Annotated in this window: 95 protein-coding genes, 1 tRNA gene, 1 other RNA gene and 2 pseudogenes (2 of these 99 only partly in view); 71 read left to right on the top strand and 28 right to left on the bottom strand. The window is 51.7% G+C overall.

The features are described 5' to 3' along the window. On the top strand, positions 1-303 hold the 3' portion of the coding sequence (locus ADH68_RS01100; protein ID WP_084273943.1) for an META domain-containing protein. Its footprint begins 528 nt before the window's first position; 303 of the gene's 831 nt are visible here — the last part of the coding sequence; its start codon lies beyond the left edge, outside the window; its stop codon occupies positions 301-303. Here the strand turns inward: ADH68_RS01100 and ADH68_RS01095 are convergent. Next, on the bottom strand, positions 278-2,608 hold the full coding sequence (locus tag ADH68_RS01095; protein ID WP_088294755.1) for a glycoside hydrolase family 31 protein: 2,331 nt from the start codon (positions 2,606-2,608) through the stop codon (positions 278-280). The two genes, ADH68_RS01100 and ADH68_RS01095, sit on opposite strands and share 26 nt — an antisense overlap. A gap of 360 nt (positions 2,609-2,968) precedes the next feature. Between ADH68_RS01095 and ADH68_RS01085 the strand changes: the two genes are divergently transcribed. Next, positions 2,969-4,267: an acetyl-CoA hydrolase/transferase family protein gene (locus ADH68_RS01085; protein ID WP_068960161.1), complete on the top strand. Its 1,299-nt coding sequence runs from the start codon at positions 2,969-2,971 to the stop codon at positions 4,265-4,267. A gap of 276 nt (positions 4,268-4,543) precedes the next feature. Then, complete coding sequence (sov, locus tag ADH68_RS01080; RefSeq protein WP_232321448.1) at positions 4,544-12,010, top strand: T9SS outer membrane translocon Sov/SprA; 7,467 nt, start codon at positions 4,544-4,546, stop codon at positions 12,008-12,010. A 13-nt stretch (positions 12,011-12,023) separates the two neighbouring features. On the opposite strand, the gene ADH68_RS01075 is transcribed toward sov, so the two are convergent. Further along, positions 12,024-13,559 (bottom strand): PH domain-containing protein, encoded by a 1,536-nt coding sequence (locus tag ADH68_RS01075; RefSeq protein ID WP_084273944.1) that lies wholly within the window; start codon positions 13,557-13,559, stop codon positions 12,024-12,026. Beyond that, the gene (locus ADH68_RS01070; protein ID WP_068960164.1) at positions 13,552-14,043 is read right to left on the bottom strand and encodes a PH domain-containing protein; all 492 of its coding nucleotides are present in this window, start codon (positions 14,041-14,043) and stop codon (positions 13,552-13,554) included. Before ADH68_RS01070 ends, ADH68_RS01075 begins: the two co-directional genes overlap by 8 nt. Before the next feature lie 266 nt (positions 14,044-14,309). Between ADH68_RS01070 and ADH68_RS01065 the strand changes: the two genes are divergently transcribed. The 4 genes from ADH68_RS01065 to ADH68_RS01050 all read left to right on the top strand — a co-directional run bounded on the left by ADH68_RS01065 (position 14,310) and on the right by ADH68_RS01050 (position 19,880). Further along, the gene (locus ADH68_RS01065; protein WP_068960165.1) at positions 14,310-15,158 is read left to right on the top strand and encodes an ATPase; all 849 of its coding nucleotides are present in this window, start codon (positions 14,310-14,312) and stop codon (positions 15,156-15,158) included. Between the two features lie 71 nt (positions 15,159-15,229). After that, the gene (serB, locus tag ADH68_RS01060) at positions 15,230-16,456 is read left to right on the top strand and encodes a phosphoserine phosphatase SerB (RefSeq protein WP_068960166.1); all 1,227 of its coding nucleotides are present in this window, start codon (positions 15,230-15,232) and stop codon (positions 16,454-16,456) included. Beyond that, positions 16,443-18,818, top strand: a complete 2,376-nt coding sequence (locus ADH68_RS01055; protein WP_084273945.1) for a patatin-like phospholipase family protein — start codon at positions 16,443-16,445, stop codon at positions 18,816-18,818. The genes serB and ADH68_RS01055 overlap by 14 nt, the downstream gene beginning before the upstream one ends. 63 nt (positions 18,819-18,881) lie before the next feature. Then, positions 18,882-19,880, top strand: coding sequence for a hypothetical protein (locus ADH68_RS01050; RefSeq protein WP_133165666.1), 999 nt, complete (start codon positions 18,882-18,884; stop codon positions 19,878-19,880). Positions 19,881-19,914: 34 nt separating this feature from the next. On the opposite strand, the gene ADH68_RS01045 is transcribed toward ADH68_RS01050, so the two are convergent. Then, complete coding sequence (locus ADH68_RS01045; RefSeq protein WP_128712293.1) at positions 19,915-20,346, bottom strand: hypothetical protein; 432 nt, start codon at positions 20,344-20,346, stop codon at positions 19,915-19,917. 206 nt (positions 20,347-20,552) lie between these two features. Here ADH68_RS01045 and ADH68_RS01040 point away from each other — a divergent pair, with 206 nt between their 5' ends. After that, complete coding sequence (locus tag ADH68_RS01040; protein WP_068960169.1) at positions 20,553-21,134, top strand: hypothetical protein; 582 nt, start codon at positions 20,553-20,555, stop codon at positions 21,132-21,134. Here ADH68_RS01040 and ADH68_RS01035 read toward each other — a convergent pair. The 3 genes from ADH68_RS01035 to ADH68_RS01025 form a co-directional block, all read right to left on the bottom strand. After that, a complete protein-coding gene (locus tag ADH68_RS01035) occupies positions 21,131-22,762 on the bottom strand; it encodes a tetratricopeptide repeat protein (protein ID WP_068960170.1) in 1,632 nt (543 codons plus the stop codon). The two genes, ADH68_RS01040 and ADH68_RS01035, sit on opposite strands and share 4 nt — an antisense overlap. Positions 22,763-22,826: 64 nt before the next feature. After that, the gene (locus ADH68_RS01030; protein ID WP_068960171.1) at positions 22,827-23,804 is read right to left on the bottom strand and encodes a PstS family phosphate ABC transporter substrate-binding protein; all 978 of its coding nucleotides are present in this window, start codon (positions 23,802-23,804) and stop codon (positions 22,827-22,829) included. A gap of 57 nt (positions 23,805-23,861) precedes the next feature. Next, complete coding sequence (locus tag ADH68_RS01025) at positions 23,862-24,113, bottom strand: hypothetical protein (RefSeq protein ID WP_123476033.1); 252 nt, start codon at positions 24,111-24,113, stop codon at positions 23,862-23,864. Between the two features lie 254 nt (positions 24,114-24,367). Here ADH68_RS01025 and ADH68_RS01020 point away from each other — a divergent pair, with 254 nt between their 5' ends. From ADH68_RS01020 to ADH68_RS01005, 4 genes are all read left to right on the top strand, one after another. After that, positions 24,368-25,648 carry a replication-associated recombination protein A gene (locus tag ADH68_RS01020; protein WP_068960173.1) on the top strand — a complete coding sequence of 427 codons (1,281 nt, stop codon included), beginning with the start codon at positions 24,368-24,370 and terminating at the stop codon, positions 25,646-25,648. A 125-nt stretch (positions 25,649-25,773) separates the two neighbouring features. Then, a complete protein-coding gene (locus ADH68_RS01015) occupies positions 25,774-26,271 on the top strand; it encodes an RNA polymerase sigma factor (RefSeq protein WP_068960174.1) in 498 nt (165 codons plus the stop codon). 4 nt (positions 26,272-26,275) lie between these two features. Further along, the gene (locus ADH68_RS01010) at positions 26,276-26,860 is read left to right on the top strand and encodes a hypothetical protein (protein WP_068960175.1); all 585 of its coding nucleotides are present in this window, start codon (positions 26,276-26,278) and stop codon (positions 26,858-26,860) included. A 5-nt stretch (positions 26,861-26,865) separates the two neighbouring features. Continuing rightward, positions 26,866-27,333, top strand: a complete 468-nt coding sequence (locus ADH68_RS01005; protein WP_068960176.1) for a DUF4252 domain-containing protein — start codon at positions 26,866-26,868, stop codon at positions 27,331-27,333. Positions 27,334-27,461: 128 nt separating this feature from the next. Here the strand turns inward: ADH68_RS01005 and ADH68_RS01000 are convergent, their stop codons facing one another. Together ADH68_RS01000 and ADH68_RS00995 are read right to left on the bottom strand one after the other, a co-directional pair. After that, on the bottom strand, positions 27,462-28,553 hold the full coding sequence (locus ADH68_RS01000) for a DUF1573 domain-containing protein (protein ID WP_068960177.1): 1,092 nt from the start codon (positions 28,551-28,553) through the stop codon (positions 27,462-27,464). Then, positions 28,550-28,951: a DUF1573 domain-containing protein gene (locus tag ADH68_RS00995; RefSeq protein ID WP_068960178.1), complete on the bottom strand. Its 402-nt coding sequence runs from the start codon at positions 28,949-28,951 to the stop codon at positions 28,550-28,552. The genes ADH68_RS01000 and ADH68_RS00995 overlap by 4 nt, the downstream gene beginning before the upstream one ends. Before the next feature lie 245 nt (positions 28,952-29,196). On the opposite strand from ADH68_RS00995, the gene pelA reads away from it, so the two are divergent. From pelA to rbr, 8 genes are all read left to right on the top strand, one after another. Beyond that, positions 29,197-30,561 (top strand): pectate lyase, encoded by a 1,365-nt coding sequence (gene pelA / locus ADH68_RS00990; RefSeq protein WP_084273947.1) that lies wholly within the window; start codon positions 29,197-29,199, stop codon positions 30,559-30,561. A 152-nt stretch (positions 30,562-30,713) separates the two neighbouring features. Further along, on the top strand, positions 30,714-32,342 hold the full coding sequence (locus ADH68_RS00985) for a glycoside hydrolase family 43 protein (RefSeq protein WP_394364980.1): 1,629 nt from the start codon (positions 30,714-30,716) through the stop codon (positions 32,340-32,342). A gap of 126 nt (positions 32,343-32,468) precedes the next feature. Beyond that, positions 32,469-33,377, top strand: a complete 909-nt coding sequence (locus ADH68_RS00980) for a pectinesterase family protein (protein ID WP_084274213.1) — start codon at positions 32,469-32,471, stop codon at positions 33,375-33,377. Positions 33,378-33,442: 65 nt separating this feature from the next. After that, positions 33,443-34,924, top strand: coding sequence for a tagaturonate reductase (locus tag ADH68_RS00975; RefSeq protein ID WP_068960182.1), 1,482 nt, complete (start codon positions 33,443-33,445; stop codon positions 34,922-34,924). Between the two features lie 16 nt (positions 34,925-34,940). Continuing rightward, on the top strand, positions 34,941-36,449 hold the full coding sequence (locus ADH68_RS00970; RefSeq protein ID WP_088294754.1) for a UxaA family hydrolase: 1,509 nt from the start codon (positions 34,941-34,943) through the stop codon (positions 36,447-36,449). A 134-nt stretch (positions 36,450-36,583) separates the two neighbouring features. Beyond that, complete coding sequence (uxaC, locus tag ADH68_RS00965; RefSeq protein WP_068960184.1) at positions 36,584-37,999, top strand: glucuronate isomerase; 1,416 nt, start codon at positions 36,584-36,586, stop codon at positions 37,997-37,999. Between the two features lie 12 nt (positions 38,000-38,011). Then, positions 38,012-39,493 carry an MFS transporter gene (locus ADH68_RS00960; protein ID WP_068960185.1) on the top strand — a complete coding sequence of 494 codons (1,482 nt, stop codon included), beginning with the start codon at positions 38,012-38,014 and terminating at the stop codon, positions 39,491-39,493. 121 nt (positions 39,494-39,614) lie between these two features. Then, positions 39,615-40,208: a rubrerythrin gene (gene rbr / locus ADH68_RS00955; protein WP_068960186.1), complete on the top strand. Its 594-nt coding sequence runs from the start codon at positions 39,615-39,617 to the stop codon at positions 40,206-40,208. 83 nt (positions 40,209-40,291) lie between these two features. Here the strand turns inward: rbr and ADH68_RS14100 are convergent, their stop codons facing one another. Then, entirely contained in the window at positions 40,292-42,286 is a 1,995-nt protein-coding gene (locus tag ADH68_RS14100) for a DUF4861 family protein (RefSeq protein WP_068960187.1), read from the bottom strand. A gap of 154 nt (positions 42,287-42,440) precedes the next feature. On the opposite strand from ADH68_RS14100, the gene ADH68_RS00945 reads away from it, so the two are divergent. From ADH68_RS00945 to ADH68_RS00865, 17 genes are all read left to right on the top strand, one after another. Next, positions 42,441-45,062, top strand: coding sequence for a glycoside hydrolase family 88 protein (locus tag ADH68_RS00945; RefSeq protein WP_068960188.1), 2,622 nt, complete (start codon positions 42,441-42,443; stop codon positions 45,060-45,062). Positions 45,063-45,264: 202 nt separating this feature from the next. Next, on the top strand, positions 45,265-45,912 hold the full coding sequence (locus tag ADH68_RS00940) for an RHS repeat-associated core domain-containing protein (RefSeq protein WP_068960189.1): 648 nt from the start codon (positions 45,265-45,267) through the stop codon (positions 45,910-45,912). Between the two features lie 200 nt (positions 45,913-46,112). After that, on the top strand, positions 46,113-46,658 hold the full coding sequence (locus tag ADH68_RS00935; protein ID WP_107033545.1) for a YqiA/YcfP family alpha/beta fold hydrolase: 546 nt from the start codon (positions 46,113-46,115) through the stop codon (positions 46,656-46,658). Between the two features lie 94 nt (positions 46,659-46,752). Next, positions 46,753-47,127, top strand: coding sequence for a hypothetical protein (locus ADH68_RS00930; protein ID WP_068960191.1), 375 nt, complete (start codon positions 46,753-46,755; stop codon positions 47,125-47,127). Between the two features lie 138 nt (positions 47,128-47,265). After that, positions 47,266-47,472 (top strand): hypothetical protein, encoded by a 207-nt coding sequence (locus ADH68_RS00925; protein ID WP_068960192.1) that lies wholly within the window; start codon positions 47,266-47,268, stop codon positions 47,470-47,472. Between the two features lie 46 nt (positions 47,473-47,518). Next, positions 47,519-48,142, top strand: coding sequence for a hypothetical protein (locus tag ADH68_RS00920; RefSeq protein ID WP_068960193.1), 624 nt, complete (start codon positions 47,519-47,521; stop codon positions 48,140-48,142). A gap of 168 nt (positions 48,143-48,310) precedes the next feature. Next, positions 48,311-49,792 carry an IMP dehydrogenase gene (gene guaB, locus ADH68_RS00915; RefSeq protein ID WP_068960194.1) on the top strand — a complete coding sequence of 494 codons (1,482 nt, stop codon included), beginning with the start codon at positions 48,311-48,313 and terminating at the stop codon, positions 49,790-49,792. A gap of 158 nt (positions 49,793-49,950) precedes the next feature. After that, positions 49,951-51,702 (top strand): peptidylprolyl isomerase, encoded by a 1,752-nt coding sequence (locus tag ADH68_RS00910; protein WP_068960195.1) that lies wholly within the window; start codon positions 49,951-49,953, stop codon positions 51,700-51,702. A 230-nt stretch (positions 51,703-51,932) separates the two neighbouring features. Continuing rightward, entirely contained in the window at positions 51,933-52,850 is a 918-nt protein-coding gene (locus tag ADH68_RS00905; protein ID WP_107042741.1) for a hypothetical protein, read from the top strand. A 70-nt stretch (positions 52,851-52,920) separates the two neighbouring features. Next, entirely contained in the window at positions 52,921-54,276 is a 1,356-nt protein-coding gene (locus tag ADH68_RS00900; protein ID WP_068962002.1) for a peptidylprolyl isomerase, read from the top strand. A 62-nt stretch (positions 54,277-54,338) separates the two neighbouring features. After that, positions 54,339-56,105 (top strand): OstA-like protein, encoded by a 1,767-nt coding sequence (locus ADH68_RS00895; protein WP_068960197.1) that lies wholly within the window; start codon positions 54,339-54,341, stop codon positions 56,103-56,105. A 39-nt stretch (positions 56,106-56,144) separates the two neighbouring features. Continuing rightward, entirely contained in the window at positions 56,145-57,050 is a 906-nt protein-coding gene (locus ADH68_RS00890) for a CPBP family intramembrane glutamic endopeptidase (RefSeq protein ID WP_084273949.1), read from the top strand. 257 nt (positions 57,051-57,307) lie between these two features. Next, the gene (locus tag ADH68_RS00885) at positions 57,308-59,515 is read left to right on the top strand and encodes an anaerobic ribonucleoside triphosphate reductase (protein WP_068960199.1); all 2,208 of its coding nucleotides are present in this window, start codon (positions 57,308-57,310) and stop codon (positions 59,513-59,515) included. After that, positions 59,512-60,048, top strand: coding sequence for an anaerobic ribonucleoside-triphosphate reductase activating protein (gene nrdG / locus ADH68_RS00880; RefSeq protein ID WP_232321450.1), 537 nt, complete (start codon positions 59,512-59,514; stop codon positions 60,046-60,048). The genes ADH68_RS00885 and nrdG overlap by 4 nt, the downstream gene beginning before the upstream one ends. A 171-nt stretch (positions 60,049-60,219) precedes the next feature. Beyond that, entirely contained in the window at positions 60,220-61,158 is a 939-nt protein-coding gene (locus ADH68_RS00875) for a DMT family transporter (RefSeq protein ID WP_232321452.1), read from the top strand. 90 nt (positions 61,159-61,248) lie between these two features. Then, positions 61,249-62,724 carry a RapZ C-terminal domain-containing protein gene (locus ADH68_RS00870; RefSeq protein WP_068960200.1) on the top strand — a complete coding sequence of 492 codons (1,476 nt, stop codon included), beginning with the start codon at positions 61,249-61,251 and terminating at the stop codon, positions 62,722-62,724. Then, on the top strand, positions 62,721-63,476 hold the full coding sequence (locus ADH68_RS00865) for a sugar phosphate nucleotidyltransferase (RefSeq protein ID WP_068960201.1): 756 nt from the start codon (positions 62,721-62,723) through the stop codon (positions 63,474-63,476). Before ADH68_RS00870 ends, ADH68_RS00865 begins: the two co-directional genes overlap by 4 nt. Here the strand turns inward: ADH68_RS00865 and ADH68_RS00860 are convergent, their stop codons facing one another. Next, on the bottom strand, positions 63,477-63,911 hold the full coding sequence (locus ADH68_RS00860) for a DUF4234 domain-containing protein (protein ID WP_068960202.1): 435 nt from the start codon (positions 63,909-63,911) through the stop codon (positions 63,477-63,479). It abuts the gene before it with no gap. 374 nt (positions 63,912-64,285) lie between these two features. Here ADH68_RS00860 and ADH68_RS00855 point away from each other — a divergent pair, with 374 nt between their 5' ends. Together ADH68_RS00855 and ADH68_RS00850 are read left to right on the top strand one after the other, a co-directional pair. Beyond that, positions 64,286-64,663 carry an RNA polymerase sigma factor gene (locus ADH68_RS00855; RefSeq protein ID WP_084273951.1) on the top strand — a complete coding sequence of 126 codons (378 nt, stop codon included), beginning with the start codon at positions 64,286-64,288 and terminating at the stop codon, positions 64,661-64,663. Between the two features lie 388 nt (positions 64,664-65,051). Beyond that, the gene (locus ADH68_RS00850) at positions 65,052-65,285 is read left to right on the top strand and encodes a hypothetical protein (RefSeq protein WP_068960203.1); all 234 of its coding nucleotides are present in this window, start codon (positions 65,052-65,054) and stop codon (positions 65,283-65,285) included. Here ADH68_RS00850 and ADH68_RS00845 read toward each other — a convergent pair. After that, a complete protein-coding gene (locus ADH68_RS00845; RefSeq protein ID WP_068960103.1) occupies positions 65,272-66,372 on the bottom strand; it encodes an ISAs1 family transposase in 1,101 nt (366 codons plus the stop codon). The two genes, ADH68_RS00850 and ADH68_RS00845, sit on opposite strands and share 14 nt — an antisense overlap. Positions 66,373-66,550: 178 nt before the next feature. Here ADH68_RS00845 and ADH68_RS00840 point away from each other — a divergent pair, with 178 nt between their 5' ends. Then, entirely contained in the window at positions 66,551-66,841 is a 291-nt protein-coding gene (locus ADH68_RS00840) for a hypothetical protein (RefSeq protein WP_068960204.1), read from the top strand. An 88-nt stretch (positions 66,842-66,929) separates the two neighbouring features. On the opposite strand, the gene ADH68_RS00835 is transcribed toward ADH68_RS00840, so the two are convergent. Further along, entirely contained in the window at positions 66,930-68,456 is a 1,527-nt protein-coding gene (locus ADH68_RS00835; protein WP_068960205.1) for a hypothetical protein, read from the bottom strand. A gap of 431 nt (positions 68,457-68,887) precedes the next feature. Here ADH68_RS00835 and ADH68_RS00830 point away from each other — a divergent pair. After that, a pseudogene (locus ADH68_RS00830) lies at positions 68,888-69,208 on the top strand (mobilization protein); the annotation flags it as partial. Here the strand turns inward: ADH68_RS00830 and ADH68_RS00825 are convergent. From ADH68_RS00825 to ADH68_RS00815, 3 genes are read right to left on the bottom strand one after another with little or no spacing between them, the layout of a single operon-like run. After that, positions 69,203-69,631 carry a DUF2867 domain-containing protein gene (locus ADH68_RS00825; RefSeq protein WP_068960207.1) on the bottom strand — a complete coding sequence of 143 codons (429 nt, stop codon included), beginning with the start codon at positions 69,629-69,631 and terminating at the stop codon, positions 69,203-69,205. The pseudogene ADH68_RS00830 and the gene ADH68_RS00825 overlap by 6 nt on opposite strands. A 21-nt stretch (positions 69,632-69,652) precedes the next feature. After that, complete coding sequence (locus ADH68_RS00820) at positions 69,653-70,534, bottom strand: DUF4377 domain-containing protein (RefSeq protein ID WP_068962005.1); 882 nt, start codon at positions 70,532-70,534, stop codon at positions 69,653-69,655. Positions 70,535-70,550: 16 nt separating this feature from the next. Further along, on the bottom strand, positions 70,551-71,108 hold the full coding sequence (locus ADH68_RS00815) for a DUF4840 domain-containing protein (RefSeq protein ID WP_068960208.1): 558 nt from the start codon (positions 71,106-71,108) through the stop codon (positions 70,551-70,553). 534 nt (positions 71,109-71,642) lie between these two features. Between ADH68_RS00815 and ADH68_RS00805 the strand changes: the two genes are divergently transcribed. Further along, complete coding sequence (locus ADH68_RS00805) at positions 71,643-73,025, top strand: DDE transposase (protein WP_088294752.1); 1,383 nt, start codon at positions 71,643-71,645, stop codon at positions 73,023-73,025. Positions 73,026-73,379: 354 nt separating this feature from the next. On the opposite strand, the gene ADH68_RS00800 is transcribed toward ADH68_RS00805, so the two are convergent. The 3 genes from ADH68_RS00800 to ADH68_RS00790 all read right to left on the bottom strand — a co-directional run bounded on the left by ADH68_RS00800 (position 73,380) and on the right by ADH68_RS00790 (position 76,143). Then, complete coding sequence (locus ADH68_RS00800; protein ID WP_068960210.1) at positions 73,380-73,694, bottom strand: transposase; 315 nt, start codon at positions 73,692-73,694, stop codon at positions 73,380-73,382. A gap of 752 nt (positions 73,695-74,446) precedes the next feature. Further along, positions 74,447-75,415, bottom strand: coding sequence for a nucleotidyl transferase AbiEii/AbiGii toxin family protein (locus tag ADH68_RS00795; protein ID WP_068960211.1), 969 nt, complete (start codon positions 75,413-75,415; stop codon positions 74,447-74,449). Next, complete coding sequence (locus tag ADH68_RS00790) at positions 75,412-76,143, bottom strand: DUF6088 family protein (RefSeq protein ID WP_068960212.1); 732 nt, start codon at positions 76,141-76,143, stop codon at positions 75,412-75,414. Before ADH68_RS00790 ends, ADH68_RS00795 begins: the two co-directional genes overlap by 4 nt. Positions 76,144-76,916: 773 nt before the next feature. Here ADH68_RS00790 and ADH68_RS00785 point away from each other — a divergent pair. The 3 genes from ADH68_RS00785 to ADH68_RS00775 all read left to right on the top strand — a co-directional run bounded on the left by ADH68_RS00785 (position 76,917) and on the right by ADH68_RS00775 (position 79,131). After that, positions 76,917-77,129 (top strand): hypothetical protein, encoded by a 213-nt coding sequence (locus ADH68_RS00785; protein WP_068960213.1) that lies wholly within the window; start codon positions 76,917-76,919, stop codon positions 77,127-77,129. Positions 77,130-77,140: 11 nt separating this feature from the next. Then, positions 77,141-77,590, top strand: coding sequence for a PcfK-like family protein (locus ADH68_RS00780; RefSeq protein ID WP_068960214.1), 450 nt, complete (start codon positions 77,141-77,143; stop codon positions 77,588-77,590). 314 nt (positions 77,591-77,904) lie between these two features. Beyond that, entirely contained in the window at positions 77,905-79,131 is a 1,227-nt protein-coding gene (locus ADH68_RS00775; protein ID WP_068960215.1) for a transposase, read from the top strand. Between the two features lie 23 nt (positions 79,132-79,154). Here ADH68_RS00775 and istB (ADH68_RS00770) read toward each other — a convergent pair whose 3' ends face one another. Further along, entirely contained in the window at positions 79,155-79,937 is a 783-nt protein-coding gene (istB, locus tag ADH68_RS00770; RefSeq protein ID WP_068962006.1) for an IS21-like element helper ATPase IstB, read from the bottom strand. A gap of 37 nt (positions 79,938-79,974) precedes the next feature. Beyond that, the gene (gene istA, locus ADH68_RS00765) at positions 79,975-81,576 is read right to left on the bottom strand and encodes an IS21 family transposase (protein WP_068959738.1); all 1,602 of its coding nucleotides are present in this window, start codon (positions 81,574-81,576) and stop codon (positions 79,975-79,977) included. Positions 81,577-81,913: 337 nt separating this feature from the next. Between istA (ADH68_RS00765) and ADH68_RS00760 the strand changes: the two genes are divergently transcribed. The 4 genes from ADH68_RS00760 to istB (ADH68_RS00745) all read left to right on the top strand — a co-directional run bounded on the left by ADH68_RS00760 (position 81,914) and on the right by istB (ADH68_RS00745) (position 87,187). Continuing rightward, positions 81,914-83,113, top strand: a complete 1,200-nt coding sequence (locus ADH68_RS00760; RefSeq protein WP_068960216.1) for an AAA family ATPase — start codon at positions 81,914-81,916, stop codon at positions 83,111-83,113. 4 nt (positions 83,114-83,117) lie between these two features. Continuing rightward, on the top strand, positions 83,118-83,822 hold the full coding sequence (locus ADH68_RS00755) for an RloB family protein (RefSeq protein WP_068960217.1): 705 nt from the start codon (positions 83,118-83,120) through the stop codon (positions 83,820-83,822). Between the two features lie 943 nt (positions 83,823-84,765). Next, complete coding sequence (istA, locus tag ADH68_RS00750) at positions 84,766-86,367, top strand: IS21 family transposase (protein ID WP_068959738.1); 1,602 nt, start codon at positions 84,766-84,768, stop codon at positions 86,365-86,367. A 37-nt stretch (positions 86,368-86,404) separates the two neighbouring features. Continuing rightward, entirely contained in the window at positions 86,405-87,187 is a 783-nt protein-coding gene (gene istB / locus ADH68_RS00745; RefSeq protein ID WP_068961956.1) for an IS21-like element helper ATPase IstB, read from the top strand. 177 nt (positions 87,188-87,364) lie between these two features. Here istB (ADH68_RS00745) and ADH68_RS00740 read toward each other — a convergent pair whose 3' ends face one another. Beyond that, the gene (locus ADH68_RS00740; protein ID WP_068960218.1) at positions 87,365-87,601 is read right to left on the bottom strand and encodes an Arm DNA-binding domain-containing protein; all 237 of its coding nucleotides are present in this window, start codon (positions 87,599-87,601) and stop codon (positions 87,365-87,367) included. A gap of 510 nt (positions 87,602-88,111) precedes the next feature. After that, positions 88,112-88,511, bottom strand: a transfer-messenger RNA (tmRNA) gene (ssrA, locus tag ADH68_RS00735). Between the two features lie 180 nt (positions 88,512-88,691). Here ssrA and ADH68_RS00730 point away from each other — a divergent pair. Beyond that, positions 88,692-89,153 carry a T9SS type A sorting domain-containing protein gene (locus ADH68_RS00730; RefSeq protein ID WP_068960219.1) on the top strand — a complete coding sequence of 154 codons (462 nt, stop codon included), beginning with the start codon at positions 88,692-88,694 and terminating at the stop codon, positions 89,151-89,153. A 4-nt stretch (positions 89,154-89,157) separates the two neighbouring features. Beyond that, positions 89,158-90,105, top strand: a complete 948-nt coding sequence (locus ADH68_RS00725; protein WP_068960220.1) for an Lcl C-terminal domain-containing protein — start codon at positions 89,158-89,160, stop codon at positions 90,103-90,105. 123 nt (positions 90,106-90,228) lie between these two features. Here the strand turns inward: ADH68_RS00725 and ADH68_RS00720 are convergent, their stop codons facing one another. Next, the gene (locus tag ADH68_RS00720; RefSeq protein WP_068960221.1) at positions 90,229-90,927 is read right to left on the bottom strand and encodes an outer membrane beta-barrel protein; all 699 of its coding nucleotides are present in this window, start codon (positions 90,925-90,927) and stop codon (positions 90,229-90,231) included. A gap of 232 nt (positions 90,928-91,159) precedes the next feature. On the opposite strand from ADH68_RS00720, the gene ADH68_RS00715 reads away from it, so the two are divergent. The 14 genes from ADH68_RS00715 to ADH68_RS00650 all read left to right on the top strand — a co-directional run bounded on the left by ADH68_RS00715 (position 91,160) and on the right by ADH68_RS00650 (position 107,674). Next, positions 91,160-91,231, top strand: a tRNA-Met gene (locus ADH68_RS00715). A 116-nt stretch (positions 91,232-91,347) separates the two neighbouring features. Continuing rightward, complete coding sequence (ftsY, locus tag ADH68_RS00710) at positions 91,348-92,310, top strand: signal recognition particle-docking protein FtsY (RefSeq protein ID WP_068960222.1); 963 nt, start codon at positions 91,348-91,350, stop codon at positions 92,308-92,310. 52 nt (positions 92,311-92,362) lie between these two features. Beyond that, complete coding sequence (gene rimO / locus ADH68_RS00705; RefSeq protein ID WP_068960223.1) at positions 92,363-93,676, top strand: 30S ribosomal protein S12 methylthiotransferase RimO; 1,314 nt, start codon at positions 92,363-92,365, stop codon at positions 93,674-93,676. A gap of 211 nt (positions 93,677-93,887) precedes the next feature. After that, positions 93,888-94,967, top strand: coding sequence for a chorismate-binding protein (locus ADH68_RS00700; RefSeq protein ID WP_068960224.1), 1,080 nt, complete (start codon positions 93,888-93,890; stop codon positions 94,965-94,967). Beyond that, positions 94,951-96,453, top strand: coding sequence for a GDSL-type esterase/lipase family protein (locus tag ADH68_RS00695; RefSeq protein ID WP_068960225.1), 1,503 nt, complete (start codon positions 94,951-94,953; stop codon positions 96,451-96,453). Before ADH68_RS00700 ends, ADH68_RS00695 begins: the two co-directional genes overlap by 17 nt. After that, positions 96,437-97,738 carry a GDSL-type esterase/lipase family protein gene (locus tag ADH68_RS00690; protein ID WP_068960226.1) on the top strand — a complete coding sequence of 434 codons (1,302 nt, stop codon included), beginning with the start codon at positions 96,437-96,439 and terminating at the stop codon, positions 97,736-97,738. Before ADH68_RS00695 ends, ADH68_RS00690 begins: the two co-directional genes overlap by 17 nt. Before the next feature lie 43 nt (positions 97,739-97,781). After that, positions 97,782-99,317, top strand: a complete 1,536-nt coding sequence (locus tag ADH68_RS00685) for an MBOAT family O-acyltransferase (protein ID WP_068960227.1) — start codon at positions 97,782-97,784, stop codon at positions 99,315-99,317. A gap of 147 nt (positions 99,318-99,464) precedes the next feature. Next, the gene (gene hisG / locus ADH68_RS00680) at positions 99,465-100,331 is read left to right on the top strand and encodes an ATP phosphoribosyltransferase (RefSeq protein ID WP_068960228.1); all 867 of its coding nucleotides are present in this window, start codon (positions 99,465-99,467) and stop codon (positions 100,329-100,331) included. A gap of 3 nt (positions 100,332-100,334) precedes the next feature. Continuing rightward, positions 100,335-101,633, top strand: coding sequence for a histidinol dehydrogenase (gene hisD / locus ADH68_RS00675; RefSeq protein WP_068960229.1), 1,299 nt, complete (start codon positions 100,335-100,337; stop codon positions 101,631-101,633). Positions 101,634-101,649: 16 nt separating this feature from the next. Further along, positions 101,650-102,687 (top strand): histidinol-phosphate transaminase, encoded by a 1,038-nt coding sequence (gene hisC, locus ADH68_RS00670; RefSeq protein ID WP_068960230.1) that lies wholly within the window; start codon positions 101,650-101,652, stop codon positions 102,685-102,687. Between the two features lie 77 nt (positions 102,688-102,764). Next, positions 102,765-103,895, top strand: coding sequence for a bifunctional histidinol-phosphatase/imidazoleglycerol-phosphate dehydratase HisB (hisB, locus tag ADH68_RS00665; RefSeq protein WP_232321522.1), 1,131 nt, complete (start codon positions 102,765-102,767; stop codon positions 103,893-103,895). Between the two features lie 83 nt (positions 103,896-103,978). Further along, complete coding sequence (locus tag ADH68_RS00660) at positions 103,979-105,379, top strand: hypothetical protein (protein ID WP_068960232.1); 1,401 nt, start codon at positions 103,979-103,981, stop codon at positions 105,377-105,379. Positions 105,380-105,429: 50 nt separating this feature from the next. Continuing rightward, the gene (locus ADH68_RS00655) at positions 105,430-106,392 is read left to right on the top strand and encodes a hypothetical protein (RefSeq protein ID WP_128712370.1); all 963 of its coding nucleotides are present in this window, start codon (positions 105,430-105,432) and stop codon (positions 106,390-106,392) included. Further along, positions 106,385-107,674, top strand: coding sequence for an acyloxyacyl hydrolase (locus tag ADH68_RS00650; RefSeq protein WP_157755852.1), 1,290 nt, complete (start codon positions 106,385-106,387; stop codon positions 107,672-107,674). The genes ADH68_RS00655 and ADH68_RS00650 overlap by 8 nt, the downstream gene beginning before the upstream one ends. Positions 107,675-107,862: 188 nt before the next feature. Here ADH68_RS00650 and ADH68_RS00640 read toward each other — a convergent pair whose 3' ends face one another. From ADH68_RS00640 to ADH68_RS14245, 4 genes and pseudogenes are all read right to left on the bottom strand, one after another. Then, a complete protein-coding gene (locus tag ADH68_RS00640) occupies positions 107,863-108,765 on the bottom strand; it encodes a helix-turn-helix transcriptional regulator (RefSeq protein ID WP_068960235.1) in 903 nt (300 codons plus the stop codon). A gap of 117 nt (positions 108,766-108,882) precedes the next feature. Then, a complete protein-coding gene (locus ADH68_RS00635; RefSeq protein ID WP_068960236.1) occupies positions 108,883-109,095 on the bottom strand; it encodes a hypothetical protein in 213 nt (70 codons plus the stop codon). Then, positions 109,092-110,429, bottom strand: coding sequence for an RtcB family protein (locus ADH68_RS00630; RefSeq protein WP_232321454.1), 1,338 nt, complete (start codon positions 110,427-110,429; stop codon positions 109,092-109,094). The genes ADH68_RS00635 and ADH68_RS00630 overlap by 4 nt, the downstream gene beginning before the upstream one ends. A 546-nt stretch (positions 110,430-110,975) precedes the next feature. After that, positions 110,976-111,161, bottom strand: a pseudogene (locus ADH68_RS14245) (WYL domain-containing protein); the annotation flags it as partial. Between the two features lie 59 nt (positions 111,162-111,220). Here ADH68_RS14245 and ADH68_RS00620 point away from each other — a divergent pair. The 6 genes from ADH68_RS00620 to ADH68_RS00595 form a co-directional block, all read left to right on the top strand. Further along, on the top strand, positions 111,221-111,544 hold the full coding sequence (locus ADH68_RS00620; protein WP_068960237.1) for a hypothetical protein: 324 nt from the start codon (positions 111,221-111,223) through the stop codon (positions 111,542-111,544). Continuing rightward, the gene (locus ADH68_RS00615; protein WP_068960238.1) at positions 111,513-112,712 is read left to right on the top strand and encodes an RtcB family protein; all 1,200 of its coding nucleotides are present in this window, start codon (positions 111,513-111,515) and stop codon (positions 112,710-112,712) included. Before ADH68_RS00620 ends, ADH68_RS00615 begins: the two co-directional genes overlap by 32 nt. Further along, positions 112,709-113,314 (top strand): peptide chain release factor H, encoded by a 606-nt coding sequence (prfH, locus tag ADH68_RS00610; protein ID WP_068960239.1) that lies wholly within the window; start codon positions 112,709-112,711, stop codon positions 113,312-113,314. Before ADH68_RS00615 ends, prfH begins: the two co-directional genes overlap by 4 nt. A 74-nt stretch (positions 113,315-113,388) precedes the next feature. Further along, positions 113,389-113,601 carry a hypothetical protein gene (locus ADH68_RS00605; RefSeq protein ID WP_068960240.1) on the top strand — a complete coding sequence of 71 codons (213 nt, stop codon included), beginning with the start codon at positions 113,389-113,391 and terminating at the stop codon, positions 113,599-113,601. A gap of 436 nt (positions 113,602-114,037) precedes the next feature. Further along, entirely contained in the window at positions 114,038-115,261 is a 1,224-nt protein-coding gene (locus ADH68_RS00600) for a site-specific integrase (RefSeq protein ID WP_068960241.1), read from the top strand. A gap of 21 nt (positions 115,262-115,282) precedes the next feature. Continuing rightward, positions 115,283-115,343 carry the start of a site-specific integrase gene (locus ADH68_RS00595; RefSeq protein ID WP_068960242.1) on the top strand. 1,262 nt of this gene lie beyond the right edge of the window, so 61 of the gene's 1,323 nt are visible here — the first part of the coding sequence; its start codon is at positions 115,283-115,285; its stop codon lies beyond the right edge, outside the window.

Raw genomic sequence — 115,343 nt, 5'->3', positions numbered from 1 at the left:
GACAATGCCGATGTGCAGATGGTTATCGATATTGCCGAGCAGAAAGTCCACGGCCATACGGGCTGTAACATCATGAACGGCTCGCTGCTCATTGATCCCGACAAGACCAACAGCATACAGTTCCTTGACATTGCCACTACCCGTATGATGTGCGACCCCGCTTCAATGGCTACGGAGACCGCTCTTCTCGTGGCGCTCGAGAGCGTGGAGCATGCCCGTCCCGGTAAGGACGACACTGTGGTGATGACCGACAAAGACGGCAAGACCGTGCTCGTGCTCAAGCATATCGATATCGAACAGTGATGCTTTTACGCACCGGTGTGGCCGGGATGTCGACGGTGTAGATATTCTTTACATCATCAAATCCTATACGAGCCTTGCGGCCGTCGACAGTGACGTCGCAAGGCTTTTCTGTGCCGAGTTCCAGACGGTAGGACCGTTTCTCCGGCTGTCCGTCATATTCGCCTTCTGCCGGAAGCACGCTTACCGAATGCCACTCTCCCGAGCGCTCGTAGCGCAGGCCGGTTCTGGAATATCTGCCCTTCTCATACTCCATGCTCGTCCCGTCATCTTCATAAAGTCTGAAGAGATTGGAGCAATCATCTGACGACGGGTATACACGCAGCACGAGCGCATGGGGTATCTCCGAGGCCGGACGCATGGTAAACGGCTGCATCGGCATGATCCATCCCGCCTTTATGAAAAGTGGAAATGACTCCAGTGGTTTGGATATCTCGGCGACAGTGCCCCCGGCATGCTTTTCGTGGGTGAAGAAGTCGTACCATTCGTCACCGTCGGGAAACCATACCGTCTGGCTTGCCATGCGCTCCGAGCCTGTCCCTATCGTATCAATCGGGGCAGTGAGCAGCAGGTCGCCGTACATATACTGTTTCCCATAGCGCAAAGCCTCTTTGCTCCCGCTGTAGTCGATATACATCGGGCGTGTGAGCGGCACCATCTCATCATGTGTCTGGCGCACACTTGTATAGGTGTACGGCATCATTTCCGAACGGAGACGGTAGGCGGCATACATCGAGCGCTCGGCCAGTGAGTCGCCGCATAGCCAGGGCCGGCGGTCGTACTCGGGAGTGCGCGACGAGTGGATTCTCAGCGCTGCCGACATCGCCCCGAACTGTACCCAGCGCGCCAGCAGTTCGCCGCCACCGGTTTCCTTATGGCCTCCTATGTCATGTGCCCAGAAGAAGCATCCGGCGTTGCCGCTCGCTATGGTAAGTTTTATCTCAAACGCCAGCATGTCCCAGTTGGTGTATGCGTCGCCCGAGAAGTGGAGCGGATGGCGGTGGTCACCCCATCCGCCCCAGCGGCTGTAGGTGGCGCCACGCTTGCCGTTTCTGAGGCTGTGGCGGTAAAAAATCTCGTTGAGCCACGGAAGTGTGCGTGTATTGGTTCCCGCTACGTAGGGATAGATATAGTTCTGTTGCCAGTCGACCCACCAAAGGTCAAGCCCGAGGCTGTCGGTAGGTCCGTGGCCGTAGCGGAACAGTGCCTCCATATACCGGCGCGAACCGGGGTCAAACTGTGGTATCTCCTTCCCTTCGGGGTCATACCCGAGTGAGCGGGCGAAGTCGGCATAGCGTTCGTCGCCGGGACGCAGACCGTCGTGCGGATGGTCGTTCAGAGTAAGGGTAAGCCCCATGGAGTGGATGGTGTCTATAAGGGCTTTGGGGTCGGGAATGAGATTGCGGTTCCAGGTATATCCCGTCCAGTGGCGTTTGCCGTTATGACCCGTGCCGTTGTCAAGGATATTGGTGTGCCATCCCATGTCAAGCACTGCATTGTCGAGCGGATAACCGTGGCGGCGGTACCCGTCGATTACTTCGAGAAGTTCCTCGGTCGAGTAATCCTGATACTTGCTGTACCATACGCCGTGTACCCACTTGCGGGTCATGGGTGTGCGACCCGATATGGCCCCGAGGCTTCTGAGGGCCGCCCTGTAGTCGGTGCCGTAGACAAAACAGTAAAAGTCGTGAAGATGGCCCGGCATATATGGACGCGGACTGATCCAGCCGTCGCTGTCGAGGAAGTCGGCACGATTGTCGTCGATGACATGCCATCCGTCGGTGCTCAGAAGTCCGTTGCCGAGAGGCACCTCGCTCTTTACGCGGTCGAGTGTCTCTATCGGGCCTCCGAGATTGCCGCGCTGTATCTGGCGTATGGTAAACTTCTTCTCCTTGCCACGGTAGTTGAAATAAGCCGTCAGGTTCGATGTTGAAAACGGATGCCCGTCGTCGACATATTCGATTCTCAGCGCAGGAGTTGTGATACGGTATACCGGATATTGGCTTCCGATACCCTCCTCCTCGATTTTTTCCACGCTGTACAGGCTGTCGGCCAGCAGCGATGTGCGGTCGTAGGCAAACATCGTGCGTTCATCTATAAAACGGCCGTCGGTAGTGCTCTCCAGACGAAAAAGTGTAGGAGTGATAAGCGTCAGCCTGTTGTGGCCGAACACCAGCGGGTTTGTCATGGCAGTCTCCCGCATAGCCTGGTTCTCTCCGGTTGACTGCATGACCCGGCTTCCGCCGTAGACCTGCATGGAGACTCCTGCGGCCACAGCCGCTCCGAGCATAAGTTTTTTCAGGTTCATGATAATAATCTTATAGGTTAGGAAATATGATAGGTTAATGTGGATAGTGTTGGCCGGTATGATTGATGACCGGCTGTTGACTGGCGATTACACCCTCTTGTTTTCAATAGGACATTTCAAATGCCATTACTGCTAAACGCTCTTTCAAAATATACACATATATATGCCTGTCGCAGCCGGAGACAGGTATGACCTTATTGTGATAATGGCAGGTACAATTGATATAATCTTCGTTTATGTTGTATAATATATGCATATACTCTTTTATTTTGGAAAAATAGCTTATCTTTGCACAAAACTTGGGGAAATGTGTAAAAAAACAAATCATTGTCATCCCCGCTAAATTCAAGTGACGAAGATATGGAATGCAGATATATGACCCCCGATGAGGCGGTAAAATTGGTAAAAAGCGGCGACCACGTGTTCGTACAGGGCAGTTGCTCGATACCGGAAGCTCTGATTGCGGCCCTTGCAAAGCGAGGGAGCGAACTGCGCGATGTAGTCCTGTTCAATGCTTTTGCCCTCGGGCGCCGCGTGTCGCCGTTGTGCGACCCGGCCCTCAAGGATTCATTCCTTATCGACTCGTTCTTCGTGTCCAACGCCGTGCGCGGATGGGTCAACCAGGGATATGCCACCACTACTCCGCGATTTTTCGGACAGGTGCCGCAGTTGTTCCGCGACGGCACAATCGACCTTGACGTAGCCTTCATCAACTGTTCGCTCCCCGACAAAGACGGATATGTGTCGTTTGGCGTATCGGCCGACCTCACACCCTCCGCCGTTGAGTGTGCCAAGATAATCATTGCCCAGATAAATCCGCTGATGCCTTTCACATATGGCGATTCCGTGATACACATGTCGAAGATACATGCTTTGGTGAAGGTCAACGACCCTCTGGCCGAGACACCCGACAACCGTCCTACGGAGAATGAACTGCGTATCGGACGCTACATTGCCGAGCAGATTCCCGACGGTGCCGTGCTTCAGGTAGGCGTAGGCACCATCCCCAATGCTGTGCTGCATTCTCTCGGATCACACAAGCATCTCGGACTGCACACAGAGGCAATGACCGACGGCATGATGCCGCTCATCGAATCGGGCGTGGTCGACAACTCGTGCAAACAGATAGAGCCGGGACGTTCCGTAGCCTCGCTTGCCCTCGGCACACGCCGCCTCTACGACTTCCTCGACCATAATCCGGCGGTGATATTCCGCGACATCGCCTGGGTCAACGACCCGTTTGTGATTGCCCAGAACCACAATATGGCTGCCATCAACTCATGCCTCGAAATCGATCTCTCGGGGCAGGTGTGTGCCGACTCTATCGGCACACGCATCTACTCCGGAGTAGGCGGCCAGCAGGATTTCGTCTATGGCTCATCGCGAAGTGTGGGGGGCCAGTCGTTCATAGCCATGCTGTCGACAACCTCGCGTGGAGAAAGCAAAATCAAGCCCGTACTCACCTCTGGTGCCGGAGTGGTGACAACCCGCTTCCAGACCAACTGGGTTGTCACCGAATACGGTGCCGTCAACCTCCGCGGCAAAAATATGATTGACCGTGCCAGGCTTCTTATATCCATCGCGGCACCCCAGTTCCGCGAGGAGCTCGACCGTGCCGCCTTCTCCATGCTCGGCTACGCCTACCGACGCTGGCGCTGAATTCATGCCTGACTACATTCATCCCCCTTTTTTCATTGGCATGCAGGCAACACTTTGCTTTTGATAAGCACGTCTAAAGTTTTTAAAGATATAGTATACGTAATAATTTTTACGACTTACTTAATGCCGGATAAAAATAAATAGGGTGGTGTGTACGTTAATATGGCATACGGATGCCTGCAATGAAGGGCATCTTTTTCATGAATGAGACTTTTAAGGCCAAGGTCATATACACATTTCTTGCGGACGAATGAGCCGGCTGTACGGTTGGTGGCGATGATACGACGCTGCATTACAACCCGATACACCACGATGCTGCTCCTTGCGGCAGTCGTGGCTATCCTGCTTTGGGGGATAGCCGTCCCCCGGGCACTCGCCGCTCCGCAGTACCGCGACCCGGCCATATTGCCTCCGCCGCCCCCATCGCGCGATGTCCCCGCACAGGGATTCACGTCGGCTCCCGACAGTTCCGGACTCCCGGTGCTCACTCCTACCATACCGCCTGACTACCGGGCGCTCGCCGAGGACGAGCTGGCCGCCGACCTCGCCACGCCATCCAACATACGCACCGAGGTAGAATACGACATAGAGTCGGGATGCTACATCGTCCATACCAAGGTTGGCGAGTTTGATATCGCCACACCATTCATGCTTACCCCCGCGCAGTACAATCAGTTGCAGCTCAGGCAGTCGATGCAGCAGTATTTCAACAAGCGCAACAGCGAGCTGCTCAAGGGGGAGACTGAAAAGGAGCCGTTCAATGTGCTCGACATGAACTTCGCTCTCGGACCGCTTGAGAAGATTTTCGGCCCCGGAGGCGTAAAGCTAAAGACCACAGGCTCCGTACAGATATCTATGGGCGTCAAGAGCAACAAGACCGACAACCCGGCCCTGTCGCTTACCGCACGCCGCCGCACATACTTCGACTTCGACCAGAAAATACAGGCCAACGTCAACGCCTCGGTTGGCGACCGCATGAAGTTTGGTCTGAGCTACAACACCGACGCGACATTCGACTTCGACTCCAAAAACATAACCCTCGCCTACGAAGGCAAGGAGGACGACATAGTAAAAAGCATCGAGGCCGGCAACGTGTCAATGACAACAGGCTCGTCGCTGATACGCGGTAGCGCCGCTTTGTTCGGTATAAAGTCGACACTGCAGTTCGGCAAACTTACAGCCACGGCGCTGGTGTCGCAGCAGAACAGTGAGTCTCGCTCGGTGTCGACAAAAGGTGGTGTGCAGACTACCAAATTCTCGGTCAACGTCGATCAGTATGATCAGAACCGTCACTTCTTTCTGGCCCATTTCTTCCGCGACAACTACGACACATTCGCATCCAAGCTGCCATATGTGGCCTCGGGCGTGAGCATCACGCGTATCGAGGTGTGGGTCACCAACAAAAGCGGCAACTACAACCAGTCGCGCAACATCGTGTCGTTCATGGACCTTGGAGAGAGCCAGGTGCTTGCCAACGATTACTGGCGTCCCAACCCGGCTATTCCCAATCCGTCCAACACCTCCAACGCCCTTCTCGAGATTATAAAGACCGAGTATCCCGGAGCACGCAACATCAACACCGTCACTCAGGCTCTCGACCCGCTCCAGGCTTTCGGCATCGAGGGCGGACGCGACTTCGAGAAGGTGGAGAGCGCCCGACTGCTCCAGTCGTCGGAGTACACGCTGAATTCCACTCTCGGCTACATATCGCTGAAGACGGCGCTCAACGCCGACGAAGTGCTCGGAGTTGCCTACGAGTATACCTACCGCGGCCAGGTGTATCAGGTTGGTGAGTTCTCGGCCGACATCACCACCTCGTCCGACGCTCTTTACGTCAAGATGCTTAAAAACACCACCACCTCGCCCAAAGTGCCGATGTGGAAGCTGATGATGAAAAACGTATACTCGCTCGGAGCCTATCAGGTCGAGAAAAGCAACTTCCGCCTTAATATCAAGTATCTGAGCGACACTACAGGCACGCAGATTAATTATCTTCCCGTGCCGGGCCTCATCGACAAACCTCTGCTTCAGGTGATGAATCTCGACCGTCTCGACTCCAATCAGGAGGGGAACCCCGACGGATTCTTCGACTTTATCGAGGGATACACCGTGCTTGCATCATCCGGAAAGGTAATATTCCCCGTGGCCGAGCCGTTCGGCTCTCATCTTGAGAAGGCAATCGGCAATCCGGTGATTGCCGAGAACTACACATATCCCGAGCTATACGACTCCACCCTGGTTGTAGCCCGGCAGCTCGCCCACAAAAACAAGTTTATCATCTCCGGTGAGTACCAGTCATCGGGAGGCTCGCAGATTCGTCTCAATGCCATGAATGTGCCGCGCGGTTCTGTCGTGGTGATGGCCGGCGGCGTTAGGCTCACCGAAAATTCCGATTATACCGTCGACTATGCAATGGGTGTGGTGACTATCACCAACCAGAGCATTATCGACTCCGGACAGAGCATATCGGTGACTCTTGAAAACCAGTCGATGTTCAACACACAGCGCAAGACTCTGCTCGGACTCGACCTTAACTATAAGTTCAACAAGGATTTCAATCTCGGAGCCACCGTCATGCACTTCTCCGAGAAAGCCCTTACAGAAAAGGTCAATATCGGCGACGAGACTGTCAACAATACCATGTTCGGCATAAATCTCGCCTACAACACCCGATTCATGTGGCTTACCAATCTGCTCAACAAGATACCGACAGTCAACGCCACACAGCCTTCTACGCTGAGCATTCAAGCCGAGGCCGCCCGCCTCCAGCCCCACAAGCAGAAATCGGGCACCAACCGTGGCTCGTCGTATGTCGACGATTTCGAGTCGACACAGACAGGCATCGACCTCCGCTCGCCGTATGCATGGACTCTCGCCTCTACGCCATACCAGCAGGGGCCCGACGCGCTATTCCCCGAGGCGGCATTGAGCAACAATGTCGACTACGGCAAAAACCGCGCGCTCCTGGCGTGGTACTACATCGACCGGATGTTCACACAGCGCAATTCGTCGCTCTGCCCGGGCTACATAGCCTCTGACCTCAAGCAGCTCTCCAACCCCTACGTGCGCGAGGTCACATCCACCGAGATTTTCCCCGACCGACAGCTTGCCTACGGCGAGTCAAATATCATACAGACCCTCAACCTGTCGTTCTACCCTAACGAACGTGGCCCCTACAACCTCGATGCTGTCAACATCGACGACCAGGGCAACCTCATGCAACCGGAAAAACGATGGGGCGGAATAATGCGCAAGCTCGACAACACCAACTTCGAGCAGGCCAATATCGAGTATGTGCAGTTCTGGCTTATGAATCCGTTCCTGGACCCTGACAATCCCAACACCGAAGGCGGCGATTTCTACCTCAACTTCGGCGAGGTAAGCGAGGATATCCTCAAGGACGGACTCAAAAGCTACGAAAACGGCATACCCTACGACGGCAACAACCAGTTTCTCGAAGAAACCGTATGGGGACGCGTGTCGCGACAGAACTCCCTTACCTACGCATTCGACAACAATGCCGGCTCGCGTCTGGTGCAGGACGTCGGTCTCGACGGCCTGAAAAACGACGAGGAGTTTACATTCTCGTCATATTCCGACTATCTCGACGGCCTGCGCCGCAAGCTCGCTCCCGATGCTGTCGACCGCATGCATGCCGACCAGTTTTCGCCGTTCAACGACCCTGCCGGCGACAACTACCACTTCTATCGCGGCTACGACTACGACGAGCAGCGCCTCGGGGTGCTTGAGCGCTACAAGCACTACAATGGAGTCGAAGGCAACTCGCTCTCTCCATCCGATGCGCCCGAACCTCTCTACCAGAGTTCGCGCACCGGGCCCGATGTCGAGGATATCAACCAGGACAATACCCTCAACGAGTATGAGCGCTACTTCCAGTATAAGGTGTCGCTCCGTCCCGAGGATTTTGTAGTGGGCAAGAATTATATCACCGACAAGCAGGTGTCGCCGGTGGTATGCCGCGACGGTAGCACACAGATGGCCGAATGGTACCAGTTCAAGATACCTCTCTCCGACTATGAGCGTGTGGTGGGCTCAATCAACGACTTCTCGACCGTGCGTTTCATGCGTATGTTCATGACAGGATTCAAGTCAGTGACCCATCTGCGCTTTGCCACCCTCGAGCTGGTGCGCGGCGAGTGGCGACCCTACAGCTATTCGCTCAATACCCGCGGTGATTCTCCGGCCGAGGGCGAACTCGACATATCGGTGGTCAATATCGAGGAGAACGCCGGACGAGAGCCGGTCAACTACGTCCTCCCACCGGGAGTCACACGTGCCACCGACCCCGGACAGTCGCAGATACTCCAGCTCAACGAGCAGTCGATGTCGCTCAAGGTGCTCGGTCTGCAGCCGGGCGACGCGCGCGCCGTTTACCGCAACACCCAGCACGACCTCCGCAACTATAAGAGGCTCCAGATGTGGGTGCATGCCGAAAGCCTTATCGACAATGTAACCAACCTGCGCAGCGGAGAGCTGTCGATATTCCTGCGCCTCGGCTCCGATATCAAAAACAACTATTATGAGTACGAGATTCCCCTGACGCTCACTCCCCACCGGAAATACGACCAGGAGAATGTCGAGGACCGTTACGCCGTATGGCCCCTCTCCAACCGTTTCGACTTCGCCCTCCAGGAGCTTGTCAACCTTAAGAAAGAGCGCAACCGCGCCAAGCACGACCCGTCGAGCGGAGTAGGGTATACCACTCTGTTTACCGGACGCGACCCCGACAACGAGGCCAACCGTATGGCCGTGATGGGCAACCCGTCGCTGAGCGATGTGCGTGTGATGCTTATCGGTGTGCGCAACAACGCTTCTACCGCACGCGACGGCATCGTGTGGGTCAATGAGCTTAAAGTCACCGACTTCGACGAATCGGGCGGATGGGCCGCAAAAGCCAATGTGAATATCGGTGTGAGCGATATTGCCACCCTGAATTTCGGCACACATATCGAGACGGCCGGATTCGGCGGCGTGGACCAGCCGCTCAATGCAAGGCGGATGGACGATTACCGACAGTTTAACTTCGCCGTGCAGGCCGATATGGGACGTTTCTTCCCCGAGAAACTCAAACTGAAGGCTCCCGTATATTACTCGGTAAGCAACGAGACCACTCTGCCCAAGTACAATCCTCTTGACCAGGACGTGCTCCTCAAGGACGCGCTCGACGAGGCCGTTACAAAGACCGAGCGCGACTCCATACGCGATTACGCCATCGAGAAGTCAACTATCAAGAGTTTCAGTATATCCGGACTTCAGTTTGATCGTCGCTCGGAGAAGTCAAAACCTTGGGATCCGGGCAACTTCGTCTTCAACTTCTCGTTCAACAAGCGCCATAATTCCGACCCGACCACCGAGTATGAGAATACCAACGATTACCGTGGCTCGCTGCAATATACTTGGACACCTTATTTTAAGGGTGTCAAGCCTTTCGGATGGATTAAATCGAAAAACCGCAACCTCAAGTTCTTCAAGGAGTGGGAGGTCAACTACCTGCCGTCCAACATTTCATTCCTTACCACAATGTCGCGCTACTACTATGAGCAGCAGACACGTTCCGAGGTCGACCAGATGATGACGCTCCCGGTGTCGGTAAGCAAGAACTTCCTATGGGACCGTCAGCTCAATCTCACATGGAATCTTACCAAGCAGCTGACATTCAACTTCGCCAGCAACACCTCGGCCCGCATCGAGGAGCCGGTGGGCGCGGTCAACAGGCGCCTCTTCCCCGACAGGTATAAGGAGTGGCGCGATACGGTGATACAGTCGATACTGCGCATGGGCACCCCATGGGCCTACAACCAGACTTTCACCGCAAGCTACAAGGCGCCGTTCTCGCGCATCCCGGTAGTCGACTTCCTCAACGGTTCGGTAACATACAATGCCACATACCGCTGGGACCGCGGCGCTACCGTCGACGGCGAGAAGGTGGGCAACACTATCGCCAATCAGGCGGCATGGAACTTCGACGGTCGCCTCAATCTCGAAGGACTTTACAACAAGTTCTCCTATCTGAAGAAGGTCAACCAGCGATTCTCTTCGTCAAAGCGTGCCACTCCGCCCAAGAAGGCGAAGCGCTTCGAGCGCACGTTCAAGCTCAACGCCGACACTTCGCTTGTGATACGCCACAATCTGCGCAACCGCAAAGTGAAGGTTACGGCCGCCACACCCGACGGCAAGCCGTTTGTGGTAAGGACCCGCGTCAAGGATGTCAATACCATCGAGGTGCTTACCCATGGCGACCAGAACATAAAGTTTACCATCGTCGAGGTGCTTAAGGACGACAAGACAATATGGCGCGAGATAGGGGAGCATGCCACACGATTCGCCATGATGACACGTTCGGTTAACATTCGTTACCGCACGAGCCACTCTATGTCACTGCCGCTGTTCGGCCCCGACATCGGCAATGTGTTCGGACAGAGCCGCAGCTATGGCCCCATGTCGCCGGGTCTCGACTTTGCGTTCGGATTCTCGGGCGAGGACTATGTGACCAAGGCCAAGGAGCGCGGTTGGCTGATGATTGACGACAACCAGACCTCCCCGTCTATATGGTCGACTACCAATGAGTTTAACCTTGATATCGACCTTGAGCCTGTGCGCGGCCTGAAAATCAAGCTGACCAACAACCGCACCGACAACCATTCCAACCAGGTGCAGTTCATGTATGCCGACATGCCAACCACACGCACCGGCAGCTACACCAAGACCCACTGCGCCCTGCGCACGGCCCTGCGCACGTCGCGTGCCGAGGACGGCTACAACAGCGCCGCTTTCAATCAGTTCCTTGACAACATACCTGTGATAGCGGGCCGCATCGAGGCACGCTATGCCGGCACCACATATCCTTCCGGCGGATTCATGACCGACAATCCCAATGCCGGACGCCCGTTCTCGACAAAGGTAGGACAGGCCAACCGCGCCTCGTCCGATGTGCTCATACCCGCATTCATCGCGGCATACACCGGTGTCGACGCCCGGAAGGTATACCTCACGCCTTTCCCGAAACTTACCGACATACTTCCCAACTGGAGAGTAACCTACGACGGGCTGATACGCATCGGGCGTCTGAGCGAGATATTCAAGACCGTTACCCTCAACCATGCCTATCAGTGTACCTACACGGTGGGTTCCTACGGCTCGTATCTCAACTGGATGCAGGTTGGCACCGGCGACATGGGTTTCATCCCCAACGCCGATGGAGCGCCCATCCCATCGTCGCCCTACAATATATCCACTGTGGCGATAACCGAGAAGTTCGCCCCGCTAATCGGCCTTGCCGTAACGCTCAAAAACGACCTGAAATTCAATGCCGAGTACCGCGACGGACGCACACTTACCCTCAACTCCGATGCCGGACAGCTCGTCGAGGCCAATACACGTAACATCACAGCCGGTGTGGGCTACAAAATAGTGGGCTTCAATACTGTGCTTAAAATGCGCGGTTCCGGTCAAGGTATATCCAACGACCTTACCATCAACGCCGACTTCTCCTACCAGCAGACCCAGGCGCTCATTCGACGCATAGAGACCAACTACGCGCAGGCCACATCCGGCACGCGCACCATCGGATTCAACCTCTCGGCATCATATGTAATGAGCCGCCGCATGACCGTATCGGCCTATATCGACCACCAGATCAACACTCCGCTGATATCTTCCTCAGCCTATCCGACCACCAACTCCAACTACGGCATAACCTTCAACCTCAACCTCGCCCGCTAATCCCCGTGGAGCATCAGGCCGATACTGCCTCGTCATCGGCCTGAGTGTCAATAGCTCTTGCTGTGGATGTTGTGGTGCGTCTCGTTGATTTGTAGAGAAGTAGCTCGTAGATGCGCATGGCTTCCTCATGTCGGAGGCTCCTTATGGTGAAAGTGGACCCTGAGGTTGAGAGCGACAGGGAAACACGCCCGGTCAACCTCGATACGGGTGTACGGGTTAATCTCACCACCTCCACATTATCGTATTTCACATAATTCTTTATTTCAGCGAAGCGTCCTTTGCCGATTATTACATATGATTCTCTGAGAGAGATGTGGCTGTGGCGCATCGTCAGTATGCCTTTGGGTATGCCCGCTGACATGTAGATGACCGGAAGGATAATCCAACTGTACATCCCGAGATAGCACAGTGCCGCTGTGGCCACTGCCGAGACAAGCAGGTCGGGCAACAGGGAATGGGTGATTACACCTTTGCCGGATTTTGCGGCGGTGATTTCCTGTTCCTGTCCGTACTCTTGTCCAAGCCATCGGCCGAGGAAAAAGTCGGAACAGTCATGGCCGTAAATCTTCAGGTTATCTTCCTCTTTCTGTGCGCTTGAGTTCATAGCCTGTTTCATGGCAAGCGTGCAGAGTCCGAAGCGACGTTCCGGGTAATTGCGTTTTACCCACACCGTGCATATCTTGTCGCAGTCAAAGCGGCTGCTCATGCGTGAAAACAGTCCGTGGCTGAATGTCAGTGTCTTGCTGTCGTAGGTGAGCGAGAGGTCGTAATATCTCAATAGCACTTTTCCAAGCCACAGCACGAGCGACACCACATAGGCCGATGCCATAATCATGGCTATGCCGGCCACCGACATGGCTAAATGTGCGAAATGCGATTCGAAATAGTCAGCGATTATATCGAAGAGGTTTTCATACAGGTTGAGCATGTTGTTGAAAAATACGGCAACGAATCCTCCAAGCACAGCCATCCCTTTCAGGTGGTTCTGGCAGAGCGCGTCAAGCACCAGATCCGTGTTGCTGAACTTTCTGTACGATGTATGGCTCCTCACCGGAGGAGGAGGCATATCTGCGACAGCGGGCTGCGGCCGCTCTTGCAGTTCAATCCGTTTCAGCAGACTTTGCCAGTCGGCCTCGCTTAGTATGAGCTCGATTTCCTCACCCTTGTCTGCAAGAGTGTCGAAAAGCACTCCCCGCAGACTGAGAATACGGTAGAACATGCCTTGTCGGGTGCGCAGTGTGTGTATGTGGGTTAGTGGGATGGTGGTGGTGACACGACCGATCATGTTGTGACGGTAGATGAGATTTCCACCATCTACATGAAATTTTAGCTTGAAAAACGCAAGTGAGGCCAAAGCCAGCGCCACACATACAGTGACGCCGAATAAGATTGCTATTTTCTGTAGATTTTCGACGATGCCATCCTCTGATTTAAAGATTTCATATGCCGAAAATATGATGGTCGCGTTGAGCACAAGTCGGAAGTATTTCAGAAAATAGATGAAAAACGCACCGAGGCTCATCCTTTGTGGAACAGAGAAGTCAGTCATTATTCAGTCGTTGGGTTATGACATTCTTGATTCCGTCGGCTTTTTCCTTGGTGAGGCCATGTATGGCGAGTGCTGACAGAGCTTGTGCCCCGTTTACGACATCTATTGCGTATAGACCGAAAAACTTAGACACGGGGTTCTGGCGGATGCTCACCTGTTGTATTCTGGAGAATGGTACAGTGGTGGTAGTCGGAAATATCACCCCGCTGCGATAGGTGATGTCATGTTCGCGGAGTGCATAGCCTTTCCTCAGATACGCTTTACTGAGTATTACGAGATTGACAATCAACGACACAACTATCACAGCCTCGGCTGCGACACACCACCATGGACTGTCGGTAAGGAGCAAAAACAATGCAAGGGCAGCCAGAGTGGCGTAGGTGATTGTCGCGCTTGCTCTCTGCACTGCTCTGTATTTCGGACTCACCGGCTCATAACGAAGCTCCTCAATCCGGTCGGTCGTCTCAATCTGGCGATTACTCATATCTTCTTGATTGGTTTCACCTGCACATTTAAAGAATATTTGTGCTTAAACTTTAACATGCTCTAAGAAACTGCATGAAATGTGTGATTTGTTTAGCTGCAAATTTAGCGAAAAAAATCATTATACGATATATTATCGAGAAGGCACTGTGACGTATAGCATGTTTAGAACCGTAAAATACAACAAGTAGGGTATATTCTGGATATCATAAGGAGCAATCAATAGAAATTATTGCTAAATTTGCGGCTGATAAAGATATTAAGAGAATGAAACTGATTGCCGATAGCGGCGGCACCAAGGTCGAGTGGGCTTTGGTGGATGCCGGAAAGGTTGTGAAGCAGATTTTCACTTCCGGGATTAACACGCTGATACTTACTGAGGAAGAAATTTCACAATATATAGACGACGAGCTTATATTGCAGCTTGGCGACCTTGCCCGCAATGTCACCGAAGTATATTTCTACGGTGCCGGATGTGTCGACGACGACGTGTGCCGCACGGTGCGCCGTGCCATACGCGCCAACATACCCGTCGACGCTGTAGAGGCTCATTCCGACCTGCTCGGAGCCGCCCGCGCCATTTTCGGACGCGAAAGCGGCATTGCCTGCATACTCGGCACCGGGGCCAACTCGGGATACTACAACGGAACTCTCATCAAGGACCATATCAGCCCGCTGGGATACATACTCGGCGACGAAGGGAGCGGAGCCGTGCTCGGACGCCATCTCATCGGCGACGTGCTCAAGCATCAGCTGCCGCGCGAACTGTGCGACCGTTTCCTCGACGAGTACAACCTCGACTCCGCAGCAATACTGCGTCGTGTCTACAAAGAGCCTATGCCCAACCGATTCCTGGCAAGCGTGACGCCGTTCCTGCTGAAAAACATCGAGGAGCCGGCAATACACCGTCTCGTGCTCAACGAGTTCAAGTCGTTTTTCGTGCGCAATGTCGCCCAGTACGACAATTACCGCAACCTGCCGGTAGGATTCGTTGGCTCAATCGCTTTCCATTACCGCAACGTGCTTGAGGAGGCCGCCGCCGCCCTCGACACCACTATCTCCATCGTGCTCCGCACTCCGATGGAGGGCCTTGTGCGCTATCATTCCGAAGCCTGACACGCTCAGGCCTGAATGACCCCGACCTGCTCAACAAAACTACACATTTACCCTATACCCCTTCCCTCCAGATGAATACCGAACTTATCCTCGTCAACATATCCGGATATGACCGTCCGGGCGTTACCGCGGCTCTTACCGACATTCTCGCACGCTACGATGCCTCGATTCTCGATATCGGTCAGGCCGACATCCATCACACCCTTTCGCTCGGTATCCTTTTCAAGACGTCGGGCGAGCTATCCGGCAATATAATGAAGGATCTCCTCTTCAAGGCGTCGGAGCTTAACGTGCAGATACGCTTCACCCCGGTCCCTGTGGGGGAATACGAGGAGTGGGTCACGATGCAGGGTAAGAACCGCTGGATTGTCACCATACTCGGACGCCAGCTGACGGCACGCCAGATTGCCGCCGTGACATCGATTATTGCCGAGCAGCAGCTAAATATCGACGGCATACAGCGCCTTACCGGACGTGTGCCCCTCGAAGCCTCGAAACCCGCCGGAGCAAAGGCCTGCGTGGAGTTTTCAGTGCGAGGCAATCCACGCGACATCAGCCGTATGCAGAGCGAGTTCATGCGCCTGTCGGCAACCGAAAATTTCGATATATCCCTCCAGGAGGACACCATGTACCGACGTTGCCGCCGACTCGTGTGCTTCGATATGGACTCTACCCTTATTGAGACCGAGGTAATCGACGAGCTGGCCATACGTGCCGGAGTGGGCGACAAGGTAAAAGCCATCACAGAGCGTGCCATGCGTGGCGAAATCGACTTTGACGAGAGCTTCCGCGAACGTGTCGCGCTGCTTAAAGGGCTCGACGAGAGCGTGATGCGCGAGATTGCCGAGAACCTACCTATTACCGAGGGCGTAGGCCGCATGATGCAGGTGTTGAAACGCGCCGGATTCAAGACTGCCATACTTTCGGGAGGTTTCACCTACTTCGGCAACTATCTCAAGCAGAAGTTCGGATTTGACTACATGTATGCCAACGAGCTTGAAATCATCGACGGCAAACTCACCGGGCGTCATCTCGGACCGATTGTCAACGGCGCCCGCAAAGCCGAGCTCTTGCGTCTGCTCGCTCAGGTAGAAAATATCAATATCGCCCAGACAATAGCTGTGGGCGACGGCGCCAACGACCTGCCGATGCTCACCACTGCCGGTCTGGGCATAGCCTATCACGCAAAGCCCAAGGTGAAGGCTACCGCCGGGCAGAGCCTATCTACAATCGGCCTTGACGGTGTGCTCTATTTTATCGGATTCAAGGATTCATTCATCTCCGATGGCACGGTGTAAGGCCGCGGGCCGGCTTCGTAAAGCCTTGTATGGCACAGCGCTGCGCCTGTCGGCCACGCTGTTGGCTGTGTGTGTGTCATGCCTTCCCGGGGAATATGCCTTGGCGCACTCCGCGCCACAGTCGGTGGGACTTGTGCTGAGCGGCGGAGGCGCCAAGGGGATAGCGCATATAGGTGTAATCAAGGCATTGGAGGACAATGATATACCAATCGACTATATCGCAGGCACCTCCATGGGCGCGATAGTCGGAGGTCTGTATGCCGCGGGATATACCACCGACGAGATGCTCGACATGATTCTTTCAAAAGAGTTCTCCTACTGGTCGACAGGCACCATCGACCCCGCCTATATATATTATTATGCCAAGGAGGAGCCTACTCCACATATGGTGAAGCTCAATCTGAGTCTGCGCGATTCGACCGGTACCTCAGGCATACTCCCCACCTCGCTTATCAATCCGCTACCCATGAACTTCGCTTTCATGGACCTTTTCGCACGGTATTCCGCGCAGTGCGGAGGCGACTTCGACCGGCTTTTCGTGCCCTTCCGCTGCGTTGCCTCAGACGTCTACCACAAGCACAAGGTAGTGATGCGTTCCGGTTCGCTGGGCGACGCCATACGCGCCTCCATGTCGTTTCCGATGGTGTTCGAGCCTATCGAAATCGACAGTGTGCTGATGTACGACGGCGGCATCTACGACAACTTTCCTGTCGATGTGATGCGCTCTGATTTTGCACCCGACATAATGATTGGCGTCGATGTAAGCGCTCCCGACACCAAGCCCGACCGCAACAACATGTTCCAGCAGCTTGAGGACATGATAATCCAGAACAACGACTACTCCCTGCCGGCCGAGGAGGGGATAAAGATACGCGTGCCTGTACAGCAGTTCGGACTGCTCGACTTCCCCCTTGCCAAAGAGATATATCAGATAGGCTACGACAAGGCCATGTCGATGATGGATTCGATAACTTCCCGTGTCACTGCCCGCATCCCCTCGGAGGCGCGCTCGCTGCGCCGCGAGGTGTTCAAGTCGGCCACACCTTATGTGCGCTTCGACTCTGTAAGTGTGTCGGGCGGTTCGCCCGGTCAGAACGAGTTTATACGCTACACTTTCACCGGCAATGAGTCGGATACATTCGGCCTGGCGCGTGCCAAGGATGCATACTATCGCATTATCTCGGGAGGCAAGCTACGCAATCTCGTGCCAAAGGCTCTCTACAATGACTCCACCTCAATGTTTACGCTCGACCTCAACGCCGATGTAAAAAACAAGTTCAATGTAGGCATGGGCGGCTATATCACCTCTACGAGCAACTCGATGCTTTTCCTATCGTCGGGTTATTCGACGCTCAGCTTCAACTCGCTCAATATCGGTGTCGACGCATGGATAGGCCAGAGCTATATGGCTTGCACGGCGAAGGCGCGCGTGGCCATGCGCAGTGCCATACCGTCGTATCTCGAACTGCAGGGTGTGATATCCCGGACCAAGGAGTACGATAGCGGACGGATATTCTACGACGAGGGCTCGACTCTGGCCACATCCGCCGAGCTTTTCCTGCGGCTCAACTACGGTGTTGCCGTAGGTCGAAGCGGCAAGGCCGTGCTGTCGGCAGGCATCGGACGACTGAGCCACCGCTTCTACGACGCTCTGATAGTAGCGCCTGTCGACCGCGACCGTCTCACCCTCCGCCTTGCTCAAGTGCGTGCCGCATACGAGCGCAACACTCTTAACGACCCATCGGCTCCTACCGCCGGCATGCGCCTGCGCGCCGGAGTGCTGGGAGTGTACGGCAATGACACCTACTTCCCTGAAAATGACCGTGCACGCGCTGTCGACGGCAATGACCGCTGGTGGGTGCAGGGCGAGTTTGAGTTCGACCGTTACTGGCAGTTGGCCAAGCGCTTCTATTTCGGTGTCACTTCCACTACGGTGGCCTCGTCGCAGAAGGCGTTCGACACATATGCCGCCACCGAGGTGATGCTCCCTTCGTTCAGGCCCACACCATCCTCCTATGGATATTTCAACACCCGCTTCCGCAGCAGTCAGTTTACCACACTCGGTATTGTACCCGTGTGGAATCCGTTCGGAATGTTCCAGTTGCGGGCCGGCCTCTACTGCTTCATGCCTTGGCGCGAGGTGCGTCCGTCGCTGCAACCTGTAGGCGGTATGCCGGTGGTGGGTGTAGAGTATGGCGATTGGTTCCGCAATCCGCGATTTATAGGCGAGATAAAGGCCGCTTATTCTCTGCCGTTCGCCCAGCTGTCGGCCTATGCCAACTATAGCGATTCGCCGGGCAACAGGTGGAACTTCGGCCTCTCGTTCGGTCTGTTCTTCCTTGCGCCGAGATTCATGTACTGAGCGCGCCTACGGTATCATGCGCTGATGCGGTGAGCCGCTTTTTTCTCAAAATTATAATTCATTATGTTCTCACACTCCTCATTCCCAGTGTTTTGTGCTGCCGTTGCGGCTGTGTTGTGCTTACCGTCGGTTGTCTGCGGCAGAGATGGCACGGTGGTGCCGTCGCGACGCTACTATGCCGCCGGCGATACTGTCGTGTGTGTCCCTGCCGATGCGTCGTATTTTGCAGTAGAACTGCGGGCATCCTTGCCCGGCATGAAAGAGGGGAGGGGATGTTCGGCCGACCGTGTGGGCCTCACCGACGGGGCCGGACAGTGGGCCATGCTTTGCGGATTCAATTCCGACTATGGTTCCGAGCTTGACCGCCGCGGGCTGCGGCTTGTCTATGGCCATACGGATGTCGGGGGCCGCACGGTTGCCATAGATTCTGTCGATGTCTACGATGATGTGAACACGATGAGAGGCTTCAATACCCTCGCGCTGGAGTGGAGCAGGACAGAATCCGGGGCACGGCTTGACATGTTTGTCGGGAGCAAGCAGCCGCGGCTTGTCATGTCGGTAGCCGCGCCTATGCCTGAAGAGCCGGTAAGGATATCCGGCCATGGAAGAAGGGAAGTCGAGACGCTTATGACCGAGTGGAGCAAGGATCCGCGCGACGCGCTCTTTACCGGATGGACCCAAGAGGCGCTTGACGAGCGTTTCTCTCACTCGACCGATGCCGTGGAGGGATACTGGAGCTATTTCGACCGTCGCACCGATGATGACCGCGCGCGTATCGGCGGAAAATACCGGCTGGCGATTGTAGGCAACGGTAGTCCGGGCGGTTACGACATACTTTATGCCGACGGAGCCGTGACCGGTGCCGGCCTATGGCGCAAGGCTATGCTTAAAGGGCGCATGACGGCCTCGCGATTTGAGCATATGTGGCAGATTGAATGGTACGATGCCAACGGCGACCTGCTTGATGACGACGAGGCCTACGCCACGCTTTCTCTTCCGGCAGGTGTGCTTTCTGTAGAGTTTCCACTGTATCGTTCGCGCATCCGCTTCGCCAAGGACTGAGATATTATAATTCTTATATATAATCTATGAATTGCTACTCCTGCTTCTGGGTTATCATCTTGATATCGGAGGTCTCTTTGTTGTATTCGAGTATGAAGTCGGAGAATGTCAGTATGATTGTGCGCGGATTGTTCTCGGCTATCATGAGGTCGGATGTCAGCTCGCGGGCTTCCAGGTACTGATATATCCTTGGCATTTCGTTGAAAATCAGTATCGAGGGGATGGGTACTCCGTTGCCGTTGATTGATGTCCACTGGTAGTTGGCATCAAACACAAGTGTGGCGCCGTTTTTGATGGTCACATAGTAGTTGCCGTTGCGCTCGTCGTAGTCGCTTACAGAGGCTCCGGGCCAGTATGATGATATAAACTCTTTTATCGAGGTAGGCACGTCGTCCCATACTGTCGAGCTACAGGCCATAAGTATAAGGAGTACGACTATCGCATATAAGGATCGGTGACGTAACATGGTTAAAGGGATTTTATGCTTTGATAACACACCTGTGCCTCTGTAAGTTCATAATAATATGGGGTTTAACCTCTTTAACACTGAGAATCGGAAATTTTTTCACATACGACGGCTGATTTGTTGTAAAAACAGTTGGTCATTATAATAATATGTTGTAAATTTGCAGTGTTACTAATGCTTTATTCGAAATTTTTATTCTTAATCATATGAAAACACCACGCTACAAGTTTGATGATGTATGGAAAGAGGCCATACGTCTTATGCCCTATCAAGGTGAGGAATACACGGAAATGGTTATACGCGGCTATATTGAGAATGGCCGTGATGCCGACACGGAATTCCGTGAGACAAATTTTGAATGCGCCTGGCTGCTGATCAAGGCGCAGATTGATGCGCGCAAGGAGCGCAATCTCAGGGCGCGCCGTAAACGTATGCTCAGGCGGGAGCTTATAGTTGCCGAACGGGCACGCATAGCCGCCGCCGAAGAACAACGCCGGGCCGCGGCGGAGGCCGCACGCGTTGCAGCCGAGGAGACTGCCGCCGCCGCCCGTAGCGAACGCAACCGCATAAAACGCGAGAGCCGCGTTGACCGCACCAACTGCATTACAGCGCGCACGGCTGCATGGCGCAGGCTCTCCGTCGGCAGGGAGTCGCGTAGCGTCAAGCCATCATTTTCCGACCGTTTCAGGGGACCGGGCTACAAAGCGGCGACGATAAAAACAGAGCAGGCCCCGGCGCGGTTGCCGGAGCCTGCTGTATGCCGATTGAATGATGTCGGTAGAGATTAGTTGACCTTCATTTTCGAGATATAGTCGCGGAGAGCCTCGTTGGTGGGGTCAAGCTCGAGCACTTTCTCATAGTAAGTCTTGGCCATGGGGATATCCTTTTCCGAGATGTAGAATGAAGCAATCTGTGAATATGCCTCGTTGTACATGTCGGTGCGCTTCTCCTTGTTGGCGGGGTCGAGGTCGAGGATTTCCACTACCTTGAGGTATGCGTCGCGCTGCTCGGCAGAGGGCTGGTTGTCATGCTTCACGAGCATCATACGAGCTTTGTTGCGGTAGGGGATGGGGTTTTCCGGCACCTTCTCGATAATCTGGTCGACGGTAGCGATAGCGTTGTTGATAGCGTCGATTTTCTTCTGCGAGCCGGGTTCGGAGGTTGCAGCCACGTTCTGGTAGCGGTTTGCGAGAGTCACGAGGTCGTTGGTCACATAGTCGCCACGGTCGATGAAAGCCTTGTATACCTCAAGAGCCTTGTCGTAGTTCTTTGCACCGGAGTAAGCCGAGCTGAGAGCCTTGTAGATGTCGGTCTTGTCGGGGTTGAGTTCGAGAGCTTTCTCGAGAGCGGGAACGGCGAGCGAGTCCTTGCCAAGCTCCTGGAGCACTTCGGCGTAGGAAGAGTAGTCGTTTGACGAATACTTCAGGCCGGGGAGGTTGAGAGCTAAGAATTTCTCAGCGGCGGTCTCTGCACCGGGGTAGTCCTTGAGGTCCTTCTTGTCGAGGAAGATGATACGCATGAGCTGGAACTTCTGCATATCGGTGGGGTTCTGGCCCAGAATCTTCTCGGCGAGCTGGAGGCTCTCGTCGTAGTGCTTGCCGTAGTAGAGGAGGGCGCTGTAGCGTACCTCGTCGCTCTTGAAGTGGTTGGGGTTCTTGATATAGTCGCCATAGGCGCTTGCAGCCTTTGCCCACTGGTCGTTCTGGTAGTATTTCTCAGCGAGTTCGCGCTGACCGAGAGCCGAGTTGGGCGAAGCCTGGAGGAGCTCCTGAAGTTTGTTGATGGCGTATTCGGGGTTTACGTTGAAGTAGGCGTTGGCATACTTTACATAAGCCTCGGGAAGCCCCTTGGAGTAGAGGATTGCGTTTTCGTAGTTGGCAGCTGCGTCGCCCCATTCCTTGTTGGCAGCTTCACGGTCGCCGCGGAGCACGAAGATAGAGGGCTCCTTGGAGTTGGCTTTGTAGGCCTGCTTGTCGTATTCGGCGATTTCCTTTTCGTACTTTACGGGGTCGGCGTTGAAGTATGCGCGTCCGATGGCGGTGAGCACGGCGGCATCCTTCTTATTGATTTTCTTGGCCTCGTCGAAGAGAGTCTTGGCACCCTTCTCGTCGCCCTGGATGAGGGCAAGCGCACCCTGGCCTACCTTGTTGAGAGCGCTCTGGGGGTTTGCGGCAAGACCCTTGTCGAAGTCGGCCTTGGCGGTTGTGTAGTCCTTGTCGTGGAGAGCGATTTCACCGAGGTAGTAGTAGGCGAGAGCCTTGTCGGTAGAGGGATTGTTGAGGTTGCGTTCGAGGATTTCTTTGGCGTTGTCAAACTGGTCGGCCTTGAAGTACTCGATTCCGTCGAGGTAGCCCTGCTGCGCTGATGCCGACAGAGTGGCGGCCAGACAGAAAGAAAAAAGAAATTTCAGTTTCATGTCGATAGATCTGTTTTGTCGTTATATGTATTGTTAATTTCTAAACGGTAATGAACGTCATTTATTATTCGAGATATACCATACGCGGTTGCACTCGTGCGGGGAGTATGCCTGTGCGCTGTATGATTTTCTGTCCGATAGTGCCTGTGACGAAGGAGTAGAATCCATGCGACAGCGAGCCGTTGACACCGGTGGTAATCATGTACATCGAGCGGAACAGGGGGTATGTGCCGTCGTAGATATACGCCTGATACGGCTTGTAGGCTCTGAGCTGGTCGTCGCGGCGCACTTTGAGCACCTTTACAGCCGGGTCGAAGTCGGCCACCGTGGTGTCCTGTTCCTGAAGGCTTTTGATGCGCTCGTCGCGCGACATGTCGCGTGTGCGCATGTCGGCGCTGATCCAGCTTACACCGATTATACCGATGGCGCCTTTGCGCATCTGCACCTGGTCGAATACCTCGCGGCTTGACTGCTGGGCGAAAACGTTCTGTCCGAACGGCTCGCCTTTCATTATAGAGTCGCGCATGTATTTCACGGTGCTTGATCCCTCGTCGTCAAACACTACCTGGATGTCGCCGAGCTTGGTAGGCTCGATATCGCTCCATTTTGTAATCTTTCCGGTAAGGATGTCGCGTATCTCGGATATCGACAGTATCTCTATGGGGTTGTCGTTGTTGACGATGAGGGCTATGGCGTCGACAGCAATCATATTGCTGCGCGGATGTTTCTTCTGCGATTCGAGATAATCCTTCTCCTTCTGTGTGAGGTCGCGGGATATCACGATGGTTTTTGTCTTCAGATCGAGCAGCGAGTCGACACATGCCTTTTCAGAGGCATAGTAGGGTATGATGTTTGCTTTGCCTTTGGTGGTGTACTCGAATACGTCGATTTCCTGGTTCATGATGTTTTCGAACGAGGCATCGCATACTATTGTGGCAAGCCCCGACGTGCTTGTGTTGGTCGGGGTCTTCTGGCAAGCTGTCAGTCCTGAGATAATCAGGGCTGACAGAGCTATTGTAAGGAGGATAATCTTGTGGTTCACGTAGCTTATGGTATAAGATGTTGAATTCAGTGTGTGTGGATGTGAGGCTTCCTCATGTCAGTATTCGTCGCCGATGTTGCGGTCGATACCGGCAAACTGGCGGTAGGCCCTCCATATGCCGTAGATAATCAGGCCGAATCCGGCCACCCATCTGAGCCACCCCCAGGGCGCTGTCTCCCAGTTGAAGAAGTCGATCAGGAAAAGCACACCCATGCCGACATATATTACAATCATGAATATGCCAAAAACTGTGCGCATAACGCTTGCGCCGCTTGTGCGGGTCTTTTTTTCGTTGCCTTCGTTACTCATAATAAAAAAGTGTTTAAGTGTTTCGGGTGTCATCAGCCATGCGGTTGACAATGTTCCGCAGGGCTATATCAGACTAACACTCAGGCACGCCAATAGTTCGACATGCCCGCTTCGGGAATAATATCACCCTCGGCACGGTAAAGTTACAAAAATATGCCAACATATCGTATATTTGTGCGGATAAATCGGGACAAAATTGTTAAATTTGTATATGCGGCCGTACGTTGCGGCACGATAAAAACCAACTCTAAGTAATGCAGGCACCATTGGCAGAGCGTCTGCGTCCGCGCACGCTCGACGATTATATTGGACAGGAACATCTCGTAGGACCCGACTCGGTATTGCGGCGCATGATTGATACACGCCGTGTATCGTCGTTCATACTCTGGGGCCCTCCCGGAGTGGGGAAGACCACTCTGGCACGCATCATAGCAAACACTACCGACTGCCCGTTTTATACCCTCAGCGCAGTAAGCTCGGGGGTGAAAGAGGTGCGCGAAGTGCTTGAAAAATGTAAGGCCGACGCCCGTAGCATGTTCTCCACGGGGCGTCCGATACTGTTTATCGACGAAATACACAGGTTCAGCAAGTCGCAGCAGGACAGCCTGCTCGGTGCAGTAGAGAACGGCACTGTGACGCTTATAGGCGCCACTACGGAGAATCCGTCGTTTGAAGTGATACGCCCGCTACTGTCGCGCGCCCAGGTGTACACTCTGCGCCCGCTTGAGGAGCCGCAGCTGCAACGCCTTCTTGACCGAGCCCTTACTGTCGACAAGGTGCTTGCCGGGCGCGAAGTCAGGGTCGAGTCGACCACGGCCTTGTTTCGCTACTCCGGAGGCGACGCCCGCAAGCTGCTCAATATCCTCGACCTGCTTGAGCAGTCGACTCCCCTCGACGAGCCTATCGTAATCAACGACGAGGTGGTGACGGCACGCCTCCAGGAGAATCCCGCCGCCTACGACAAGAACGGAGAGATACACTACGATATAATATCGGCTTTTATCAAGAGCATACGCGGCAGTGACCCGGATGCGGCCATATACTGGCTGGCGCGCATGATAGAGGGTGGCGAGGACCCCGAATTCATAGCCCGTCGTCTGGCCATAGTGGCCGCCGAGGATATCGGTCTGGCCAACCCCAACGCGCTGCTGCTTGCCAACGCCACGTTTGACATACTCCATAAAATCGGCTGGCCTGAGGGACGTATCCCCTTGGCCGAGTGTACGATATATATGGCAACGTCGCCCAAGAGCAACTCGGCCTATGTGGCCATCGGCGCCGCCCAGGAGCGTGTCAGGGCCACTGGCAATCTCCCCGTGCCGCTGCATCTGCGCAACGCGCCTACCAAGCTGATGAAGGAGCTCGGCTACCACGAGGGTTACAAGTATGCCCACGACTATCCCGGCAATTTTGTCAGACAGCAGTATCTTCCCGACGGGCTTGAGGGGAGCCGCTTCTGGACTCCCGGGGCTAATCCGCAGGAGGAGAGAGCATGGGCCTTGCAGGAGGCACGATGGGGAAATAGGGAAAAATAGCGGCTGCATGCCTTTATGTAATCGTGCTGAAAACGAGGCGATTGTGTGGGGATGTGAAATTTTTTTTGAAAAATTTTGAGTGTTGACTGTCACAAAAAGACCTCGAGTGGCGTCATGTATATGTAATGGATGCAGAGACGTTTAAAGAAATCATCCTTTCGCGCTATGGCGACATGTATCGCGTGGCGTATGCCATTGTGCGTGACAGCGATGATGCGCAGGACGTCGTGCAGGATGCCGTGACACGTCTGTGGGTCAGGCGTCAGGAGCTGTCGGGCATAGAGTCGCCCGATGCCTACTGCATGGCTGCCGTAAGGCATCTCTGTATCGAACTGCTCAGAGCCCGCAGACGTCGTCCCGCTTCGGTGGATGATGTCGACGAGGAGAGTGCCGGCGACTGCGATTCCCACTTGCGGGTGGAGTATGCCGACAGTCTCAGTCTGGCCGAGCGCATGATATCCACGTTGCCTGCGTCGCAGCAGAAGGTGGTGAGGCTCCGCTCGCATGCCGACTGCTCTGTCGACGAGATTTCGACCATTACCGGACTTACGCCTGCCAATGTGAGGCAGTTGCTCAGCAGGGCAAGGCGACGTCTGAAACAATTTGCCAACAACCTATTATGAGATTATGAAAAAAGATCTCTATCACATAAAACAACTGTTAAGCCTTTACCACTCGGGCATGACCACTCTGGCGCAGGAGCATGAACTGATGGAATTTTTTGCCGTCACTCCGGAGAGCGCTCTTCCCAACGATATGAAGGCCGACCGCAGGATGATGGTGTTGCTTGCCGCCGACGGAGTATGCCGAGTGCCCGCCGGGCTTGATGCCCAGCTGTCGGCCCACATCGATATGCTTGAGCGCAGGGAGCACCGCGGTCGCCGCGGCCGTCGCCTGATGGCAATCGCGAGTGTGGCAGCCTCCGTGGCCATACTCCTTACAGCCACGGTGTTCGTGGTCAAGGACTCGTCGTCGTCGGTGTATGAGCTTACCGACCCTCAGGAGGCACAGGACGAGACACAGCGCGCTCTGCTCCTTGTGTCGGAATGTCTCAACAAGGCCGACCGCAAGGCTGAGGAGACCGACATGCTGCTCGAACGGCTCGGATTTGACATGAGCATGTTTGAGGATGACAGCATGGAGTATGACGACAGTCTGATGACAGGGGACGACGGCATAGTCCCCGTATTTTCCGATACAATAGGTGTTTAGTAAGTATGAAGATGAAATTTCGCAGGATATTGGCGTCGACCGTCGCGCTGGGCGTAGGCTTGGCGGCCATGGCTCAGGAAGAAGCCTTCAAGCGTGCAGGCCGCCTCCCTGATGTCGAATATATATATATGTCCAAGGATATACTTTCGAAGGTGGGCGGTTCGCTCCCGGTGTCGGGTATGGACGAGGTGGCCTCGCAGCTTACCTCGATGGAGGTGCTAAAGACATCGAGCCGCGAGTCGGCTGTCAAGGCTTTCGATATTCTTGAGAGCTCGCGCGAGGGTATGGAACTGCTTACCCACATGTCGGAAAATGACGGCACGGTAGATATCTACGGGGTGAGAAACAGCGACAAACTGTCGGAACTGATGGTGCTTGTGATGAACGACTCGATATTGTCGGCCGTAATGATGAAGGGCAATATTGACCCGGAGACAATCAAGGGCATATCTCCTGAATCAGGAAAAGATTAAAATTTCTATCTTGTAATTTATAAGATACAATATACATACGCTTCAAAACAATAGGCTCCGGAGAAGTATCGGTTACTTTTCCGGAGCTGTTTTTTAGAGCCTGCCCTTATTGTATTTTGGTTGGCGCGTCAGTCGGTCAGTTCGCCTACGATGCGTATCGGGGATGATGGGCGCGAGGGGTCGTTGGTGATTACCGACAGTCTGGAGTTGACAAGGCCTGCGTCGGCCGGCATCTTGCCGGTGTCGACGGTGACTGTAATCTTAGCCTGTGAGCCGGGATTGATTTTTTCCTTGCCGCACTTCACTTTCACAAAATCTTCCGGGCATGATGCACGGCGGATTATCAGAGGCGATTTGCCATAGTTGTCGACAGTGAGTTCGGCGTGTGCCACTTTTCCGCGCTGTATTCGGCCAAGGTCAATCGACGATGTGGAGTAGGCGGCCTTTGGCGCTTTTTCGCGCTGCTGGGGCGTGAGTTTCGAGAAATCCTCGTTGACGATGGCCACGAGCGACACCTCCTTGACAAGCGACGACAGCGGGTCGGGGCTTATTGTGGCCTGCGAGGTCGACAGTCCCCATTGGTCCTTGGCTTTTGATGAATCGAAAAACAGGGTGAATGTGACCTGTTCGCCAGGTGGCACGGCGCGCGGCGCGATGTCGGCCACGATATATGGGGGCAGGCCGGATATTGACGGATGTATCGTGTCGCTGCTTTGGTTGTATCCGTCGAGAAAGGCGGTCTTGGTGCGTCCCTTTGTCACCTCGCCAAACTGCACGACGGTATTTTTCAGTTTCAGGAATCCGACCTCCACCGGATAGTGGGCGCGCAGAGTCTGTCGGTCGCCTATCACCACACCCTTTATCGTAAGGGTGGTCACGGCCGGGTCGGCATTGGTCTCGACCTTTACCTTTTTGTCAAACTTTCCGGGTCGTCCGGCGGGGTTGTATGTTACGGCCACCTGTCCAGTGTCGCCCGGCGCCACCGGCTTGCGGCTATATGACGGGGATGTGCATCCGCACGATGCGCGCACGCTCAGAATGTTGAGCGGCTTGTCGCCTGTGTTGACTACCTTGAAGTATGTGGTGACGTTGCCGAGGTCTTCGTCGAACGCACCGAAACTGTGGGTTGTGTCGAGCCATTTGGCCTTGGGCTGGGCCGATGCGCCGGCGCCTGCTGACAGTGTGACGGCGGCGAGTGTGAGCAGATGGAGAATTTTCATTTTTTCTTGGGTGTGGATTTCGGCAGCACTGTACCTTTGATTTTAAGCAACGCGTTGTCGCCCTTGCGGTTGGTGCGCACACGTATTGTCTTCTCGAATTCGCCCGGACGTCCTGCGGGGTCATATGTCACGGTAAGCGCTGCGGTCTCTCCCGGGCGTATCGGCTGCTTGGGTATGCTGGGCGTAGTGCATCCGCACTGTGCCTTGGCCGAGACTATCACCAGCGGCTTGTCTCCGTTGTTCTGTAGGATGAATTCACACCTGACCGGTCCGTCGGCCTCGCGTATGGTGCCGAAATTATGGGTCTTTTCCTTTACATAGAGCGCGGAATCAGCCGCAAAGGCCGACACAATGCCGATGGAGAGTATCAGCAGCAGTGCTGAGAGTTTCTTGAGCATATTTGTTCTGGTTTATGTCCTTTAACTATGTATAACGCAAAATTGGGAATAAAGAGAGACGGGAAAGACAAATTGACGGTTAAATTAAGTTAACGGATACTCATGAGGCGAAGGACCCAACTGATACAAATTATCGGAAAAGGGTGAATAATCGGCTGTAGGGGCCGATTGTTGTGCTTAGGCCTTCGCGATTGGAGTGAATTGATGTAATTTTGAGGTAGAAATAACCCTATATTGCCTACATCATGAAATTACGCAGATATCTAATCGCAATGACAGCCGTGGCGTCTCTGTCGGGCATGGCGGCTTCCGGCTCGACGGAGCGTACCTCCGACACCAAATGGACACGTTTCAGCCACACACAGGCCGACGGGTGGTATACCACCGACGACGCCCGCGGTGTAGCCGACAATGTACTGCTGTATCAGAAAAACTCAGGCGGCTGGCCCAAGAACATACCTATGCACATGGCTATGAGCGATGCTGACCGCGAGCGGGTGGCCGGCGAGAAAGACTCGAAGGAGGCCTCCAAGAAGGGATGTATGGACAATGACGCCACAACGAGCGAGATACGCTTTCTGGCCAGAATGTGGCGCGCCAATGGCGACAGTATATATCTCGATGGCGCGCGTCGCGGCGTACGCTTCATCCTCGACTCGCAGTATCCCAATGCCGAGGCTCCCGACACCCGTGCCGGCGGGTGGCCGCAGTATTATCCACTGCGCGGAGGCTACAGCGACTATTTCACCTTCAACGACAATCTACACATTAATAATATGGTGCTTCTGCGCGATCTGCTCGACCCATCTACCGAGGTCGGGTCGATACTGCCCGTCGAGTGGCGCGCCGATGTTGAGCAGGCCTACCGGGCCGGACTGCAGTGTATACTCGACTGTCAGGTAGTGGAGGACGGAGTAAAGACCATGTGGTGTGCGCAGCACGACCCCTACACCCTGCTACCCGCCGAGGGCCGTCCCCACGAGCTGCCGGCATATTCAGCCGACGAGGGTACTTCGATACTGTGGTTTCTGATGTCGCTCGACGAGCCTACGGCCGAAATTGTCGATGCCGTGGAACATGCGGTGGCATTTCTGGAGAAGACCGCAATAGAGGGGAAGAAGCCCGAATTTGTGTACAACGACCGCGGGAGCCGCATCGACGAGGTGGTGGTCGACTGCGACAGCTCGCGTATGTGGGGCCGCTTTATCCAGCTCGGAGGGGATGTGGCCGCCAGAGTGTATCCCGACTTTTTCGAGCGTCTGAAGGAGCGCCGTCCGCGCACACTGTCGGTCGGGGGTGACACCCTCCGCTACGAGCTGTGGCGCAACGCTGCCGAAAGCTACGACGCAGCCCGGGCCCATCGGCCTATCTACAGTATCTACGACGACACCCGTCCTCACCATCTGTTCAGATTCCTTTACAGCTTTTCCGACCTTGAACCGGTGGCCGACAGCCAGTGCGGCTATATGTTCGCACCGTCGCTCAACGCCGCGCGGCGTATCCGTTACCGCTATCTCGGCACCTGGCCCGACTTCATTCTCAAAGGGCAATATCCCGAATGGCATGCCCGCATGGAAAGGAAATTTGGTAAAAAGAGAGGGAAAAATTAACGCTTCTTAGAAAGACGCTTCACGCGTACACGATAAATTATTAACTTTGGGGTGTAGGCGGCGATATCCGGCCATGAATACTGTCGCCGTCCTGCCATAATGCCATAAACAGATTATTAAACAAGCTCTAAAAAGCTCTTAACCTTATGAAATTGAATCGAAACCTCACAGTGCTCGCCTGCTGTGCCGCCATGAGCCTGTCAATGCATGCCGCTCCCGAACTGAGCGAAGTATGGGTGGCCGACCTCGGCAACGGCAAGTACCAGAATCCGATTATCTATGCCGACTATTCCGATCCCGATGTGGTGCGCGTCGGCGATGACTTCTATATGACCGCATCGAGCTTCAACTGTGTGCCCGGTCTGCCGATTCTTCACTCCAAGGATCTGGTCAACTGGACTATCATCGGGTATGCTATCGACCGTTTCCCCGACGAGGCTGTATTCGTCAAGGATGGTGTGAACCACGGCAATGCAGTGTGGGCTCCGTCGATACGCTACCACAACGGCGAATTCTATATATATTACGGCGACCCCGACCTGGGCATATTCATGACCAAGGCCAAGGACCCCAAGGGCCCGTGGTCGCCACTGAAGCTCGTGGCCCGCACCAAGGGTGTAATCGATACCTGCCCGCTCTGGGACGAGGACGGGAAGGCCTACATGTCGTGGGGCTTTGCCGGGAGCCGCGCCAATCTGAAGAGTGTGCTTGCCGTGTGTGAGATGGCTCCTGACGGCGAGAGTCTGATAGGTCAGCCCAAAATCGTGTATGACGGACATGATGTGGACGTGACCATCGAGGGAACAAAATTCTACAAGCGCAACGGCTATTACTATATAATGTCGCCGGCCGGAGGAGTGCCCACCGGCTGGGAAACCATACTCCGCTCCAAGAGCCCGTGGGGCCCGTATGAGCGCAAGGTAGTGCTTGCCCAGGGCGACACCGACATCAACGGTCCCCATCAGGGCGGCTGGGTCGATACTCCCGACGGCGGCGAGGACTGGTTTATCCACTTCCAGGATGTAGGCCCGATAGGGCGTATCGTGCACCTCAACCCCGTGCACTGGATCGAGGACTGGCCTGTGATGGGTGTCGACAAGGATGGCGACGGCTGCGGCGACCCTGTGCGCACATATAAGAAGCCCAACGTGGGCAAGACATATCCCAAGGCCACTCCGCAGGAGAGCGACGAATTCAACGACATCAACCTCGGCCTTCAGTGGCAGTGGCACGGCAATCCCGAGCCGTGGTGGGGCTACAACAATGCGACCAAGGGTGTACTTTCGCTCTATTCCGTGCCTGTAAGTTCAGGCTACAAGAACCTCTGGGATGTGCCCAACCTTCTGTTGCAGAAGATACCGGCCCCGACGTTTACCGCTACGATGAAGGTGACTCTTACTCCCGACAAGCGTTACAACGGAGAGCGTACCGGCCTGGTGGTGATGGGACTTGACTATGCCGTGCTTGCTATGGAGAAGACCGACGAAGGGTTCCGTCTGAGCGAAAACGAATGTCATAAGGCCGACAAGGGGAAGCCCGAAGTAGAGAATGCCTCGGTGATGCTTCCCGATTCGACTGCCTATCTGCGCGTGAAGATGGCCGACGGAGTGTGCAATTTCAGCTACAGTCTCGACGGCAAGAAGTTCAAGAATATCGGCAAGCCGTTTACCGCCCGCGAGGGGAAATGGATTGGTGCGAAAATCGGAACATTCTGCACTCGTCCCAAGGTTGCCAATGACGGCGGCCGCGCCGATATCGACTGGTTCCGTGTAAGTAAGTAGTAAAATTATTACGTAGTATACTATATCTTTAAAAAATAATTTTTACGACTTACTTAACCAAATAATCGAGTCATGCGACTGAAGCATATCATAGCATCATTGACTATACTTATACTCGGCCTCCCGATGGACGGGGCCGAGTATAAGCGTGAAATAACCGTCGCCCCTGACGGGAGCGGCGACTACACTACTCTTACCGATGCCCTGGAGGGGATACGCGCCTATATGGACTATCGTGTGACGGTAAATCTGCGTCCCGGAGTCTATCGCGAGAAGGTGGTGATACCCTCATGGATAGAGAATGTGGAGTTTTTAGGCGCCGGTGCCGACAGCACTGTGATAAGCTGGGGCGACTATGCCTCGCTCGACAATATGGGCACATTCCGCACCTATACGGTAAAGGTGGAGGGGTGTGACATCACATTCCGCAACCTCACCATTGAAAACAGTGCCGGAGAGGTAGGGCAGGCTGTGGCCCTGCACACAGAGGGCGACCGTCTGAAATTTGACAACTGCAGCTTCCGCGGCAATCAGGACACGGTGTTTACCGGAGGGCGCGGCTCACGTCTGCTCTTCGACAACTGCTATATCGAGGGCACTACCGACTATATATTCGGACCGTCCACAGCCTTGTTTCGCGACTGCACTCTCCACAGCAAGCGCAACAGCTACATAACCGCGGCGTCGACTCCCGACACGGTAATGACCGGCTATGTGATGTATCGTTGCCGCCTGACTGCCGCCGATGGTGTCGACAAGGTGTATCTCGGGCGTCCGTGGCGTCCGTACGCCTCTACCTATTTCATCGACTGCGAGATGGGGGGCCACATAGTTGCCGCCGGCTGGCACAACTGGCGTAATCCCGACAATGAGAAGACGGCCCGCTATGGCGAATATGGTTCGCGCGGCGCGGGCGCGGAGAAGGCCGACCGTGTAGGGTGGGCTACCGCTCTCTCGCCTTCGGAGGCGGCCCGGCTGAGCGACCCGGCTGTGATATTCACATCCGCGCCCGGCTGTATGCATTGGGTGCCCTGAATGATTAATATACTACGATTTCCATAAACAAGCTATAAATATCAACACAATAAAACTAATCAATCATGAAATTTCTCAATAGTCTGACAGCTCCCAAGGCCCATGCGCCTGAACGTGTCATACAGTTTGGCGAAGGAAACTTCCTCCGCGCGTTTGTAGACTGGATTATCAAGAATATGAACGACAGCACCGACTTCAACTCGTCGGCAGTAATCGTGCAGGGTCAGCCCGACAGTTTTGCCATGGGTCTGCTCCAGGCTCAGGACTACATGTATCATGTCAACCTCCAGGGCCGTCTCGACGGCGAGGCCGTGGACTCCTATACACGTGTGGATGTAATCAGCCGCGGTATCAATCCATTCAGCCAGACCGATGCCTATCTTGCGCTGGCCGACCAGCCCGAGATGCGTTTCGTAATCTCCAACACCACCGAGGCCGGTATCGTGTTTGACCCCGAATGCAAGTTTGCCGACCGTCCCGCCTCGTCATATCCCGGGCGCCTCACCCAGCTGCTCTACCGCCGCTATACCACATTCAACGGTGCTCCCGACAAGGGATTCATCATTATGCCCTGTGAGCTGATATTTGAGAACGGGCACCATCTGCGCGACGCCATCCTCAAGTATATCGACCTCTGGAAGGATGATTTCGGCGCCGATTACGAGGGCTTCAAGGCATGGTTTGAGAGGTACAACTATGTGTGTGCCACACTTGTCGACCGCATCGTGCCCGGATTCCCGCGCAAGGATATCGCCAACATACAGCAGAAACTCGGATATGTTGACAACGTGGTGGTGCAGGGCGAAGTATTCCACCTGTGGGTAATCGAGCGCCCCTGCAACATGAGCGTCGAAGAACTGCGTGCCGAATTCCCCGCCGAGAAGGCCGGACTGCATGTGATAATCACCGACTCGGAGGCCCCGTACCACGAACGCAAGGTGACTCTGCTCAACGGCCCCCACACCGTGCTGTCGCCCGTGACCTATCTCAGCGGCGTGAACATCGTGCGTGACGCCTGCAACCATCCCGTGCTCGGCAAGTATATCCACAAGGTGCAGTTTGACGAACTCATGCAGACTCTCAACCTGCCGATGGAAGAGCTTGAGAAATTTGGCGGCGACGTGCTTGAGCGCTTCAACAATCCGTATGTGGATCATCAGGTGACATCAATCATGCTCAACGCCTTCCCCAAGTTCCAGACCCGCGACCTTCCCGGTCTCAAGACCTATCTCGAGCGCAAGGGGGAACTTCCCAAGGGTATCGTGCTCGGTCTGGCCGCCATCATCACCTACTACAAGGGGGGCAAGCGTAGCGACGGTGCGGAAATCAAACCGCAGGACGACCAGGCAATCATGGATCTGCTTGCCGGACTGTGGGCTACCGGCGACACCGCCAAGGTGGCCGAAGGTGTGCTCGCCGCCGACTCGCTGATATGGAAAGAGCATGGCGACCTCAACCGCATCCCCGGCCTTACAGCCATGGTGACAGATTTCCTCAACCGGATACAGGAAAAGGGTATGCTCGCAACCGTCGAGGGCATACTGTAACAAGTGAGTCAATAATATAATGAAAGAATATATAAAGATAAATCCTGCCGACAATGTGGCCGTCGCCATCGCTCCGCTCCGGAAAGGGACGACGGTCACTGTCGACGGCAGTGAGATAACCATTGTCGACGATATACCCGCCGGACATAAGTTTGCTCTGGAGCCTATCGCCGAGGGGGAGAATGTGGTGAAATACGGATTCCCTATCGGCCATGTGCGCCACGCTGTGGCCAAGGGTGCATTTCTCGACCATGAGACAATCGCCACCAATCTCGCCGGCACACTCGACTATTCGGATATCTCGATAAAGGAAGCCTACGGAGGTTGTCCGGCCCGCTACCGCGAGGAGCGTACCTTCGAAGGCTATCTGCGCCCCGACGGCCAGGCCGGCATACGCAACGAGGTGTGGGTAATCCCCACCGTGGGGTGTGTCAACGGCATCGTAAAGCGCATAGCCGAGGCTCTTAAAAAAGAGACAGGATGTGAGGGTGTCAACGATATCGTGGCATTTACTCACAACTATGGCTGCTCGCAGCTCGGAGGCGATCATGAGAATACCCGAAAGATACTCCGCGACATGGTGCATCATCCCAATGCCGGCGCCATACTCGTGGTGGGGCTCGGCTGTGAGAACAACCAGCCCAAGGCATTCGAGGAGTTCTGCGGCGATTACGACCGCGAGCGCGTGAAGTTTCTCGTTTCGCAGGAGGTAGAGGGCGATGAGGTAGAGGCCGGTCTTGAGATATTGCGCGGCCTTTATGAGAAGGCCCGCGTCTGCAAGCGCAGCACACAGCCCGCGTCGAAACTGCGCATCGGCCTGAAGTGTGGCGGCTCCGACGGCTTCTCAGGCATCACGGCCAACCCTCTGCTTGGCGAGTTGTCGGACTACCTGTGCAACTGTCAGGGAGGCACCACGATACTAACCGAAGTACCCGAGATGTTTGGCGCCGAGACCATACTGATGGAGCGCTGCGCCGACAACAACCTGCTCCACAGCACTATCGACCTTATAAATGACTTCAAGGAGTATTTCCTCAGTCATGGCGAGCCTGTAGGCGAGAATCCTTCGCCCGGCAACAAAGCCGGCGGCATCTCCACACTTGAGGAGAAGGCACTCGGCTGCACCCAGAAGTCGGGAAAGAGCGCGGTGAAGGGTGTGCTCGCATATGGCGACCGTGTGACGATCAACGGGCTCAACCTTCTGTCGGCTCCCGGCAACGACCTTGTGGCCGCTACCGCACTGGCCGCAGCCGGCTGTCAGATGGTGTTGTTCACCACAGGGCGCGGCACCCCCTTCGGCACCTTTGTGCCCACAGCCAAGATTTCGACCAACAGCACTCTTGCCGCCCGCAAGCCCGACTGGATTGACTTCAACGCCGGTCAGCTCGTCGAGGACCGTTCGATGGATGATGTGCTCGACGACTTCATCGGCTTTGTGCTGGAGGTGGCCTCGGGGCGTAAGGTAAACTCTGAAATCCATGGATACCAGGAGATTGCTATCTTCAAGAATGGAGTGACGCTATAATAAACAATGAAAACAACCGTTAAATCCGATAGAGAGATTTGAGATTATCATGACCTGTGGGGCTGTAAGTGCAGTCCACAGGCATATCGTATAATTGTCAGGTCTGATATCTGTCTAACACAAAAGCAAATATTATGAAACCTTTCATGGATGAGAATTTTCTTCTCCAGACCCCCACGGCCCAGAAACTTTACCATGAACATGCGGCCGGAATGCCTATTATCGACTATCACTGCCATCTGATACCCAAGATGGTGGCCGATGACCATAAATTCAGTTCGATTACCGAGATATGGCTTGGCGGAGACCACTACAAGTGGCGCGCCATGCGCTCCAACGGTGTGCCCGAGCGTTTCTGTACGGGTACCGATACTACCGACTGGGAGAAATTCGAGAAGTGGGCCGAGACAGTGCCTTACACATTCCGCAATCCCCTGTACCACTGGACACATCTTGAGCTTAAGACAGCCTTCGGCATCGACAAACTGCTCAATCCCGAGACCGCCCGCGAGATATTCGAGGCGTGCAACGACAAGCTGCAGAACGACCCTACGATGACTGCCCGCGGACTGATGCGCCGCTACAATGTGGAGACCGTATGCACCACCGACGACCCCGTCGACTCGCTCGAATACCATAAGGCAGTGGCCGATAGCGGATTTGAAATCAAGATGCTGCCTACTTGGCGTCCCGACAAGGCCATGGCTGTAGAGAATCCCGCGGCATTCCGCGCGTATGTGGAGAAGCTGGCCGAGGTGAGCGGTGTGGAAATCAACAAGTTTCAGGATATGGTGGACGCCCTTCAGAAGCGTCATGATTTCTTCGAGTCGATGGGGTGTCGCCTCAGCGACCACGGCATCGAGGAATTCTATGCCGCCGACTACACCCAGGATGAAATCGACGCCATATTCAACAAGGTATACGGAGGCAAGGAGCTGAGCAAGGAGGAGATACACAAGTTCAAGAGCGCCATGCTTGTAGTGTTCGGCGAGATGGACTATGAGTCGGGCTGGACCCAGCAGTTCCATTACGGCGCTATCCGCGACAACAACTCCAAAATGTTCAAACTGCTCGGTCCCGACACCGGTTTTGACAGCATCGGCGAGTTTACCACCGCCAAGTCGATGTCGAAGTTCCTCGACACGCTCAATTCGCGCGGCAAGCTCACCAAGACCATACTCTACAATCTCAACCCCTGTGCCAACGAGGTAATCGCCACCATGCTCGGCAACTTCCAGGACGGCAGTGTGGCCGGCAAGATACAGTTCGGCTCCGGCTGGTGGTTCCTCGACCAGAAGGATGGCATGCAGAAGCAGATGAACGCCCTGTCGGTACTCGGTCTGCTGAGCCGCTTTGTCGGTATGCTTACCGACTCGCGCTCGTTCCTCAGCTATCCGCGCCACGAGTATTTCCGCCGCACACTGTGCAATCTTGTAGGCAACGACATCGAGAACGGCGAAGTGCCTTATACCGGCTACGAAGAGGCGCGCGTCAATAAAATGATTGAGGATATCTGCTATAACAACGCCAAGAACTATTTCAAATTCTAATCACTTGTGCTCATGGAAATCAAACAGACAATTGACAAGGAGTACAATGAGAAGATGAGCAGTTTCCGCTGGGTCATCTGCGGACTGCTGTTTCTGGCCACTACGGTCAATTATATGGACCGTCAGGTGCTCTCTCTGACCTGGAAGGACTTTATCTCGCCCGAGTTTCACTGGACTGATGCCGACTATGGCGTCATCACCGCTATCTTCTCGATAGTATATGCCGTGGCCAATCTCTTTGCGGGCCGCTTCATCGACTGGATGGGTACCAAGAAGGGATACCTGTGGGCAATCGGCGTATGGTCGGCCGGCGCCTGCCTCCACGCACTCTGCGGGTGGGCTACCGAGCACACTGTAGGGCTGCACGATGCAGCCGAGATGGTAAGCGCCACCGGCACTGTAGCCTCGCTTGTGGCCATCACGTCGGTGTATTATTTCATCGCCGCCCGCGTGGTGCTCGCAGTAGGCGAGTCGGGCAACTTCCCCGCAGCCGTGAAAGTGACAGCCGAATATTTCCCCAAACGCGACCGCGCCTATGCCACCGCCATATTCAATGCCGGCGCAACTGTGGGCGCTCTTGCCGCACCGGTGTCAATCCCGCCGCTGGCCCGTTTCTTTCAGAACATGGGTGTCGGCAACGGCTGGGAGATGGCCTTTATCGTAATCGGCGGTCTGGGCTTCGTGTGGATGGGTCTGTGGATGTTCTACTATAAGAAGCCGGGCAGTAATCCACGTGTCAACAAGGCCGAGCTCGCCTATATAGAGCTTGACAACCACGCTGACGAGACTCCCGCCGAGAAGGCCGACAGCAACAAGGATGTAATCCCCTTCTGGCAGTGCTTCAAGTATCCGCAGACGTGGGCCGTGGTGTTCGGCAAGTTCTTTACCGACGGCGTGTGGTGGTTCTTCCTGTTCTGGATACCGGCCTATATCTCAGATGTGTATGGTCTGGCCTCTGACACCGGCACTGCGCAGATGCTTATCTTTGTGCTTTATGCCATCACGATGCTGTCGATATACGGAGGCAAGCTCCCGACCATCATCATGAACAAGACCGGGCTGAATCCGTATGCGGCCCGCATGAGGGCGATGTTTATCTTCGCGTTGTTCCCGCTGCTTGCCATATTCGCGCAGCCTCTGGGAGCCTACTCCTACTGGTGGCCGGTGATTATCATCGGTATAGCAGGAGCGGCCCATCAGTCGTGGTCGGCCAACATCTATTCGGTGGTAGGCGACATGTTCCCCAAGAGCACCATCGCCACTATCATCGGTGTAGGCGGCATGGCCGGAGGTGTCGGCTCGTTCCTTATCAATCTCTGCTCGGGCCGTCTGTTTGACTATGCCGGCGCCACAGGGATGCACTTCATGGGCTTCGAAGGGAAGCCTGCGGGATATTTCATCGTGTTCTGCATATGCGGTGTGTCCTATCTGATAGGATGGTGCATAATGAAGCTCCTCGTGCCGAAGTACAAGAAGATTGTAGTCGGAAAATAAACAAGCTCTAATAGTCATATGAGGCGGCTCCGGGTCAGATGCCTGGGGCCGTCTCAACTTTTATGTGTCCGATGGTGTTGTTATCTATGATTGGAATGAACAACTAAAATTCAGTATAACTATGAGCAAATCAGAAAAAACTCCTAAGAGCATAAAGGGTACACGCACGGAACAGAATGTCGTTGACGCTTATATCAGCGAAACTCAGGCTTATGCCCGTTATACCTATTACGCCTCGCAAGCCGAGAAAGACGGATATTTCCCTCTTAAGGAAGTCTTTGAGGAAACAGCCGCCAATGAGCTACGTCATGGCAAGGTATATCTGAAGATGCTTCAGGGTGGAGAGCTTACCTGCAATATCCCCGTCGATGCTATTCCTGCCAAGGACACCGTCACCAATCTCGAGATATCCATACATGAGGAGGGCGATGAGGCTGTAAAGACTTATCTTGCCAATGCCAAAATGGCCGAAGAGGAGGGATTCCCCGAAATAGCCGAGCATTTCAAGGCTATCGCCTCGATAGAGAAGCATCATATGGAGCGCTTCCAGCGCTATCTCGACCGCATCAAGGCCGGTACTCTCTGGAAACGCGACAAGGCCATAACCTGGAAGTGTCTGGTATGTGGATATGAGTTTGTGGGCAAGGAGCCTCCAAAAGTATGTCCCGCCTGCGACCACCCATATCAGCATTACATGCCGATGGATATGGAGTAATCTATTCAGGAGAGATAATAAAATCGCCGCACCCTGCTGTCAGGGATGCGGCGATTTTATTATATTATCAATGATGATATGTATCAGCGGGCTACGGATATGTAGGGGCGCAGAAGCGGGAGGGTGTCGGCGAGCGCCTGTGCGGCGAGTGTGGCGACGAATGTGGCGCCCTTGATGTTGAGGTGGGTATTGTCGATTTTTCCTTCCGGGGCAAACGGATAGGTGTCAGCCGGAATCCACATGAAATATTCGCGTGATGCGTCGCGTCCGAGAGCCTGTATGGCATTGTGGGTGATGGCATTCATGTCGATAAACGGTAGTCCGAGGCTTTCGGCCACTCGTCGCGGCGGGTCAAGATAGGGGCCGTGGGTGTCGACAAGCCGAGAGCCTTCGGTGTCGAATGCTTCGGGGTGATATCCTTTTTTATATTTGTCGTCGACGGTGACGGTCGGTGCTCCCGGCGCCGGGAAGTTGCGCCTTACGATAGAGTTCATAAGTATAGGAGTGGCACCTTTGGCGAGGGCCTCACGTGCAAACCGGGTAAGGTTGGCGTCGAATGTAGAGCCCGGGAGGGTATGGCGCGAGGGGTCGGAGGCTTTCTCGTCGTTGTGGCCGAACTGTATTATCAGATAGTCGCCCGGGCGCAGACGCTCGATAACCTTGTCCCAGCGTCCTTCGTCGATGAAGCTCTTGGAGCTGCGTCCGTTGACGGCGTGGTTGTCGACGCGCACGGGGCCGTTGAGCAGAGTGGGGAGCATCTGTCCCCAGCCACGTTCCTGATTTTCGCCTTTCAGCACTTTGTCGGCCATGGTAGAGTCGCCGATCATCATTATGGTGACGGTGTCGGAGGGCTCGGTCAGTGATACCGTCACGGTCGAGGGTTGACGGTGACGGGCGGCGATGTCGTCCATGCAGGCCTGCCACCTGGCGAGACTTACAGGTGCGCCCTCTTCTTTGGCCGATGCGAATGCGATAGAGTAGGATATGTGTCCGGCGGCATCGGGATTGAGGGTAATCAGATAGTTGAGAGAGTCTTCCCTCACGTCATTTACCAGCGAGTCGGGGGCGTATATGCCCACGGCAAGGGTCTCTGTGTGGTCGGGGCGTTTCTTGTCGGGAGTGCTTGTGCCGCAGCTGATGGCGGTGCCTCGGGCTGACACGAATCCGTCGCCGTTGTCGAGGCAGAGCACACCTGTGGCGAATGAGCCTTCGGGGGTGCCGTATAGTCCGTAGATGTCTACTTCGATGTCGCGGTGTCCGGCCCATATGGTGTAGCGCTGGGTCATATCGTATTCGCGGCCGTTGACTTTCCATCGCGGTGTGGATACCTCGACAATGGAGCGCACCGGTCCGGATGCAATCACCCGCTGTGTGCGTGAGGCCACGGAGTCGGTGGCGAATAGTGTACCGTCGGGAGCCACCGCTCTGAACGAGCCCGCGCCAATCGAGTTGCCGGCCCAGAGGATGTCGCATCCGTAGCCTTCCGCTTCCTTGTCGGGAGTGGTGTAGAAGGCTGTTTCGGCGAGTTCGAGGCGCGGTGATTTTTTGCCGTATAGGTCGATGCTCTGTCGGTTGTCGGCATATACGCGTATGCCTCCGTGGGAGCCTTCGAGCATTATGCCGTGGCCGTAGACGGCGTCGTAGACATGGCGTGGAGTGTCGGAGCCGGGAAATGTCACGCTGCCGGCTTCGGGGTATCGTCGGTTGTGGTCGCGTAGTCGCAGTGAGGCCCATGTCGAGGGTTTGAACTGCGAACCGTCGGTGCCTTCGCAGATTGTGACTTTCGCGGTGACTTCGGCCTTGGCGGGGAGGTCGACGGTGAATGCGAGTTCGTCGGGACGACCGTCGCCGTCGGTGTCGTCAATCTGCCAAGGGATGTCGGTGCCGTCAATCTTTACCGACGCGAGGGGGAGCGTCTTCCCCCAGAACATACCCTTTACGGGGAGTGTCACCCCGACAGCGTTGCGGGGTGCCGCCGAGGGGTTGGCGACGGTGACATCAAATTGTGTCGCGGCGTATGAAGCCGCCGCGCATGTTGCCGCTGTAAATGTGAGAATAGAGCGGAAAGTGTTCATCATGAAACTGTGTTATGGATATTAATTTGGCGAAATTGGGTGTAATAGTTTTCACCCGACTGTGTTACGGCTGCAAATATACGGAATTTCCAAAAATTAATTATTAAGTTTGCACAGACATCACGTCATCTAATATCCATAAATTACATAGACCGACATGAAAAAATACCTGTTGAAAATAGCCTTCATGCTGCTTCCGCTGATATCCTATGCCTCGGCATGGGACACTGACTACAAGCAGATCGACGGAGCCGTGAAGCGACCTGTTTTCCCTGAAAAGACTTTTGTCATCAGCAAGTATGGTGCAAAACCCGATGGCCGACCGGATAAGAACCAGAAGGCAATCAACAAGGCAATCGAAGCCTGCCACAAGGCTGGCGGCGGTGTAGTGACTGTGCCCGCGGGCACCTACCGTACCGGCGCCATACGGTTGCTCTCCAACGTCAACCTCAAGGTCGACGAGGGCGCCACGCTGCTCTTTGTGTTCCAGCCCGAGCTTTACCCCATAGTGCCTACCCGCTGGGAGGGTCTCGACTGCTGGAATCTCTCGCCGTGTGTATATGCCTTCCAGGCCGACAATGTAGCCATCACCGGCAAGGGCACTATCGACGGCGGAGCCGACAATGAAAACTGGTGGCCATGGTGTGGCAAGGACCGTTTTGGCTGGAAGGAGGGCATGCCCCGCCAGCAGGGCGACCATGCGCGTCCGCGCCTGCTTCGTCTGGCCGAGGATGGAGTGGAGATGGACGAGCGCCGCTTTACAGCCGATGACTGCCTGCGCCCGCAGTTGATTAATTTCAACCAGTGTGACGGTGTGCTTATCGAGGATGTCACCCTGCTGCGTTCGCCGTTCTGGGTAATCCATCCGCTGCTGTCGAAGAATGTGACCGTAAGCGGGGTGCATATCAGCAACGACGGCCCCAACGGCGACGGCTGCGACCCCGAGTCGTGTGACGGTGTGGTGATTGAGAACTGCTTCTTCAACACTGGCGACGACTGTATAGCCATCAAGAGCGGCCGCAACAATGACGGACGTCTGTGGGGACGTCCGTCGGAGAATATCATCATACGCAACTGCCGCATGGAGAATGGCCACGGAGGTGTGGTTATCGGCAGCGAGATATCCGGCGGATGCCGCAACGTGTTTGCCGAGAACTGTACGATGGACAGTCCGAACCTCGACCGTGTCATCCGCATCAAGACCAATACATGCCGCGGCGGTGTGATAGAGAATATCTATGCCCGCAATATCGAGGTAGGGCAGTGCAAGGAGTCGGTGATGCGCATCAATCTCGACTATGAGCCGCGCGAGATATGCTGCCGCGGGTATGTGCCTACGGTGCGCAACGTATATCTTGACAATGTAACCTGCAACAAGAGCCGCTACGGAATCCTGCTCAACTCGCTCGACTCGGTGGCCAACGTATACAATATTAATGTGAACAACTGCCGTTTCGACGGGGTGGCCGAGCACAACAAAATCACCGGCAAGGTGGGCGAGGTGAATTTCGCCAACACCACGGTCAACGGCAAGCCCTGCCTGAGCAGCACTCCTTACCGCAACCTGAGCCAGTGGCTCACGAAGTCGGAGATGCAGCGTGTGCCCCAGAGCTGTCTGCTCGACTTCTCCAAGAAGCCCAAGTGGAGCTATGTCATGGGCATTGAGCTTGAGTCGATGCTCGACACATATCTGCGCTACGGCGACGACAGCATCCTCGACTATTGCAAGAGCTATACCGACACGATGATTGGTGCCGACGGCTCGATACGCGGCTATAACCTGGCCGACTACAATCTCGACAATGTGCGTACGGGTCATTTCGTGGCCGCCATGCATGAGAATTTTCCCGAAGAGAAGAATCTCATCGCTATTCGCACTCTTCAGCAGCAGCTCGACAAGCAGCCGCGCACCAAAGAGGGCGTATACTGGCACAAGGCCATGTATGCTTATCAGGTGTGGCTCGACGGCATATTCATGGGTCTGCCTTTCCGCGTGAAGACCGCCCACATGCTCTCCGCCAAGAAGCAGAAGGCTGTGTATGACGATGCCGTGGATCAGCTGAAGAAGACTTATGAGCGTACTCTCGATGCCTCGACAGGGCTCAACCGCCATGCGTGGGACGAGAACCGCGACATGTTCTGGAGCAACGACACCACCGGCCTGTCGCAGCACTGCTGGGGTCGCGCCCAGGGCTGGTATGTGATGGCCCTGGTAGAGATACTCGATGCCCTGCCCGAGGATTACGGGCGCCGCGGCGAGGTGGCCGACCTGCTTACCCGCACTCTCGACGGAGTGGTGAAGTGGCAGGACAAGGATAGCGGCGTGTGGTGGCAGGTGATGGACCAGCCGGGCCGCGAAGGCAACTATCTTGAGTCGACCTGCTCGGCCATGATGGCCTACTCGATGCTCAAGAGTGTGCGCAAGGGGTATGTCGACGGGCGCTTTATGGTGCCTGCCCGTAAGGCCTACCATGGTATCGTCGACCGTTTCCTCAAGGTGAATCCCGACATGACGCTGTCGCTTACCGATTGCTGCGCTGTGGCCGGCCTCGGCCCGGGTGTGAGCCCTGCAGTGAGCAAGGCTGCTCCGAAGGTGAAGGAGAACCGCCGGCGTGACGGATCGTTTGACTACTACATATCGGAACCGGTGCGCGACAACGACGCCAAGGGTGTCGGCCCGTTTGTGTGGGCATCTCTTGAGATGGAACACAACGGTTGTGCCACTGCCGACCATCTCAATGATATCATACGTGCCAAATCGGGCACTCTTCGTAAATAAGGTGAAAAGACCATAATAATGTTTGACAACGATGTGGCCGGCCGTGAGGTCGGCCACATTATATATAATCGGTCGGTGCGCGGTGGCTTGTCGTAATGGATTGCTCTGGTCTGTGTCGGATGCGTGCGAATTGTCGGGATTTTATTTGCATTTTAATAGACGAACACATATATTTGCAAAAACCTTAAAACCCTCTCCTGCCATGATAGGGAAACGCAGCAAGACATTCTCCGGCACGGCGCCGGCGTCCAAGGCGGCTTCACTGCCCGACATCATATGGCCTCCTGTTTCTGACCGCGACTCAATGACTGCAATCCAGGCATACACCAGACAGACGCCATATGAATATTGCGGAAACTACGAATATATCCGCGGTAAGCTGTCGCGCATCAATACTCCCACAGGCTACTATGAGAATGGCCGCCATTACTTCTACGTCAAGGATTATCAAGGCAACGTGCGCTGTACTGTCGCCGACAACGACAGTCTTACAAAGGCCGTACACTATTATCCCGGAGGTTCGCTGTTTGGCGAAAGCTATGGCTATTACTTTTGGTCAGGAAATAATCTTTTCCAAGGAGGAAAGCTCGAAAAAAGCGATGCCCACACCTTCTACGACCTACAGAACCGCCACTACGACCCGATACTCAATCGCTTTACCTCCGTTGATGCCCTTGGCGAAAAGTCACAAAGGGTCTCCCATTACATATACGCTCTCGGAAATCCCGTAAGATTCATAGATCCCGAAGGATTGGAACCCACACCATATGAAGGTGCTTTAATGAGTGGTGCTGTTTATATGGAATCAGAAAACTATAATTATTATATTGAAGCCTTAGAGATTGTCTAAATTTATATGATACCGATTTTGAGAAGGATTGTCTGATGGATTTTTGCTTGTGATGAGGGAGTGTAGCCATAGCTACATGACCGAAGAATAAACAAAAAGACGCCGACAAGACTCTCAAAAGCAAAGTAATATGAATTTTAGACAATCTCTTAGAGAAGCTACATTGGCAAAGGTCAACGAGTCCACCAACAAATATTCAAATGCTGAATCCTGCATTAGGGACTAATGGATTTACATCCATGCTTTTTGAAAGAGTAAAAAAGGATGGAAATATAGAATATGCATATGTATTTGCCGGCACAGATTCTTTTAACGATGTAATTGAGGATATTATACAATTACTTGGATGTGCCGGACAATATAGTTATGCAATCAGTAATGCAAAAAAGTTGGTTGGAGATTTGGATGGCAATGAAATAACATTCGTGGGTCATTCTTTGGGCGGCGGATTGGCAGCTGCTGCAAGTATGGCGACACAGAAACCGGCCGTTACATTTAATCCCGCAGCAGTAAGTCCACTGACGATGGAACGACATGGACTTACAGATGGACAGTATATTAAAAACTATGTCGCTATAGGCCCACAATATGGTAATTACTGCATAGGGAAAGGCCCTGTATCGGATATTCAAGAGTTATTTGGGCTAATTTCACCTGGATATACTCAATATGTCCCGGTAGGATTTCACTTAAATTGGGGCGCCTACCATAGTATATCCACGATGATTAATTATCTAAAGCCATAAATATATTATGAATATAATGCAATATAGATCTTATTTAAGATTATTTGTCGCTGGACTAATATCAATTTTGTCACATGGATGTGTTTACATCCATGTGACAAAATTGACTGATGATGATTTGGAGTGGATTAATACTTATAATTATGGCGACTCCGTATTCTTCACATCCACTCATGGCAACTTGGATACACTTGTTGTTACAAAGAAGTTTGTCAATAACTCCCAGAACCGATTTTACTTCAGCGAAGGTCTTGGACCGAATAAGGAGGCTAATGCCGGATATCATTTTGTATTGAGACATAACGATGAGTCTTTTAAAGGATGGATACATATTATAAAATTGGTTGGAGATTCTCTGTTCTGTGATATCAATGTATGGTGGCTATGTACAGATTATAGTAATATTGCTAATAAAGAAATAATTATCGCTGACAAAAAACTCGAGCTATCCCCCACTTTGGAAGAATGATATCAAAAACAAGGTTGAAGAATATGTGTGGAGTAAAGAGTACGGGCTGATTTACTACAAGTTTGAGGATGGGGAGGAATTCTTCCGGGAAGACTTGCTGCCCGACTCCATTGGGAATACCACGAATTGAGTAAGATTATGAATTATATCCTGTCGTTTGGAGTAATCAAGGATATACGGCTTGACAACGTTGGTTCGCAGATTCTTGCGGCGACTATCGCACCTACATCGTCTACAGTGTCTACGATGGACAACTCCGTAATAGGCGCACTGAAAGAGGAGACTACATTCGGTTTCAGCTACGATGCGGCCGGCAACCTTACGAGTGACGATATTCGAGATTAATACTCCAGGAAGGAATTGCAGTACTCACTAAGGCACTAAAATAATTATGAAATACAAATTACTTATTTGGGTAATATCTATTGCCGCTGTCATGCAAGGGTGTATTTATATCCACATGACACACCTTTCAGATGATGATTTGGAATGGACAAACTCCATACCCCTGTATTCAGAAATCACACTTAAATCCAATAACGGTCGAACAGTGTCGGTAAGATATCAAAAAAAATTCATTAATAACTCTACCGATAGAATTTTTATAAGTTCTGCGTGTAATACTGATTATGATGCAAATACAGGCTATTGGTTTGAAATAAAAGATAGCTTGAAAACTCTTTCAGGATATTTTTCAATAAGAAGACCTGTTAAGAAAAATAATCTATGGTATAGTGCAAAACTTGGAGCACGATCCACTATTGACGAATACGACTTTCTTAGTCCGTTGGTTACACATAGCTATGCAATAGGAAATCATATAATAAACGATTGCGTTATTACTGATTCCTCAAATGCCAGATATGTTTCAGATTTGGCCAATTATCCATATTACCGTATTGAAAAGTTTGTAATAAGTAAGGAGTATGGTCTCATTTATTATAAACGGGAGGATGGGGAGGAATTCTTCCGGGAAGACTTGCTGCCCGACTCGGTTGACAACACAACGAATTGACACAGATTATGAATCCTCGTTGCCGATTTACGGATATATGCATTGATGTATGCCGCGAGTGAAATGAAGAAAAAAATGAAGGGAAAGGAAAAAAGTTGGGCGAGTGGATGTGGTGGATTCGTGGAAAATTAGTAACTTTGTGCGCAATAAATACAACCATATCGCCATATGTCATCATTTATTGCAGACCGAGTGAAGATGGAGGGACTAACATTTGACGACGTCCTCCTTATTCCCGCTTACAGTGAAGTGCTTCCGCGCACAGTTGATCTCACCACAAGATTTTCCCGCCGTATTACATTGAATGTACCTCTGGTGTCGGCCGCCATGGACACCGTCACCGAGGCCCGTCTTGCCATCGCGATAGCGCGCGAGGGTGGCATTGGCGTTATCCACAAGAATATGTCGATTGCCGAGCAGGCCCGTCAGGTGCATGCAGTAAAGCGTGCCGAGAACGGTATGATTTACGACCCTGTGACTATACTTACCGGTAGCACAGTGCGCGACGCTCTCGCCATGATGGAGGAATACCATATCGGCGGCATACCCGTGGTAGACAGCAACAAGCTGCTGGTGGGTATTGTGACCAACCGCGACCTGCGCTTCGAGCGCAATCTTGACCGTCCGGTCGACGAGGTAATGACGAAGGAAAATCTCGTGACCACCCGTCAGTCGACCAATCTTGAGGAGGCGGCCGCCATACTTCAGGAGCACAAAATCGAGAAGCTGCCCGTAGTTGACAGCGAAGGCCATCTGGTAGGGCTGGTGACATACAAGGATATCACCAAGGCCAAGGACAAGCCCAATGCATGCAAGGACGCTCTGGGACGTCTGCGTGTAGCCGCCGGTGTGGGTGTGACCCCCGACGTGATGGAGCGTGCTACCGCACTTGTCAACGCCGGCGTCGACGCCATCGTAATCGACACTGCCCACGGCCACAGCAAGGGTGTGGTAGGCGTGTTGCGCCAGATTAAAGAGACTTTCCCCGAAATTGATGTGGTGGTAGGCAATATCGCTACCGGCGAGGCCGCCCGCTTCCTTGTAGAGAACGGTGCCGACGGTGTGAAGGTAGGTATCGGCCCCGGCTCGATATGCACTACCCGCGTAATCGCCGGAGTGGGTGTTCCCCAGCTTTCGGCCGTCTACGATGTGGCCAAGGCTCTCGAAGGCACCGATGTGCCTCTGATTGCCGACGGCGGCATACGCTATTCGGGCGATATCGTTAAGGCTCTTGCCGCAGGTGCTTACTCGGTGATGCTCGGCGGCATGCTCGCCGGCGTGGAGGAGAGCCCCGGCGACACCATTATATATAATGGCCGTAAATATAAGGCTTACCGCGGCATGGGTTCGCTGGAGGCCATGGAGAAGGGTTCGAAGGACCGCTACTTCCAGGGTGGCGAGACCGATGCCCGCAAGCTCGTGCCGGAGGGCATCGCCGCACGTGTGCCCTTCAAGGGGTCGCTCTACGAAGTCACCTATCAGATGCTCGGCGGTCTGCGCTCGGGTATGGGTTACTGCGGAGCCGCCAACATCGAGAAGCTGCATGAAGCGAAGTTTACCCGCATCACCGCAGCCGGAGTGATGGAGAGTCATCCCCACGATGTGGCCATCACGAGCGAGGCGCCCAACTACAGCGCATCACATCAGTAATCACGAATAAAACGCATCCATGTCTCGGTTTCGCCCGGGACATGGATGCGCGCTATATGCCAAGTGAAATAAGTTATCGTCAGAGATATAATAAGGAGCTGCGGTTCTGCGTTATATCTCTGTTGTAATATAAAATAATTTAGAACACATACTTAATAATGAATCTACGCAAATCGCTATTTGTGCTTGCCATGGGCATGGGCGTGGCTCTGGTTGCCGATGGAAAGAAGCCCTCGGATCCGGTGTTGATGACCATCGACGGAAAGGATGTGCGCCTTAGTGAGTTCGATTATCTCTACGGAAAGAACAATATGCAGCAGCAGTCGCCGGTGGCTGTCGACGAATATCTCGATATGTTTATCGCCTACAAGCTGAAGGTGGCCGACGCCATTGCGGCCGGCATTGACACCACTGCGGCATTCCGTAAGGAATACGAGGGGTATCGCCTCGACCTCGTGCGTCCTTATCTTACCGACAAGGATGAGGAGGAGCGCCTGATATCAGAAGCCTATTCCCACTATCCGGTAGAGGTAGAAGCGAGCCACATAATGGTGGCTCTCGGCAAGACACCCGAAGAGCGGGAGAAGAACAAGGCGTTGCTCGACAGCATCCGCACCGCCGCTGTCGGGGGGGCGGATTTCGCAGCCCTTGCGCGCAAATATTCCATTGACCGTTCGGCCTCGCGCAACGGCGGCAGCATGGGATACATCACTCCCGGACGTTTCCCCTATGTATTTGAGAAGGCGGCCTATGACACTCCCGAGGGGGAGATATCGCCGGTGATAGAAACACCGTTCGGATTTCATATCGTAAGGTCGGGCGCACGCCGCGCCGCTACAGGCGAGGTGCTGGCGCAGCATATACTTAAGCTCACCCAGGGCAAGACCCCCGAGGAGCAGGCCCGGGCCAAGACTCAGATTGACTCTATCTATACTCTGATTAAGGGTGGCGCCGACTTCAGCGATCTCGCCCGCAGAGAGAGCGAGGACCCTGGTTCGGCCAAGAACGGCGGCATGCTCCCCTGGTTCGGTGCAGGACGTATGGTGCCGGAGTTTGAGAAGGCTGCATTCGCACTGGCCGACAGTGCCGTGTCGGAGCCTTTCCAGACCTCCTACGGCTATCATATCGTGAAGACTCTCGGCCACCGCGGTGTGCCGGCTCTCGACGATGTGCGTCAGCAGATTATGGGTATGATGCAGCGCGACGGACGCGCTCAGCTTTCTTACCGTAAGAAGATGGACGAACTGAGAGCGCGTTTCCAGACTTCGCCTTCCGACTCGCTCAGCGAGAACGAGCTTATCGACCTTGAAACCGAACGTCTTGCAGCGGAGGATGCCGATTTCGCCAACCTGTTGCGCGAGTATCACGACGGTATGTTACTGTTCGAGATAAGCAACCGCAAGATATGGGAAGGCGCGGCAAAGGATACCGAGGGTATCGAGAAATACTTCGAGGCCCATCGTGGCGATTATTCTCTGGCCGAACCCAAATACAAGGGATTCATGATTTATACTCCCAACGACTCTATGATGACGGTAGTCAGGGAGTATGTGGCTGCTGCCGGCGACATCAATCCCGATTCGATAGGGGTGGTGCTCAAGCGTCAGTTTGACAAGGATGTGCGCATCGAGCGTGTGCTTGCCGCCAAGGGCGACAACCGGGTGGTCGACGCTGTGGCTTTCGGAGGCGAGCGTCCCGACCTGCCCGGAAAGTGGAAATGCTGGATGCCCTGGAATGGGCGTATGATAGAGGCTCCGGAGGAAGCCGCCGATGTGCGCGGTGCCGTCACTACCGACTATCAGGCGGAACTCGAGCGCGAGTGGGTGGAGCAGCTGCGTGCCACCCACAAGGTCAAAGTCAACAAGAAGGTGCTGAAATCAGTGAAACAACATCTGAATGTCGGGCGATAATGCGGTGCTAATCAAGATTGTCCGTCTGACGGACCATTGCATCGCCTCGTATCATTAAAATATATTAAAAGACAATATTGGCCGGGCTATTTCATCAATCCATGAAATAGCCCGGCCAATTGCTTGGGAAGTTAGGCGGAAAATTTGTAAATTTGGGGCTTGAATCCGGACAAGTGTCCAGCAGTCATGTTGCAGCGCGTATGGTTCCGGTCATGAAAAGATACTTTGCAATGCATAATTTACTCGTATGCTTTCCGATAGCCTGTGTCATCGCCGCGATGGTATCATCATGCGGTGCAGGGTCGCACGGAGGTGTGTCGGAGCCGGGTGTGCTTGTGAAGATAGGCGATGCGCGACTGACCGTGTCGGAGCTTAACGAGGCGATGCCCTACGGACTTTCAGGCGCCGACAGCGCCGAATGGTGTATGGGCTACATTGACAGCTGGATTGAGCGCAAGACCGTTGGGCTTGAGGCCGCGCGCAATATTGCCGACACGAGGCGTATCGATCGCATGGCCGAGGAGTATCGCAACGACCTGATTATGCTGGAGTACCGCAAGGTGATGGCCGAGCAGCAGGGTGCGCCGCAATATTCCGATGACTCCCTGCGCAGAGAGTATGACCGTCAGCCGGGTCTGTACCGCTGTTCTCAGCCGATGGTACGCGGTATATTCCTCTCTGTAGACAAGAAGCATCCGCATATCAACGACCTGCGACGATGGAGCCGGTCGTCGGTTGAAGCCGACCTCGAGAAACTTGAGAAAGAGAGTCTCGACCCGGCGGTAGAGTACATCTACTTCCGCGACCGCTGGCTGCCATGGAGCGATATCGTGGCGCGTGTGCCCGGCGGAGTCGATGCCGAGTCTGAGAAACTTCCGGCGAGGCATCAGGACTTTGAGACCACGGTAGGCGACAGGGTGTATATGCTCGCTGTCAATGACCGTCTGTCGGATGGCGACCAGATGCCTTTCGAGCTTGCCCGCGATGCGGTGGCCGGCATGTTGCAGTCGGCTTCCGCCGCCGATTACGACCGGCGTCTGCGCCGCGACCTTGTAAAGCGTGCGTATGACAACGGACTGGTAAAGCTGTCGCCGGAACTTGCTGGAAAGGTCGGCATGTCACCGGCTGATAAACAGGATAACAAATAAAAAATAACATATTTAATCGCTTACGGAAGTGAAAATATCAAAGCTAATACTCGCCGGCGCTTTCAGCGCTATGACTATAATGGCTGCCGCCCAGAATAATATTGTCGAGGAGGTGGCCTGGTGGATTGGCGACCAGCCTATTTATAAGAGTGAAATCGAGGAGACATACCAGACCATGCAGTCGCAGCGCAGCGATATCGAGGGTGACCCGTACTGTGTAATTCCCGAACGCCTTGCTGTGGAGAAACTTTTTATCCACCAGGCGGAGATTGACTCTATAGAAGTGCCTGACAACCAGGTGATGCAGATGGTCGACCAGCAGGTCAACTTCCTTATAGCCAACCTTGGCTCCCAGCAGAAAGTCGAAGAATTTTACCGACGTCCGCTCCCGGCTGTGCGCGAGCAGTTGCGTGACATGATACGCAACCATCAGCTCGTCGAGGAGGTGCAGAGCTCGCTTACCAAGGAGGTCATGGCCACTCCCAACGACGTGCGACGTTACTTCAACTCTCTGCCAAAAGACAGTGTTCCTTTTGTGCCGCTTCAGGTCGAAGTGCAGATTATGACCCTCAATCCTGTAATACCGCGCGAGGAGATTGACGAGGTCAAGGCCCGACTGCGCGACTATGCCGAGCGTGTCAACAAAGGGGAGAGCGATTTCAGCACCCTGGCTATCCTTTACAGCGAGGATGGCAGCAGTCTGCGCGGCGGTGAGCTCGGATTTATCGGGCGTGCCAATCTTGAACCGGAATATGCTGCTGTGGCTTTCAATCTCAACGATACCAAAAAGGTGTCGAAAATAGTGGAGACACAGTTTGGCTACCATATCATACAGCTTATCGAGAAACGAGGTGACCGCATCAACACCCGCCACATATTACTACGCCCCAAAGTGTCGGACAAGGACCTTACCGAAGCTATGACCCGTCTTGATACCGTGCGTCAGGAGATACTGGCCGAGAAGTTTACCTTCGAGGAGGCCGTGCCCTACGTGTCGCAGGACAAGGACACCCACAACAACCGCGGACAGATGGTGAACCAGGAGAACAATACCACACGATTTGAGATGGGCGAACTGCCTCAGGAAGTCAGCCGGGTGGTGGCCGATATGAGTGTCGGCGAGCTGTCCAAGCCATTTATAATGAAGGATCCCAAGCGCAACCGCGATATCGTGGCGATGGTGAAACTGAGCAACCGTATCCCCGGCCACCGTGCCAATATGAGCGACGACTATCAGCTTATCAAAAACCTCTATGAGTCGCATGCCAAGGAGGATATCGTGACAAAGTGGGTAGAGAAGAAGATTGCCGATACCTACGTGAGAATCGAAGAAGGGTGGCGCGACTGCGACTTCAAGCATAAAGGCTGGATTAAGGAGGGTGTGAGCTCTGACTCTTCGTCAGACCGGGATGACAGCAAGGAGTGACCGCAGGCCACAGTTTTCCCACTGACCCTACCTCACATAACAATACAATTTACAACTCACTCATGCAGGATCCGAAAAGCGACAGAATGCTTCGGGAGACTGACCGAGGCAGTCGCGGATGCAATGGCTGGCGCCGTGGCCGCTGGGCTGTGGCGTGTTTGATGGCTCTCGGTGTGCCCGCGATATTGTCGGGTCACCCCGATGCTCCTAAATCTCCGGCTACGGAATTGCCTCCGGTGAATCCGCCGAAGCGATACGAAATAAAACCGACAGTGCCTTCTACCGACAGGCATACCCCGGGAAAGGTGTTTCTGGAGCGAGCCGACAGGCTGTGGACCGACGACAGCCGCGACTCGATAGCCTACCAGATACTTGTAGGCAACGTGCAGTTTCGCAAGGACGACATGTTCATGTACTGCGACAGCGCGCATTTCTATGACCAGGAGGGTAGTTTCGACGCTTTCGGAAACGTAAGGATGGAGCAGGGCGACACTCTGTTTGTGTATGCCGACGAGCTCAACTACAACAACCCCGAAGAGATGGCCGTGTTCTACGGTAACGGAGTGGAAGAGGTGCGCCTGATAAACAAGGAGGTGCAGCTTACCACCGACGTTTTCAACTATGACCTGGGGCAGGATCTGGGATACTATACCAACGGCGGAACATTGGCCGACACGGCCAATGTGCTCACCTCGGTATACGGTGAATACAGTCCCGCTACCAAGGACGCTCAGTTCAGGCTCGATGTAGTGCTTAAGGACAAGGGCGAGCGCGATTTCACTCTCACCACCGAGGAGCTGCTCTATAATACCGACAATCATATAGCCCGGATTGTGAAGCCGTCGGTGATAGTGACCGACAGTGCCACGGTATACTCCAGCAACGGTATGTACAATACCGAGGCCGACACAACGCGCCTGTACGACCGGTCGCTTATAAAGACCCGCCGCGGCAATACGCTTACCGGCGACACTTTGTTCTATGACCAGACTACCGGTTTCGGCGAGGCCTGGGGAAATATGATTCTTACCGACTCGGCGCGTCAGTCGGCTCTGGAAGGGGGCTACGGATGCTACTTCGAGAAGGAGGACAGCTCGTTTGCCACCATACGCGCCCGACTTCTTGAATATAGCCGCAAGGATACTCTTTATCTCCATGGCGACACGATACGCACTTATGTGCAACGCAGCGACAGCGACTCGACGCATATAATGACCGCCTATCCGCGTGTGCGCTTTTGGCGCGTCGACCTCCAGGGCCTGTGCGACTCGCTCAGCGTGGTTGAGCGCGATTCGCTGATGTACATGCACCGTCATCCGATAGTGTGGAGCGGTGAACGTCAGGTGTTCGGCAATGTCATCCAGGTGCATTTCAATGACTCCACTGTCGACTGGGCCAAGTTGCCGGAGTTTGGCTTCGTTGCCGAGCATATCGGCGACGAGTTCTACAATCAGCTTACCGGGCGCGAGATGCTCGCGCAGTTTGTCGACGGGTCTCTGTCGCAGCTTGATGTGAGCGGTAATGTGGAGAATATCATGCTCCCTCAGGAGAACGACTCTACATATAATAAGATAATAAGCTCGACAAGCAGTTATCTGACCGCTCATTTCAACGACTCGACGCTACAGAAACTGACCATGTGGCCTGATGTCGACGGTACGGTGACACCTCTGTATCTTGCAAAGAAATCGATATATTATCTGCCGCAGTTCAAATGGTATGAGGCATTGCGTCCAAAGGACAAGGATGATATATTCAACGTGCCGCCGGAGATGGAGGCGCTGCTGAAGGAGCCTGACCCCGGAGTAAGGCGCAGGCGCGTCAACTGATCTGTGTCTGTGGCAATCAAAACAATTCAATTCAATTCAATGTCTGACAATAGGATTTCCACTCCTGACGGAGTGAGCGGCGTTATGCGCATTTCGGCCGGGAAAGCCCTGGCGCTTTTTGTATGCTGCTGGATTTTTTCATGGGCCATAGGCCTGGTGGCAATAGGGTTTGTCGGTGGCGCCACACTCGACCGTATACGTCTGGCCGTCGTGCTTCAGGACCTTATTATATTCATGCTTCCCGTGGCAATGACCATGCTGATAGCCGCATGGCGCCCATGGCATTTCATTGGTATCGACCGTAGTCCCGGATGGTTCGGGGTGTGTAGCGCCCTGTTTACGCTCGTCGTGGCTATTCCGGCCATGAACTGCGTTGTGGGATGGAACGAGAGCATTCATTTTCCCGAGAGTATGGCTGATTTCGAGAGGCTGCTGCGCGCTTATGAATCTACCGCCGGGGCTATGATTGAAAGTCTGCTCGGCGGCACCGGTGTGGCCGACCTGATTGTGTCGGTACTAATAATAGGCGTTCTTACAGGAGTGGCGGAGGAATGGTTTTTCCGGGGCGGACTCCAGTCGCTGCTTATGCGTCTGTTCGGCAATCCGCATGTGGCGATATGGATTGCCGCGATAGTATTCAGTGCTATCCATATGCAGTTTTTCGGTTTTGTGCCAAGGGTGCTGCTGGGTGCATTTTTCGGATATCTTTACTGGTGGAGCGGTTCGCTGTGGCTTCCGGTTGTGGCACATGCATTCAACAATTCTCTTGTAGTGCTGTCCATGTGGCTTATGCGTCGCGGCGTGGATACAGTGGCGCTTGATGAGATTGGTACCGGCTCCGGCGGCGGACATGCCGTGCTGGCTGTGGTAAGTCTGGTGCTTGCGTTTGTATCGGTATGGTACATATGGCGACACCTGCCGAAGATGCGCGATATGAATCAATAATGTATGTCGCAGTCGGTTGAGAAAAATTACATTTTAGCAAATGTTAGGCGTATGTTTTAAAGCATAGTTTTCCAAAAAAAATCGCAAATATCTGATACTGTGGTATTTGTAAATTTCATTAATGCCAAAAGTTTTCCAAAATAAAAACTTTTGGCATTTTATTTGTGTTGATGATTGCATAATTGTGCATCCTTGTATAACTTTGCACTCGCAATAAAAACGCATTTTATCAAGCAGCTACCTAACCATAAAATAAGATGATACAGACTGTAGTAAAGCGCGACGGCCGTGTCGTGGGATATAATGACGAGAAGATAAAAGCAGCTATCCGCAAGGCTATGTTGCAGACTGAAATCGGGGAGGACGAAAGTCTTATCCTTAAGATAACCGATCGTATCAGCATGACCGGCAATGAACGCATGACAGTAGAGGAAATTCAGGACCGGGTGGAGTTCGAGTTGATGAAGAGCCCGCGTAAGGAGGTGGCCAAGCGATATATTGCCTATCGCGATCAGCGTAACATCGCACGCCGGGCCAAGACCCGCGACATGTTCCTTGAGATAATCGAGGCCAAGAATAATGACATCACCCGCGAGAACGCCAACATGAACACTGACTCGCCTGCGGGTATGATGATGAAGTTTGCGAGCGAGACCACCAAACCGTTTGTCGACGACTATCTTTTGTCGCACGAAGCGCGCGAGGCTGTGCGCAACGGTTATCTCCATATACATGACAAGGACTACTATCCTACCAAGAGTCTGACATGCGTACAGCACCCTCTCGACAAGATATTGAAATACGGCTTCACTGCCGGCCACGGCGAGTCGCGTCCTGCCAAGCGCATAGAGACAGCAAGTATCATCGGCTGCATATCTCTTGAGACAGCCCAGAACGAGATGCATGGCGGCCAGGCCATACCAGCATTCGATTTCTATCTGGCTCCATTCGTACGTTCATCATATATCGAAGAAATCAAGACTCTTGAGTCGCTCAGCGGCGAGGACCTTAGTGAACTTTACAATGCTCCTATAGACGACTATCTGAAGCGTCCGCTCGATGGCCTCAAAGGCAGAGAGCGCATGAAACAGCATGCCATCAACGAGACGGTAGGGCGTGTGCACCAGTCGATGGAAGCATTCATACATAATATGAATACCATCCACTCGCGTGGGGGCAACCAGGTGGTGTTCAGCTCGATAAACTATGGCACCGACACTTCGGCCGAAGGACGCTGCATCATCCGCGAGATACTTAATTCGACATATGAGGGTGTAGGCAACGGCGCCACTGCGATATTCCCTATACAGATATGGAAGAAGAAGACCGGCATCAGCTATAAGCCCGGTGACCGCAACTACGACCTCTATAAGCTGGCATGCAAGGTGACAGCCCGCAGATTCTTCCCCAATTTCCTGAATCTCGACGCTACATTCAATCAGCATGAGAAATGGCGCGCCGACGACCCCGACCGCTACCTTTACGAGGTGGCTACCATGGGGTGTCGTACGCGTGTGTTTGAAAACCGTTATGGCGAGAAGACCTCGGTAGGACGCGGTAATCTCAGCTTCTCTACAATCAACATCGTGCGTATAGCCATCGAATGTATGAATATCCGGGACAAGGAGGAGCGTATAGCCCGTTTCTTCAGTCGTCTTGACGATGTGCTCGATATTACCGCTCGTCAGTTGTGCGACCGCTTTGACTTCCAGAAGACCGCGCTTGTAAAGCAATTCCCCTTGCTCATGTCGCGCTTGTGGATAGGCGCGGAAAATCTGAAACCGACCGACACTATCGAGCCGGTGATAAATCAGGGTACGCTCGGTATCGGCTTTATCGGTCTGGCAGAATGTCTGGTAGCTCTCGTCGGCGCACATCATGGCGAAAGCGACGAAGCACAGGAACTTGGCCTGAGAATTGTAAGCCACATGCGTAGCCGCGTCAATGAGTTCTGCGAACTTTATCAGCACAATTTCTCAGTGTTGGCTACTCCTGCCGAAGGGCTCTCGGGCAAGTTCACGAAGAAAGACCGCAAGTCGTTCGGCATCATTCCCGGAGTGACTGACCGCACTTATTATACAAATTCCAACCATGTGCCGGTGTACTACCACTGCTCGCCGCGTCACAAGGCTAAAATCGAGGCTCCCTATCATGCTCTGACAGGCGGCGGCCACATATTCTATGTCGAAATCGACGGTGACGCCACTCATAATCCCGATGCTATCAGCGATATTGTTGACATGATGGACAAATACAATATCGGTTATGGCTCGGTCAACCACAACCGCAACCGCTGCATGGCCTGTGGATACGAGGATGCCCAGGACAATCTTGAGAAATGCCCTGTATGCGGCAGCCATGCAATAGACAAGCTGCAGCGTATCACGGGTTATCTCGTAGGAACCACCGACCGCTGGAACAGTGCGAAGCTGGCTGAACTCAACGACCGTGTAGTACACAAATGATGTTGCAGGACGCGGACTATACTCCGACTGAGGAAGAAAAAAACATAAGGCTGAGGGTGCTTGACATAGTTGCCGGCACCAGCGTCGACGGCCCCGGACTCCGTACATCGATATATCTGGCGGGGTGTGACCATGCATGTCCCGGATGTCACAATCCGGAATCGTGGGCTCACGACGGAGGCCGCGAGATGAGTGTGGCCGAGATAATGGACACGGTGAGGGAGAATGACTTCAATGTCACTTTTTCAGGCGGTGACCCGTTGTATCAGGCCGAAGGTGTCACTGCTCTCGCCGGCGCCGTCAAACGTGCCGGATATACATTGTGGTGCTACACAGGATTCACCTACGAGCATGTAGCTGCTGCGCCGCGTTTTGCCCCACTTATGGAGTTTGTCGATGTGCTTGTCGACGGGCCTTTTATAGAGAGTATGCGCGACACAGCTCTGCTGTTCCGCGGCTCGTCCAATCAGCGCCTTGTCGATGTAGCGGCCTCCCGCAAGGCCGGAGGCGTTGTGGCATGGAGCAGAGATTGAAAAAGTTTATTTTCCGACTGATGGAAAATATTCAAAAATCGCTATCTTTGCATAAAAATTGCATGTGAGAGATTGTCTACTTTTCAAAATCTGAATCAATATAGTTTGGGCAATATCAAAGAGAGCGATTTTTGATTATCAACATAACCACATTGCCAAAATAGAGCCTTTATGTCCCAGCATACCGGTACTGCAAACCATCGTCCACAGATGTCAATGATACTCTATAATGTAGGCGCGCTGCTCACCGTAGCGGCCTGGGGAGTGTCGTTTGTGTCTACAAAAGTGCTACTTGAGCATGGCCTTCAGCCAACCGAGGTGTATGTATACCGTACATTGCTCGCATATCTGCTGATACTGCTTGTATGCCATGGACGTATGGTCTCCAACTCTGTGCGCGATGAATTGCTGTTTGTGGCGTGCGGCATGTGTGGCGGTTCTCTCTATTTCATAGCGGAGAATACCGCTCTTGAGCATACTCTTGTGTCGAATGTGTCGCTCATAGTCACGCTCGCGCCACTTATAACTACGCTTCTCGTAGGCGTTCTGTATAAATCAGAGCGTCCGTCGCGTGGCATGGTGGCCGGTTCGCTTGTCGCGTTTCTCGGTGTGGGTCTGGTGATTTTCAACAGTTCATTTGTGCTGGCGGTAAAGCCTCTCGGCGATTTGCTTGCGCTGGCTGCCGCAGTGAGCTGGGCTGTATATTCACTTGTGTTGCGTAAACTCAGCGCGTTCTATACGGTATTGTTCATAACCCGAAAGACCTTTTTCTATGGGCTCCTTACGGCGTTGCCATTCCTGTTTACCGAGCCTGAACACGGAAATCTGAAAGTGTTTTCCGATACAGCCGTATGGGTCAATTTCATTTTTCTTGGCGTGTTCTGCTCAATGCTTGCATTTCTCATATGGGCTTGGGCGGTCAAGGGCATAGGTGCTGTAAAGGCCAACAATTATCTATACGTACAGCCGATAATCACACTTGTGGCCTCGGCAGTGTTCCTTGGTGAACAGGTGACATGGATAGGCTATCTCGGATGCGGCCTGATACTCTTCGGAGTGGTGCTTGCCGATCGTCTCAGTCAGGGACATCCAAGCAAGCCGGCACACTGAGGACTCGTCGGCGAGGCGGATTTTGAACTGTGCTGTGAAATCCGCTGTCAGGAATTCATGGATTATTAATATGCTCTTAGATGCTGATTTATGAATGAAGAAAGAAACGGTACAATAGGGGTTGACAATGTGCTCTACAGGCTATATCAGGAGGCTACCGGGTATGCTCCTGAAAGCATGATGCTGTTGCCAGGAGCCGGCTCGGGACGTAAATATTACCGCATGCGCGGTGTTGAATCGCTCATCGGAGTTGTCGGTACCGACGTTTCGGAAAACAGGGCCTTTGTGGAACTTTCACGTCATTTTCGCGTCAAAGGCCTTCCGGTGCCGGAGGTGCGTGGCGTGAGTGACGACGGTATATATTATATACAGGAGGATCTCGGTTCTACGGCACTGTTCGGATTTATCGCTCCCGGACGTACCCAGGGTATATGGAGCGATGAGCAGCGTGATGTGTTGCGGCGCACTATAGCCGCGCTGCCGGTATTGCAGTGGGAGGGAGCCGGAGGGCTCGACTTCGACAGGGTATGCTTTCCGGTGGGGCGTATGGACCGCCGGGCATTGATGTGGGATTTGAATTATTTCAAATATTGCTTTCTGAAGCCTTCAGGGGTGGAGCATTCCGAGGTGATGCTTGAGCGAGACTTCACTGTCTTGTGTGACAAGGTGCTCGAACATGATACGCCTACATTCATGTACCGCGACTTCCAGTCGCGCAATGTTATGCTTGCCTCCGACGGCAGTCTGCGGTTTATTGATTTCCAGGGCGGACGCCGTGGCCCGTATCATTATGATGTAGTGTCTTTTCTGTGGCAGGCACAGGCGCATTATCCGGATGAGTTGCGCGATGAACTTATCGATGAATACATCCGGGCATCGAAGCCGTATATAGCTCTCGATGGAGCTGAATTCCGTCGGGAACTGAAGCTGTTTGTGCTGTTGCGCACACTCCAGGTGCTCGGTGCATACGGGCTGCGGGGTCTTGTACAGCGCAAGGCCCATTTCCTCCAGAGCATTCCGTCGGCGATTGACAATCTGCGCGTTCTGCTTGATGACCCTGATGCCCCTGACGGTATGCCATGCCTGATGGACACGCTGCGGCGCCTGACAGAACTGCCTCGATGGAACAATGAGCGCTCGCAGAGCAAGGATATGACAATAAGGGTGTTCAGTTTCGGCTATCGTAAGTCGGGAATCCCCGACGACTCTATGCCTAATGGCGGCGGATTTGTGTTTGATTGCCGTGCGCTCAATAATCCCGGGCGTTATCCCCAGTATCTTACCCTTACCGGGCGCGACCAGCCGGTAATAGATTTCCTGGAGAGTGACGGGGAGATAACGCGTTTCCTCGACAATGCGTATGCTCTCGTGGACATGACTGTCGACCGCTATCTTGAGCGTGGATTCTCGCAGCTGATGGTGAGTTTCGGCTGTACCGGCGGGCAACACCGGTCGGTGTATGCCGCCGAGCATATGGCCCGTCATCTCAATGAAAAATATGGAGTAAAGGTGGTGCTTTGTCATCGCGAGCAGGGCATCTCTACTATTTATAATGCGCGTCGATGAAAGGGATGGTATTTGCCGCCGGTCTGGGCACACGGCTACGTCCGCTTACCGATAGTGTGCCTAAAGCGCTTGTCGAGCTTGACGGTGTAGCGATGCTTGAGCGTGTGCTTATACGCATGAAGTCATACGGTATAGGGGAGGCGGTGGTCAATGTGCATCATTTTGCCGACAAGGTGAGAGATTTTCTCAGAGAGCACGACGACTTCGGGATGAGGCTGCATATAAGCGACGAGAGCGGTATGCTGCTTGACACTGGAGGCGGAGTGGCGGCAGCCGCCGATTGGCTTTCAGGCGATGAGCCTGTGCTGCTCCATAATGCCGACATATATACCGATGTGGATTTTGTGGAAATGCAGAGGGTGTATGAGGCGTCGGGCGCTGATGCCACGTTGCTTACCAGCCATAGGGCGACATCGCGCTATCTGCTGTTTGACAAGAACATGCGTATGCATGGCTGGACTGATATCAGCAGTGGCCGAGTGCGTCCGGAGCGACTGGATATATCCAGGCTGGCGACGATGGCGTTTGGAGGGGTTCATATTGTATCTCCCCGCCTGGTTGAGGATATATGCCGTTATGGCCGGGCCAACGGGAAGAAGGTGTTTTCGATTACTGACTATTATATCGAGTCGTGCGGCAGGATGTATATAAAAGGATGGTGCCAGCCCGCGGGTACGAACTGGCACGATATAGGTACGCTCGACAAACTGCGCCGGGCGGAGGAATGTCTGGGAGGCGGCGTTAGACTATAATCAGACTGCGGCGGGAGCATATCCTGCGGGAGCTTCTGATGTGCATCCGGTGATGTTGTTGTAGGTATTGTTTACCGCATTTTGCAGATAGAGCATTTTGCAGAAGACGACAAGATTGAATATGCCGAGTGTAAGCCATCCGAAGAAGAGAGAGAGGAGATAGGTGCTTACCTGTAGTCCCTGTGGCTGTCCGTTGACTGCGAGATATGTGTTGCAGCGGCTAATCCATTTGCAGTACCAGACAATCGAATAGATGCCGAATGTGATTATTGTCAGGATGATGAACAGGAACAGTCCTGTAGTGTTTTGGCCGTCTCTGCGGCATGCGATATTTGTCTCGCGGGCAAATGCATAGACGAGATACCACTGATAGATACCTAATGTGAGTATTGACAGGATGAGTGTGAGCCAAAAGCCTCGATTGGTGGGTAGCATAGCGATTGATTTTACTTCCGTCCTTGTCCGGAAAAAATAGTGTATTAATAATTGATTTGTATGTTTCGCAAATATATGTAATTGTGTCATGGAATGCAAGATATTTCATGGAAAAACATATAATAATGTTGGGATTTAGTAGAAATCCGAATATTCGTAACGTCAGTATGCAATTTTGCGTGTATAAACGATGATTGGGGCGGAACTAATATGGAGCGGATGCGTCTAATGGTATTGAAGATGATTTCCTGAATATGGATATTAGTTTATTAGAGAAAACGGATGACAATTTCTTGCAGTTATTGCGGGAGCATAGGTGTACGGTCAACCGGGTGTGCTACATGTATGCCGGCTGTGTCTAGGACTATGAGTATATGCGGCAGGAGACCTACGTGAATCTCTGGCGCGGTATGGACCGGTTTCGCGGCGAGTCGGATGTGCGTACATGGGTTTACCGTGTGGCCCTGAACAGTTGTGTGAGTTTTTTCCGCAGAAACCGACGGGCCGATGCCCACATTCCGTTATCGGCATTGACCGATGTGGCCGATGTGGGGTGCAACCGTAATGAACTGATATCTGAGATGCACCGGCTTATCAACAGGCTCGACCATGTGGAGAAAGCGATGATACTCTTTTGGCTCGACGGGTATCCGTATGATGCGATTGCCGATGTGATGGCGATGTCCCGCAACACAGTGGCTTCAAGGCTTAAACGGATAAAGGAGAAGCTGGTGAGGTACTCGGAGGAATAACGTGACCTTAACTTTAGAAACTGTAAGAGCTTGTTTAATAATAAATGTTGCCGCCAGGGTCGTATAGCTTGAGTCGATTTCCGACATGTGACGAAGGATTGTACTTTATGTACATGACCGCAGGAACAAGGCGAAAAGTGGCCAGGATATACGAGACAAAAGGTAGCTTTATAACCATTCAATCTCTTGCCTGCTTTAAAGCAAATGTAAAAATATATTAACAATATGGAACAAATTACCTCCCGTCGGTCAGTCGTCGGCATCTTTCCGCCCGCTCTTCGGTCGTTATGGAGCCACATAACTCCCTCATCACAAGCGAAAATCTGCTTGCCGACTGACCGACCTGACGGTAACATTTATTATTAAACAAGCTCTAAAAATATAGGATATGGATATTGAAGAACTCAAACGCAGAATCGACAGTCTTGATGCTCGTCTGACAGAGCTTGAGGGCAGAGGCAACACTGATGAGCAGATGGCAAAGATAAAGGTAGGCAGGATTGTGACTGCCCGTGACAGGCTTGTAAGACGCTACCGAATATTTACGGTAGTCGGGATGCTGATGTGTGCGGTGTCGGTGATACTTTATCAGGGCTGGCGCATGAGATTTAACTATCCTTAAAGACTTTGTACAGATATTCAGTGCTCCACATACATTTTTTGCGTCTTCGTTTAAGGCTGAGTTTATCGTTCTGCTTTTTAAGCATTTCCAATGCATACTTGCGCATCGCTGAAAAATTGACAGCGCCATTCTTGGCGCGTACGCGGCACATATCTTCCCGAAACGTCACGTCGAGATGCCAGTGCAGTTTGTTCTCGATACCCCAGTGCGCACGAATACGCATCGCATAGTAAGAAGCCTCATCTTTCTCCACGCTGCTGAGATAGTAGATTGTTTCACGCGAGCGGGCACCGTTCTCAGTACGCTCACGCTCCATCTTTATGATACGTTTAAGACCGGGCCACTTCTCGTACATTCCCTCCTGTTCCAAAAGTGTCGTATCCATAATTGAACAGGTTCTCTTCTCAACTCTTCCGTGCCCCTTTTCCTCGGTTGTGTATACCGATAATGGAGTAGTCCTACTAAAGATACTTTCCGTCAAGCTCTTGAGTATCGGCTGATTGTCTTTAAGCGCCATCAGATAGTCGCCGCCCTGGAGCATGATCTGTTCTGCGATATTACGGTGGGTCCCCATTGCGTCGACTGAAACCAATGCCCCTGTAAGCCATAAAGAGGACAATACGGACGGCAGAACCGTAAGTTCGTTGGTCTTGCCATCCACCGGCTTTTCGGCAACGCAGATTTCTGTTTCAGATACCCACGCATTGAGGATATACAGTCCGTGGCATCCGGGACTCCTGGGATTTTCACCCCGCAGTTTCTTACCGTCAATGATGACCTGATTGCCGCACAGGGATTCGATTATGTGGCCTCGGCAGCAATCAAGACTTGCCCGGAGCTGAGCGGGATTGACAGACTCTACAACACGAAGTATCGTGTCACCACACGGGACGCCGTTGCTAAGCTTCAGCAATCCGGCGGCCTTGAATTCTTCCTCTCGGTCTGTAACCATATCCGATATGTCGTCACAGTCCTCACAATCACACAACACGCCGATGAGTGCCATTCGGAGCACATCCTCGAGCTCATGTTTAACCTTGCCCAAGTCGCGCGGGTCTTTTACTTTGCTGAAAATTTCTATTTGCATACCTCTAATATATCCATTTTCAGCAATATATGCAATATCTGAAAGTTTATTTCACATAATCAGGTGAATTTTTGACTGAATTTGAGTTAAATCTCATGCGCCAGCCCTGATACTTTATAGGCATATATTGCCGATGTTTCCGCGGATTTTGTTTGGCGGATTCTTTTTGGTGGCATCTATGATGGATTTGTATCTGATGATTGGCATAAAGAAGATTGACTGCTGCAGCATGGGGGTGGCCGAGGTGGCTGAAAAAGCACGCTATTATCGTCGTCGCCACCATATGTTCATGGCTGTACTGATAGTGCTGCTTGTGCCTGTGCTTGGTAGTGTGGCTGTGGCGTTGTCTGACGACATGTCGTATATATGGGGTATGGCTGTGGGGGGAACGGTGGGACTTGTCCTTGGCATTGGCATATATCTGAAAATAATGAGGGAATACCGCACTCTTTATGGTGCTGACGCATGACGTAGTGCGGCCTAATTCAGTGGAGAGGAGCCGGTGATGGTATCCGTCATATGGGATAGTCGTCGGGCGTAGCACGGCGACTATTATGCTAATTGGAGATTACCGAGCCTTGCGATGTGATACCCTCGATGGATACAGTGATTTCGGAAGGGGAGATGTTGACGGGGATAGGGAGCTCTACCGATTGCGTTAGGTCGATAGCCGGTAGCCATTGTAGGGTGGCGCCGGTCTCGTCCTCAGGAATACCCTCTGGAGTGTACGCAGGGGTGTAGAATTTTTTGCGCTTTTGGTAGCCGAGGGGCATTATGATGCGGTATTCCGGGGAAAGTTTATTCTGAATCTTTCCGGGATTTTTAGTAGTGATATTAAGTACACCCCCACTGTGCATATATGTTGAGCCTGCACGGCTTGCCCCTTTCGTAAAAAACATTGATAGATACGGAGGGAAGTATGCTACTGATACATTGTGCTCAAACGGATACATCTCCTCAAGGTCTACAAGCCTCAATTGATTGGTAAGCAACCCTGTGTCGTACATATCGCTGTTATCCAAAGCGCGGTGTGCAAGAGCCCGGGAATATTCATGCAATCTCATCAAGCCTCCGGAGAATACATTGCTACCACCGCTATCATTAGGAGGGGAGCACCCTAGATATCGACCGTCAACACATACGTCAACAGGTGTTTGGTGGTGTAACAATCTGTCATTTATCACGTTTACACCGGGGATGTGAGTGACGGCCTCCTCATATGAACGGATATCTTTATTATTGTCGGGGCGTATATAGACGGAGGCAAGATAGTCGATGGCGTTGGCTCCCTCGCGCTTTTTGGTGGCGCGGACCACGACTTCGCGTAGTGAGATTTGCATTCCCTGCGGAGATGAGTTGAGTCGGGCCACGTAGTTGTCCCATAGGTCAGGGTCTTCGTCGAGAACGGCAAAAGATTCGGCTATTGACTGCGATTCGGGGAGAATATCTATAGTTGGGAATGAATCGAAGTCGGGGTGAATGTTTTCTTCGAGTTTCCCCTTTGAGTTCATGGCACTGATTACAAAGAATGTAGAGTCGGGCCATTCGATTCCGGTGATGTGGAATCGCCCGAGGGAGTCGGTCATGGCCGATGCACCGTCGGCCATGCGCGGTGCGAGTACGTTGGCCGTGACTCCTGCCAGTGGCTTTCCGCGCCATTTCGAGCGGATTACTCCGTCGAGCTGGGCTCCGATTTCCAGCGGGTAGGGGAGTGAGTCGTTGATTTCGCCGCGAATTGCCGCCGGCATGTCGTAGCGTGTCCATCCCTGAGTCAGCATCAGGGCGTCGGCTGCAGGGTCGGCCTCACGGCGTGGAGCACGCAGATACCATGCCGCATCCTCGACATGTCCGTGCAGGTCGTTCTGCATCAGCAGCTGTGATGCAATGGTGACTGTGGTGTCGGGCGACGATATACGACCGTCGACTATGGCCACGGCCACGTCGGCTCCACCCTCCACGGCGGGGATTATGACCACATGTCGCGCTGAGTCGACCGTGATTTTCAGTTGCTCGGCGTTGGCGGGTGTCAGTGCCGCCGATGCGGCAATTGCGGTGGCGAGGATGGATTTAATGTAGGGATTCATACGCGGACTTTCGACAGATTGGTGAGATAGATAGGCGTTTCCATGGATTTCGATTTGTAAGTGATTTCCATGGCTCCCATCGATAATTTTTGCAAGATAGCATGAAATCAAGATTATCGCAAGCCGATTATGGATATTTAACACTCCGGTAAGGGGTGCGAGCCGAGGCGGCGGGTTATGGTGATGTTGGTGGGTGGGTTGGTGTAAAGTCGCCGGGCTACGCCAGGCATGCTCTTGGGTGGGGCTAACGTTGTTGACGCCCCAAAAGGGGCTACGCGCTGACGAGGGAGTTGTGGAGGGGGCCGAAAGGGGAATAGGAGTTAATGGCATGCGGATGCGTCGAGGGCTGTGCGCTGACGCGTTGGGTTGTGGATGGTGGCAAAGGGGGATAGGGATTAAGGATGCGCGCATTGCGCAATCATATCGGACACATTCTGAATATCATTGCTGATATTCTCTATAAGGCAAGCGAGGTGTTCCGGCGAGCCATTAATGCTATTATCCATTTCGCCACTGAGCCACACAAATCAATCTTCTCTAACGATGAAGCTGCCGACATCAAGAGCGTCATGCAGAGCTACGGCGAGACCACCGAGCAGAAGAAAGCAATAGGTGCATGGCTCTGTGACTATGCGGAACACCGACAGCCCTTTGATGAAATAAAACATCGCCACACACTCAATGAGATTGGCGATGTCGCGGAAGGTCGGTATGATTGGAAAATTGAGAGAGGGCGAGGACAGGCTTTATGATAATTCTAAATTCCTACGAACTCGTTTTATCAATGTCTTACAGATTAATCTATGAAACGGTTTTATTACAGCGAAATATAATTTCCCCAGCCAGTTATGCAGGCAGACCTTTGTACTGACCGATATGCGTTGATTGCCGTTTCCGAGATTTTCAGTTATCAGCATAACCTCGTAATCAAGATGTTTGTCGATTTTATTTAATGAGGCCACATTTTCGGATTCGATTTTGATTAAATCCGATAATTTCTTCTCTCCCTTAAGACCAAAGGGTTTTACCATTGTATTACGGCACTTCATTAAGGTAATAATCCACTGCGGTGCGCGGAAGAATCTGTCAGCCAATTCTTCTGCACCTATCGGTCGTGTGCTATGGACTATCTCACTGAAATTATCAGTATAATCATAATGCTTGTTTAGCCCCATGATGCGTAAAATTCTTTATTATCATGGATTCGACACTACATAGCGAATCACGACTGCATTTATGTTGGAATCTGGATATTTGCTCTGATAGTAAGCCGTGATGTCTTTATATAGCCATAGTATATATGTTTCTCGACTAATGGATTTGGTTGGAAACTGTCGGCTAATCATCACATCATATTGCATAATGGGTTCTTCCGGCACAGTCACAAAATCATATTGACCAAATGCAACTATCTGTTGTTCCGGCATGAGGAGTTTGTATGATTCAGGGAATTCCGTTGGATCCTTACTTTTCCTAATCACAATGCCATGCTCCTTTGTCTGCATATCAGAATCCAACAGAAACCATTTGTCGGCATTACACATATAACAGCATGAACCTCCAAACTTATATGCGACATCGGTTTTAAGGTCGTTCTCAATGTCCTCCTTTTTATCAGCGTCAATGGCATAGGCAAATTCCGGATTAATATACGAACAATGTTTTTCAAAATACCAATTCGGGATGAAATGAGGAGGCAAATTCTCAGAGTTCTTGTGTTCTTTCGATATAACTTCCAATAGCTCGTATTCAGTCCAAGCCGGGTCGCCCATGCGATAATCCAAGTAGCTCGTCTCACTGATACGTATTTGGTATTCATATCCTTCTTCGTATTCAAACTTGGCAATCTCGCCATGAGCCTCCCACTCGGTGGAGTTCTCGTCTTTTACAGCATATACATCAGCAAGTATATTATTGCCACTCGATGTTAAAACACCTGGGAGTTTCATAGGAGCTACCGTGATTGTGTATTCGCTATAATCAGTTACTTTTTTCCCTTCTTCATTATCGTCAGTGCAGGCACACATTAAGAGAGAGACGATTAAGATGAATTGAATCTTAAGAAAGTGTGATTTCATATGGGTATGGTATTTGTTATTCATAATTTCCTCCAAAATGATATACGAGCTGTTGGAATGGTTCATATTTTTTATCTCCGAACCATAGCTCTTTCGGAGACAGGTTGAACATTATGCTATGATGAAAGTAATCGGCACTGCCGCCAAAAATTTGATCAAAAACGATTCTAACTGTTTCGGGAGCACCATATCCGCCAATACAAATTACATCCTTGGGGAGCAACACAAAATGATACATTTGCTCGTCCATTTGATAAAATTCATAAGCGGCTTTGACCTGAACTGTTCCGATGTCACGAAGTCGGGATGCAATCGTTTCATCTGTAATAGACTGTGCCATTAAAGACAAATCCATGTCGATTGTCAAGGAATCCTTTGAAACAGCTTTGCACGCATTACCTTCAGATATTGTTTCCCCATGATAGTAGGAAACACTCATTTCGCCATGATATGTGCCTTTCATTTCAAAAAGTGCTCTTTGAATTTCAGATGATGAAAACTTTGGCTCATCCTTATTGCAACTTGAAAAGAACATCAAGGCAATGAACAGAATAATTGTAGTTATTTGCTTCATGCTTTTTCCTTTCTCGTATGGCTCAATAGAGAGATTGATTTATAATGCAGAAACGTGAGCCAACTATGCCACGTCTAAGTGAAGGTCGTAGGAAACCATTAGTGCAGATGTAACAATAGCAGCCCACGCTATATGCGTGAGAACCACTATGCTATCTCTTGCACCGAATGAAAAGTTCCTACGTTTTCACTTACAAGATGAGCATAACGCTTCTGATTATCTATGTCTTGGATATGGGTTGCCCCATATTCAATTGCAAAATTACTAATTTATCTTTGATAATCCCTTATCGTTGAGTGATTTTATTTGTCTTTGAAGGTGTTTTTGAGTTTCACCGAAGGATTTGTGCCATAATGGACTTTTCTTGGGGGCATTAATGCACCATTATGAGATTGGAAGCGTTATACACTTATATAGGGATATTCAGTTAATGGCTAACTGATTATTTGGCAGAGTTATAGATATTTTGTAACTTTACAAAGAACCCCCGATGAACCCATCACGGGCTTATTCGGGGGTAATTCTTAAAAATAAATGTTCGTGAAGTTACGAAAAATATCTGAGATTACGGCCACGTTGCCGTTTACCGAGTTCGATTTTATGCAAAAATATCGCGAGAGTTTTGCCGTAAGCGAGCTCGGGCGCATCCATGCGCAACTGCCATTGAAGGAGCTGGCAGAGAAAATCCGCTCGCATTTTCCCAAAACGCATCCTCAAGGCAACACGCCGATGTTCCCGCCGGAGGGAGAGGTTGCGCTGATGTTCCTCAAACCATATACCGGACAATCGGATGACGGCCTGATCGAGATGCTCAACGGCAACATACACATGCAGATGTTCTGCGGGGTGCTCATAGATCCCGCCAAGCCCATAAAGAACGGCAAGATAGTCATTGCTATCCGTCAGCGCATAGCCGGAGTTCTGGACATCAGAGAACTGCAGAAAATCCTGTATGGCAAATGGGGCGGCTCGCTGAGAAACAAGGATTTGTGTCTGACCGATGCCACCTGCTACGAGAGCCATCTGCGGTTCCCGACAGATGTAAAACTGTTGTGGGAATGCTGCGAGTGGCTTCAATCTCTAATTGCAAAGACCTGTAAGGCGCAGGAGGAGCGGCTGCCGCGCAACAAGGATCGTGATATTGACCGCGCCAGACTCACCTATGCCAAGCATCGCAAACACAGCAGGGCGGCCACTGTCACACTCCGCCGTCGATTGCTCGGCCTGCTTTCCAAACAGATAGGGCAATGGAACCGAATCTGCAAGATACACACCGTTGACATCGCGCTCACCGCCGAGCAAAGCAAGCGTCTCTTCGCTCTTAAAGAGGTGTATCGACAGCAGAGAGCGCTTGCTCAGAAAAAGGAGGTGAAGAAACGCATCGTCAGCATAGACCGTCCGTACATCCGGCCCATCGTCAGAGGCAAGGAGAACAAGCGAGTGGAGTTCGGAGCCAAGGTCAACAACATCCAGATTGATGGAATATCACTCATCGAGCATCATTCCTTCGAAGCCTTCAACGAGGGCGTGAGATTACAGAAGTGTATTGAATATCAACAGGAATTGACCGGAGTCAAAGTCGCCAAAGTCGGAGCTGGCACCATCTATGCCAACAACGACAACCGGCGGTACTGTACCGAAAACGGCATAACGACATGTTTTGTCCGCAAAGGCCCGAAGCCAAAGGATGAAAACACCGACATAAGCACAGCCCGACGAATAATCGGGACACTGCGCTCTACCGCCATGGAGGGCAGCTTCGGAAACCAGAAACAGCACTACGGTGTCAGCCGGATTGCTGCACGCAACTCCCGCAGCGAGACGCTGCTGCTCTTTTTCGGCATCCACATGGCAAATGCCGCAACGCTTGCCGCTCGACAACTCGCCATCGAAGAAAAGAAGAAACAGCGAGCGTGAAAAATCATACTGTCACCTCACCTCCGAAACATATCGGAGGCGAATCAGTGTATTCCTATCTGTCCGAAATGTCATATTTTATGCGCCGAGAATTGAAAATTTGCCCTCATAATCAAAACAGCACCGCCATAGGGCGACCACGCTCCATTTTCAGCTTGAAAAATCAAGCCATTAACTGAATATCCCTATATAGAACGTAGATGAAATGAACGAGTTTGAAACACTGACTCATATTATCCCCAAGGTTGGGAGTGTTAGCCGGATGGATATTCTCAAATATTGTGGCAGGAAGAGGTATATCCAAAGAAGATGTGAATATTCTTGTGGAGTTTAGAGGGTGTTTCATAACGATTGTTAATTTGCTGTAAGCCTGTTCAAGAGCATTGCCACACCTGCTATGATGACCATCTGTCGTGCGACCTCCAATGTATCCTCATAATTTCTGCATAAACGTCGGAAGTTGTCAAGCCATGAGATAGAGCGCTCCGCAACCCATCTGCCCTTTGCCGGGATAAACTTCCCGTCAGAAGAACCAGACAAAGTGATTTCCACGTTCATGCCAAAGGTATTTCTCACAAGTTCAATCAAATCTCCGCGATAGCCTCTGTCTGCAAGAATCTTCTTGATGACGCGGATGTAAAATAGAACTTTGAATGTGTTCTTTTTCATCTAACGAGGATTTGGTGGTTATCATAAACCCGGTTTCGCCGTGGTTTGACATGATAACGAGTTTAACTTTTAGTTTGCTTAGACCGACTTTGGCCAATGTCAGACTAATGTCGGACATTAACCAAATCGGTATCGAACACCTCGTTATGAATGATGGAATTATCGTTGTTCTCGGTAATCAGAAAAATGGTAAAATAGGGATTTGGAAATACTCATACCGATGTCCTGTTTTTGACCGCCTTTTTCCGACTTATGTCCGAGTTAGGTTCTCGTAACCCATTGATACTATGTTTTATGCAGCACTAATCGTTACCCAACCGTTACCATTTTGGATTTTAAAAAAAGTGGTAACGAGTTGGTAACGAATGGCTGTCCGTAGCGGTCTTTTTTCTGTCCGATGACGGTCCTGAGTCGTCATTTTTAGGCACTAAAAAACCGCAGAATACATTGATATTCTGTGGTTTAGTCTTGTTTAGACTCTTGTTGGCCGGAATCTGTCCGACCCGTCAAGTGGAGCTGGAGGGACTTGTTCCTTGCACTCCAAATGCAGTTATTTCAATCAGTTACATTCGCTCAATTTCCTTGTGTAACGAGTATGTAACAAATCTTTTCTTTCTTTTTCCGACAGCTCTCTCGCCGTGGCCACAAGTGTGGATTTCAAATGCAAATATACTAAAATTCAGTCACCTTCGCAAGTGTGAGGGTTCGATTTAAGCATTGTTAAACTTGTCAGGATGATATTATGACTGCCTTTATCGAACTGCATCGACAACAACTTTGATGAGTTCTTTCATTGAGTCTGCAATCTCATTCGGTCCGGGGATTGTCCGATATGACAAAACCGAAAGTTCAGATTTATATACATCGCTTATCTTGCTCCATGTCGAATCGAAGTCAACAATCAGAGGCGAAGACAGAATGGGAGCGTCGCGCCATTTCGGAGGACGGTCAAACTCTTTCTTGTCATGCTCGATAAGTTCAACGAGATTCTGTTTCAAATCTCCGACAACATAATCGCCGCATTCCTCATCACCGAGGAGAAAATACAGATCGTAGAAATGTCGTATCTTAGAGATGAGGCCTGCCGTCGGGTCATCTTCAAAGGAGAATCTCAAAAGTGATACCACTTTTTCACAGAGAGTACGCCGTTTGTCAAGCACATTCAAGACGAAGGGTTTCATGTCAAGATCGGCAATCATATCGTTAAGCCCCCGGCGTTCCATCATTTCTGTTATAAAGGGTTTGATTTCCCTTCTTTCGTATGGATATGGATTACCGTAGGTGTTGATCTCTACAATCACCTGATTGCTCATTACATTGGACGATCCTCTATTGATGCCATCCAGAACTGACTTGTAGATATGATACGTCTTACGGAAGCGGTTGTTCTTGACAGTATCGGGCTTTTCAACTTCCTCCATGCCTGCGGTGGACTCATGTCCTATCCTTGCCACGAACTTTTTCTGCTGGTTCTGGCTCAGCCCCTCGCCCAATATAGCGAAGTCAACATCTGAGGAGAACCTTGCGATTAATCCGTATGCCTTTGAAAGCGAAGTTCCTCCTTTCCACACGGTCCTTTCCGCCGCAGGATTTCGCGATAGATTCTGTAATATCTGGCATATCCAGTAATCTTTCTCGACAAATTCAGGATATATCTCAAGGTCTTGCGCTGTCAATTCTATTGCCTCTCGAAATGACCGCTTGTTGTCATGTAGTTTCATTCAATATTCCATTTATCTTTGCTGAGTAATTCAGTGGCATTTCCCAACCCTATTTTATATTTAGTTCCTGGATTAAGCGCGTCACGAAGAACAATGGTATGGCTACCATATCCTAAATCATCAAGAATTGCACCGAGAATGGCTTTCACACGGGGCTGGTATTTATCCGATAATCTGATAATTTTCTTAATATCATTCTCCGGCAATTGTCCGATAGATGATTTCAACGCCGTTATGGAGCGGGCAATCCCGGTATCCGGAATTTTTTTTATAAACTTAATCGTATCGAGAATCTGTAAAAGGTAGATATTGTCTTTGGAAATTGCGTTAGGCTGGTGCACGAAGCGAATCAAATATATGCCTCTTTTTATGGCATTATGCCTCTTATTGGTGCCTAACATTATCACACTCGCGACCTGTGTAGTCAACGCCATATCATTCCAAATTGAATATCCGGTTAGATAACCTATTGGTTTGCCGTCTCTATCATAAATGAGATCTTTGACAATCTCTTGCAAATTCGGTTTCAACGTTCCAAAAACAGACTTCTCAGGTTTGTAGAACCTGCCTTTTGATAGTTTCTGAATCATCCCTTTGCCGACCATGCGTGACAATTTGACCCGGATATTTTCCCACCATTCGGCTGGAAGTCCGAGGTCTTCGATGGAGAAAACAGTTCCATCGACAATTAGATTGACCTTATCCTCTATCTGTTGAGCTGCAGTCATGTCTTATCGTTTTATATTTCAATTGCAAAGGTAATAAAAATGTTCGGTTTTCTGTACACGAAACCGAACATTTTTTCAACAAAGAGGAATTTACTTGTGAATGGCTGCATGAGATACGGCGACCGGCAAGAGGTCGAGCGGACTGCCGTGTTGGCGGAGTGATGCGGTCGTAAGGTGACGGTGGACGAGCCACTGACACCTTACGACCGCATCGCGCCTATTGGCAACGGCGGAACACCGATAAACGTCAACGCCTCCGAGGTAAGCATCGGAGACGCTGCTTGTACCTCTGAGACTTTATGCCGTTCATCCGTGTCCTTTTTCGCCGTTGCTGAATAAGGATTTTTACGACCGTTCCCTCACTTGCCGCTTTGACACTGCGACACTCGGCATAGACTGCGGAGAACAGTCTTCCTTCGTCGGCTGTCCTTCGCAGACTATGCTGGTCATGTCGCTCAGTTCCATTTCTATTAAGATTATTATTGAGAAATTACTTTCAATAAGATTTCCGAGAGATTATGTAGCTGTATGTTTTCACCGTGCCGGAGTCGTGGCTCCTGTTATTGTCTAATCAACAACGATTTTCAACTTGCTTGCCATTGGGGAACGTGTGGTGCCGGGGATATTCTGATACCTTTTGACTGAAAAATCTCCAGACCTGCGGCTTGTATTTTTCCGTCAAAGGCGAACATCCCCTCTGCTCACCACACGCCTTTGAGGTGTCAAGCAAGCGAAAACCGATGGTGATATACAAATAAAAAAAAGTCGCAACGATGAAAACAAACAGCCACATAAAAGGTCAAAGCGAAGCTCAAAGCCTCAGGTTCAACCAAATAAAAAAGGTTGCAAAGGTGGTGGCAATCATCATCGGAGCAATAATCGGAACTCTGGTGTGGGCGATAGTCAGACCTGTAATCCGAGGTGCGGGCTGGGTAATATCCCTCATAACCGCAATACTGATAATTTATTGGGTATTAACTTTCTAAAATATACGACTATGAAATCATCTGAGAATTTTATCGAGGCTATCCGCAAATATCTCGATAGCCGTGCAGAGAGCGACAATCTGTTTGCTATCCGCTATGCAGACCCATCTAAGTCCCTTTCCGAGTGCTGTCAGTTCATACTGAACGAAGTCAAACGTCAGGGTGTCAGCGTAATGACCAACGATGAGGTATTTTCGCTTGCGACCCATTATTGGGATGGCGATTGTACCGCAGAGGAAATCGGCAAACCCATCAACTGCAAGGTGGTAATCTCCAAAGACCAACTCACCGAGGAAGACAAAGCCACGCTCAAAGAGCAGGCTATGGAGCAGTTCAAGCAGGAACAACTCCGAGAACTCCGCAGACAATCTCAGCCGAAGGCTCAACCCAAGCCGACCGCCACCGCTCCCAAAGCCGAAGCAGAGATTGACACTATCCCCAACCTATTTGATGAACTCTAAACACCCCCAAAAGATTATGAAACCTCGCAATAAAAAGCAACAGCATATAGTGGAAATGAGTGGGCGACTTCGCCCGCTCACCACTCCCCAAATGCAGTGGGCACTCAACTCTACCTGTATCTAACATTTGAAAAGGGACCCGGATAGCATTTGAAAAGGGGACCACCCGGGATGGGGATGCAAAGATAATTATATTTGTTGAGTCATCACAATGATTCGGTAAAAATTACCGAAGTAGTTGAAACTTAAGTTAATATAACGAATTATCAAATACAAATGAATCGCCAAATCGTTCATTATAAAAAACTTAGCGTATGAACGTATTGGCGATTCTCAAAGACTTCACCTTTCGGTGTAAGTCGGTATTTGAAAATACTACAACCAAGATGAGCAAAAGGTTCCTCAACTGGCTGATTTTAACAATACGCACTGTAGCGTTGATTCCGGGCAAAGTCAATTTTACCCGGCTGTCGCGCTATGGCGGTCGTACAGCCAAGACCTTTGCCTCCAATTTCAAGACATCCGTAGACTGGATGAAAGTCAACATAGGTATGGCGCAGGATTGTTTTGGACCGACCGATGACATGGCAGTGGCAATCGATCCGTCGTTCATTTCAAAAGCAGGCAGACTGACGTATGGCATAGGCCGTTTCTGGTCAGGGGTGGCACAACGTGTGAAACGCGGTCTGGAGATAATGGCAATTGGAGCAATAAGTCTGAGTAAACATACATGCGTGATGCTCGGTGCTGTCCAGTCACCGGACTTCAGGACTCTTGAATCCGAGAAACAAATGTCAATGCTTGACTGGTATGTGGCACTTGTCAGGTCAAAGGCTACTGAGCTGCTTTCACTGACGGATATTCTGGTCGCAGATGCATTTTTCTCCAAATATGAGTTTGTAAATGAAGTGATTGGCATGGGATTCCGATTTGTCGGGAGATTACGTGCCAATTCATATCTGAGGTATCTGGCCATACCGGATTCCTCCGCCCCGCGAAGACGCGGCAGAAAGAAAAAGTATGGAGAGAAAGTGGATTTCTCCAACCTTGATATGTCCGTGTTCACTTCATTCATATATGAGGATTCCAAAGGAAACAAAACCCGATGTCACACGGCGGTCGTACATTCGAGGGCATTGAAACGCGACATCCGTATCGTGGTCTGTCCGGTTGAAAACGGAGAGTCTCTTCTTTACTTCTCTACCGACACCGACATGAGGCCTGAAAAGATCATCGGTTTCTACCGCACCCGCTTTCAGATTGAGTTCGGCATACGCGATGCCAAGCAGTTCACCGGACTTCAGTCACAGCAGACCCGCGACAAAGCCCGGCTTGACTTTGCGTTCAATCTTTCCTTCACAGCCCTCAATGTCTGCAAAGAGGTCATAAGGAAGGATTATCCGGATCTTTCGGTAGCGCAGTTCAAGCGGCTTATGTTTGAATCTTATCTCGCCTCAACAATTATTTCGACTTGCGGAAAATCTCCGCATCTCAAAATAATTCAGAAAATAAATCATCGATTGGCTCAGTTAGCGGCTTAGCCAAGGCTGAACAACCTCAAATTTTACCGAATCATTGTCATCATTTCCTGAGTTTCTTTCATGCGGTATGATTTGCCTGTCATGTTAAGCAGTATAGCCTTGTGGGTCAGGCGGTCTACCATTGCGGTGACCAGTACTTTGTCGTCAATAATCTCGTTCCAGCGGTTGAAGGCGAGATTGGTTGTGACGACGGTCGTCTTCTTGTCGGTGCGGAGGGAGAGATGGTTAAAGAGCATCTCTGCGCCGGCCTTGTCGCAGGAGACGTATCCGAACTCATCACAGATGACCATGTCGTATCTCTCGAACTTGTTTTCCAGCGACCGGAGTGTCAAAGCGTTGCGGCACTCGCGTATCTGCGTGAGCAGTCTTGGCACGGATGTGAACAGCACCGAGTGTCCGGCATTACATGCGGCGATACCGAGAGCTGTCGCCAGATGAGTCTTGCCTGTTCCGGGATTGCCGTATAGAATGAGGTTGCGTCCGTTTTTGATGAAGTCGAGTGTCTCGAGTGTCGGGAGCGCTTTCCGGGCATCGGCGGGCAGAGCGTCGGTGTCGATTTCGTTAAGATAGCGAAGTTGCGGGAACCCTGCGTTTTTGATGCGGTGACGGCGCTGGTTTTCAGAGCGGTTCTCTTTTTCGCGCCGGAGCAGTTCGGCTGTAAACCGCCATAGGTTCCATTGTTCGTCGGCGCTCTGCTGTATAAGCAGGTCGATGTCGCGCCGCACAAGCGGGAGTTTAAGGTCGAAAGCGCATGAGCGAATGAGCTCCCGAAGTCCGTCACGGTCTGTTTCATGTATGTCTGTCATTGTCATTCAGTGTATTGGTTGTTTTTTGGGGGGGTATTCAGTCTGCCTGCGATGCGCGGGTATATTCCATAAATGATGAAAGCATGTCAAGGGTATGGCTTGCCGAACTTTCTATTTCAGCCTGTTGCGGGTCGGGAACGTTCGTTGCCGCGATATCGGCGGTTGACTGCATATGTCCTTCCGCCGAGATCATCTGAGCCTGTATCTGTTCAGATGAGAGGCGCTGGAGCCCGCGGGACGAAAGACTTGTGGCGGCACGGACGATGTCAGTGTATGCCAGATTGTTGTCGCGGGTGAACACAAGCAGTTCTATGAAGCTTCGCGGAGACTCGCGGAAGTGTTCGCGGTAAAGCGCCGCCACCGACGGATGTACCTGTTGCAGAGCCACAGACCGCCCCAGAGCGGCCGGTTTGCGCAGGAATGTACCCAGATAATGCATCAGGTCGATGACCCAGTCGCCGGAGCGTCGGCTTCGGGCATGATTGGCCACCTTGTCGCGTCCGTAAAGCACCACGATGCGCTCGGAATACAGCTTTACCGCCACCTGCGAGCCCACCAGACGGTCGGGCACAGAGTAGTGCACTCCGTCAACGGTTATCGTTGAATACTTTCCGACGCGGTACAGCCGCTGCTCGAAGCAGCCGATGTCACCGTGGTCCAACGGACGTAGCGCCGCCAGATCGGCCTGTATGCGCAGGCGTTTTTCTTCCGCCGACATGTTGGACGCCTCTGTGTTGAGCCTGTCGCAGACTGCCGCCAGATGCGTCTGCGCGGCATCCAGGGAGTCAAACCGGACCTCGAACGAGAATGCACGACGCCGGATATATTCCACCGAACGTTCCACCTTGCCTTTTTCCCATCCCGAGCGAGGGTTGCAGAAATGGGGTGTGAAACAGTAGTGTACCTCCATGCGCAGCAGCGCATCCGTGTGCTCGCGGTCGCGCCCGAGGAACTTCTTTACGGCGGTACGCATGTTGTCATAGGCCATCACGCGCGGGGTGCCCCCCAACTCCCGGAAGCAGTTGCGGTGGGCTTCCATAAGAGCCAGGGTATCTTCGCGCGAAAACAGATATGCCTTGCGCATATTGCTGTGGTCGAGGGTGAATACCGCCATGTGAAGGCGAGTCCTGACTCCACCGATCCACAGGGTAAGCACGCCCCAGTCGAACTCGCAACGGAATCCAGGCTCATAGTCCTGACGGATATATGCCTTTGCAGGCTTTTCTTGCGACTTCGGCGCTGCCTCCAGCGCACGGACATACTGACATACTGTGGAATAGGCGATACGCACGCCATCGTCCTGAAGACGTCGCCACATATCGAGCTTGCGCATCTGCTGCTTGTGCAATCCGGCAGCGACGTTCTCCCGGTTGCGGGCGATAAAACCATCGATGCGACGGCGGACATCATCGGTCACAACACGCCTGACGCGTCCGCTGCTGTCATACTTCGGCCTGGTCAGCAGATAATCGTCAACCTCCCGCTCTGTCGGTGACGGGCCGGCCTCTCTCTCGAACTCGCGCAGATACTTGCGCACGGTCTTGCGGCTCATGCCGTTGCGGCGCGCTATCTCGCGGATGCTCATCCCCTCGCGGCGATGAGACAGAATAATGGATGTTTTTTCCTCCATGTGTAGCATTTTGTGGAATCGTTGATGTCGTTCTTTCTAATCAACGATATCCGGTTGAACTTACCCATGGGGTGGGTCCCTTTTCAATTGCTCTACCTGGGTCCCTTTTCAAATGTTAGATGCAAGAGAACCGAATTTCAGCCTTTGCCCATAGCCGTACAGCGGTCAATGGACATCAGGCGCAGCCCGTTGTCTTTTGACGGCTATACGGCGACAACTCCCGCCGCCGTAACTCTTTCCGATACCCCATAAATAGCCGGCAGAATTAAATATTTGAGAATTTTTCTCACATAACAAACTCTGGATGAAATTTTATTGTTATCTTTGCAGAAAATCACGATAGAGTATGTTAGTCAACTTTACATTCAAAAATTTCAGATCATTCAGAGATGAAATGACTTTAAGCATGGAGGCTGCTTCAATTCAGGAGCTGTCCGAAGCCGTAGTAAAGTCTTGTGATGAGGAATTGCTCCCTGTCGCCGTGATGTACGGGGCAAACTCAAGCGGTAAAAGCAATGTGTTGAAAGCATTGAAAGCTATGCGTGATGTGCTTCTCAACTCGGTCAAACTCAATCCTAAGGATAAACTTGATGCAGAACCATTCTGCCTTGACCTCACATCGGCGGAACAACCCACATCCTTTGAAATTCAGTTCACTCTGAACGGCTCCAAATTCAGATATGGCTTTGATTATACCGCCAATGAAATCCTTGCCGAATGGCTTTATGAAAAGCGTGTGGGCGAAAGAGAATTTGAACTGTTTTTGAGAAGCGGAAATGAGTTCAAAATCTCCAAGACACGTTTTGCAGAAGGTAACGGCAAACAAGATGCTACGCCTTCAAACCGTTTGTTCGTGTCGCTCGTGGCACAACTTAACGGAAAACTGTCGCAATCAATTCTTGATTGGTTTTCGAGCATCGAGTATATTTCCGGAATGGACGGAAAAGAATATGCCGGCAAAACATTGGAAATGTTGTTCCTGAACCAGCAAGGAGCAACCGAGATCAAACAACTTTTCACTGAAACAAACTTAGGATTCAATGAACTGGATATAGAGTTGGATGATTCAGTTGCTATGAAGATGAAGGCAGAAAGTGTCCATAATCTTTATGATGCAGACGGGACAATGGTAGGTGTCCGGACTTTCTCCACCGACAAGATGGAATCAGAAGGCACAAAGAAGATGATTGAAATTGCAGGACCACTTGTCGATGCAATTCTTTCAGGTAAAATCCTTGTGGTTGACGAGCTTGATGCAAAACTCCACCCGTTCCTTACACGCAAAATCATCGGGCTGTTCATGGACAGGGAGATTAACCGCAACGGAGCGCAACTTATCTTTGCGACACACGACACAAATCTGCTCAATCTCCAATATCTGCGCCGCGATCAGATCTGGTTTACCGAAAAGGATAAAACCGATTCAACTGAATTGTATTCACTGGTTGAATTCCGTGATGATGCCGGAAACAAGGTGCGCAATGACCGCAATATTGAAAAGGATTATATCAATGGACGATACGGTGCAATACCTTTTATGAGTTGAGAATATGGGACAGCCGCCAAAATCAAAAATCGAGCAACTCAAAAGGGAGAAGCGCGAGGCAAAGGCCGCCAAAAAGCGTAAAATTGCCACGAGAGATAAGATTGTGCGTTTCCTTGTAGTCTGCGAGGGAGAACGCACCGAACCTAATTATTTCAAGGAGCTTGTTAAAGACCGCTATTCAGAGGTACGTTCCGAAGAAATTGTAGGCGAAGGTCGTTCAACCTGCGCACTGGTAAAACGTGCTGCCGACATCAAGACACAGCTTGAACGCCAAAGGCAACTACCTTTCGACCGCGTTTGGGTAGTGTTTGACAAAGACGACTTTAATGATTTCAATGAAGCCATTCAGCTTGCATCAAGAAAAGGGATTTATCCGGCGTGGACTAACGAGGCGTTTGAGCTGTGGTATCTGTTGCATTTTGTCTATCTTGATGCCGCAATCTCCCGTGCAGACTACATAACCAAACTCGAAAACGAGATCCGTAAACATGACGGATATGCGAATTTCAAATACACGAAGAATGACCCTGGAATATATGCTTTGCTCCAAGCAATCGGCAATGAGAATCAGGCAAAGATAAACGCACAGAAATTGCGTAAATTCTTTGAACACTCTTTTGATTACAAAAGTCACAAGCCATGCACTACTGTTGATGTATTGGTTGATGAGCTTGAACACCCCGAAAGCATATTGCCCACGTTAGAATAGTCGGCTTAACGTAGATTTAACTATTGTGGTTAAATTTCTTAAAATGAACCTTTAAGGTTGGAATAGTGCCAAATATTCACTAATTTTGTAATAGGGTTTGGAAGCGTCCAAATCAGAGCAAGAAGAACAGTGTGCGCAGCAGTGCCAACATTCGTTACTAACTCGTTACTATTAAAATTTCGTCAATTATAACTAATTGATATAGCTATATTTGGAGCGTCAGGAACAAGTCCCTCCAGCTCCACTTAGCGGGTCGGACAGATTGCTGCAATCGAGTTGCAGCGAGCTAAAGGTTCCGGCCAACAAAAGTCTAAACAAGACTAAAACGCAGAATTTCAATCAATTCTGCGTTTTTTTCGTGCCTAAAATGACGACTCAGGACCGTCATCGGACAGAAAAAAGACCGCTACGGACAGCCATTCGTTACCAACTCGTTCCCACTTTTTTTAAAATCCAAAATGGTAACGGTTGGGTAACGATTAGTGCTGCATAAAACATAGTATCAATGGGTTACGAGAACCTAACTCGGACGTAAGTCGGAAAAAGTCGGTCAAAAACAGGACATCGTTATGAGTTGTAGAACCTTGCGCATAGTGCTGTTATGATGATGGAGGATAAAAGGTTCCACCATTCAACCGAGCCATCCACAATGCGAACTGCTCGGTCAATCACGATCAATCATGACATGATAGTCAGCGTCAACCATATATTCCGTTTTACTCGATTGCTCAGCATAATATTTCTATATTGGGATTGATAGATTTAAGTTGTGTCATGAATCCATCGCGATCTTTAGGGGAGATTTCAATCGGAGCAAAGCTTTTCAACTGCATCTAACATTTGAAAAGGGACCCGGGTAGAGCAATTGAAAAGGGACCCACCCCATGGGTAAGTTCAACCGGATATCGTTGATTAGAAAGAACGACATCAACGATTCCACAAAATGCTACACATGGAGGAAAAAACATCCATTATTCTGTCTCATCGCCGCGAGGGGATGAGCATCCGCGAGATAGCGCGCCGCAACGGCATGAGCCGCAAGACCGTGCGCAAGTATCTGCGCGAGTTCGAGAGAGAGGCCGGCCCGTCACCGACAGAGCGGGAGGTTGACGATTATCTGCTGACCAGGCCGAAGTATGACAGCAGCGGACGCGTCAGGCGTGTTGTGACCGATGATGTCCGCCGTCGCATCGATGGTTTTATCGCCCGCAACCGGGAGAACGTCGCTGCCGGATTGCACAAGCAGCAGATGCGCAAGCTCGATATGTGGCGACGTCTTCAGGACGATGGCGTGCGTATCGCCTATTCCACAGTATGTCAGTATGTCCGTGCGCTGGAGGCAGCGCCGAAGTCGCAAGAAAAGCCTGCAAAGGCATATATCCGTCAGGACTATGAGCCTGGATTCCGTTGCGAGTTCGACTGGGGCGTGCTTACCCTGTGGATCGGTGGAGTCAGGACTCGCCTTCACATGGCGGTATTCACCCTCGACCACAGCAATATGCGCAAGGCATATCTGTTTTCGCGCGAAGATACCCTGGCTCTTATGGAAGCCCACCGCAACTGCTTCCGGGAGTTGGGGGGCACCCCGCGCGTGATGGCCTATGACAACATGCGTACCGCCGTAAAGAAGTTCCTCGGGCGCGACCGCGAGCACACGGATGCGCTGCTGCGCATGGAGGTACACTACTGTTTCACACCCCATTTCTGCAACCCTCGCTCGGGATGGGAAAAAGGCAAGGTGGAACGTTCGGTGGAATATATCCGGCGTCGTGCATTCTCGTTCGAGGTCCGGTTTGACTCCCTGGATGCCGCGCAGACGCATCTGGCGGCAGTCTGCGACAGGCTCAACACAGAGGCGTCCAACATGTCGGCGGAAGAAAAACGCCTGCGCATACAGGCCGATCTGGCGGCGCTACGTCCGTTGGACCACGGTGACATCGGCTGCTTCGAGCAGCGGCTGTACCGCGTCGGAAAGTATTCAACGATAACCGTTGACGGAGTGCACTACTCTGTGCCCGACCGTCTGGTGGGCTCGCAGGTGGCGGTAAAGCTGTATTCCGAGCGCATCGTGGTGCTTTACGGACGCGACAAGGTGGCCAATCATGCCCGAAGCCGACGCTCCGGCGACTGGGTCATCGACCTGATGCATTATCTGGGTACATTCCTGCGCAAACCGGCCGCTCTGGGGCGGTCTGTGGCTCTGCAACAGGTACATCCGTCGGTGGCGGCGCTTTACCGCGAACACTTCCGCGAGTCTCCGCGAAGCTTCATAGAACTGCTTGTGTTCACCCGCGACAACAATCTGGCATACACTGACATCGTCCGTGCCGCCACAAGTCTTTCGTCCCGCGGGCTCCAGCGCCTCTCATCTGAACAGATACAGGCTCAGATGATCTCGGCGGAAGGACATATGCAGTCAACCGCCGATATCGCGGCAACGAACGTTCCCGACCCGCAACAGGCTGAAATAGAAAGTTCGGCAAGCCATACCCTTGACATGCTTTCATCATTTATGGAATATACCCGCGCATCGCAGGCAGACTGAATACCCCCCCAAAAAACAACCAATACACTGAATGACAATGACAGACATACATGAAACAGACCGTGACGGACTTCGGGAGCTCATTCGCTCATGCGCTTTCGACCTTAAACTCCCGCTTGTGCGGCGCGACATCGACCTGCTTATACAGCAGAGCGCCGACGAACAATGGAACCTATGGCGGTTTACAGCCGAACTGCTCCGGCGCGAAAAAGAGAACCGCTCTGAAAACCAGCGCCGTCACCGCATCAAAAACGCAGGGTTCCCGCAACTTCGCTATCTTAACGAAATCGACACCGACGCTCTGCCCGCCGATGCCCGGAAAGCGCTCCCGACACTCGAGACACTCGACTTCATCAAAAACGGACGCAACCTCATTCTATACGGCAATCCCGGAACAGGCAAGACTCATCTGGCGACAGCTCTCGGTATCGCCGCATGTAATGCCGGACACTCGGTGCTGTTCACATCCGTGCCAAGACTGCTCACGCAGATACGCGAGTGCCGCAACGCTTTGACACTCCGGTCGCTGGAAAACAAGTTCGAGAGATACGACATGGTCATCTGTGATGAGTTCGGATACGTCTCCTGCGACAAGGCCGGCGCAGAGATGCTCTTTAACCATCTCTCCCTCCGCACCGACAAGAAGACGACCGTCGTCACAACCAATCTCGCCTTCAACCGCTGGAACGAGATTATTGACGACAAAGTACTGGTCACCGCAATGGTAGACCGCCTGACCCACAAGGCTATACTGCTTAACATGACAGGCAAATCATACCGCATGAAAGAAACTCAGGAAATGATGACTCAACAAATATAATTATCTTTGCATCCCCATCCCGGGTGGTCCCCTTTTCAAATGCTATCCGGGTCCCTTTTCAAATGTTAGATACATACCGCATGAAAGAAACTCAGGAAATGATGACTCAACAAATATAATTATCTTTGCATCCCCATCCCGGGTGGTCCCCTTTTCAAATGCTATCCGGGTCCCTTTTCAAATGTTAGATACATCTATGTCCTGAAGTCTGCCGTTCAGTTCGAGAATCTTGGCAGACCTGCCATTGGCACGTCCTCTTTTGGTGTCCCAAACTTTAGGATCTACATAAAGTTTGGATGTTAGCTGTTCAATTTCTCCATCTATGGAAATCCTTATCATAATGGCAGAGGTGCCATCCTTGTTGACATGGTTCCCACGGAGATAGAACAGGACTTTGAATGTGTTCTTTTTCATTTTTTCCGATGGATTTTGTGGTCTTGGCAGAAGGTTTTTTGTGCCTTCTACAATCAAAACCTGTTAAACAAGATTTTGCTTAGACACACCTTGGCCAATAGCGGACGAATAGCGGACATTGCCGAAATTCGCCTTGAAAACCATTCGGAAAAGGAAAGAATTGAAGTGAAATAACAGACTGGATTCCTTTGTGACTATACCATCGTTTCAAGATCGTCCGGAATTGTCCGATATTGACCGTGATTTTCCGGGTTGCGTCCGAGTTAGCCTTTTGTAAGCAATTGAACATCGGTCAATTACGGGCGTTTTAGTTACACATTCGTTACACAAGCCCATACCGGGATTTCGTGTAACGAGTATGTAACGAATGAGCGTCCGTAACGGTCTTTTTTCTGTCCGACATCTGTCCTGAATAGATATTTTTAGGCACGAAAAAACCGCAGAATTGATTGAAATTCTGCGGTTTAGTCTTGTTTAGACTTTTGTTGGCCGGAATCTGTCCGACCCGCTAAGTGGAGCTGGAGGGGATTGAACCCTCGTCCAAACGTGGAACTAATGAGCTTTCTACATGCTTATTCGCGACTTGGTTGTAGGGCTGTGACAGGATCGCGACCACCAATCGCAGCCTTAGCCTTTAAGATTTCAGCGCCGGCTCAAGGCAGGCCATCGCCTATTCCCGATTTAACTGCACCGCCATGTCGATCCGTCTCGGAAAAAGGACAATCGGGCGATGTCTCGTCCTCCGCAACTGTTGCGGGGATAAAGCTAATCTACTATACTTCAATTAGGCAGCGAGAGCGTAGTTGTTTTCGCCATTTAAATTTTTGATGTCTCTGATTAAAGAGCGTGGGCATCATCGCTCTGCATGCTTACACACCACCTCTACACGCTGTCAAAGCCAGTCAGCCCCTTGGTTGTGATGTAAAATCGAGCAAAGATAGTGTTTTGCAGCCGAATGTGAAAGAAATTTGTGGAAAAACACTCGTAGAGCAAGCGCTTTTTAACAAAAATAAAGTTTTAGTTAAGTAAATGCTATGATTTAGGGCTAATGTTTGTATATTTGCAATGGAAGAAATACTATAATATATTTATGAAAAAGTTTTTTGCAATGTGCGCGCTGCTGATTACATCGACGGCTGTGGCGCGAGGCGATTCGGGTTGGCTTATGGTCACTGATGCAGGAATGCGTATTCCGATGGAACATGTAGGTATGCTTGTTGTCGCGGATAATGCCATGACATTTTCTGTAATTCGCACAGTCGGAGAGGCTGTGAGCGGAGTCACTTCAGTCACGTTTTCCTACGACCCATCTTCATCTGGTATCACTGAAGTAAGCGCAACTGAAGTTGGCATTCTTCCCGATGCTGTGTCGTCGACAGTTACGCTTATGGGCTGCAGGGGGCGTCAGTTTACTGTGTGTGACATGTCGGGACGTATCTATATTTCGGCTGTAATTGCCAACGATTCAGAAACGGTGGATGTTTCCGCTCTGTCTGGTGGCATCTATGTGCTTAGTGTCTGTGAGAGCTCTGTTAAATTCATTAAAAGATAAAGTCATGAAAAAGACTGTATTGTTATCGCTGGCTGTCATGGCTTCGTATATTTTGGCAGAAGCCCAGTTTGTAGTTACTCCCAAGGTGGGTGCGCCGGTCGAGGTGTCTGGCAGTGTTTCGTTTTCGGCCAATGCCGACAACACATCGTGGTCTATAGGGGAGAGTTATGATTCGTCGTTGGATTTGTCGCAGATTGCGTCTATTTCGCTCGCCGAAGGTGAGAACAAGGCCAAGCCTGGCGACTTTTTCTATTCCGACGGCACATGGTCGACCACCCTCGATGTTTCGAAAACGCCAATCGGCGTAGTGTTTTATATTGGCGACCCTACCGAACACGATGCCGCGCTGCGTGCTGCGCACCCTGAGTGTGTGCATGGTCTCGTTGTCGGTCTTAAACAGAAAAAATGTGAATGGCAGGATTACTATTCCGACTTCGATGATGAGGTGGGGATGTCGGTCGGCGAATGGATTGAGGAAAATACCGATTATGTGTCGATTGCCACCAGATCGGAGGCTCTTAACAGTGTTTTCAATCAGATAATGGGCTACAACAACACCTGCGGCATAGATGCTTTCAATGATGAGTATGGCTGGGATTATGAGGTGCTCGTCGGGTCGGAACTGTCTGCGGTAGCTACCGGCGCTGAGGCTCCTGTTTCCACGAGTGGATGGTATGTTCCGTCGGTCAAAGAAGTGTCGTTGCTATGTTCCGGCGATTTGGGCGAGAATATCGGCGATCTTGGCTATGGAGATGTGCCTGACACAGCAAATGCTGTGCTTATAAATGAACGGCTTGCGCAAATATCCGGCGCAGTGTCATTGTCGGGAGTATATTGGTCGAGTACGGAATATTCCGTTACCCAGGCCCATAGCGTGCAGTTCAGCAATGGTTTGGTGATGCAGACCAGTAAGGGCGGCAGCAATAATCTGCGTCCTGTGCTTGCATTTTAAGCATGCTCTGAGCATCTATAGAATAATATATATTGTAACCCCGATTGCGTATGTTGTGCATGCGCAATCGGGGTTTGGTTCGTATAGATACATGAATATTTGGTTATGTCGCTGGGAGTGCTGTCAGAAATTGTATCCGAGAGATACCTCGAAATAGTTTTCGTAAAGGGTAGAGTACTTTATATCGCTCATGTTGAGTATGCCGATTCCACCGCCGACTCCGAGATAGTAGTGGTCATAGGATAGGCCTGCACCGAATTTCCAGTTGCAGTTGCAGCGATGCATCGATATGATTGCATTATCGCCGTAGGCCGACGGGGCTGCATGCAGTTCCTGGTTGGCTACGCTTACGGTCATATATTGGTCGTTGGAGAATCCTACGTCAAGTTCCGGGCCGGTAAATACGCTTACCTTTATGTCGGGAGTGAAGTCGAAGTGGTAGCCAAACATCAATGGCACTCTGAATCCGAATTTGCGCATGGATGCATGCTCCACGTCGAACAGGGCTCCATCGGTGTCTACCATGCTGCCCATCGCTTTTATTGACTCGGTGTTGTAATAGAGGGTGAGACCCGGCTCGATATAGAGATTGGCAACCATCGGCACATTGTATATTAAGCCGACACCTACGCCTGAGCCCTTGCCGAGCAGACCGATTTTGCCTACGTTGTCGAATTTCATGTCGCCGGGACACTTTAGGTTATACATGGCTCGTATGCCGAAGTATGCCTCATTGTCGGGGTTGTTGAAGATGGTGCTTTGGGCGCTTGCGCCGGCAATGGTGGCGGCTGTGAGTGCTGCCGTCAGTAGTAGCTTCTTCATAATTGATGTATGGATGTTTTATTATACGGTTGGATTATTATAACAATGCGTAGGGCGTATTTGCTCGCTTTGTGCTGATATTTGTGGGTGTGGCATATTGATGCGAATGATTCAAAACTCAGATTGATAATAAGATAGCTGAGTATTACTGAATAATTAACATTTTTTCACGTGCATAAATTTGCATCGAATGGAAAAAACAGCTAACTTTGCACTCGCAAAACAGAAATATCGCGGGATGGAGCAGTGGTAGCTCGTTGGGCTCATAACCCAAAGGTCGCAGGTTCGAGTCCTGCTCCCGCCACTAAGATGACAGCCCCGAAGGCAATAGCCTCCGGGGCTGTTAATATGTACGGGCATTTTATTGCCTATGAATGCGGAAAGCATTAACTTTGCATAAATAATTTATACAAGATATAGATGGGCTTTTTCAATTTCTTCTCAAAAGAGAAAAAGGAGACTCTCGACAAAGGGCTTGAACGCACCAAGCAGGGGGTGTTCTCAAAGTTGGCACGTGCCATAGCCGGCAAATCAAAAATCGACGACGAGATTCTCGACAATCTCGAAGAGGTGTTCATAACCTCTGATGTAGGCGTGGAGACCACGCTTAAGATTATCGAGCGTATCGAGAAACGTGTAGCCCGCGACAAATATGTCAACTCTTCGGAGCTCAATTCGCTGCTTTGTGAGGAAATCACCGATCTTCTTGCAGAAAACAACAACGAATCGTCGTTGCCCGACTTTACTGTCCCTGCCGACCACCAGCCTCATGTGATAATGGTAGTAGGCGTAAACGGTGTGGGCAAGACCACTACTATAGGAAAACTCGCCTCACAGTTCAAGAAAGCCGGCAATAAGGTGGTGCTTGGTGCCGCCGATACATTCCGTGCCGCCGCCATCGAGCAACTTGACGTATGGGGTGAGCGTGCCGGAGTGCCCGTAATCAAGCAGAAACTTGGCAGCGACCCTGCATCCGTGGCCTACGACACCCTGCAAAGTGCCAAGGCTACCGGAGCCAATGTCGTAATAATCGACACCGCCGGCCGTCTGCATAACAAAAAAGGGCTCATGGACGAGCTTACCAAGATACGCAATGTGATGCAGAAAGTAGTGCCCGACGCACCCCACGAGGTGCTCCTTGTGCTTGATGGCTCTACCGGACAGAATGCTTTCGAGCAGGCTCGCCAGTTTGTGGCCGCTACTTCGGTCAACGAACTGGCCATAACCAAGCTCGATGGTACAGCCAAGGGCGGCGTTGTAATCGGCATAAGCGACCAGTTCCGCATCCCGGTAAAATATATAGGCCTTGGAGAGGGCATTGACGACCTGCAGGTTTTCCATAAGAAAGAATTTGTAGAGTCGCTCTTCGGCAATGCCGGATGACATACCGCGTGTATCCATTAATGAGAAAGTCCATTTCACCACGGTGTAAGAAATGACATCTGCAAAAAAAAGAATTGATGTAGTGACGCTCGGTTGCTCCAAGAATCTTGTCGATTCCGAGCGACTGCTGGCGATGTTGCGCCGCAACGGATTCACACCACGCCACGACCCGCCTGAAGGGAGTAGCCCGGCGCCTGTTGTGGTAATCAACACTTGCGGTTTTATCGGCGATGCCAAAGAAGAATCGGTCAATACCATTCTTGAATATGTACAGGCAAAGACCGAGGGCCGGCTTCGGCGACTATTCGTTATGGGCTGCCTGTCGGAACGTTACCGCGACGAGTTGAGGGCCGAGATTCCCGAGGTTGACGAATGGTTCGGTAAATTTGACTGGGCCGGAGTGATTACGCGTCTCAACGGCGAGTGTCCTGCGGTGTCGAGCTACGACCGTCTTATCACCACGCCCTCTCACCATGCCTACATAAAGATAGCCGAGGGCTGCAACCGCTTCTGTGCGTTCTGCGCTATTCCATTGATTACAGGGCGGTTCAAGTCGCGCCCTGTCGACGAGATACTCAGCGAGGTCAGCGACCTTGTGGCCCGCGGGGTCAAGGAATTCAACGTAATAGCCCAGGACCTTTCGAGCTACGGAACCGATTTTCCCGAGGGGCGTATGGCTCTTCCCGAACTAATCGACCGCATGGCCGATATCCCCGGAGTGGAGTGGATAAGGCTTCATTACGCATATCCCGCACAGTTCCCTATGGAGATAGCCGATGTGATGGCGCGCCGTAAGAATGTATGCAGCTATCTTGATATAGCCTTGCAGCATATCAGCGACAATGTGCTTGCCAATATGCGACGACATATCGATGGCAAGGCCACACGTGAGCTTCTCGACGAGTTGCGCCGCCGTGTGCCGGGCATACATATACGCACCACTCTTATGGTGGGTTTCCCGGGAGAGGGTGAAGCCGAATTCGAGGAACTGCTTGATTTTGTCAGAGAGCAGCGCTTTGAACGCATGGGTGCATTCGCCTACTGCGAGGAGGATGACACATATGCTGCCCGTAATTTCTCCGATTCTATACCACCCGAAGTCAAGGAAGAGCGTCTGTCGAGGCTTATGGCCATACAGGAAGAGATTGCCTACCGGAGCAATGCCTCCAAGGTCGGACGCACACTTCGCGTTGTCATCGACAGGGAGGATGCCGACTACTATATAGGCCGCACGGAGTGGGATTCGCCCGAGGTCGACCCGGAGGTACTTGTCAAAAAAACGTGTACCCTTCATCCCGGTGAATTTGTCGATGTTACTGTAAACGAGGCTCTTCCTTTCGAATTGATAGCAACCCCCAATGTCTGATTCTATTAGAGGGCGTTTTTTGTCTCAGAATGCATACCACGGTTAAATTATCAATTGAATTACATGATTATAACCTCTCGTGACATCAGCCCTTTAGTTTCGCATCTTTGGATGTGTTTCGCCTTTTGATACAGTCGCATAGCCCGCTATGCTACAGAATCCGCAAGGCAAAATGCATCTCAAATCTGCGAACCCGAAAATAACTTTTGTTATGAAACACCCTCTTAAAGAATCGGTAGGCAACGCATTGCGCCGCCGTGTTCCGATGGCTCTGTACGCATTTCCCGGAATCGATGAGCCTTACTGTTTCTTTGAAGCTGCCACTGTTGGCACTCTTAACGATGATGAGCATGATTTCGGCTTTTTTTATGCTCCGTTTATCAACAAAGGTGAGGCTCCGCGCATTATCATTCCTTGCGACAATACCGATTCTATGTCCGTAGACTCTGTCGGAGACATTCGATTCCCGGTTTCTACAGAGTTTGGCTTGTACAAGGAGCATGTATCCGCTATTGCAGCGCACCATATGGCACAATCCGGCGGCAAGACTGTGTATGCGCGTCGCATATCCGATCCGGAGGCTGTTGTCGACTGGCCCTCGATGGCTTTCGACTATTTTTCCGCTTTCCCCGACACATTCAGGTTCATGTTTGCCACCCCTGATGCCGGGTGCTGGCTTGGTGCCAGTCCCGAACTCTTGATTCGCCGCGACGCCGGCAGTTCGCTCCTTACCACAATGGCTCTCGCCGGCACTTTACGCGACAATACTTCGGAGTGGGATGAGAAAAATATAGAGGAGCATGACTATGTGACACGTTTCATACTTGATGTTTTCGCCTCGTTAGGAATAGAGGCGGCTGTATCCGGAGCCGAAGATGTGCGGTTCGGCTCCATACGCCATCTGTGCCATCGCATTACCGCACACTATTCCGGGCCAATTATCCCATTGCTTAACGCATTGAGCCCTACGCCGGCTCTTTCCGGCTCTCCTCGCGCCGAGGCCATTGATATGATTTCCTTACTTGAGGGTCACCGCAGTCTGTATGGGGGATATGTCGGTGTCAATTCTCCGTCAGGCATTCGTGCGTTTGTCAATTTGCGCAGTATGAATTTCAATCACAAAGGAGGATATTGCCTGTATGCCGGAGGCGGCATCACTTCATTGTCGCAACCATCCGACGAATGGCTTGAGACCGAGGCCAAAAGTGCTGTCCTGCGCCGGTGCATATCGGCTCATACCATAAATCCATCATCTGCATATCCGAATCCGGTCTATGAAACTCCCTCATGATCCTGGTCGAGCGTCATATATACTGCTCGTATCTCTCGCTATCGTGTTTCTTGTCTCCCTGTTGCCTTTAGGGAGACTGTCGGGTGGCGTTCTGCGCGATTTTTCGTTAATCGACGATATCTTGTCAGAGCAGCATCGTGCCGCCGGCACCGACATCATTGAGGATGAGGCTCCAGTCGACAGTGCGCTTACAGCCATGCAGCGCGAACTTGAGGCCGAGGAGAAAGCCGCGTCAGCTGATGCATATACCCTGACCATCCGCGACGATGAGTATATTGATTCGGTTTTACCCGCCGATACGGCCTCGGTAGAAGTACAGGAAAATTCTCCCGCACCAACTGTTATGCCTCAGCCTATTGATCCGCGACGCGACGGCTATGTCGCAATCGAAGATTACACCCCCGGCGGAACAGGAATATCGCGCCTACGCAATGCTTTTTCGCAAAGTCGTGAGCGCTGTGTGCGGGTTGCCTTCGTCGGTGATTCCTATATAGAGGGTGACATATTTACTCAGGATGTACGTTCGCAGCTTCAGGATATCTATGGCGGCGCCGGAGTGGGGTATGTCAACATGTATAGCGAATTTCCCGGCTTCCGTCGCTCTGTGCGCCAGAGCGGTAGCGGGTGGAATGTACGCGTAGCAGGGCGCAAGGGATTTATGCGCCGGTATGCTTGGCTTAGCGAGCAGTATTCTGTGGTAAAAGCCGGAGAGGCAGCTTCCGCAAGTTATTCAGGTGTTAAGAAGGTGGCGCATGCATCGGCATGGTCACGTTCTACGATAGCATTCTGGGCCCCAGCAGGGGGCACCGTAAGGTTGCGCGCAAACGGCGGTGCTTGGGATACACATACGATGGATGCGTCTGAAGGTGTCCGCACTCTCAGTGTCGACAGTGCTTCAGTACGGTCGTTCGAAGTCAGTGTGCCTGCAGGAAGTGATGTCACCGCTCTCGGTGTATGGCTTGACTCGTATTGCGGCGTTGCAGTCGATTGTATGTCGTCGCGCGGCTTCTCAGGAGTTACGCTTCGCGATATTTCTCCCGAAGTGTGCCGAGCGCTCACCGATGCCGGCCTGGGCTACGACTTTATTGTGCTTGAATTCGGCATCAACGCCATGTCAGCTGGCCAGACCGATTATACTTCCTATGGAAAACTCATGGCCAAGGTCGTAGAGCATATCCGTAATTGTTATCCCAATGCCGTGATAATGCTTATGGGTATCGGCGACCGCGGACAAAAACAGGGCGCGGAAGTCCGCTCTATGCCGTCGGCTGTACATATGGTGGATGCACAGCGCCAGGTGGCGCGCGCAACCGGCATTCTGTTTTGGGATACCAGAGAGGCCATGGGAGGCGACGGTGCCATTGTGTCGTGGGCAGGAGCATCACCGCCGCGTGCCAACAAGGACTATATCCACCTCAATCACCATGGTGGTGCGGTACTTGCAACTGAATTTGTAAAATCACTTAAAAATGCACTCAATCCTTAAATATATATTATGTGTGGCTGTAGCAGTCTCGGCCGGATATTTGCCGGGGGGCGCACAGCAGCTCTCGTCGGAGACATCCGACGATGATGCGGACATCCGCATCAATCCTGAAGTCGATTACAGGCAGACAGTCGACGACGAGGAAAAAATCGAGATACCGTCTTTTATAAAAAGAGACGCCGACACCATACGTATGAATGGCGCCGACTGGAGTGTGTTGCGTCACAGGCTTGCCCATGCCGATTCCTCGCGTGTCAGTATTGTGCATATAGGCGATTCTCATCTGCAGGCTGACATGGCGACCTCGGTTGTGCGCCGCCGGTTGCAGTCGGTATATGGCGATGCCGGACGCGGACTTGTGACTCCATTGAAGATGGCCGGTACAAATGAGCCGAGAGATTATGCCCTTAAGGGTATTGACGGGGTGTGGGTGTCGTCAAAACTTATGAAGCGTCCATGGGCTACCCGTATGGGATTTACCGGAGTATCCGCCACGCCAATGTCGGGAAAAGGTGTGATAGAGGTGTCCACACTGTCGCGTAACGATACTCCGCAATTATTTGACCGAATAGTGCTCTTCCACAGTGCACAACCGGAAATAGAACCCTCGGTACCGTTCGTGGCCGATGCGGTGAATGGCGATTCACTCATGTCGGTTGTGACTCTTCCCAAGCCGGTGTCTATTATTGGTCTGGATATCGAGCTCCCTGCTGAGGAGGCTGTATACGGTATGTCGCTCGAACGTGAGATACCGGGCGGTTTGCTTTACCATGTTATCGGTAATAACGGAGCGGCCTATACGAGCTATAATGGCATAGATGGCTTCGGCTCCGGTGTCGCTCTTCTGGAGCCATCTCTCATTGTGGTAAGTCTTGGCGCCAACGAGGCATTCTGCCGTATGACAGCCGATGAGATGTACAGCTCCATCGGAGTGATGGTAAGGAATCTTCAGATGGAATGTCCCGGGGCGCAGATTCTACTCACTACGCCGATGGAATGTCAGCGCTCTACTATGGTGAGAAGGAAAGGACGCCGCAGGCGTGTGCGCTCTTACTCCGTTAATCCGCGTGTATCAGCAATGCGCGAGGTAATATTGCGTTACGGTCGTGACCACGGCATACCTACATATGATTTCTATGAAGTGGCCGGAGGCGCAGGCGCGTCGGCAAAATGGATTTCCGACGGCATGATGGCCCGCGACCGCATCCATAATTCCGCAAAAGGCTACAGTGTGCAGGGCGAGTTGCTTTACGAGGCCCTGAGAAAAGCATTTTCGGCTGAGTAGAGCTTATAAAAAAGTTTACAGATAAATCTCCTACACGAAAACAATGTCACAGCTTGAGATTGTCACACCGCTTCATCATATATGGGAAGTAATATCGTCGTGGATAGATACCGAGCGACTGCGTGCGGTAATGCTCTTTGATCCGGTCAATCCTCTGCTATTCAATACCGGTCTGTTCCTTCTGCTGGCAGTGGCGTTTTTCTTCCTCTACCGGCTGCTCAGCCGATGGTCGGGAGCAAGAATGGTATGTATCATACTCTTCTCGCTGTATTTCTATTATAAATCAAGCGCCGAGTGCTGTTTCATACTGCTTGGCGTATGCCTGTCCGACTATCTGCTCGGAATCATTCTTGGCAATGTGCGCAACCGCATTTTGCGTCGTTGCATAGTGGCCGTTAATGTGATAGTCAATATAGGCATGCTGGTTTATTTCAAGTATCTCAATCTTATATTCTCCACATTCGCTTCGATAGGTGGCACTGATTTTGATGCCCTCGACATAATTCTCCCTGCCGGCATATCATTTTTTACTTTCCGCTCGATAAGCTATATCGTGGATATATACCGCGGCACATTGCGTCCCGCTACCAATCTGCTCGACTATATATTTTTCCTCACATTCTTTCCTCCGTTGCTGGCCGGGCCGGTTGTGAGAGCAGCCGACATGTTACCGCAGATTAAGCGTCGTCCGGTGGCCACACGCGCCATGGTCGGGGCCGGTCTGTTTCTTATCATATGCGGCCTGATAAAAAAAGTCATTGTCGCCGATTATATCAGCGGCAATTTTGTCGACCGTGTGTTTGACAATCCAGCCTTGTATACCGGTCTGGAGAATCTGCTTGCTTTATATGGGTTCACTCTACAGTTGTATTGCGATTTCTCGGGTTATTCGGATATGGCTATCGGACTGGCCCTGTTGCTGGGATTCTCATTTAAGGACAATTTCAATGCTCCGTTTAAGTCGCAGAGTCCCACGGAATGGTGGCGTCGGTGGCATATATCTCTGTCGACATGGCTGCGCGATTATCTGTATATTCCTATGGGAGGCAGCCGTTGCTCCGTAAAGCGCTCTTATGCCAACCAGTTCAATACGATGCTGCTCGGAGGTCTGTGGCACGGAGCATCGTGGATGTATATCATCTGGGGCGCCTGGAACGGTATCCTTCTGGTCGTACACAAAGCCCTGCGCAAGGCGTTTCCCGCTCCTCCCGGTGTAAGACGCGACCAGTGGTGGCGGCGTGTGGCCAATATATTCCTTACATTCAATCTGATGGCTGTCGGATTCATGTTCTTCCGTGCGCGCTCAATGGAGCATGTCGGGCAGATGGTCGGACAGATATTCACAAATTTCCATGTGTCGGTGGCTCCACAGCTCATCGAGGGATACCTTGCTGTAATGCTCCTGATGCTTGCCGGCTATCTGATGCATTTTGCACCGCGCCGCTGGTCGGATACTCTCCGCGACCACTATATTGCTCTTAGGCCGATATGGCAGGCGGTGATTCTCGCTATCGTGCTTCTGGTTATTATACAGGTGCGCTCGTCGCGTATAGTTCCTTTCATATATCTACAGTATTAGGCGTTTAGCCTAAATAAATTGATATCGATACGGGCTTATATCAATTTAATTATTAAATTTGCATCAAGGTTATAGACTGCCCGCGATTGTCGGGTTGTACGACCATTATATAATAAAAATCGACACTATTTATTCTATACTATTTATATGGAAAAGAGATTACGTATAGCCGTGCAGTCAAAAGGTCGCCTGTATGATGAGACAATGGCGCTGTTTGCCGAAGCCGGAATCAAACTGACAGCTGTCAAGCGCACGTTGCTTGTGCCCTCTCGAAATTTCCCTGTTGAATTTCTGTTTCTGCGTGATGATGATATCCCCGGCACTGTAGCTGACGGGACTGCCGATCTCGGCATTGTCGGGCTCAATGAAGTGCTCGAAAAGGGGAGTGCTGTCGACGTGGTCAAGGAGCTTGGTTTCAGTCGTTGCCGCCTTTCGCTCGCGATACCACAGCATATTGAGTATAATGGACTCCAATGGTTCAACGGACGCAGGATTGCTACATCATATCCTGTAATACTGCGCAAATTCCTAAACGAAAACGGTATACGCGCGGATATTCATGTCATTAGCGGCTCTGTGGAGATTGCTCCCGGTATCGGTCTGGCCGACGCTATTTTCGATATCGTTTCTTCCGGTTCAACTCTTGTCAGCAACAATCTTGAGGAAGTACACTCCGTAGTTGAGTCGCAGGCTGTGCTGATAAAGGGCGCGGGCGTTACATTGTCAGACGACAAGGCCGCGATTCTTGACGAGTTGCTGTTCCGATTTGAGGCAGTAAAAGCTGCCGAAGGCCGTAAATACATACTTATGAATGTGCCCCGACAGAAACTCGACGAGGTGCTTGCTATCTTGCCCGGCATGAAGAGTCCTACTGTGTTGCCTTTGGCCAATGCCGACTGGTGTTCTGTCCACTCGGTGCTTGACGAGAAGATGTTCTGGCAGATTGTAAGCCGACTGAAATCGGCTGGAGCCGAGGGAATACTTGCGCTCGACATAGAGAAAATGATACTCTGAGATATGGAAATACTGCGTTATCCCGACCGGCACGAATGGTCCCGGCTCACCGCAAGGGCCATGGCATCACAGGCGTCGCAGGTAGCTGCGACTGTCCGTTCCATTATGGACGATGTGGCTTCGCGTGGCGATGAGGCGCTACGTGAGTATGAATTGCGGTTCACAGGCTCTTCTTTGTCTGATTTCGCTGTAAGCGACGAAGAGATTGAGCGTGCGTCCTCATTGCTGTCGCCCGCTCTTCGACATGCTATAGAGAGTGCCGCACAGAATATCGCCGATTTCCATCGTGCCGAGATACCCTCGCCGGTGACGGTCGAGACTCAGCCGGGGGTAATATGCATGCAGCGGCCTGTGGCAATAGAGCGTGTCGGGCTATATATACCGGGTGGCAACTCGCCGTTGTTTTCCACAGTTCTGATGCTTGCGGTTCCGGCCGTCATAGCCGGCTGTCCCTATATAGAATTGTGTACACCTGCCGGATCGGATGGTAATATACATCTCGCCATACTCTATGCCGCCAAAGTGGCCGGGGTAGGGCGTATATTCCGCACGGGGGGCGCGCAGGCCATTGCCGCCATGACTTTCGGCACTGAAAGTATTCCGCGTGTCGACAAGATTTTCGGCCCCGGCAACCGCTATGTGATGGAAGCAAAGCAGCAGGCAACTCTGCACGGATGCGCTATCGACATGCCGGCCGGGCCCTCGGAGGTGCTTGTCATCGCCGACAGCAATGCCAATCCGACTTTTGTCGCCTCCGACTTTCTGTCGCAGGCCGAGCACGGGCCCGACAGCCAGTCGATATTGCTTACGACATCAGAGAAGTTGCTCGACATCCTCCCCGGCGTAATAGATGAGATGCTGGACGCTCTGCCGCGGCGCGACATGATGTTGCACTCGCTTGACCACAGCCGTCTCATTCTTATGCACGACGATGACGAGATGATGGAGTTCAGCAATCAGTATGCTCCGGAGCATCTGATTCTCAATCATCGCGACGCCGACCGTCTATGCGGAAATGTGCGCAATGCCGGTTCGGTATTTATCGGTCCATGGTCGCCCGAGAGTGCCGGTGACTATGCGTCGGGCACTAATCACACGCTTCCGACATCCGGTTACGCGCGCGCCTACAGTGGCGTGAATATTGATAGCTTCATGAAGAAAATCACTTTTCAGAAGCTGACCGCAGATGGTATCGCCACCCTTGCACCTGTCGTAGTCGCCATGGCCGAGGCCGAGAGCCTTGACGCGCATGCACTCGCTGCAAAAGTGCGTACTTCGGCCGGGAACCAGATACTTCAATAACATAACAGAACCATACATGACACTCCAACAGCTTGTCCGTCCCAACATATTGGCCATGCAGCCTTATACCTGTGCACGCAACGAATACTCAGGCGAGGCACGTGCATGGCTCGATGCCAATGAAAACAGCATGATTTCAGGACTCAACCGTTATCCTGACCCATTGCAGACGGAGGTAAAATGCCGTCTCGCCGGGATACGCGGAGTGGATGTCGCCAATATATTTCTTGGTGTGGGGAGCGATGAGTGTATCGATATTACCTACCGCACATTCTGCCGTCCGGGTGTCGATAATGTTGTGGCTATAGAGCCGACATATGGCATGTACAGTGTATGTGCGGCCATCAACGATGTGGAATACCGGCCCGTGCTTTTGCACGATGACTTCTCGATTGACGAGGAGGCTCTTTTTGCAGCTGTCGACGCAAATACCAAGGTGCTGTGGATATGCTCGCCCAACAATCCTACAGGCAACGCATATCCCCTTGAACAGCTTGAGCGTATAGCCTCGCGCTTTGAGGGGATAACAGTGGTCGATGAGGCTTATGTCGACTTCTCGACGATCGGGTCGATGGTGCCGCGTCTGCGACGTCTGCCGAGGCTTATCGTCATGCAGACATTTTCAAAGGCGTGGGCGGCTGCCGCAATGCGTCTGGGTGTAGCCTATGCCCATTCCGATATCATTGGCATATTCAACAATGTCAAATATCCGTATAATATAAATATCCTCACACAGCGCGAAGCCCTTAAAGTGCTCGATGCCGCCGATGAGGTGGCCCGTGTGGCCGGGTCTCTTGTCAGCGAGCGCAATCGTCTTGCCGAGACCCTTCTCCGGCTTTCTGTTGTTAAGGAGGTATACCCCTCTGATGCCAACTTCCTGCTTGTGGCCACCACCGATGCCGATGGCCTGTACGCATGGTTGCGCGACAAAGGCATAATCGTGCGCAATCGCTCGCGTGTGGTGCTATGTGAGGGATGTCTGCGTATTACCGTCGGCACACCCGATGAAAACGCCATGCTGATTGATGCCATGGCCGCTTTCCCTCATGGCTGAACAATCCTATAATATTTCCTTCATTCTGTATATTTCCATTCATCCTGACATAAGATACAATGAACAACGAGAACACACTGCCGCGTGCGCTTTTTATAGACAGAGACGGGACTCTCATAGTAGAGCCCCCGGTGGATTATCAAGTCGATTCCCTTGAAAAACTGGAATTTGTACCCGGTGCACTACGTGCAATGCACTTTATCGCGGGACACCTCCCTTACAAGCTCGTAATGGTGACAAACCAGGACGGCCTCGGCACACCCTCTTTCCCGGAGGAGACTTTCTGGCCCGCCCACAACAAGATGCTTGGCGCTCTTGCCGGCGAGGGGGTGAAGTTTGATGATATTATCATCGACCGCACTTTTCCCGAGGAGAACGCACCGACACGCAAGCCCGGCACTGCATTGCTTGGCGAGTATACTTCGGGAGGATACAATCTCGCCGACTCATATGTAATCGGCGACAGGCTTACCGATGCAATGCTTGCACGCAATCTCGGTGCCAATGCCATCCTCCTGGCCGAGCCTACCGAAGCGCTGTATAATGAGATTGCATCCATGGGACTTGATTCAACTGTAGTGGCTGTGACACGCTCATGGGATTCAATTGCCGCAATACTTCAGGGTGGTGTGCGCAGGGCCGGCTGGTCGCGCGCCACTTCGGAGACAACTATTTCCGTAGAGGTAAATCTCGACGGGAGCGGACACACGGACATACATACCGGGTTGGGATTTTTCGACCATATGCTTGCGCAGATAGGCAAGCATGGCGCGTTCGACCTCAAGGTGCATGCCGACGGAGATCTCCATGTCGACGAGCACCATACCATCGAAGACACTGCAATTGTGCTCGGGCATACCCTGCGCGAGGCGCTTGGCGACAAGATGGGTATCGAGCGCTACGGATTTGTGCTGCCGATGGACGATTCGCTATGTACTGTCGCGCTTGATTTTGGCGGTCGTCCGTGGATTGTGTGGGATACGGAATTTCATCGCGAGAAAATCGGCGATATGCCTACCGAGATGTTTTTCCATTTTTTCAAGTCGCTTAGCGACGCTGCCGGGATGAATCTCTTTGTGCGCGCCGAGGGCACCAACGAGCATCACAAGATTGAAGGTATATTCAAGGCGTTCGCACGTGCGCTGCGTCAGGCCGTTCGCCGCGACCCGATGCACTTCACCTTACCCTCGTCGAAAGGTACACTCTGACGTGAGAATGACTGTGGCATCAATGGCATAATTGTATTCGTATGCGCAATATTTGACTGTCTTTCGCCGTTAATCATGCATATATGAACAGAATAATCGCACTCTATATATGGGCTGTCGGCATGTTCTCAGCTATCATGCTTTCGGCATGTGTCGAGGATGGTTTTTCGACCAATCCTTCCGACCAGCCTCAGCTTTCCGCCGACACACTTCGCCTCGGACTCGTATTTACCGGAGAGGGCACTCCGACTCATTTGTTTAAAATCCATAACAGACACGACAAGGGTATGATTGTGTCGTCGTTGCGTGTGCGCGACGATGCATGGCGCGATGTGTTCCGCTTCAATGTCGACGGGATGGCGGGGCGCGACTTTACTGATGTTGAGATTCGCGCCAATGACTCCATATTTGTGCTCGTCGAGGCCACTCTTCCGGAAAACGGCGCACAATTGCCGGTAGAAATCAACGCTCCTGTCGACATAGTTGTCAACGGCCTTACGTCGACCATTGTACTGAATGCTTTCGGACGCGATGTGACACGTATGCATGAACCGCGTATTCAGTCAGATACACGTTGGGAAAGCACGAAACCGATACAGATTTTCGACAGTCTTGTGGTTGAGCCTGGCGCTACACTTACGCTTGGTGCCGGACAGCAGCTCTGTTTCCATGCCGGAGTTTATATGCGCGTCTACGGCAAGCTTGTGGCCGAAGGTACTCCCGAGGCTCCCGTCGACATTGCCGGTGACCGTTTCGATCAGGTGGTAGGGAGCATACCCTATGACATTATGTCGGGTCAGTGGGGGGGCATAGAGTTCATGCCCGGTTCGACTGGCAACCGCATGTCGCATACAGTAGTGCGCAACACCACATGGGGGGTAGAGGTGTCAGGCGAGGGAGCAAATCCACAACTCCCTGTGCTTACTTTGGTCAATTGCCGTCTGCGCAACTCCGCTGCCAATGTCCTTACTGTTACCGGTGCGTCCGTGCGTGCCATCGGGTGTGAGCTTGCCGAGGCCGCCGATAATGTGGTGGAGGCAGGCGAGGGGAGCCATCTGGTTATCAATCATTGCACTTTGGCCAACTACTACCTGTTTTCAGCCGTAAACGGAGCCATGGTATATGTTGCCGCCGATGATGCCGCGGGTGATATAAGCAACTCCATCATATACGGTAACGGGGGGATTGTTTCGCCGGGCGACCTTTTCGGCTACGATTTCTATCTGCGTACATCGTTGCTGAAGCCTAACGGCTCTGACGACGACAATTTCTTGGCAATCATGTGGGGGCAGGACCCTATGTTTTATACTGTGCGTTCCGACTATTACTTCGATTATCGCCTGCGCGAGGGATCGCCGGCCATCGGTGCCGCCGACCCGGCTCTCACACTGCGCGAGGCTGCGGTAGATTTCTTCGGCAATGAGCGCGGGGCCGAGCCCGATCTTGGCGCATATGTGTATGTACCCGAGTCTGATTCTTTATGACATTCCGCATTCCGGCCAATAAAACCACACTATCTTTCCTACCCACCTTTATGACATTTCTCCGACAGATAATAGCATATATGTGCATGCCGCTCCTGTTTGCGGCGTGCAACAACGATATATTTATTGATACTTTCGACATCCCTGCCGAGGATTCGTACTCCATTCCGGGGAGTGGGGGAGAATGCAGTTTTTTGCTCCCTGCCGACAATATGACGATGGCCATATATGTCGAGTCGGGCGACTACGATATAGACGCCACGCTGCCCGGTGGCGAGCATATGACCAACTGCAACTGGCTTGAGGGGGACGGACGGTTTACCGTGTCGCATCCGCGTGTCGACATGACAGTCGAGCGTACCGGACGTCGTGTCGACGTAAAGGTCAGCCGCTATTATTCCCGGCGCGATGAAAGCGTGGAGATTGTATTCTCTACCGAGTACCAGTCGTTTACCGACACCATCAAAATACCCGCATATAATCCGTATGAATTGCGCGGGGTAGAATATCAGTTTCAGAGCACTACCCTTTATGATGACATGGGCTCATCGTCGACAATATTCAACGGCAGTATATCCAATCACAGTGACTCTCCTATGAAGTTTCCGTTCATACTTTCCGAGGCCACGATACCGGTATTCTATAAATGCCGGGTAGAGGGGAGTGGTGAAATGTATTTTGATATGGTGAAGGGTGCGGAGTTTCCGATACCTTCGAGCCTCACCGATGACCCGTGGATGTGGAGCTGGGGGCTGCTTGGTGACAGCGCCGATCTCGCTTCCGAAGGAGCCGCGTTGCTTACCCATTATCCGCCTCTTCCTTCCATAGATTCTATCCCGCCGCATACTACTTCACAGATACGACTCGCGTCAGACAATGAGCTGATGCAGTTTGTCGCCATACTTGACATATACAATGCGCATACCTCGCAGTCTCACCAAGTATATATGTGGCTATCGATTGATATTCCGTTTGACTACACCGTTTCCCGCAATGATATTCCGCTTGAATAGATATATTAATGTACGCGCTGTGGCTATTGCCGTCATGATGATGATGACGGCGGCGCTGCATGTTGTGGCACAGAGTCCTGCAGCCGGCGATACATGCCGTCGCAATGGCGTGTCGAGCGAGTTGTCGATAGCCGCGACACCATCACTGGTGCTCCGCTCCAATCCTTTTCTGCGTGGGAATAACCGGATGGGGAAGCCGGTGTCATCGTCATTCTCGGGGCGTCTGCAGTATGCCATGCGTTTTGCGCCGGATTCGGAGTACGGACGTCTGTACCCCTACGCATGGCAGGGTATCGGGCTTGGCGTCACATCATTTTCGGCTTCCGGGGTGCTTGGCTCGCCGGTGGCCTTGTATGTGCTGCAGGGGAGCCGTATCGCTTCGGTAACACAGCGTCTGGCCGTCGACTACGAATGGAATTTCGGAGCATCCTTCGGCTGGAAGCATTCGTCGTCGACCGATGCGGCCGACCGTCTGCTCTACGGTGTCGGTTCGTCGGTCAATGCCTATATCGGTCTGGCGTTCATGCTGTCGTATGAGGCTACACCCAGGCTCACATTGCGCTTTGGTCCCGAGATAGCCCATTATTCCAATGGCAATACCTCACTGCCAAATCCGGGTGTCAATCGTGTGGGATTACGCCTGTCGGCCACATATCGCCTGCATGGTATCAGGCCTCGCAGTCTTTCGGCCGACTGGAGCGGATTCCGCCCGGGCATGTCATACGACATCACTTTGTGGGGCGCATGGCGCAAATGGGGCTACAGTCCCTCGGTCAACGAACCGTATACCGGCTCGGGAGCGCTTGAGGTGCCGGGACGCTGGCTTGTAGGAGGGTTGAGTTTTAATCCGCTCTACCGTTTCAATCCGGTGGTGGCGGCCGGTGCCGCTGTCGACCTTCTGTATGACGACGGAGCCAATCTGTCGGCCCATTTCGAGCCATCCTCGCCATTTGATTCGCCACGCTTTTACCGCCAGCCGCTAAGTGAGCGTATCATGGGTGGAGTGTCGCTGCGTGTAGAGATTTCCATGCCCATATTTTCGGTCAACATAGGCATCGGCCACAGTGTGTATGCGCCGACACCACGGCGGCACGACACGGTATATTATCCCTCGGACGATGACCGTCTGAGTGCCGTCAAGTCTGATCTTCGCGGATTTTATCAGATGTTCAATCTCAAGACACGCCTCTACCACGGCCTCTACCTCAATACCGGCTACCGGCTGGTTGACTTCTCCAAATCAGGCAACCTCATGCTCGGCCTCGGCTATACCTGGCGCTGAACAAATCTCAAAAATTATTGGTAAGTTGCATCAGATACCAATTTATTGAGAATGGGAGTCGTTAAACTCAATACAATCAAGGCTGTGCTTGCCGAGACAGACAAACAGGGAAAATGGTTGGCTCAACAACTTAGCAAAGACTCCACAACGTTCTCTAAATGGTGCACCAATATCCAAATATTGCATCTTTAGTCGTTCTTATAAAGTTCGTACATATCCGAAATCCAGCCTTTCATCTTTTTACGGAGTGATGTCGGACTTACGACTTCAATCATTGCACCGACATGGAGCAACTTCATTATGAAGTCATATGTTGGCGATAGATACAACTCAAAATCAGCATATTCGCCGTAGTCCTCAATAAGTCGCTGACTATGATGTAGAGGTAGTGATTTAAGGTAATGTTTATGGTCTTCGTTGGCACGAATAACTATTCTCACTGGCTTGACATCGTAGCCGATAACTACACCGAATTTAGTTGCGAAATACTCTGTCGCATCAAAATCTTTTGGTAACTTGAAGAGTGTTTCTGTTGGTTCTACGTTCTCCATACGGTCAAGACCGTAAATCTTTATTTCATCACGGTTGTTGTGACCGAGCACATACCAACGGTTATCAAACAGTTTCACACAATACGGCTCAATGGGAAAGCTGTAACTATGCTCCTTCTTGAACGGACGGTATGAGATATTCACGACCCGGTTCTCTTTCATCGCTTCCAAGATGGTGGTAAGGTGGTCACGCCCGGAAGGAATTTCGTCAACCAATATACGGCCTTTCAGTGAAAGGTTCTCACCAATAATATTACCGACGGCAAATGAATCAAGCATCCACTTTTTGAGCTTATCCTCGTCAATATCCTCCGGATTAGAGATATAGTAAAGATAACCACCAACTTTCTGACAGTCAATCATAATGCTGAACTGCTCATAGATTGCATCGCGCCAACGGTTGAATGTGGCACGATGAAGTCCTTGTCCGTCACTGAAATCTTTGTTTCGCGACCAGCGGTCGGAAAGATCCTTATGCGAAATCTTCCCGGCACGTCGGATTGTATCAATCAGCCAAGTGTATTTTTGCAGTTGGTTCATATCTGCCTAAGTTTTACACCGTTAAGTTACAAAAAAACTTGTATCATTTCGTGCTACATGATTGAGGATAATAATGAGATGAAGTCAAAATGTCTTATTCATCAAAGTTGATGTTCGCTAAATCCATGCTCCATAAAGTTCTTTAGGTTCGTCATCTGTGTGGGCGTTCTCTTGTGTCTTGCGACGAGCCACTGCCAACTCTTCTTCTGTTGGTGGTGGTAACTCAACCATAAAGACATTGCACGAACGTTGCTTCATTCCAGCTTTATGACGAAGCCAGAGATTTTCTATCAGGAGCGCTACTCCCTCGGGGGATTGTATAGTTTTCATTTTGATGCCTTGAAGTTAAAGATTGGACGGATGATAGTGTCAATATTGACTGTTTCACCGATGTTGGCTATGATCTCTTCTGCCGGTTTATAGACCATAGGCGATTCGTCACGAGTGAAGTCGTTGACCGACTCCGAATAGATACCCTGCATGGATGCCTCGAAGTCTTCCATCGTAATTTTCTCGTATGCCTGAGTGCGGCTCAAAACTCGTCCGGCTCCGTGAGGCGCCGAACAGTTCCAGTCCGGATTGCCCTTGCCGGTGCAGAGCAATGAACCGTCGCGCATATTCAGAGGAATGATACAACGCTCACCATCGGCAGCCGAGATAGAACCTTTGCGGATGATATTATCATCGCTGATATAATTATGGACGGATTCAAATTCCTCCTTTACCTCCACGCCGGGGAAGAATCGCATAAGCAATAGAGATATAAGCTTACGGTTGAGCACAGCCCATCGCTGGCAGAGACGCATATCGTGGAGATAGTGCTCACGCCCGTAACCCTCGACATAGCAAAGGGCGGCGGGAAGATTCGGCTCGGCGTCCTGATGCTCCTTACGCAACTTCTTTATGACGCTCTGCAATTTTGAACGACGCCCTGCCGCCTTGTATTCCTCAATGGTACGTTTGATTGTTTCTTCCAACTCATCGGCTCCGTCGGTAAGATGTTTCACTGCTTTTGCCTGATAGATGTCAGCGACCTGCTTGCCGAGGTTGCGTGAACCGGTATGGATAACAAGATAAACATTGTCCTCATCATCCTTGTCAAGTTCGATGAAATGGTTGCCGCCGCCGAGCGAGCCGATTGACTTGTTGATACGCCCGGTATCTTTCAGCTCACGGTAACAATAGAGCTCCGTCACCAGTTGCTTTGCCTCACGGTAGATTTCCATTTCCTCTCCGACAAGAGGCTTGAAACCGAAACGGTCTTCACGCACAATCATACCCGAAGGGACATTGCCGAGAATATGCTCGTGGAATGCATGAAAGTCAATCTCGGAGAGTTTGCCGAGATTGAGGATGCGCATACCGCAACCAATGTCAACACCTACTATATTGGGAATTACCTTGTCTCCGAGGTCGCCGGTGAACCCTATGACGCAACCAGCCCCGGCGTGTACGTCGGGCATGATGCGTATTTTCTTATCTGAAAACACGTCAATCGAAAGCAGTTCCTTAATCTGTTCCAAGGCCTTCTCCTCGATGTTATCCGTAAATATCTTTACGTCATATCCTTCTATTGCGATGGGTATTGATGGCTTTGCCACTGCGCACCGGCTTTCAGCCGACATGCACTTCAATCCCATATGCGAATCTTCATTTGTCTTCATATTCTGATGTTTTTAATATTTCTATGCAACGACGGAGTCCTCGTGAGTCAGCCGAGAGCATATGTCGGCAATGCCGATACGCGGTGGCTTGCCACTCGGACTGACCGCAAAGTTAGATTGTTGTTGCGCAGTCATTTTGCGCACTGCGATTTTATTACGACATTTTTTCATGAGCGCAAAATTACACCAAGGGTGGCGCATTTTGCGGTACAGGACAATGAATAACAAAAAACAAATCCTGTATTCTGCAATTCGGGAGCGGAACTCCGGAGGCGCACTGATTTCGGCATGGGCGCCGTTGCTGAGGATGAGTCGCTCCAGTTAATTGTTTATAACCACCTTTAGCGATAACTGAATTGAGCCGTCGCGGAAACATTGCTCAACATTCTGCGATTTATGAAATGGCTTTGACTCAACGTATGGTGCCTGTTGTCGATCAATCTTGATAACTACACGCCGCGCCTTGTCGAATATTCCCTTAGCCACACCGATTGTATCATCAAAGCAGTGTCCCGGATCAAAATCAACACATTTCTTAAACGGATGCTACTTGTCAACAGTAATAGACTGAATACGGTCGAGAGCAAAGATATTGACCTGCGGTACGCGGTCGGTGGCTTTCTCTCCAATTAGAAACCATCGGTTGCGATACACCTTCAATAAATATGGATACACCACCAATGCCTCCGATTGTCGGGCCTTGAACGACTGAGATTCTATTATGATAGTCTGTCGCTTGCGTAAGCATCAGATATGTCGCCTATAAATTTTGCCACCTTATATCCTGCCATATGCTCCATATCCATAGCCGGACCGATGTGCCAGTATGGCGCAAAATCTGCTCGTTGAGCTTGCTTATTGTGTCGATAGATGAAGCCAACTGCGGAAATCCCTGCAACTGTCGCAATAATCATATATTTTCCGTAAAAATAGCAATTTTTTCAATGGTGCGCAAATCCTTTGCGCACATACATCTCAACTTTGCAGTGAATATGGATGGCAAGCCACCGCGTACCGACAAAGCTGACATGCGCTTTCAGTTCACTCGCGAGGGCTTCGCCGTTGTAGTAAACACAGAACTATATGATAATTACAGGAAAAACGACATCGGCTGAGATTTTCACCGATAATATAGAGCAGTCGGCACTCGACTGGGTAATTGAATTGTGCGACCATCCGGCAATGGAGGGCGTGCCTATAGTGCAAATGCCCGACGTTCACGCCGGCAACTCATGCAATGTAGGCACAGCCTATCCGATAGGAATGTATGTCAATCCCGACCATGTCGGAGTTGACATTGGTTGCACTATCTCGATGCACCGTCTTTCGTGTGCCGCCAGCCCCGACGACTTTCCGCTGCTCGACCACCGTATTCGCGAGGCAATCCCGACAGGCACCGATATTTGTCCGAAGAACTCACTCAATGAGAAAGAGCTGTTTCGCTTTCTGAACTCTCAATATCAGAAGGCCCGCTCGGCTGCTCCCGAACTTATCAATGAGGCGCCTCGCATAGATGCACGATTCATCACAGACTTCTGCCGTCGCATCAAACTTCAGGAGGGCATCTTCTACAAAAGTCTCGGCACGCTCGGAGGCGGAAACCATTTCATTGAGTATGGAGAAGACGCCGAATCCGGAGACACTTGGCTGACCATTCACTGTGGCTCGCGAAATCTTGGAGTGAAGGTAGCCAACCATTGGCGCAATATAGCCCAAAATCCTAAACGGGCAAAATACATCGGCTGCCTTTGGGGCGATGCACTGTGTGGCTATCTCTCAGATATGATTATAGCCCAGGCCTATGCACTCTATAATCATCAGATTATCCGTGACCGCATATTCGCTATTCTCAAAAAACTGTGTAAGGCTAAGTGTGTTGAATCTATCTTTACCACCCATAATTATATATCGGTAACGGACGACGTGCCAATGTTAAGAAAAGGAGCGATTGACGCATCGGAAGGCAGGAAGATTGCAATTCCATTCAATATGCGCGACGGAATAGCAATCTGCATCGGAAAAGGTAATGAGCAATGGCTCAACACAGCTCCACACGGGGCCGGACGCATTATGAGCCGCGCCCAAGCCAAAAAACAAATTTCAATGGACGATTTTCAGGCTTCAATGACAGGCATCTATTCATCATCGGTATGCTCAGGCACACTTGATGAATCTCCGATGGCATACAAACCCGCCTGTGAGATACTCGAACTTATTCGACCGACAGTAGAGGTAGTCGCCATGATAAAACCTAAACTCAATATCAAAGACAACGGAGAATGAAACACTATATACAAATAACAGCCGGACGCGGGCCGGTGGAATGTGCCAGAGCCGTCATACTCGTGGCGCGTGAACTTCTCAAAGTAATTCCCAATCTGCGACTCACAGATAGTGAACCTCACAATCAGGTTGAAGGTTGCTTCATGTCTATGACATTTGCTTCTGACGTAATAATCCCACAGTCTATCGTCAATGAATGGCAGGGTACGATACTCTGGCGCTCTACCAGGAATCCCTATCGCCCGGTGCATAAGCGCAGCAACTGGTTTGTCGGCGTTAACTTTTTTGATGAAGTGGAACTGCCGCATATTGATGAATCGGATATTGTTTATGAAACCTGTCGGTCAGGTGGAAAAGGCGGTCAGAACGTCAACAAAGTAGAGACCGCAGTGCGGGCAACCCATATTTCAACCGGACTATCAGTAAAATGCTCTGATGAACGCTCACAGTTGCAAAACAAGTCTCTTGCGAGAGAACGACTGCTGTTGAAGCTCCGTCAGATAAACGAAAAAGCTCTTGCTGATTCTCAGGCACACCAGTGGTGCAATCACGACAACCTTGAACGTGGCAACCCCGTCAAGAAATTTTCAGGACCATTGTGATTTTTATGTGCTGTATCGGCTTTTGATACAAGCGGGGCGTAATTTTGTACCGTAAATCAAAGACAATTTAAGCAATGAGAGAATTAGACCTTCATAAAGCAAAAACCGCTGACAAATCAAAACAGAAGAATGAGGCTAAGAATGCTAAACCCAAAAGCGTTTTGGAGTCGTTTGAGTATATCGTTGAACTTGCCGAAGATTCTAATCTCGACAAGGAATTTTTGGAGAAAGCCTCGACTCATATAAAATATGCAGTGTATCTAACATTTGAAAATGGACCCGGATAGCATTTGAAAAGGGGACCACCCGGGATGGGGATGCAAAGATAATTAAGAATTCGCGAGACTATGGCAATAAATGGGGAATAAAGTAATGTGTTGAGAGTTAGGAGAGATTGGCGTTGTTCGTCCGAAGGGTGCTTTCGGCGGAAAATTCGGTTTTTGGAAGGGTTAGGAGATAGAATCGCTACCTATCCGTTGCCTTTTTCCTATCCGGAATCCGGTCTTGAAGACGGTTTTGCCGATGGATGATTATCCCTGTCTTATGTCATAGAACCCGCTTGTCAGGCATCTTTGCTACTGCAAATTTAGCGATTTTCTCTGGCATTGCGAAGAAATATAGGCTCCGGGATGGCATCTGTGATTCCTATTCGTGGTTCCGCTACGTTTTGCATACCTACAAATTACTCTATATCAGTTAATTTTGCAAACAAAGAATAGAGCTATGAAACAGAGCGGATTAAAGGTTTCGTTCTACCTTAAAAAGAGCGAGATGTCGGATGACGGTCTGTGTCCGGTGATGGGGCGTATAAACGTAGGCAGATACTCGGAGGCAGCTTTCAGCGCGAAACTCTCGGCATCACCTAAGGCATGGATGCTCGGCCGTGCCACTGGCAAGAGCGCCGCGTCAAGGGAAATCAACCGCCAGCTTGACGAAATCAGGGCAAGCGCACTTTCCGTCTATCAGGAACTGTCGGCTGTCCGCATGGGCGTGACCGCCGATGATGTGAAGTGCCAGATACAGGGGATGGCTTTCGGACAGGAAACGCTGATGGGATATTTCAGCACATTCATAGAGAACTTCGCAAAGCGTGTCGGTGTGAACCGGGTTCATGGCACACTGAAATCATACAATTACACCTACAAATGCCTGGCAACATTTCTGGAAACGGAGTATAAGCTGTCGGATATTCCGTTTACGGCTATCGACCGTTCCTTCATAGACAAGTATGACATCTACCTGCGTACACAGCGCCGACTCGCCACCTCCACCGTGGGCTTTCATACAACACGGTTGAAGATGATAGTCTCGGAGGCTATCACCGACGGCATCATAACCGCAGATCCTTTTGCCGGATATGAGGCAGAAAAGCCGCAGCGTGAGCAGAAGTTTCTTACTTCGGAGGAACTCCACCGGATTATGACGACACCGCTCCACGACAGCCGTCTGTACCATGTCCGCGATCTCTTCCTGTTCTCCTGCTATACAGGCATTCCATACGGCGATATGTGTCTTCTGACGGAAGATAATCTTGAAACTGCCGAGGACGGTACGGTCTGGATCAGGTCCTCGCGAAAAAAGACGAAGGTGGAATATGAGATACCGTTGCTTGAGCTGCCATTGAGAATTATCGAGAAATACCGGGGAATGGCACCTGAAGGGAAACTCCTGCCGATGTACAGCAACTCCACCCTGAACGCATATCTGAAAAGGATTGCCAAGATATGCGGCATAGAGCGCAGGCTGGTCTATCACTGCGGGCGTCATACCTACGCCACCGAGATCACGCTTGCACATGGTGTGCCTCTTGAGACCGTCAGCCGTATGCTGGGCCATAACCGGATTACCACGACGCAGATTTACGCGAAAGTGACCGATGACAAAATCGGGACAGACACACAGAACCTTGACAGCCGGATAGCGTCACGCTTCACTGTCGCCATTTAATAAACCAAAACCCACATAGTCATGAAAAAGGATAAAGACAACAATACACCCAAACGGCGTAGCACATTCGCCATCCTCTTCT

Origin of the sequence: Muribaculum intestinale, from assembly GCF_002201515.1 — a bacterium.
GTDB classification, from domain to species: domain Bacteria; phylum Bacteroidota; class Bacteroidia; order Bacteroidales; family Muribaculaceae; genus Muribaculum; species Muribaculum intestinale.
The sequence above is the reverse complement of the archived record's forward strand: the minus strand, read 5'-3'. Positions and strand labels throughout refer to the sequence as shown.

Bases quoted from the DNA above. Each gene is read 5' to 3' on its own strand.
- ADH68_RS01095 (WP_088294755.1), bottom strand. From the start codon at position 2,608: ATGAACCTGAAAAAACTTATGCTCGGAGCGGCTGTGGCCGCAGGAGTC.
- ADH68_RS01085 (WP_068960161.1), top strand. From the start codon at position 2,969: ATGGAATGCAGATATATGACCCCCGATGAGGCGGTAAAATTGGTAAAA.
- sov (WP_232321448.1), top strand. From the start codon at position 4,544: ATGATACGACGCTGCATTACAACCCGATACACCACGATGCTGCTCCTT.
- ADH68_RS01075 (WP_084273944.1), bottom strand. From the start codon at position 13,559: ATGACTGACTTCTCTGTTCCACAAAGGATGAGCCTCGGTGCGTTTTTC.
- ADH68_RS01070 (WP_068960164.1), bottom strand. From the start codon at position 14,043: ATGAGTAATCGCCAGATTGAGACGACCGACCGGATTGAGGAGCTTCGT.
- ADH68_RS01065 (WP_068960165.1), top strand. From the start codon at position 14,310: ATGAAACTGATTGCCGATAGCGGCGGCACCAAGGTCGAGTGGGCTTTG.
- serB (WP_068960166.1), top strand. From the start codon at position 15,230: ATGAATACCGAACTTATCCTCGTCAACATATCCGGATATGACCGTCCG.
- ADH68_RS01055 (WP_084273945.1), top strand. From the start codon at position 16,443: ATGGCACGGTGTAAGGCCGCGGGCCGGCTTCGTAAAGCCTTGTATGGC.
- ADH68_RS01050 (WP_133165666.1), top strand. From the start codon at position 18,882: ATGTTCTCACACTCCTCATTCCCAGTGTTTTGTGCTGCCGTTGCGGCT.
- ADH68_RS01045 (WP_128712293.1), bottom strand. From the start codon at position 20,346: ATGTTACGTCACCGATCCTTATATGCGATAGTCGTACTCCTTATACTT.
- ADH68_RS01040 (WP_068960169.1), top strand. From the start codon at position 20,553: ATGAAAACACCACGCTACAAGTTTGATGATGTATGGAAAGAGGCCATA.
- ADH68_RS01035 (WP_068960170.1), bottom strand. From the start codon at position 22,762: ATGAAACTGAAATTTCTTTTTTCTTTCTGTCTGGCCGCCACTCTGTCG.
- ADH68_RS01025 (WP_123476033.1), bottom strand. From the start codon at position 24,113: ATGAGTAACGAAGGCAACGAAAAAAAGACCCGCACAAGCGGCGCAAGC.
- ADH68_RS01020 (WP_068960173.1), top strand. From the start codon at position 24,368: ATGCAGGCACCATTGGCAGAGCGTCTGCGTCCGCGCACGCTCGACGAT.
- ADH68_RS01015 (WP_068960174.1), top strand. From the start codon at position 25,774: ATGGATGCAGAGACGTTTAAAGAAATCATCCTTTCGCGCTATGGCGAC.
- ADH68_RS01010 (WP_068960175.1), top strand. From the start codon at position 26,276: ATGAAAAAAGATCTCTATCACATAAAACAACTGTTAAGCCTTTACCAC.
- ADH68_RS01005 (WP_068960176.1), top strand. From the start codon at position 26,866: ATGAAGATGAAATTTCGCAGGATATTGGCGTCGACCGTCGCGCTGGGC.
- ADH68_RS01000 (WP_068960177.1), bottom strand. From the start codon at position 28,553: ATGAAAATTCTCCATCTGCTCACACTCGCCGCCGTCACACTGTCAGCA.
- ADH68_RS00995 (WP_068960178.1), bottom strand. From the start codon at position 28,951: ATGCTCAAGAAACTCTCAGCACTGCTGCTGATACTCTCCATCGGCATT.
- pelA (WP_084273947.1), top strand. From the start codon at position 29,197: ATGAAATTACGCAGATATCTAATCGCAATGACAGCCGTGGCGTCTCTG.
- ADH68_RS00980 (WP_084274213.1), top strand. From the start codon at position 32,469: ATGGACGGGGCCGAGTATAAGCGTGAAATAACCGTCGCCCCTGACGGG.
- ADH68_RS00975 (WP_068960182.1), top strand. From the start codon at position 33,443: ATGAAATTTCTCAATAGTCTGACAGCTCCCAAGGCCCATGCGCCTGAA.
- uxaC (WP_068960184.1), top strand. From the start codon at position 36,584: ATGAAACCTTTCATGGATGAGAATTTTCTTCTCCAGACCCCCACGGCC.
- ADH68_RS00960 (WP_068960185.1), top strand. From the start codon at position 38,012: ATGGAAATCAAACAGACAATTGACAAGGAGTACAATGAGAAGATGAGC.
- rbr (WP_068960186.1), top strand. From the start codon at position 39,615: ATGAGCAAATCAGAAAAAACTCCTAAGAGCATAAAGGGTACACGCACG.
- ADH68_RS14100 (WP_068960187.1), bottom strand. From the start codon at position 42,286: ATGATGAACACTTTCCGCTCTATTCTCACATTTACAGCGGCAACATGC.
- ADH68_RS00945 (WP_068960188.1), top strand. From the start codon at position 42,441: ATGAAAAAATACCTGTTGAAAATAGCCTTCATGCTGCTTCCGCTGATA.
- ADH68_RS00940 (WP_068960189.1), top strand. From the start codon at position 45,265: ATGATAGGGAAACGCAGCAAGACATTCTCCGGCACGGCGCCGGCGTCC.
- ADH68_RS00935 (WP_107033545.1), top strand. From the start codon at position 46,113: ATGCTGAATCCTGCATTAGGGACTAATGGATTTACATCCATGCTTTTT.
- ADH68_RS00925 (WP_068960192.1), top strand. From the start codon at position 47,266: ATGAATTATATCCTGTCGTTTGGAGTAATCAAGGATATACGGCTTGAC.
- ADH68_RS00920 (WP_068960193.1), top strand. From the start codon at position 47,519: ATGAAATACAAATTACTTATTTGGGTAATATCTATTGCCGCTGTCATG.
- guaB (WP_068960194.1), top strand. From the start codon at position 48,311: ATGTCATCATTTATTGCAGACCGAGTGAAGATGGAGGGACTAACATTT.
- ADH68_RS00910 (WP_068960195.1), top strand. From the start codon at position 49,951: ATGAATCTACGCAAATCGCTATTTGTGCTTGCCATGGGCATGGGCGTG.
- ADH68_RS00905 (WP_107042741.1), top strand. From the start codon at position 51,933: ATGCATAATTTACTCGTATGCTTTCCGATAGCCTGTGTCATCGCCGCG.
- ADH68_RS00900 (WP_068962002.1), top strand. From the start codon at position 52,921: ATGACTATAATGGCTGCCGCCCAGAATAATATTGTCGAGGAGGTGGCC.
- ADH68_RS00895 (WP_068960197.1), top strand. From the start codon at position 54,339: ATGCAGGATCCGAAAAGCGACAGAATGCTTCGGGAGACTGACCGAGGC.
- ADH68_RS00890 (WP_084273949.1), top strand. From the start codon at position 56,145: ATGTCTGACAATAGGATTTCCACTCCTGACGGAGTGAGCGGCGTTATG.
- ADH68_RS00885 (WP_068960199.1), top strand. From the start codon at position 57,308: ATGATACAGACTGTAGTAAAGCGCGACGGCCGTGTCGTGGGATATAAT.
- nrdG (WP_232321450.1), top strand. From the start codon at position 59,512: ATGATGTTGCAGGACGCGGACTATACTCCGACTGAGGAAGAAAAAAAC.
- ADH68_RS00875 (WP_232321452.1), top strand. From the start codon at position 60,220: ATGTCCCAGCATACCGGTACTGCAAACCATCGTCCACAGATGTCAATG.
- ADH68_RS00870 (WP_068960200.1), top strand. From the start codon at position 61,249: ATGAATGAAGAAAGAAACGGTACAATAGGGGTTGACAATGTGCTCTAC.
- ADH68_RS00865 (WP_068960201.1), top strand. From the start codon at position 62,721: ATGAAAGGGATGGTATTTGCCGCCGGTCTGGGCACACGGCTACGTCCG.
- ADH68_RS00860 (WP_068960202.1), bottom strand. From the start codon at position 63,911: ATGCTACCCACCAATCGAGGCTTTTGGCTCACACTCATCCTGTCAATA.
- ADH68_RS00855 (WP_084273951.1), top strand. From the start codon at position 64,286: ATGCGGCAGGAGACCTACGTGAATCTCTGGCGCGGTATGGACCGGTTT.
- ADH68_RS00850 (WP_068960203.1), top strand. From the start codon at position 65,052: ATGGATATTGAAGAACTCAAACGCAGAATCGACAGTCTTGATGCTCGT.
- ADH68_RS00845 (WP_068960103.1), bottom strand. From the start codon at position 66,372: ATGCAAATAGAAATTTTCAGCAAAGTAAAAGACCCGCGCGACTTGGGC.
- ADH68_RS00840 (WP_068960204.1), top strand. From the start codon at position 66,551: ATGATGGATTTGTATCTGATGATTGGCATAAAGAAGATTGACTGCTGC.
- ADH68_RS00835 (WP_068960205.1), bottom strand. From the start codon at position 68,456: ATGAATCCCTACATTAAATCCATCCTCGCCACCGCAATTGCCGCATCG.
- ADH68_RS00825 (WP_068960207.1), bottom strand. From the start codon at position 69,631: ATGGGGCTAAACAAGCATTATGATTATACTGATAATTTCAGTGAGATA.
- ADH68_RS00820 (WP_068962005.1), bottom strand. From the start codon at position 70,534: ATGAAATCACACTTTCTTAAGATTCAATTCATCTTAATCGTCTCTCTC.
- ADH68_RS00815 (WP_068960208.1), bottom strand. From the start codon at position 71,108: ATGAAGCAAATAACTACAATTATTCTGTTCATTGCCTTGATGTTCTTT.
- ADH68_RS00805 (WP_088294752.1), top strand. From the start codon at position 71,643: ATGTTCGTGAAGTTACGAAAAATATCTGAGATTACGGCCACGTTGCCG.
- ADH68_RS00800 (WP_068960210.1), bottom strand. From the start codon at position 73,694: ATGAAAAAGAACACATTCAAAGTTCTATTTTACATCCGCGTCATCAAG.
- ADH68_RS00795 (WP_068960211.1), bottom strand. From the start codon at position 75,415: ATGAAACTACATGACAACAAGCGGTCATTTCGAGAGGCAATAGAATTG.
- ADH68_RS00790 (WP_068960212.1), bottom strand. From the start codon at position 76,143: ATGACTGCAGCTCAACAGATAGAGGATAAGGTCAATCTAATTGTCGAT.
- ADH68_RS00785 (WP_068960213.1), top strand. From the start codon at position 76,917: ATGAAAACAAACAGCCACATAAAAGGTCAAAGCGAAGCTCAAAGCCTC.
- ADH68_RS00780 (WP_068960214.1), top strand. From the start codon at position 77,141: ATGAAATCATCTGAGAATTTTATCGAGGCTATCCGCAAATATCTCGAT.
- ADH68_RS00775 (WP_068960215.1), top strand. From the start codon at position 77,905: ATGAACGTATTGGCGATTCTCAAAGACTTCACCTTTCGGTGTAAGTCG.
- istB (WP_068962006.1), bottom strand. From the start codon at position 79,937: ATGACAGACATACATGAAACAGACCGTGACGGACTTCGGGAGCTCATT.
- istA (WP_068959738.1), bottom strand. From the start codon at position 81,576: ATGCTACACATGGAGGAAAAAACATCCATTATTCTGTCTCATCGCCGC.
- ADH68_RS00760 (WP_068960216.1), top strand. From the start codon at position 81,914: ATGTTAGTCAACTTTACATTCAAAAATTTCAGATCATTCAGAGATGAA.
- ADH68_RS00755 (WP_068960217.1), top strand. From the start codon at position 83,118: ATGGGACAGCCGCCAAAATCAAAAATCGAGCAACTCAAAAGGGAGAAG.
- istA (WP_068959738.1), top strand. From the start codon at position 84,766: ATGCTACACATGGAGGAAAAAACATCCATTATTCTGTCTCATCGCCGC.
- istB (WP_068961956.1), top strand. From the start codon at position 86,405: ATGACAGACATACATGAAACAGACCGTGACGGACTTCGGGAGCTCATT.
- ADH68_RS00740 (WP_068960218.1), bottom strand. From the start codon at position 87,601: ATGAAAAAGAACACATTCAAAGTCCTGTTCTATCTCCGTGGGAACCAT.
- ADH68_RS00730 (WP_068960219.1), top strand. From the start codon at position 88,692: ATGAAAAAGTTTTTTGCAATGTGCGCGCTGCTGATTACATCGACGGCT.
- ADH68_RS00725 (WP_068960220.1), top strand. From the start codon at position 89,158: ATGAAAAAGACTGTATTGTTATCGCTGGCTGTCATGGCTTCGTATATT.
- ADH68_RS00720 (WP_068960221.1), bottom strand. From the start codon at position 90,927: ATGAAGAAGCTACTACTGACGGCAGCACTCACAGCCGCCACCATTGCC.
- ftsY (WP_068960222.1), top strand. From the start codon at position 91,348: ATGGGCTTTTTCAATTTCTTCTCAAAAGAGAAAAAGGAGACTCTCGAC.
- rimO (WP_068960223.1), top strand. From the start codon at position 92,363: ATGACATCTGCAAAAAAAAGAATTGATGTAGTGACGCTCGGTTGCTCC.
- ADH68_RS00700 (WP_068960224.1), top strand. From the start codon at position 93,888: ATGAAACACCCTCTTAAAGAATCGGTAGGCAACGCATTGCGCCGCCGT.
- ADH68_RS00695 (WP_068960225.1), top strand. From the start codon at position 94,951: ATGAAACTCCCTCATGATCCTGGTCGAGCGTCATATATACTGCTCGTA.
- ADH68_RS00690 (WP_068960226.1), top strand. From the start codon at position 96,437: ATGCACTCAATCCTTAAATATATATTATGTGTGGCTGTAGCAGTCTCG.
- ADH68_RS00685 (WP_068960227.1), top strand. From the start codon at position 97,782: ATGTCACAGCTTGAGATTGTCACACCGCTTCATCATATATGGGAAGTA.
- hisG (WP_068960228.1), top strand. From the start codon at position 99,465: ATGGAAAAGAGATTACGTATAGCCGTGCAGTCAAAAGGTCGCCTGTAT.
- hisD (WP_068960229.1), top strand. From the start codon at position 100,335: ATGGAAATACTGCGTTATCCCGACCGGCACGAATGGTCCCGGCTCACC.
- hisC (WP_068960230.1), top strand. From the start codon at position 101,650: ATGACACTCCAACAGCTTGTCCGTCCCAACATATTGGCCATGCAGCCT.
- ADH68_RS00660 (WP_068960232.1), top strand. From the start codon at position 103,979: ATGAACAGAATAATCGCACTCTATATATGGGCTGTCGGCATGTTCTCA.
- ADH68_RS00655 (WP_128712370.1), top strand. From the start codon at position 105,430: ATGACATTTCTCCGACAGATAATAGCATATATGTGCATGCCGCTCCTG.
- ADH68_RS00640 (WP_068960235.1), bottom strand. From the start codon at position 108,765: ATGAACCAACTGCAAAAATACACTTGGCTGATTGATACAATCCGACGT.
- ADH68_RS00635 (WP_068960236.1), bottom strand. From the start codon at position 109,095: ATGAAAACTATACAATCCCCCGAGGGAGTAGCGCTCCTGATAGAAAAT.
- ADH68_RS00630 (WP_232321454.1), bottom strand. From the start codon at position 110,429: ATGAAGACAAATGAAGATTCGCATATGGGATTGAAGTGCATGTCGGCT.
- ADH68_RS00620 (WP_068960237.1), top strand. From the start codon at position 111,221: ATGCTCCATATCCATAGCCGGACCGATGTGCCAGTATGGCGCAAAATC.
- ADH68_RS00615 (WP_068960238.1), top strand. From the start codon at position 111,513: ATGATAATTACAGGAAAAACGACATCGGCTGAGATTTTCACCGATAAT.
- prfH (WP_068960239.1), top strand. From the start codon at position 112,709: ATGAAACACTATATACAAATAACAGCCGGACGCGGGCCGGTGGAATGT.
- ADH68_RS00605 (WP_068960240.1), top strand. From the start codon at position 113,389: ATGAGAGAATTAGACCTTCATAAAGCAAAAACCGCTGACAAATCAAAA.
- ADH68_RS00600 (WP_068960241.1), top strand. From the start codon at position 114,038: ATGAAACAGAGCGGATTAAAGGTTTCGTTCTACCTTAAAAAGAGCGAG.